This is a genomic window from Streptomyces antarcticus (assembly GCF_026627255.1).
GTDB classification, from domain to species: Bacteria; Actinomycetota; Actinomycetes; order Streptomycetales; family Streptomycetaceae; genus Streptomyces; species Streptomyces antarcticus.
In genome coordinates this window covers 114,112-199,578 of sequence record NZ_JAPNLM010000004.1, presented here as the reverse complement: position 1 = coordinate 199,578, position 85,467 = coordinate 114,112, and the positions used below count along the sequence as shown (strand labels likewise).

General features: G+C 74.6%; 76 protein-coding genes and 2 pseudogenes (1 of these 78 only partly in view). 20 read left to right on the top strand and 58 right to left on the bottom strand.

Annotation, left to right across the window (positions count from 1 at the left end; genetic code table 11):
* The first annotated feature begins 141 nt into the window (after positions 1-141).
* The 3 genes from OTB16_RS08835 (at position 142) to OTB16_RS08825 (ending at position 2,753) form a co-directional block, all read left to right on the top strand.
* Positions 142-663 carry a DUF4396 domain-containing protein gene (locus OTB16_RS08835; protein ID WP_267719418.1) on the top strand — a complete coding sequence of 174 codons (522 nt, stop codon included), beginning with the start codon at positions 142-144 and terminating at the stop codon, positions 661-663.
* Positions 664-807: 144 nt separating this feature from the next.
* Positions 808-1,215, top strand: coding sequence for a four-helix bundle copper-binding protein (locus OTB16_RS08830; RefSeq protein ID WP_267719417.1), 408 nt, complete (start codon positions 808-810; stop codon positions 1,213-1,215).
* Between the two features lie 830 nt (positions 1,216-2,045).
* Entirely contained in the window at positions 2,046-2,753 is a 708-nt protein-coding gene (locus OTB16_RS08825; protein ID WP_267719416.1) for a hypothetical protein, read from the top strand.
* Positions 2,754-2,818: 65 nt separating this feature from the next.
* Here OTB16_RS08825 and OTB16_RS08820 read toward each other — a convergent pair whose 3' ends face one another.
* Positions 2,819-3,343, bottom strand: coding sequence for a hypothetical protein (locus OTB16_RS08820; RefSeq protein ID WP_267719415.1), 525 nt, complete (start codon positions 3,341-3,343; stop codon positions 2,819-2,821).
* Positions 3,340-3,486 carry a hypothetical protein gene (locus tag OTB16_RS08815; RefSeq protein ID WP_267719414.1) on the bottom strand — a complete coding sequence of 49 codons (147 nt, stop codon included), beginning with the start codon at positions 3,484-3,486 and terminating at the stop codon, positions 3,340-3,342. Before OTB16_RS08815 ends, OTB16_RS08820 begins: the two co-directional genes overlap by 4 nt.
* Positions 3,487-3,567: 81 nt before the next feature.
* Here OTB16_RS08815 and OTB16_RS08810 point away from each other — a divergent pair, with 81 nt between their 5' ends.
* Positions 3,568-4,137 carry a TetR/AcrR family transcriptional regulator gene (locus OTB16_RS08810; RefSeq protein ID WP_267719413.1) on the top strand — a complete coding sequence of 190 codons (570 nt, stop codon included), beginning with the start codon at positions 3,568-3,570 and terminating at the stop codon, positions 4,135-4,137.
* Positions 4,138-4,216: 79 nt separating this feature from the next.
* The gene (locus OTB16_RS08805; protein WP_324290790.1) at positions 4,217-5,206 is read left to right on the top strand and encodes a carboxylesterase family protein; all 990 of its coding nucleotides are present in this window, start codon (positions 4,217-4,219) and stop codon (positions 5,204-5,206) included.
* A 40-nt stretch (positions 5,207-5,246) separates the two neighbouring features.
* Here the strand turns inward: OTB16_RS08805 and OTB16_RS08800 are convergent, their stop codons facing one another.
* The 4 genes from OTB16_RS08800 to OTB16_RS08785 form a co-directional block, all read right to left on the bottom strand.
* A complete protein-coding gene (locus OTB16_RS08800; protein ID WP_267719412.1) occupies positions 5,247-6,338 on the bottom strand; it encodes a carotenoid oxygenase family protein in 1,092 nt (363 codons plus the stop codon).
* Positions 6,335-6,610 (bottom strand): carotenoid oxygenase family protein, encoded by a 276-nt coding sequence (locus OTB16_RS08795; protein WP_267719410.1) that lies wholly within the window; start codon positions 6,608-6,610, stop codon positions 6,335-6,337. Before OTB16_RS08795 ends, OTB16_RS08800 begins: the two co-directional genes overlap by 4 nt.
* Positions 6,611-6,722: 112 nt before the next feature.
* Entirely contained in the window at positions 6,723-7,193 is a 471-nt protein-coding gene (locus tag OTB16_RS08790; protein ID WP_267719408.1) for an SRPBCC family protein, read from the bottom strand.
* Positions 7,194-7,302: 109 nt separating this feature from the next.
* On the bottom strand, positions 7,303-7,869 hold the full coding sequence (locus OTB16_RS08785) for a TetR/AcrR family transcriptional regulator (RefSeq protein WP_267719407.1): 567 nt from the start codon (positions 7,867-7,869) through the stop codon (positions 7,303-7,305).
* A gap of 59 nt (positions 7,870-7,928) precedes the next feature.
* On the opposite strand from OTB16_RS08785, the gene OTB16_RS08780 reads away from it, so the two are divergent.
* Positions 7,929-8,441 (top strand): HAD domain-containing protein, encoded by a 513-nt coding sequence (locus OTB16_RS08780; protein ID WP_267719406.1) that lies wholly within the window; start codon positions 7,929-7,931, stop codon positions 8,439-8,441.
* Here the strand turns inward: OTB16_RS08780 and OTB16_RS08775 are convergent.
* The 5 genes from OTB16_RS08775 to OTB16_RS08755 all read right to left on the bottom strand — a co-directional run bounded on the left by OTB16_RS08775 (position 8,434) and on the right by OTB16_RS08755 (position 22,526).
* A complete protein-coding gene (locus tag OTB16_RS08775; protein ID WP_267719405.1) occupies positions 8,434-10,341 on the bottom strand; it encodes an SWIM zinc finger family protein in 1,908 nt (635 codons plus the stop codon). The two genes, OTB16_RS08780 and OTB16_RS08775, sit on opposite strands and share 8 nt — an antisense overlap.
* Positions 10,338-14,537, bottom strand: a complete 4,200-nt coding sequence (locus OTB16_RS08770) for a DUF5682 family protein (RefSeq protein WP_267719403.1) — start codon at positions 14,535-14,537, stop codon at positions 10,338-10,340. The genes OTB16_RS08775 and OTB16_RS08770 overlap by 4 nt, the downstream gene beginning before the upstream one ends.
* Complete coding sequence (locus OTB16_RS08765) at positions 14,534-15,715, bottom strand: ATP-binding protein (protein WP_267719402.1); 1,182 nt, start codon at positions 15,713-15,715, stop codon at positions 14,534-14,536. Before OTB16_RS08765 ends, OTB16_RS08770 begins: the two co-directional genes overlap by 4 nt.
* Before the next feature lie 872 nt (positions 15,716-16,587).
* Positions 16,588-21,657: a thioesterase domain-containing protein gene (locus tag OTB16_RS08760; protein WP_420717651.1), complete on the bottom strand. Its 5,070-nt coding sequence runs from the start codon at positions 21,655-21,657 to the stop codon at positions 16,588-16,590.
* Positions 21,654-22,526, bottom strand: coding sequence for a DUF4132 domain-containing protein (locus OTB16_RS08755; RefSeq protein WP_267719401.1), 873 nt, complete (start codon positions 22,524-22,526; stop codon positions 21,654-21,656). The genes OTB16_RS08760 and OTB16_RS08755 overlap by 4 nt, the downstream gene beginning before the upstream one ends.
* A 200-nt stretch (positions 22,527-22,726) precedes the next feature.
* On the opposite strand from OTB16_RS08755, the gene OTB16_RS08750 reads away from it, so the two are divergent.
* Positions 22,727-23,488, top strand: coding sequence for a GmrSD restriction endonuclease domain-containing protein (locus OTB16_RS08750; protein ID WP_267719400.1), 762 nt, complete (start codon positions 22,727-22,729; stop codon positions 23,486-23,488).
* On the top strand, positions 23,485-23,778 hold the full coding sequence (locus OTB16_RS08745) for a hypothetical protein (protein ID WP_267719398.1): 294 nt from the start codon (positions 23,485-23,487) through the stop codon (positions 23,776-23,778). Before OTB16_RS08750 ends, OTB16_RS08745 begins: the two co-directional genes overlap by 4 nt.
* A 51-nt stretch (positions 23,779-23,829) precedes the next feature.
* On the opposite strand, the gene OTB16_RS08740 is transcribed toward OTB16_RS08745, so the two are convergent.
* From OTB16_RS08740 to OTB16_RS08730, 3 genes are all read right to left on the bottom strand, one after another.
* Entirely contained in the window at positions 23,830-24,954 is a 1,125-nt protein-coding gene (locus tag OTB16_RS08740; RefSeq protein WP_267719397.1) for a YncE family protein, read from the bottom strand.
* Complete coding sequence (locus tag OTB16_RS08735; protein ID WP_267719395.1) at positions 24,951-25,568, bottom strand: ankyrin repeat domain-containing protein; 618 nt, start codon at positions 25,566-25,568, stop codon at positions 24,951-24,953. Before OTB16_RS08735 ends, OTB16_RS08740 begins: the two co-directional genes overlap by 4 nt.
* Before the next feature lie 197 nt (positions 25,569-25,765).
* Complete coding sequence (locus OTB16_RS08730) at positions 25,766-26,299, bottom strand: GNAT family N-acetyltransferase (RefSeq protein ID WP_267719394.1); 534 nt, start codon at positions 26,297-26,299, stop codon at positions 25,766-25,768.
* A gap of 232 nt (positions 26,300-26,531) precedes the next feature.
* Here OTB16_RS08730 and OTB16_RS08725 point away from each other — a divergent pair.
* Positions 26,532-27,296 (top strand): annotated as a pseudogene (locus tag OTB16_RS08725) (molybdopterin-dependent oxidoreductase); the annotation flags it as partial.
* A gap of 8 nt (positions 27,297-27,304) precedes the next feature.
* Here the strand turns inward: OTB16_RS08725 and OTB16_RS08720 are convergent.
* Positions 27,305-28,489 carry an alpha/beta hydrolase family protein gene (locus OTB16_RS08720; protein ID WP_267719393.1) on the bottom strand — a complete coding sequence of 395 codons (1,185 nt, stop codon included), beginning with the start codon at positions 28,487-28,489 and terminating at the stop codon, positions 27,305-27,307.
* Between the two features lie 88 nt (positions 28,490-28,577).
* Positions 28,578-29,558 carry an isopenicillin N synthase family dioxygenase gene (locus OTB16_RS08715; RefSeq protein ID WP_267719392.1) on the bottom strand — a complete coding sequence of 327 codons (981 nt, stop codon included), beginning with the start codon at positions 29,556-29,558 and terminating at the stop codon, positions 28,578-28,580.
* 290 nt (positions 29,559-29,848) lie between these two features.
* Here OTB16_RS08715 and OTB16_RS08710 point away from each other — a divergent pair, with 290 nt between their 5' ends.
* The 4 genes from OTB16_RS08710 (at position 29,849) to OTB16_RS08695 (ending at position 32,286) form a co-directional block, all read left to right on the top strand.
* Positions 29,849-30,613 carry a VOC family protein gene (locus OTB16_RS08710; protein ID WP_267719626.1) on the top strand — a complete coding sequence of 255 codons (765 nt, stop codon included), beginning with the start codon at positions 29,849-29,851 and terminating at the stop codon, positions 30,611-30,613.
* Positions 30,614-30,689: 76 nt separating this feature from the next.
* Positions 30,690-30,878, top strand: a complete 189-nt coding sequence (locus OTB16_RS08705) for a DUF6381 family protein (RefSeq protein WP_267719391.1) — start codon at positions 30,690-30,692, stop codon at positions 30,876-30,878.
* A gap of 131 nt (positions 30,879-31,009) precedes the next feature.
* Positions 31,010-31,459, top strand: coding sequence for an SRPBCC family protein (locus tag OTB16_RS08700; RefSeq protein WP_267719390.1), 450 nt, complete (start codon positions 31,010-31,012; stop codon positions 31,457-31,459).
* A 5-nt stretch (positions 31,460-31,464) separates the two neighbouring features.
* Positions 31,465-32,286 carry a DUF1206 domain-containing protein gene (locus tag OTB16_RS08695; RefSeq protein WP_267719389.1) on the top strand — a complete coding sequence of 274 codons (822 nt, stop codon included), beginning with the start codon at positions 31,465-31,467 and terminating at the stop codon, positions 32,284-32,286.
* Positions 32,287-32,458: 172 nt separating this feature from the next.
* Here the strand turns inward: OTB16_RS08695 and OTB16_RS08690 are convergent, their stop codons facing one another.
* Complete coding sequence (locus tag OTB16_RS08690) at positions 32,459-33,982, bottom strand: MFS transporter (RefSeq protein WP_267719388.1); 1,524 nt, start codon at positions 33,980-33,982, stop codon at positions 32,459-32,461.
* Positions 33,983-34,026: 44 nt separating this feature from the next.
* Positions 34,027-34,596 (bottom strand): TetR/AcrR family transcriptional regulator, encoded by a 570-nt coding sequence (locus OTB16_RS08685; RefSeq protein WP_267719387.1) that lies wholly within the window; start codon positions 34,594-34,596, stop codon positions 34,027-34,029.
* 176 nt (positions 34,597-34,772) lie between these two features.
* Between OTB16_RS08685 and OTB16_RS08680 the strand changes: the two genes are divergently transcribed.
* Entirely contained in the window at positions 34,773-35,285 is a 513-nt protein-coding gene (locus tag OTB16_RS08680; protein ID WP_267719386.1) for a DUF6328 family protein, read from the top strand.
* Positions 35,286-35,430: 145 nt separating this feature from the next.
* Here OTB16_RS08680 and OTB16_RS08675 read toward each other — a convergent pair whose 3' ends face one another.
* From OTB16_RS08675 to OTB16_RS08600, 17 genes and pseudogenes are all read right to left on the bottom strand, one after another.
* Positions 35,431-35,673, bottom strand: coding sequence for a DUF6158 family protein (locus OTB16_RS08675; RefSeq protein WP_267719385.1), 243 nt, complete (start codon positions 35,671-35,673; stop codon positions 35,431-35,433).
* A gap of 98 nt (positions 35,674-35,771) precedes the next feature.
* Entirely contained in the window at positions 35,772-36,833 is a 1,062-nt protein-coding gene (gene hypE / locus OTB16_RS08670; RefSeq protein WP_324290786.1) for a hydrogenase expression/formation protein HypE, read from the bottom strand.
* The gene (gene hypD / locus OTB16_RS08665) at positions 36,826-37,971 is read right to left on the bottom strand and encodes a hydrogenase formation protein HypD (RefSeq protein WP_267719384.1); all 1,146 of its coding nucleotides are present in this window, start codon (positions 37,969-37,971) and stop codon (positions 36,826-36,828) included. The genes hypE and hypD overlap by 8 nt, the downstream gene beginning before the upstream one ends.
* Positions 37,968-38,300, bottom strand: a complete 333-nt coding sequence (locus OTB16_RS08660) for a HypC/HybG/HupF family hydrogenase formation chaperone (protein ID WP_267719382.1) — start codon at positions 38,298-38,300, stop codon at positions 37,968-37,970. The genes hypD and OTB16_RS08660 overlap by 4 nt, the downstream gene beginning before the upstream one ends.
* Positions 38,269-40,692 carry a carbamoyltransferase HypF gene (gene hypF / locus OTB16_RS08655; RefSeq protein WP_267719381.1) on the bottom strand — a complete coding sequence of 808 codons (2,424 nt, stop codon included), beginning with the start codon at positions 40,690-40,692 and terminating at the stop codon, positions 38,269-38,271. The genes OTB16_RS08660 and hypF overlap by 32 nt, the downstream gene beginning before the upstream one ends.
* Positions 40,692-41,633 carry a hydrogenase nickel incorporation protein HypB gene (hypB, locus tag OTB16_RS08650; protein WP_267719380.1) on the bottom strand — a complete coding sequence of 314 codons (942 nt, stop codon included), beginning with the start codon at positions 41,631-41,633 and terminating at the stop codon, positions 40,692-40,694. Before hypB ends, hypF begins: the two co-directional genes overlap by 1 nt.
* Positions 41,634-41,636: 3 nt before the next feature.
* Positions 41,637-42,032: a hydrogenase maturation nickel metallochaperone HypA gene (hypA, locus tag OTB16_RS08645; protein WP_267719379.1), complete on the bottom strand. Its 396-nt coding sequence runs from the start codon at positions 42,030-42,032 to the stop codon at positions 41,637-41,639.
* Between the two features lie 115 nt (positions 42,033-42,147).
* Positions 42,148-42,261 carry a DUF6893 family small protein gene (locus tag OTB16_RS39480; RefSeq protein ID WP_420717650.1) on the bottom strand — a complete coding sequence of 38 codons (114 nt, stop codon included), beginning with the start codon at positions 42,259-42,261 and terminating at the stop codon, positions 42,148-42,150.
* Positions 42,258-42,791 carry a hydrogenase maturation protease gene (locus OTB16_RS08640; RefSeq protein ID WP_267719378.1) on the bottom strand — a complete coding sequence of 178 codons (534 nt, stop codon included), beginning with the start codon at positions 42,789-42,791 and terminating at the stop codon, positions 42,258-42,260. The genes OTB16_RS39480 and OTB16_RS08640 overlap by 4 nt, the downstream gene beginning before the upstream one ends.
* Entirely contained in the window at positions 42,788-44,239 is a 1,452-nt protein-coding gene (locus tag OTB16_RS08635; protein WP_267719377.1) for a hypothetical protein, read from the bottom strand. The genes OTB16_RS08640 and OTB16_RS08635 overlap by 4 nt, the downstream gene beginning before the upstream one ends.
* On the bottom strand, positions 44,236-44,940 hold the full coding sequence (locus OTB16_RS08630; RefSeq protein WP_267719376.1) for a DUF6084 family protein: 705 nt from the start codon (positions 44,938-44,940) through the stop codon (positions 44,236-44,238). The genes OTB16_RS08635 and OTB16_RS08630 overlap by 4 nt, the downstream gene beginning before the upstream one ends.
* Complete coding sequence (locus OTB16_RS08625) at positions 44,937-45,605, bottom strand: DUF5947 family protein (protein ID WP_267719375.1); 669 nt, start codon at positions 45,603-45,605, stop codon at positions 44,937-44,939. The genes OTB16_RS08630 and OTB16_RS08625 overlap by 4 nt, the downstream gene beginning before the upstream one ends.
* A complete protein-coding gene (locus tag OTB16_RS08620; RefSeq protein WP_267719374.1) occupies positions 45,602-46,141 on the bottom strand; it encodes a hypothetical protein in 540 nt (179 codons plus the stop codon). Before OTB16_RS08620 ends, OTB16_RS08625 begins: the two co-directional genes overlap by 4 nt.
* Entirely contained in the window at positions 46,138-47,922 is a 1,785-nt protein-coding gene (locus OTB16_RS08615) for a nickel-dependent hydrogenase large subunit (RefSeq protein ID WP_267719373.1), read from the bottom strand. The genes OTB16_RS08620 and OTB16_RS08615 overlap by 4 nt, the downstream gene beginning before the upstream one ends.
* A gap of 105 nt (positions 47,923-48,027) precedes the next feature.
* Positions 48,028-49,083, bottom strand: coding sequence for an NADH-quinone oxidoreductase subunit B family protein (locus OTB16_RS08610; RefSeq protein WP_267719372.1), 1,056 nt, complete (start codon positions 49,081-49,083; stop codon positions 48,028-48,030).
* 116 nt (positions 49,084-49,199) lie between these two features.
* Positions 49,200-50,969 (bottom strand): enoyl-CoA hydratase-related protein, encoded by a 1,770-nt coding sequence (locus OTB16_RS08605; protein WP_267719624.1) that lies wholly within the window; start codon positions 50,967-50,969, stop codon positions 49,200-49,202.
* A 313-nt stretch (positions 50,970-51,282) separates the two neighbouring features.
* Positions 51,283-52,311, bottom strand: a pseudogene (locus OTB16_RS08600) (DUF2252 domain-containing protein); the annotation flags it as partial.
* Between the two features lie 744 nt (positions 52,312-53,055).
* Here OTB16_RS08600 and OTB16_RS08595 point away from each other — a divergent pair.
* From OTB16_RS08595 to OTB16_RS08585, 3 genes are all read left to right on the top strand, one after another.
* The gene (locus OTB16_RS08595) at positions 53,056-54,453 is read left to right on the top strand and encodes a helix-turn-helix domain-containing protein (RefSeq protein WP_267719371.1); all 1,398 of its coding nucleotides are present in this window, start codon (positions 53,056-53,058) and stop codon (positions 54,451-54,453) included.
* Between the two features lie 157 nt (positions 54,454-54,610).
* Entirely contained in the window at positions 54,611-54,826 is a 216-nt protein-coding gene (locus OTB16_RS08590; protein ID WP_267719370.1) for a hypothetical protein, read from the top strand.
* Positions 54,827-54,907: 81 nt separating this feature from the next.
* Complete coding sequence (locus OTB16_RS08585; protein ID WP_267719369.1) at positions 54,908-55,108, top strand: hypothetical protein; 201 nt, start codon at positions 54,908-54,910, stop codon at positions 55,106-55,108.
* A gap of 64 nt (positions 55,109-55,172) precedes the next feature.
* Here OTB16_RS08585 and OTB16_RS08580 read toward each other — a convergent pair whose 3' ends face one another.
* The 22 genes from OTB16_RS08580 to OTB16_RS08475 all read right to left on the bottom strand — a co-directional run bounded on the left by OTB16_RS08580 (position 55,173) and on the right by OTB16_RS08475 (position 82,523).
* On the bottom strand, positions 55,173-58,313 hold the full coding sequence (locus OTB16_RS08580; protein WP_267719368.1) for an AfsR/SARP family transcriptional regulator: 3,141 nt from the start codon (positions 58,311-58,313) through the stop codon (positions 55,173-55,175).
* 161 nt (positions 58,314-58,474) lie between these two features.
* The gene (gene gntA, locus OTB16_RS08575; RefSeq protein WP_267719367.1) at positions 58,475-59,158 is read right to left on the bottom strand and encodes a guanitoxin biosynthesis heme-dependent pre-guanitoxin N-hydroxylase GntA; all 684 of its coding nucleotides are present in this window, start codon (positions 59,156-59,158) and stop codon (positions 58,475-58,477) included.
* The gene (locus OTB16_RS08570; RefSeq protein WP_267719366.1) at positions 59,155-61,158 is read right to left on the bottom strand and encodes a hypothetical protein; all 2,004 of its coding nucleotides are present in this window, start codon (positions 61,156-61,158) and stop codon (positions 59,155-59,157) included. Before OTB16_RS08570 ends, gntA begins: the two co-directional genes overlap by 4 nt.
* Positions 61,155-62,000: a tRNA ligase subunit PheS family protein gene (locus tag OTB16_RS08565; protein ID WP_267719365.1), complete on the bottom strand. Its 846-nt coding sequence runs from the start codon at positions 61,998-62,000 to the stop codon at positions 61,155-61,157. The genes OTB16_RS08570 and OTB16_RS08565 overlap by 4 nt, the downstream gene beginning before the upstream one ends.
* Before the next feature lie 4 nt (positions 62,001-62,004).
* Positions 62,005-62,736 carry a class I SAM-dependent DNA methyltransferase gene (locus OTB16_RS08560; protein WP_267719364.1) on the bottom strand — a complete coding sequence of 244 codons (732 nt, stop codon included), beginning with the start codon at positions 62,734-62,736 and terminating at the stop codon, positions 62,005-62,007.
* 104 nt (positions 62,737-62,840) lie between these two features.
* Positions 62,841-64,085: an ATP-grasp domain-containing protein gene (locus OTB16_RS08555; protein WP_267719363.1), complete on the bottom strand. Its 1,245-nt coding sequence runs from the start codon at positions 64,083-64,085 to the stop codon at positions 62,841-62,843.
* A 145-nt stretch (positions 64,086-64,230) separates the two neighbouring features.
* Positions 64,231-64,899: a 4'-phosphopantetheinyl transferase family protein gene (locus tag OTB16_RS08550; RefSeq protein WP_267719362.1), complete on the bottom strand. Its 669-nt coding sequence runs from the start codon at positions 64,897-64,899 to the stop codon at positions 64,231-64,233.
* Between the two features lie 140 nt (positions 64,900-65,039).
* The gene (locus OTB16_RS08545; protein ID WP_267719361.1) at positions 65,040-66,314 is read right to left on the bottom strand and encodes an MFS transporter; all 1,275 of its coding nucleotides are present in this window, start codon (positions 66,312-66,314) and stop codon (positions 65,040-65,042) included.
* Positions 66,315-66,335: 21 nt separating this feature from the next.
* Positions 66,336-66,611 carry an LOG family protein gene (locus OTB16_RS08540; protein ID WP_267719360.1) on the bottom strand — a complete coding sequence of 92 codons (276 nt, stop codon included), beginning with the start codon at positions 66,609-66,611 and terminating at the stop codon, positions 66,336-66,338.
* Entirely contained in the window at positions 66,598-67,332 is a 735-nt protein-coding gene (locus OTB16_RS08535; protein ID WP_267719359.1) for an SDR family NAD(P)-dependent oxidoreductase, read from the bottom strand. The genes OTB16_RS08540 and OTB16_RS08535 overlap by 14 nt, the downstream gene beginning before the upstream one ends.
* Complete coding sequence (locus OTB16_RS08530; RefSeq protein ID WP_267719358.1) at positions 67,332-67,955, bottom strand: class I SAM-dependent methyltransferase; 624 nt, start codon at positions 67,953-67,955, stop codon at positions 67,332-67,334. The genes OTB16_RS08535 and OTB16_RS08530 overlap by 1 nt, the downstream gene beginning before the upstream one ends.
* The gene (locus OTB16_RS08525) at positions 67,952-69,091 is read right to left on the bottom strand and encodes an HAD-IIIC family phosphatase (RefSeq protein ID WP_267719357.1); all 1,140 of its coding nucleotides are present in this window, start codon (positions 69,089-69,091) and stop codon (positions 67,952-67,954) included. Before OTB16_RS08525 ends, OTB16_RS08530 begins: the two co-directional genes overlap by 4 nt.
* On the bottom strand, positions 69,078-70,262 hold the full coding sequence (locus OTB16_RS08520; protein WP_267719356.1) for an acyl-CoA dehydrogenase family protein: 1,185 nt from the start codon (positions 70,260-70,262) through the stop codon (positions 69,078-69,080). The genes OTB16_RS08525 and OTB16_RS08520 overlap by 14 nt, the downstream gene beginning before the upstream one ends.
* Positions 70,259-70,540: an acyl carrier protein gene (locus OTB16_RS08515; RefSeq protein ID WP_267719355.1), complete on the bottom strand. Its 282-nt coding sequence runs from the start codon at positions 70,538-70,540 to the stop codon at positions 70,259-70,261. Before OTB16_RS08515 ends, OTB16_RS08520 begins: the two co-directional genes overlap by 4 nt.
* A 3-nt stretch (positions 70,541-70,543) precedes the next feature.
* Positions 70,544-71,386 (bottom strand): 3-hydroxyacyl-CoA dehydrogenase family protein, encoded by an 843-nt coding sequence (locus tag OTB16_RS08510; protein ID WP_267719354.1) that lies wholly within the window; start codon positions 71,384-71,386, stop codon positions 70,544-70,546.
* The gene (locus OTB16_RS08505) at positions 71,383-74,469 is read right to left on the bottom strand and encodes a type I polyketide synthase (RefSeq protein WP_267719353.1); all 3,087 of its coding nucleotides are present in this window, start codon (positions 74,467-74,469) and stop codon (positions 71,383-71,385) included. The genes OTB16_RS08510 and OTB16_RS08505 overlap by 4 nt, the downstream gene beginning before the upstream one ends.
* On the bottom strand, positions 74,466-76,979 hold the full coding sequence (locus OTB16_RS08500) for an amino acid adenylation domain-containing protein (RefSeq protein ID WP_267719352.1): 2,514 nt from the start codon (positions 76,977-76,979) through the stop codon (positions 74,466-74,468). Before OTB16_RS08500 ends, OTB16_RS08505 begins: the two co-directional genes overlap by 4 nt.
* Positions 76,979-78,472 carry an FAD-dependent oxidoreductase gene (locus OTB16_RS08495; protein ID WP_267719351.1) on the bottom strand — a complete coding sequence of 498 codons (1,494 nt, stop codon included), beginning with the start codon at positions 78,470-78,472 and terminating at the stop codon, positions 76,979-76,981. The genes OTB16_RS08500 and OTB16_RS08495 overlap by 1 nt, the downstream gene beginning before the upstream one ends.
* The gene (locus OTB16_RS08490; protein WP_267719350.1) at positions 78,465-79,511 is read right to left on the bottom strand and encodes a phosphotransferase; all 1,047 of its coding nucleotides are present in this window, start codon (positions 79,509-79,511) and stop codon (positions 78,465-78,467) included. The genes OTB16_RS08495 and OTB16_RS08490 overlap by 8 nt, the downstream gene beginning before the upstream one ends.
* Entirely contained in the window at positions 79,508-80,770 is a 1,263-nt protein-coding gene (locus OTB16_RS08485; protein WP_267719348.1) for a hypothetical protein, read from the bottom strand. Before OTB16_RS08485 ends, OTB16_RS08490 begins: the two co-directional genes overlap by 4 nt.
* Positions 80,767-81,711, bottom strand: a complete 945-nt coding sequence (locus OTB16_RS08480) for a transketolase family protein (protein WP_267719347.1) — start codon at positions 81,709-81,711, stop codon at positions 80,767-80,769. The genes OTB16_RS08485 and OTB16_RS08480 overlap by 4 nt, the downstream gene beginning before the upstream one ends.
* Positions 81,708-82,523, bottom strand: a complete 816-nt coding sequence (locus tag OTB16_RS08475) for a transketolase (RefSeq protein WP_267719346.1) — start codon at positions 82,521-82,523, stop codon at positions 81,708-81,710. Before OTB16_RS08475 ends, OTB16_RS08480 begins: the two co-directional genes overlap by 4 nt.
* A gap of 252 nt (positions 82,524-82,775) precedes the next feature.
* Between OTB16_RS08475 and OTB16_RS08470 the strand changes: the two genes are divergently transcribed.
* From OTB16_RS08470 to OTB16_RS08460, 3 genes are all read left to right on the top strand, one after another.
* Positions 82,776-83,957 (top strand): Gfo/Idh/MocA family protein, encoded by a 1,182-nt coding sequence (locus tag OTB16_RS08470; RefSeq protein WP_324290785.1) that lies wholly within the window; start codon positions 82,776-82,778, stop codon positions 83,955-83,957.
* A gap of 6 nt (positions 83,958-83,963) precedes the next feature.
* A complete protein-coding gene (locus OTB16_RS08465) occupies positions 83,964-84,788 on the top strand; it encodes a DODA-type extradiol aromatic ring-opening family dioxygenase (RefSeq protein ID WP_267719345.1) in 825 nt (274 codons plus the stop codon).
* Positions 84,789-84,948: 160 nt separating this feature from the next.
* Complete coding sequence (locus OTB16_RS08460) at positions 84,949-85,245, top strand: hypothetical protein (protein ID WP_267719344.1); 297 nt, start codon at positions 84,949-84,951, stop codon at positions 85,243-85,245.
* On the opposite strand, the gene OTB16_RS08455 is transcribed toward OTB16_RS08460, so the two are convergent.
* Positions 85,214-85,467 carry the final stretch of an aminotransferase class IV gene (locus OTB16_RS08455; protein ID WP_267719343.1) on the bottom strand. The gene runs 676 nt beyond the window's last position, so the window shows 254 of its 930 coding nt (coding positions 677-930); its start codon lies off the right edge, out of view — the gene reads right to left on this strand; its stop codon occupies positions 85,214-85,216. The two genes, OTB16_RS08460 and OTB16_RS08455, sit on opposite strands and share 32 nt — an antisense overlap.

The following is an 85,467-nucleotide window of genomic DNA, read 5'->3' as shown; positions in this document are numbered from 1 at the left end:
TGCCGAGGCCGTGCGGCCTCGGCACACCCCTCCGCGTTTCGCTGGGTTCAACACCCTCGCGGAATACCCCCGGGGGGTATACGGTTGTGGTGTGGGTCCGCGGAAGCGGGGTCACACTGGACGGGATTGGGGATGACGGTCATGGACCACAGCGCACACCACACCAGCAGCGCTCACGACCACATGGCGCACCAGGCGCAGGCGGGGCATGCCGGGCACCAGAGGGGCTCGGTGACCTGGAGGGCCGCCGCGAAGGCGACGCTGCACTGCCTGACCGGATGTGCGATCGGCGAGATCCTCGGCATGGTCATCGGCACCGCCCTGATGTGGGGCAACGTCCAGACGATGATCCTGGCCATCACCCTCGCGTTCCTCTTCGGCTACTCGTTCACGCTGTTCGCGGTCCGGCGGGCCGGCCTGGACTGGAAGAGCGCGATCAAGGTCGCGCTGGCCGCGGACACCGTGTCGATCGCGGTGATGGAGCTCGTCGACAACGGCATCATCGCCCTGACGCCCGGGGCGATGGACGCCCACCTGTCGGACGCGCTCTTCTGGACGGCGCTGCTGGGCGGATTCGCCGTGGCCTTCTTGATCACCACTCCGGTCAACAAGTGGATGATCGGCCGCGGCAAGGGCCACGCCGTCGTCCACGCCTACCACTGACCCAGCCGTACGGCACCGCGCCCGGCCGCACCCCTACGATGCGGCCGGGCACGTTCGCGCCCAGGGGCGTTAGCTGGATGTACCGGGGGCCTCGATGGCGGCCGCCCCGGATCCGCCGGCCTCGCGGGGAACGGAGGCACCCTGATGTCCACCGTCAAGGACATGCTCGCCACCTACCCGGCCGACCTCGGCGACATCGACCAGGCCAAGCTCACCGCCTGTATCGAGGAGTGCATCGCGTGCGCGCAGGCGTGTACGGCATGCGCGGACGCCTGCCTCTCCGAGGGCATGGTGGGCGATCTGACCAAGTGCATCCGCACCGACATGGACTGCGCCGACATCTGCACCGCCACCGCCGCGGTCCTCTCGCGGCACACCGGCTACGACGCCAACATCACGGCGGCCGTCCTTCGCGCGTGCGCCATGGCCTGCAAGGCCTGCGGCGACGAGTGCGCCAAGCATGCCGACATGCACGAGCACTGCCGCATCTGCGCCGAAGCCTGCCGAAGCTGCGAGCAGGCATGCAACGAACTGTTCTCGGCCCTCGGCTGACGCTCGCACCGTCATCCATCCCACCCGGCAGCCGACATCCCGGCCGGCAGATCGGGAGCCACGGACCCACTCGTCCGAGGGAACACACACCCCACAGGAGGTCCACGGCCGACGTGACGCTATGCTCCCCGGCATGGTTTTGGCCCGGGCGACCCGTAACGCGCCGCGGTCCCGCTCTCGTGCAGCGGGCCCGTGGCGATTGTGGGTGCTCGCCGCGCTTCTCCTTACGTTGATGTACAGCCACGGGGTCAGTGCGGAGAGCGCCGCAGGCCACGCCCATCTCGGGGCGCCGACCAGCCCGGCAGCCCTGAACGCTCAGGACCCGGGTGCCGCCGGGCACAGTCACGAGGCGCCCGACCTGCACTCCGGCCCGGGGCACACCGACCACCAGGATGCTCCGGAGCCCGATCACGCGGCTCACCAGTGTGTGTCCGGCCAGCCCCAACAGGGCGCCGCGCTGCCCGCCCCGTGTGAGGCGCAGGCTATTCACCGGCCTCCGTACGCGTATGCAGTCGGCGCCGCTCGGCCTGTCAGGGCCCTCTTGACATCTGCCCCGGTGCCGGACTCAGCGGTCCTGCGCATCTAAGCCTTGACGCCCGCCGACCGGTCGGCGCCCTGTCGGGCACACCCTTGAGCCATTTCCGCCAGGGCATCGGCGGCGGCCCGGCCATGCCTTGCGCCTTGCGGCTGCCATGAGGTGGCGTGCGGCGCGGAGCCGTGGGCCGGCTCACGTTGCGCTGTTCCCAGCGCGTCCGATCTTCGGCCACGACCTGCCCGCCTGCCTCGTTGAGAGCCCCAGGCCCCACTGAACTTCCCTCGAAGGGCCCGCTTTGTCCTCCTCGCCCAGTCTCGCCACGACGACCCCGCCGCAGCCGACCCGAAGCCAACGCCGCTCCAACAGCAAACGGGAAGGCGCTTCCCTGCCGTGGCGCTATCTCGGCTACGTCGGCTACTACGTGGGCGCCGGCCTCATCAGCGGAGCCGTCGTCCACCACCCCATGGCTCCCGCCCGCTACTCGATGATCGCCGCGTCCGGCCTGTTTGTCTTCCTGCTCGCGACCGTACTCAACGACATCATCCTCGCGTCCGAGAGGCAGCCTCTGTCACGCATACTGCGCGTGCTCGGCACCTCGACGATGCTCTCGTTCGGCCTCGGGATGCTCAGCGGCGGCATGCAGCACTTCGCAGACCTGCCCGAACGCTGTGCCGTGCTGATACCGCTGGGCATCGTCCTGTCCTTCGTCGCCTACTTCCTGAAGGAGGCCAAGAGGCCGTGGCGGCGCATCTTCAGCCTGATGGGCCTGGCAATTGTCGCCGTGACGGCCCTCACCTTCCTCGGCCTGCGCCACATCGCCCCCACCATGGCCGAGTCCGGAGGACATAGCCACAGCGATGTCGTGCCCGAGAAGGGAAGCGACGAAGGCAAGGAGGGCGGCCACGGCAGCGACAGCACCAACCCGACCTCCCAACCCACCGCCTCGCCGAACGCCACCCACCCCAGCAAGGAGCCCGGGCACGACGACGGACACCAGCACTGAGCCGGCCTGCTTGCGCCATCAGAACAAAGTCAGAGCCGAACCCGGCACGTCTGAGGCGGCAGGGGTCAGCGCGGCTGTGGGACCTGCTCGCGCCGACGGCGTCCGTAGCGGGTCACCCCGCGCGGCTTGAACACCGACAGGGCAGCCGCCGTCAGGAGCACCAGCAGGGCAGCGGCCGCGTCCGCGATCAGTTGGATGCGCATGCCCCGGAGCTCGCCGCCCGCGAGGGGGGCCCGGGCGGTCGCGTCGGCGAGGTGTCCGACCGGCTGCATGTGGACCAGGAGCAGAACGGTCGCGGCCACAGTGATCAGCAGTTTCGCGATCACCCAGTGGTGCCGCAGCAGCCCCCACACCGTTCCAAGGGACTGCACCAGGCCGGTCAGCAGGGAGGCAATGCCGAACGGGACGATCACGTACCAGCCGATCACGTCCATGGCCAGGTAAGCGCCCCGCACGGTCTGGGGCGCGCTGCTGGTCAGGCCGGCGACGGCGAGGGCGAGGAAGGCTGCGACCGCGCCCAGCCAGCCGACCGAGGAGGTGACGTGGACCGTGAGGGTCAGCTTGCGCAGCCGCGGCGAGAACGGGGTCACGGCGCGTGCCCCGCCATGCCGCCGCCGGCCAGGTGCACGATCACGAACACCACGGTCAGGACGACTGCGATCGCCGCGGAGACCCTCACCCAGCGCGGCGCCCCCTCGCCGTCGTCATCGTGACAGTCCGGTGAGCCTGCCATGATGCCTCCCCTCTTTTTCGAGACACTCTGTCTCTACCTGAAACTGAGTGTATGCCCTGTGGACGTCCGTATCCTGGGTGGGTGCCGAAGTTGTGGAACGAGACGATCGACGCCCACCGCGCCGCCGTGCGCGAGGCGATTCTGGACACCACCGCGAAGCTGGTGGCCCAGAGCGGCCTGCGGTCGGTGACCATGTCCCAAATCGCCGAGCAGACCGGCATCGGCCGCGCGACGCTCTACAAGTACTTCTCCGACGTCGAAGCCGTCCTGCTGGCCTGGCATGAGCGCCAGGTCACCGCCCATCTCAAGCAGCTCGCAGGCATCCGCGACGAGGCCGGCACCGCCGTGGAGCGCCTGAAGGCGGTGCTGGAGACGTACGCGGGCATCGCCCCGCAGCGGCACGGCGGCGAAATCGCCACCCTCCTGCACCAGGGCGAGCACGTCTCGCATGCCGAACGGCACCTGCACGGCATGCTCCAGCACCTCCTCGCCGAAGCGGCCGAAGCCGGTGATCTGCGTAGCGACGTCCCGCCGGCCGAGCTCGCCCAGTACTGCCTTCACGCCCTGACCGCGGCGGCCACCCTGACTTCCCAGGCGGCTGTGACCCGCCTGGTCGCCGTCACCCTCGACGGCCTGCGCCCGGTTCCCTGAGCCCGCAGTGCCTTACGGTCGCCAGCTTCGCCCAGGCGTCCGAGCCGAACCCACGCCGGACTCGCCGTGAAAGCGAAGAATCGCCGCCGGTTCTCAGGGACAGTCCTCCGAGATTCGGCGAACTGGTCGGTTTCACCGGGCGGTCGTGCAGAGCGGCTCGTGCTCGACGACGATGCCGCCCCGGTCCCTGCTGCCCACCCTGGGCACGTACGAGCCCTTCACCCCCGAACCGCGCACGGTCGGGGACGGGGCCGCTGCGGCGGTCCGGCTCGGCTGCGGCCCACCGGGGGGAGCGGTGGAGACGGGAGCGGTGGACTGCCTGCGGCGGCTGGACGCCCGCTCGCTCGCCGCCCCGGAGCTGATGCGGCGGTTCTCGCCGGTCTCCTACGGAAACGCCTCGCTGCCGACGGAGCCGCGGCGGGCGCTCCGGGAAGGGCGTTTCCACCGGGTGCCGGTGATGCTGGGGACCACCCGCGACGAGATGCGGGTCTTCCTCGGGCAGACCCTGGCCGCGTTCCCGGTGGCCGACGGGGCCGCCTACCGGGCCCGGCTGGAGCAGTCGTCCGACGCGGGGACCGCCCGCGCGGTCGAGGCGGAGTACCCGGCTGCCGCCTACCCGAACCCGTCGGTGGCCCTCGCGACCCTGCTGTCCGACGCGTCGTTCACCTGTCCGTCGCTGCGGGACGCCGACGCGCTCGCCCGGCACGTGCCGACGTACGGCTACCTCTTCGCCGACGGCGACGCGCCCAACGCCACCGGCCTGCCGGAGGTGCCGGGGCTGCCCTACGCCGCGTCGCGCGGCTTCGAACTGCCCTACCTGTTCACGTCCGTGCCGCTGGGGGCGCCGCAGCGGGAGCTCGCGGACCGGATGGCCGGCTACTGGACGGCGTTCGCCCGCACCGGGATCCCGGCGGCGGCGGGCGCCCCGGCCTGGCCGCGGTACCGCTCCCCGGCCTCCGTACTGAACCTGGCGCCGGGGGCCGGGGGAATCCGTACCGTGGACGCGCGGGCCGCACACCACTGCGCGCTGTGGGACGCGCGGTGGCCGGCCGCCGGGGGTTCCGGGTGACGGCGCCGCGCCCCCGCTCCCCCGGCCACGCCCCGCGTGTTCAGCTCGCGGCGTCCGGTATCCAGGAGCCGTGGATGGTCGCGGGCACGCGGCGCGGCAGGTGGACGGTGGCCACCGGTGCGGCGCCCAGGTCGGAGGCGTCCAGGACGAGCAGCCGGGAGGCGTCGGCGGTCAGGTCGCTCACGACGGTCAGCAGGTATCCGGCGTCCTCCGCGCCCGCGCCGCCCGCGGCCGGTACGAAGACGGCCTCGCTCGGCAGTTGCCCGGTGCCGAACGGCAGCAGGGAGCGGGCCCCGGTGATCCGGTCGTACTTGACGAGGGCGTGCTCGCCGACGCCGAGGTCGTCGGGGAACGACAGCGCGTACTGGAAGCGGTGCTCGCGGCCGGTGAAGTCCTCGTTGATGGTGGGGAACTCGACGGTCAGGTCGTCGGTCCACTCCTCCCGGACGGCCCCGGCGGCGAGGTCGACCGTCCAGCGGCGGCTCCGGGAGCCGGAGTTGGGCTCGGCTCCGCGGTCGGGGGCGCCGACCCACCAGTTCCAGGAGCGCTGCCAGCCGTCCCGGCCCACGGACGGGCCCTCGATGACGATCCGCCCGTACGGGGCCTCGTAGGCGTTGGCGAGGTGCATGGCGTACCCCTGGCCGATCTCGAACCAGCGGATCCTCCGGGCCCCGCCGGCGCCGCGGGGCATGACGCCGATGCGGGAGGGCTGCTCGTCGCTCCAGCCGTACGGGATCCCCGAGTTCTCGCTGGGGTCGAAGGTGACCGGCCCTTCGAGGAACACGACGTGGTGCTCGGTGATCGCGAAGTCGTGCTTGAGCGCGGCACTCGCCCCGGGAACGTCCTGGCTGTCCAGGACCTGGCCGTCGGCGGACGCCACGTGGTGGATCAGGTACGGCGGGAACGGGGAGGAGGCGAAGAAGTGCAGCTCTCCGGTGCGGGGATCCTCCTTGGGGTGGGCGGTCATCGCGGAGGTGAGCTTCCCGCCGAAGTCGTGGGCGCCGACTGTCTCCAGGTCGGCCGTCAGCTCGAACGGCAGCGCGGCCTCGCTGAGCGCGAGGATCCGTCCGGCGTGTTCGATGACGTGGGTGCCGGCCGTACTGGCCGTCAGGTCGGGCCCCTTCTCCGTCATGTGCGGGCGCCGTCGAGGGCGGGGGTGTGGACCCAGCGGTTGCGGTACCACTCGGCGCGGCCGTCGCGGAGGCGGATGCCGTGGACCATGCCGCTGCCCTTGAACCAGTGGGTGGGGGTGATGCCGGGCTTGGGGTTGTGGCTGTTGCGGATCAGCCGGCCGGTCAGCTCGGGGGGCAGGGCGCCCTCGACGGTGAGGCCGGTCGCGGTGATCTCGTCGGCGACGGGGGCGTAGTGGCCGGTCAGGTAGGGCTTGGACGGGTGCTGACTCATGACGGTGACCTCGCTCGGCTTCTTCTTCTCGGGTGTCGCGGCTTCTCGGGTGTCGCGGCGGGTGTGTGTGCGGCGGCGCGTGGGGCGGGGCCGGGGGCGGGTGGGGCGTCCCCTAGGCGGGGGTCGCGGCGTCCGCTTCGGCCCGGGCCTTCAGCAGGTCCAGCCACTGCTCCAGTGACTGGCGGAGCATCGCCTCGAGCTCGGCGGGCCGTTCCTCGACCGGCGCCCCCGCCCACGACTCCTCGGTCCGTACGGTCACGGGGCCCTCCGGGTCCGGCTGCTCGAACGTCCAGACGTGGACGCCGTCGATGCCGTGGGCCGGACCGCCCCAGACGATCCGAGCGCCGGGTACGACCTGGAGGAGCGTGGAAGTGATCTCCAGACCGTGGGTCAGCCAGCGGAAGGTGGATCCGGGCGCGAGCGGGCCGTCGTACGCCACGGAGTCGATGCCCGTGTTCCAGTCGGCCCAGCGGGCGATGTCGGTGTGCAGGGCCCAGACCGTCGCGAGGGGTGCGCGGACGGTGGTCTCGAGGCGGACGACCACGGGGGCGTTCTCGTCGACGGTGGCGTGCGGTGCGTTCACGGGGTACTCCTGGGTTCGTGGGTGATGGGTCAATTGTAAGAGTGATTGACCACTCACTCTTCGGGTCAAAGGAAGGGCGAGCCATTCGGCCCGCCCGTCCCGCGTGCGGTCAGTAGTGCCGGACCCCCGCCGTGAGGGTGCGGGTCCAGGGGGCGTCCACGTCCTGCGCGTCGACCGAGACCAGCAGGTGGCAGAGCATGCCGATGGCGAAGAACCGCTGGACCTCCGCCTCTCCGGCGCCCGAGGCGCCGCGGACGTACTCCACCATCCGGGCGTACCCCGCCCGGACGGCCTCCCGTACGGCGGCTTCGGAGACCGCGGCCGCCTGGGCGTGCGTCAGGACCAGGAGCAGGTCCTTGTCCGCGATCAGGTGGGCGTACGCGTCCCCCATGGCGTGGAGAACGGCCTCCGGGTCACTCCCCCCGGCCTCCGCGGCACCCTCCTCGAGGCTGGCGCGGACCCGGGTGAAGCAGTGCTCGACCACGGTGGTGAACAGCACCTCCTTGTTCGGGAAGAGCCGGTAGACGTACGACTGCGAGATGCCGGCCGCCTTGGCCACCTCGGTGGTCGTCGTGCCGAAGTAGCCGCGGGCCGCGAACGCGCCGATGGCCGTGCGCAACACCGTGTCCCGGCGCTCCTCGGCGGAGGAGAGCTGTCGTCGTCGTTCCGTGTTCATGTGAGTAATAAACCACTCACACTTCTTTCCGTCAAGCGGTCTGGTCTACCGTTGCGCCCATGACCGGTTCCGCGGCCCGCCCGCTCCTCTACCTCGACGTGGACGGCCCCCTCATCCCGTTCGGGGCGGGTCCGTATCCGCCCGGGGACGACGCCAACCCGCTCCTGGCGAGGATCGACCCGTCGCTCGGGCCACGGCTGGCCTCGCTGGGGTGCGTGCTCGTGTGGGCCACCACCTGGATGGAGGAGGCGAACGAGTGCGTCGCGCCCCGGCTCGGACTGCCGGACCTGCCGGTGGTGCAGTGGCCGGAGCCGTCCGACGCGGACGGGCGGGGCGGGATCCACTGGAAGACCCCCGCGCTCCTCGCCCACGCCGCCGGGCGCCCGTTCATCTGGGTCGACGACGAGATCACCGGCGCCGACCGGGCGTGGGTCGCCGCCCGCCATCCGGGCCGGGCCCTCCTGCACCGCGTCGATCCGGGGCTCGGCCTGGCCGAGCCCGATCTCGCGGCCCTGCGGGCGTGGTTCGGCGGCGGCGCGGGTCCCGGCCAGGACGGCCCGGCTGTCAGGTGAGGGGTGGGGACGCCCAGGAGGCGGCGACCAGACTGCGTTCCGCCGCCGACAGGTGGGCCGCGGCCGCCAGCCAGGCCCGGGCGTAGCCCTCGGCGGAGGGGTCGCCGAGGCGGCCGAAGGCGTCGCGGGGGCGGCGGTCGGCCTCGGCGGCCAGCGCGGCGGCGCAGTCCGCCGCCGCGGTGAAACCGGCCCGGCGCAGCGGCCCGTACCCGGAGCGGTGGTCTGCGTCCCGGGCGGACTCGGCGACGGCGCGGCGGCCTCCCGCGACGCCGGTCTCCAGGAGGCGGCGTACGCGCCACAGCGGGGAGTCGGCCAGCGGGTCCGGGCCCGCCGGCGCGGGGGCCGCGGCCGGGGCGGTGTCCGGGGTGGTGTCCGAAGTGGGGCCCGCGGGCGGGAGGTGCTGCCCCTGGAGGCGGTCGTAGCCCAGGTCGGCGCGGCCGAGCCACTCCTCGGGCAGCCGCAGGGTGTGGTCGGCGCCGGGGACCGGGCCGACGGCGAGCGGGCGCAGGGTGGCGGCCCGGTCCAGGTCGGGGCGGCCCAGGACCCGGATCCGGAGTCCCGGGTGCCCGGCGAGGCGGCGCAGGTTGTCCGCGTGCGGGAGCTCCGGGTGGGGGTGGGCGGCGCGCAGCCGGAGCAGGGGCCCGTCCGGCCGGGCCTCGCGGACCAGGAGGTGTTCCCCGGCCGCGCCGACGACGGCCACGTCGCAGCCGAGCAGTGCGGGCTCGGCCCCGTCCTGGGAGGCCAGGCCGTCGGCGACGGCCTCGGCCGCCGGGCGGGCGAAGAGCGCGGCGGCGGGCGCGTCGCTCCAGGACGTGCCGGGCAGCGGGGTGGCCTTGACCCCTCGTCCGGCTCCGAGCCTGCCCTCCGGGGAGACCGTGGCACCGGCGATGCGCAGTCCGCCGCGGGCCAGTCCGGCGTGGTCGAGGGCGGCTCCGCCGAGGGCCACGGAGGCGGAGCCCGCGCCACGGGCCCGGGCCAGGCCGCCGGGGCGGACGTCGGCCACCGAGTAGCGGGCGCCGTCCGGCGCGAGGAGGTGGGTGACCACTCCCCCGTACCCGGTGGCGGAGAGCACCGGCTCGCGGCAGAGGCCGTACACCCGGAGGCTGCCGCCCGGCGCGTAGGCGCGGCGGGACGTGCCGGTCAGCGCGGGGTCAGTGGATCCGGAGGCCAGCAGGGCCGTGGTGTACAGGAGTTCCCGGAAGGCCTCCGTCAGGTCGCCGAGGCGCTGGGCGGCCTGCCGCTCGCGGGCGGCGCGCAGGCCCCGTACGACGCGCAGGGCGGCCGCCTCGGCGCGCGGGAGTGCGGCGAGGCGGGCCGTGTGCGCGGCGCGCAGCAGTTCGGCCTGCACGACGGCGCCGCCGGCGGTGACTCCGGCGGCCAGGGCCTCGGCGGCGGCCTCCCAGAGCGCGGTGGCGGCCGCGGTCTGGGCGCCGGTCAGAGCCCGTTCGGGCGGCGCCGGAGTCTCGGGGCCCGGCGGGGTCCCGGGCCCCCGCGGCCTGGCCGGCTCCCCGGGCACGGGCGGCGCGCCCACGGGCAGGGCCTCGGCGGGCGGGGTGTCGGCGAGGGGGGTGTCGGTGAGGGGGGTGTCGGCGAGCGGGGTATCAGCCAGGGGGGCCGCGCCCAGCGCGGCGGCCCGGTGGAGGCAGCGGGGCGCCAACAGGCAGCTGCACACCGCCTGTTCGGCGCGCGTGAGCGTCCCTTCGGGTCCGGGGCGCAGGGTGACGACGGCGTCCTCCCCGAAGCGGATGCCGACCCTGCCGTCCGGCTCGCGGACGGCTGCGGCGGCGCAGCTCGCGGTGACGGCGTCCAGCTTCTTACGCAGCCGGGCGGTGAGGTTCTCGACCGCCTCCGCGAGCACCTCGGGGGCGACGGCCGGCAGGGGGGTGTCTGCGCTGCTCAACGGGGTTCTCCACGGAGTCGTTCGCCCACCCAGCGGGCGAGGGCGAGGGGGCTGAGGGCGGCCACGGGCATCCCCGCCGCGACGAGTCGGCCCGCCACCGGGACCGAGTACCGGGGCGTGCCCGCGTCGTCGAGCGCCGCGCAGCCCAGCAGGTGGGCTCCGGAGGCGGCGAGGGCCCGGACCTCGCCGAGGAGGCCGCCGATCGGGGCGCCCTCCTCGAAGTCGCTGACCACGACGACGAGGGTGCGGCTCGGGACGGTGATCAGCGAGCGGGCGTGGGCCAGTCCGGCGGCGATGTGCGTGCCGCCGCCGACGCGGACCTCCAGCAGCAGTGACAGCGGGTCCTCGACCCGGTCGGTGAGGTCCACGACCTGGGTGGAGAAGGCGAGGAAGTGTGTGGACAGCGTGGGCACGCCGCCGAGTACGGCCGCGGTGAGGGCGGACCAGACGACCGAGGCCTCCATGGAGCCGGAGACGTCGACGACGAGGATCAGCCGCCAGTCGGCCTCCCGGCCCGCGCGGGTGGCGAAGACCGGGTGTTCGGGGACCACGACCACGCTGCCGTCGGGGCGCCTGCGGGTGTGCGCGAGGTTGGCGCGCAGGGTGCGGGCGAGGTCGAGGCGGCCGCCGCGGCGGCGGGTGGGACGCGGGGTGGAGAGCCCGGACAGTGCCGGGCGCAGCCGGGTGGCGAGTTCCTTGGCGAGTTCGTCGACGAGCCGCCTGACGAGGGGGCGCAGCCGGGCGAGCTGGGCCTCCGGCATGCCGCCGGCGAGGGACAGTACGGAGCTCAGCAGTTCCACCGAGGGCCTGACGCTCGCCGGGTCCAGCTGGGCTAGCACGTCGGTGCGGCCCGTTTCGGCGGCCCGCGCGAGCACTTCTTCCCGTACGTCGGCGCCGAACAGCGCTTCCAGTTCGCCCGACCATTCCCGGGCGGTGGGGAAGGACGCCTCCCGGCCGCCGCCCCGGCCCGCGCCGCTGCCGCCGTCGAGGTCGGCGGCGCCTTCGCCGCGCCCGGCGCCGTACAGCTCGTCGAGCGCGTGGGCGTAGCGGCGGGCCCCGGCGGGGAGCCGCTCGCGTTCGCGGCCGAGGAGCAGGCGCCAGCGGTCGGCGGGGGCGAGCCGCCGCGTGTCGGGTACGGCGTCGCGCGGCGCCTTCGGGCCCCCGGGGCGATCCACGGGCGCGGGCACGGGCACGGGCGGCGGGAGTGCCGGCCCGCGCGGCGGGAGCGCGGGTTCGGCCGGCGGGAGCGCGGGTCCCGTCAGCGGGAGCGCCTTCAGCGCGGCGAGTCCGGCGGCGTCGGCGGCGGCCCACAGGGCGAGCAGGGCGGGCGGTGCGTCCAGCGCGAGGTCGACGTGGTCGCCGAGACGCTCGGTGACGGTGGCCAGCAGCCGGTCCCGGGCAGCGGGCGAGAGCGCGTCGAAGCCGCCGCGCAGGGCGGGGAGGCGGTCCAGGAAGGCGGGGTCGTCGAGCTGTTCCACGCGGTCCAGGAGCGGGGCGAGCGCGGCCGGGGACGCCTGGAGCAGCGGCCCGGCGGCGGTGAGGAGCCCGCCGAGCCGGCGGGTCAGGGCGCGCCGGCTGTCGGGCCCGGCCGCGGCGTCGATCCATCCGGCGGCCCGGTCGCCGAGGTCCGCGGCCGGGTCGAGGTCGAGGAGGACCCGTACGGCCAGGGCGGCGCCCTGCATCAGCGGGGAGGCGTCCCGGGCGAGGGCGGCGAGGGCGGCGTCGGTGCGCAGGCCGAGGTGGAGCGCGGCGGCCCGGTCGGCGAGCGCGACGAGGGCGGCCGCGTCGGCGGGGTCGTCGCTGCCGGCGAGGCCGGGCAGGGAGCGTACGGCGGCTTCGAGCAGGTCGCCGGTGAGCGCGGCGGCGGTGGCGCGGGCCTCCTCGCCGGCGCCGGGGAGGTGGCCGCGGTGCAGGGCCTCCAGGAGGTCGAGGGCGTCGAGGAGTTCGGGCAGGGTGGCGGTCTCGGGCAGGACGGAGGCCGCCTCGTGGAGCCGTACGCCGACCAGCTCGGGCAGGTCGCAGCGCGCGGCGGCGGCCAGCCCGGCGAGGATCCCGGCCGGGGTCGGACCGCCGTCGGCGGCGGCGCGGCGGGCGGTGTCGCGCAGCGTCCCGGCGGCCGCCTGGGCGGCGGTGACGCCGCGTACCCCGGCGAGGTCCAGGCGCGCCGGCACGGACGGGGTCCAGGCCAGGCGCCACTTGGTGCCGAGGGCGGAGCCGTCGCCAGTGGCGGCGACGGCGACCGGCTCCCCGTAGGCGGCGCCGCAGACGGCGAGGCGTTGCAGCAGGACCTCGCGGCGGCCGTCGAGGGGCGAGCGGAGCGGGTCGAGGCGGAGCTCGCGGGGGGCGGGGTCGTCGGGGCCCGGGAGCCGCAGTTCCGCCAGCTCGGCCTCGACCGAGGGGCCGAGGCCGGAGCGGGGCGCGTGCGGGGTGATCCGCCCGCGGGACGTGCCGACGAACACCGCCTCCAGGGCGCGGGCCAGTGCCCGGCCCCGGCCGAGGGGTTCGCCCTGGCCGAGGACGGTGGTGACGGCCTCGATGAGTTCGCCGCGGCCCGGCGCGGGGAGTCCGCGCAGGACGGCGAGGTCGCAGGCGAGGCGCAGGGCTTCGGCGCCCTCGCCGGTCCCGGCGGTGTGCCCGGCGCGGCGCAGCTCGCGGCAGAGCCGGGTGACGGCGACGGAGGCCGCCTCCCGCACCCGGACCGGGTCGCCGGCGGCGTGCAGGACGGCCTGCTGCCAGAGCGGGTCGCGGATGCCGGCGGGGTACCCGGAACGGGAGTCGAGCAGGTCGAAGGAGTACGGCACGAACGAGGTGACGGCCCCGCCCCCGGATTCGGCATCCGCCTCCGCGACCCCGCGCCCGGCGCGGATGCCCGGTGCGGGCGCGAAGCCGGTGCCATGGCCGGGCACACTGCCGGTGCCCGCCGCGGACGACCCCGGGCCGGGGACGACGCCAGTCCCGGCCGCGACGCCGGATCCCGCGGCGGAGGCGGTGCCCGCGGCGGACGCGGTCCCGGAGGGTGCCGCGCCGGTGGGCGCACAACGCGCGAAGCCGGTGCCATGGCCGGACACGCTGCCGGTGCCCGCCGCGGACGGCCCCGAGCCGGGGGCGACGCCAGTACCGGCCGCAATGCCGGTTCCTGCGGCGGCGGCGGTGCCCGCGCCGGACGCGGTCCCGGAGGGTGCCGCGCCGGTGGGCGCACAACGCGCGGAGCCGGTGCCCGTGGTGGGCGTCAGCGGCTCACCGGCGGTGCCGGAGCCCGCGGCGGAGCCCACCCCCGAAGGCGCGGCGCCACCGGGCCCGAAGCCCGCGGAGCCGGTGGCCGCGGCGGACGACGTCGAGGCTGCGGCGACGCCGGGGCCCGCGACGGCGGTGCCCCCGGTAGAGGTGGTCTTCTGCGGCGCGGGGGCGCCGGTGGGCGGGCCCAGGAGGGCCGGGGCGTGGAAGGCGCCGATCACGGCGGCCACCGTCCGGCCGCCGGCCGCCGCCGTGGCGATCACCTCGCGCATGTGGGCCTCGCGGGCCAGGTCCGTGGCCGGGACGGCCGCGTCCTCGCGCAGGGCCCAGCCGACGCCGAGCGCGGCCCGCCGTACGGCTTCCGGGGAGCATCCCGGGGCGAGGACCTCGACGGCACGGTCCCACATGTCCTCGCCGGTACGGCCCGTACCGGCGGCGGCGAGCCCGTCCGCGTACGAACGCCCCGGACCCTGGTCGGCCTCGGGGAGCCCCGGCGCGAGCGGGTCCCGCTCCTCGCCGGAGGGCGGGGCCGGCTCCGGCACCCCGTCGAGGGCGGGCTCCGGCGCCCCGGGCCGGTCCGGTCCGGCGTCCGCCGGCGTACCGGCCCACGCGCGGGACGACAGGGGCAGGTCGCAGCACAGCACGGTCGCACCGCGGGCGCGCGCCCAGCGGATCGCGGCCAGTTCGGGCGAGAAGTCCGCGAACGGGTAGAACGCCAGGCGGCCGTCCTCCCCCGTGCCCGCCAGGGCGACCGGGGCCACCGTCTCGGGATCGGCCAGGTGCTCCAGCCAGGGCTGGAACTCCGCCGGCAGCTCCACGCACACCACGTCCGCACCCGACGCGTCCAGCAGGTCCGCGACCACCGCGGCCAGCGCGGGGCTGTGGTGGCGCACCCCCAGCAGGTACGGCGTACGGGACGCCGCCAGCGCGGCGACGGCGTCGCGCGGGTCGGTACGCGTCATCGCAGGCTCCCGCGCAGGTCCCACAGGCGGCGCCACATCGCCGAGCCGTCCTCGGCGCGGCGGCGCACGGGGCCGTCCCAGTACCCCAGCAGCCGTGCGTGGTCGGCCGGGTCGTCCTTCCGTACGACACCCAGGAGGTGGCCCGGCAGCAGGTCCAGCACGTCCCCGCCCGGAAGGTACGCGGCGGCGACGCCCAGCGACGCGGCCACCTGCACGGCCTCCGCGGTGGACATAACCGTACCGGGGCGCTCCACGTCCCAGCCCTCGGCGGAACGCCCCGAGCGCAGGTCCCGGAAGACGGTGACGAGGGCGTCGAGGACGGCGTCGTCGACGCCGAACGCCGCGCCCGCCCGCTGGACGGCGGCGACCGCCTGGCGGCGGATCAGCGTGGCCTCCGCGTCCGCGTCCGCGATCGGGGCGACGGTCTCGAAGTTGAAGCGGCGCTTGAGGGCGGCGGACATCTCGGAGACGCCTCGGTCGCGGAGGTTGGCGGTGGCGATGACCGTGAAGCCGGGTGCGGCCGAGACCACCGCGTCCTCGGTGGCGGTGAGTTCGGGCACGCTGACCCGGCGGTCGGACAGGATCGACACCAGCGCGTCCTGCACCTCGGGCAGGCAGCGGGTGATCTCCTCGACCCGGACCACCCGACCGGTCCGCATCGCGGAGAGCACCGGGGAGTCGACCAGGGCCTGCGAGGTGGGGCCCTGGGCCAGCAGCAGCGCGTAGTTCCAGCCGTAGCGGAAGGCGTCCTCGGTGGTACCGGCCGTGCCCTGCACGGTGAGGGCGCTGGTGCCGCTGACGGCGGCGGCCAGCAGTTCGGACAACATCGACTTGGCGGTGCCGGGTTCGCCGGTGAGCAGCAGGCCGCGCTCACCGGCGAGGGTGACGACGCAGCGCTCCACGAGGGAGCGTTCGCCGACGAACTTGGCGGCGATGGCCATCCGTCCGGGCATCCCGGTCCCGGCGCGCCGCTCGGGCAGGACGAGTTCGGTGCCGTCGCTGCCGCTGCCGCTGCCGCAGACGAACGTGACGACGGCGCGCGGGGTCAGGGCCCAGCCGGGCGGGCGGGGGCCGGGGTCCTGGGCGGCGAGGAAGGCGAGCTCGGCGGCGTACCGCTCCTCCGCCGGGAGTACCTGCCGGGCGGGGGCCGCCGGGGCGGGCTGGTCGGTGAGGGTCATCGGGGTGTTCCTCCGGTGGGGTGGGGCTGGGGGGGTGGAGTGGTGACGGGTCGTGTGGTGGGTGGTGCCGTGCCGCCAACGGCTCGGGGCCGGGCGGGCGGTCACCGATGGAGGCGGTGGTCGGGCGGTCGGGCGGTCGGGCGGTCGGGCGGTCGGGCGGTCGGGCGGTCGGGCGAGGTGCTCGGACTGGACAGTGCAACACGGGCAGGACGCACAGGAGTCGGGACGGATACCGGCCGGGCCGACCCGGTGCCGACCCGGTGGCCGAGGCGCATCGGCCGTTCCGAAGCCGGTTCCGGGCCCGGTAGCCGAGGCGCATCGGCCGTTCCGAAGCCGGGACGGGCGGACGGGCGGCCGGGTCGCACCCCTCCGCCCGGACACGGCCGGGCCGAAGCGGTCGCGGTCCGAACACCACGCCCGGCCGGAACCGGGAGTCCCACCGGGGCGGCCCGAGGGCCCGGGCGCCGAGGAACCCTTGCCGGAGCCGGCCCCGCCCCGGCTCACAGCCGACGCAACCGACAGCCGGGCCCGGCTGCCCGCCAAGCCCAACGGCAATCGAGCCCAACCGGCAAGGCCCGGCCGACCGGCAGCCCCCGCCGGCGCGGAAGTCACCGGTCGGCCGTCGCCGCGGTAAACCCCGCAGGCCCGGCAGACCCGGCAGGGCCGCGCCCGACAGACCCGACAGACCCAGCAGGGCGCGGCGCCCGGCAGGGCCGGAAGGGCCGGAAGGGCACGGCGCCCGGCAGACCCGGCAAGGCCCGGCAGACCCGGCGCCCGGTAGACCCGACAGGCCCGGCAGACCCGGCGCCCGGAGCCCGGCAGGCCCAGCGGCCCTACCGGCCCCCACGGGCCCCGCGTGCCCCGCGGCGCGTTCAGCCGCGGCGCCTTCGGGTGCGCTTGACCTGGAGCTGTTCGAAGCGGGGCCCGTCGCCCTCCCGGACGCGTGCCCAGGCCCGCCGGTACAGTTCCGCCGCCGGTTCGCCGGGCACCAGGACGCCCAGGGCCGGCCCTCCGCCCGCCGCCAGGCCGTACAGCGGGAGCTTCCACTGTTCCACCGGCAGCACCGGTGAGGACTGCTCGCTCCATCCTCCCGGGAGGAACAGCGTGCGCCCCGCCCGGCTGCGGCTGGCCGTCACCACCAGGTCGGTGGCGGCCAGTTCGGCGCGGGCCGCCTTGAGTCGGGCGGGCTTCCAGCCCGTCCAGCGCGCCGTGTTGCGGTCGGTGGGGTCGGGCATGGCCAGCAGTGCCAGGTACAGGGCGGCCGCGTCGGCGCCGAGGCCGTGGGCGGCGGAGACCTCCGCCACCACCTCCGGCACCGAGCGGCTCGGGTCCTGCGGCCACCACGTGCCGTCCGCGTCGGCGGTTCCCGCCGCCGGGGTTCCCGGGTCGGCGAGCAGCGCGGCGAAGCGCGGGTCGTGCACGGCCCGCAGCGCCACCTCGACGCCCGAGGGGTGCTGGTCGGTGCCGCGCAGCATCGGCAGGTACGGGTCGGACCCCGTGGAGTCCAGCAGGGACGTCCGCAGCGCGGGCTTGGGCCGGCCGTCGGCGGTGGGCAGCAGGACCGCGCCGTAGCGCTCGTGGTCCCCGGCGGTCTCGGTCGGGGTGCCCGCCGCCGACCGGAAGTCGGCGAGGCTGGTGTAGGTCCAGAAACCGAGCAGCAGGTCGGGCGCGGCGAGCCGCTGCCGTACGGCGGTCAGCGCGGGCGGCAGCACGCCCCGTACGGGGTCGCCCGCGGGCAGCCGGTGCGCGAGCCAGGCCGCCATGGCCACGGTTCCGAACAGGACGGAGGAGGTGAACGGATCGGTGGCCGGCTCGCGGGGCTCCACGTGGTCGCCCCGCACGGTCCAAGCGACGTCGACGCTCAGCTCCCGCGACGCCGCGGGGTCGAGCAGGGCCGGCAGCGAACGGTGCGCGGGCCACCCGCCGGACACGGCGCGCGCGGCCTCGGTGGCCAGCCAGTCCGGTACGGGCGTACGCCGGCCCACGCGCGCGTTCCACACCTCCGCGGCGGCGGCCGCGTCCGGGCCCTCGCTCCACAGCCGGGCCGGGTCGGCGGGCAGCAGCGCGGCGACGACGGCCCGTCGCACGTCGACGTCGAGGTTCCTGAGATCGTCGCGGGCGGTGGCGGCGTCGGCGGCCTTGAGGCCGAGGACCGTACGCAGCTCCGGGGGAAGGAAGTTGCGCCCCCAGCCGTCGAGGTGCGGCATTCCCGCGACGACGAGCCGCGCGAGCGCGCCGGAGGTTCCGGTGAGGCGGCCGAACTCCTCGGCGGCTTCGGCCCGGAAGGGCGCCGGGCCGTGCTCGGCGGCCGCGGCGAGGAACCCGGACAGCCAGCCGGGGCCGCGCCGCCGGTCGCCGAGCGGGGCGTCCCCGCGTGCGGTGTAGGGGCCGGGCACCTCGAACCGGCCGGTCGGGTCGTGGAACAGGGCGCCGAACTCGTGCCCGTCGGGGGCGGACGCGGAGTGCTCGGTCAGGGCGAGCGCGGCGCCGCCGCCGAGGGTGAGGACGGAGCGCTGGTGGAGGTTGCGGCCGATGCCGTCCGGGGTCTCCAGGTGGCGCCGGTCCAGGTGGAGCAGGATCCGGCGCCAACGGCCCGCGGAGCCTTCGGCCGAGGCCAGGCCGAGGGCGTCGACGGCGGCGAGCAGCCCGGCGAGGGCCGCCCGCTGCTCCTCGTCGGCTCCGGGCGCGACGGCGCGGTAGGCGACGGCGGCGGGCTCGTCCAGCAGCCCGGTCCACGTGAGCCCGGACTGCGGCAGCGCGGGGGCGTCGAAGTGGAGCCGGCCGGGGACTGCGGCGGCGTCGGTCCGCGCGCGGGCGACGGCGAGTTCGCGCAGCAGCCGGTGCGCGGAGTCGCTGTCGCTGCCCCAGCGGTGGTGGCCGGAGCCGATGAGCCCGCTGAGCGCGTCGCCGATCAGCCGGTCGGCGGGGCCCCGGACGGTGTCCTCGGTGGCTTCGCCGTCCGGGTGGAGCCGGGCGGCGACGGCGTCGAGGGCCTCCTGCTGGGTGAGGGTGAAGCGGAGCACCTCGACGATGCCGCCGATCAGCTTGGGTGCGGTGACCCGCGGCAGGGCCGCGCTCACCAGGCCGGGCAGGTCGGTGACCAGTTCGGCCGCGGCGGCGGCCTTGAGGAGGGCGGCGACGCTCTCCCGGTCGGCCGCGCGCAGGGCGGCCGAGCCCTCGGGGTCGCGCGGGCGCAGGGCGTACCAGTGGGACAGCGGCGGGAGTTCGACGCTGCCGGTGGCGAAGGCGGCGTGCCCGTGGTCCCCGCGCGAGGTGGCGGTGACCACGCCGTCCGGGTCGGTCAGGCTCAGCTCGCGCCAGTGGTGGGAGAGGGCGCGCGGCCGGTGGTCGCCGGGGAAGGTGACCGCGGCGACGGGCGCGTCGTGGCCCTCGGGGACGGTGACGGACCGGCCGCCGGTGTCGCTCCCGTGCCAGCCGTTGCCCTGGAGGCGTACCGCGCGCCAGCCGAGCAGGCCGCCGGCGGGGGCGCCGAGCACCGAGCCGGCGACCTCGGGCGCGGGGCGCAGCCAGGAGCCGTGTCCGGGCGGGGTGGCGGTGTCAGGGTGGCCGTGCGGCGCGTCGGTGAGGAAGGCGGGCCGGGAGGTCCGGCCGTAGGCGGGGCCCGCGGGGTCGTATTCGATCCAGCCGCCGTCGTGGTGCTGGTCGCGGGAGCGCCAGACCCAGTACGAGGTGCCGTCGCCGAGCAGCGGGTTCTCCTCGGGCAGCCGGGTGTCGCCGGCGTGCAGGACGCCCGCTCCGGTGGCGCGGCCGCCGCCCGGCAGGGGCAGGCTGATGTGGTCGGACCGCAGGGACCAGTGGTTTCGGTCGGTCTCCAGGGTGATGACGGTGCCGGGCGAGGTGTGCCAGTAGCCCTGGACCTGGCCGGCGCCCCAGGAGGACCAGAAGACGAGCAGTTCGCCGTCGACGTAGTGGAATCCGAGGCGGTGTCCGGAGCCGGCGGGCACGCGCAGGTCGTGGGTGAGGACGGTGGAGTCGGCGTCTATGACCCGGGCTTGCGTCTGGTTGGCGACGATCAGGTGGGGCCAGGCCTCGACCACGGTCAGGTCGGACGAGCGCCGGTGCGGGGAGAGTTCGGCGACGGCGCTCTCCCAGGAGGTCCACTGCAGTTCCTCGAAGAGGCCGCCGCGCAGGGTGCGGGCGAGGGTCTCGGCGAGGTCGGTGGCGGCTGCCGCGGCGACTTCCGCGGGGGCCAGTGCGAGGCCTTCCGCGGGCAGCCAGGTCAGGCGCCGGATGGCGTCGGGGACTCCCGGCAGGCCGGCGGCGGTGGAGTCCGCGGCGACGCTGCGCACCCAGCGGGTGAGCAGCGGGCGGCCGCCGGGCGAGGCGGCGACGGCCTGGATGATGTCGGCGCCGCTGGTGGCGTCGCCGAGGGCGTTCAGCGCCCGGTCGAACGCCGGGTGGAAGCGTGCGTCGGCGGCGATGGCGAGCAGGTCGCGGCGCTGGTCGGCGCGGGCCCAGTCGCGCAGGCCCAGCTGGTCGTGGCGGCGTCGCCGGTCGCTCTCGTCCGGGTCGGCGACGGGGAGGCCGAGGGTGAGCAGGAGGTCGAGCAGGTCGGCGTCCTGGACGCCGATGCGCAGTCCGGCCTCGCGGCCGGGGCGGGCGAGTTCGGTGCGCAGTGCCGGGGCGCACCGCTCGACGAGGCCGAGCAGGGCCGGGAGCGTGGGGTGGAGGCCCCAGCCGGCGTGGCGGGCGGCGTGGAAGCGCTCCAGCCAGCCGGCGGCGCCGTCGGCGCAGCGCTGGTCCGCGGGAAGGTCCTCGGAGACCAGGCCGGCGGTGGCGCCGGACTCCTCCAGGATGCCGAGCCACAGGGCGGTGAGCTCGGTGCTGTCGCCGCCGCCGGGCGGCGTCAGTCCGAGGAGGGTGCCGCGTACGGCGGGAACGCGCCGGGCCAGCGCGACGAGGGCGCTGCGGTGGGCCTTCCACCAGCCGGTCGCGGCGCGCAGGGTGGCGGGCAGCGGCAGCAGTTCGGCGAGGTAGTCCTGTTCGGGCTCGGTGCCCGTCAGGCCGGCGGCGCGGGCCAGGCGGCGCAGTTCGGTGGCGGCCTGCGCGGAGGGCGGCAGCCCGCCGGCGGTCCGGCGTACGCACAGGCGGCGGAAGCGCGCGTGGGCTTCGGCGGGGGTGACGCGGGCGGCCAGGTCCTTGCCGTAACCGGTGAGCACCTTCACCGGCAGGGCGCCGGCCAGGGCGAACTCGAGGAAGACGGCGTCGAGGCGGTCCTCGTCGACGCCGAGGCCGTGCTGGGCCTCGGCGGTGCGGGCGCGGCCGAACAGCTGGGAGGCGTACGTGGTGTTCTCGACGGCGAGGAAGGTGCGGGCGGCCTGTTCGTAGAAGACGGGGAGGAAGTGCGGTACGGACGCGGCGAGCCGGCCGGCGAGTTCGTGGCAGGCGTCGAGGGCGGCCTTGGGCTTGGTCTTGGCCTGGCGGGCGAGCCGGTCCAGTTCGGGGACGACGGCGAGGGCGTGGTGCCCGTCCTCGGGGTGGTGCACGAGGACCCACTCGGGGAAGCCGAGGGCCTGGCGGCGGCCGAGGCCGACGACGGCCGGCTCGTCCCCGTCCCGTACGAGTCCCAGGAACCCCGCGGCGAGGTCCTCGGCGGCGCCGAGTTCGGCAGCGGCGAGCCGGACGACGACGCGGTCGTCGCCGAGGGCGGGGTGCCGGTAGGTGCGCGCGGTCAGCTCGACCGCGGTGGGCCCGGCGCCGGTGGTGCCGGGCGGGAGCACGGCGCCCGCCTTGAGCAGGAGCGCGGCCTCCCCGGTGCCCGCCTCGACCGGTGGCGCGTCCACCCCGGTACCCGCCGCCCCGGTGACCGCCACCCCGGTGCCCGCCGCCCCAGTGGCGTCGAGCGCGCCCGCCGGGCCGTCGGTGCCGGCTGTGACCGCTCCGGTGCCCGTCTCGTCCTTGTCCGTCCGGTCGGTGCTCACGCGTCCCCGCCCTCCTCGATCTTGCGCCCGGCGTACAGCGCCGCGGCCATCCTCATGCCCTCGGACCAGGCGACCGGTCCGACCTCCGCCAGGCGTACGGCCCGGCCGTCCTCGTCGTGCCAGTTCAGGCCGCCGGTACTCGTCTCGTCCTCGTAGTACGGCTCGCCGATCCACACGGCCGCCTCGACGGCGCGGCCGCGGCCCGCGTCGCGGACCTTGCAGGTCGCGTAGCCGCCGGATACCCGGTAGCCGAGGCCGGTGGCCCGGGCGGCGAGGCCGAAGCGGGTGGCGAAGACGCCGCCCGCGTAGTCGCGGACCTCGGTGGCGGTCTCCGCGAGCCCGTCGGGCTTGTGCCAGGTGGCGCGGTGGATCTGCTCGACCCTCTGCTCGATGCCCAGTTCGGCCGCGAACTCCCGTACGTCTTCCAGGTCGGGCAGCAGCACCGGGTGCGGCAGGGTCACCGTGCGCGGGGAGAGCCGGACCGTCTCGCCGTCGAGGTCGACCACCTTCAGATCACCGGAGGCGGTGGCGTCGCGCAGGAAGCCCGTCTCCTTCGGGTCCTCGCCGACGACGGCGAGGTCGCGCAGGGCGCGCTGCCAGGCCTCGTCGGGCCAGACCCGGGCGATCAGCGCGGTCGGCACCGGCAGTGAGGACACCATCCAGGCGTCGACCTGGGCGACGCAGGACGCCTCGTGCCGGTCGAGCCATTCGGCGAGCCGGCGCAGCCGGTCCACCTCGGGATGGTCCTTCAGTGCCTTGGGCAGTGTCTTCAACTGCTTCCCGCTCGCGCGGCCGGCGGTCGACCGCGCCGCCACCCGCCCCTCCACCAGGGCGATTTCATACCCCTCGCCCGCTGCCAGCCATGCCATCCGCCCGCACCTCTCCCGCGTGTCCCGCCCGGTTCCGCGCAGCCTTGTCCAAGGGGGTGGGACCCCCCTGAGCTGCGGTATGCCGGGAGACTAGCGAGAGCCACTGACAACACCCTCCGGAGGGTCGCGGTCCGGTTGAATGTCCGGTTCTGGGTAGGCTCCCGGGGACATTGACGCGGAGTCGGGTTTGGGGTGGGGTCATGGTTCGTCAGATACGCGTGCCCGGTGCGGTGCTGGCCGCGGGGCTGCTGCTGGCCGCGGCGGGGTGTTCCGGGCCGTTGGGGACCGGCCCCGACGGCAAGCCGCCCTCCACGGCGCGGACTCCGGCGGCCTCCCCGTCGGCGGACGGGGGCACACCGGCCGACCCCGGCAAGCCGGGTGGTGGCGGCGAACCGGCGGCCGGCGACGCCCTGCCCGGCCTGGTCACCGCGGCCGTGGCCCGTACCCGACTGGCGGCGCTGAAGGTCGCGCCCGTCGGCACGATGGCGGGGTACAGCCGCGACAGGTTCACGCACTGGGCGCAGCAGGGCAACAAGTGCGACACCCGCGAGACCGTCCTCAGGCGCGACGGCGCCGACGTCAAGCAGGACGGTGAGTGCAAGGCGGTGTCCGGCAGGTGGAAGAGCCTGTACGACGGGGTGCTCGTCACCGAGGCCGGGAAGATGGACATCGACCACATGGTGCCGCTGGCCGAGGGGTGGCGCTCGGGCGCCGCCGGCTGGGACGCCGCCCGGCGCAAGGCCTTCGCCAACGACCTGACCCTCCCGCAGCTGCTGGCCGTGACCGCGGCCTCGAACCGGTCCAAGGGCGACCAGAGCCCGGACCTGTGGCAGCCGCCGAACAAGGCGAGCTGGTGCCAGTACGGCCGGGCCTGGACCACCGTGAAGTCCGCGTACGAACTGACCGTCACCGAACCGGAGAAGAAGATGCTCACCACGATGCTGGACACCTGCGCCTCATGACCGGCGCGACGCCCGCGCCCCGGCAGTGGCAGGACGAGGCGCAGGCCGGGCCCGGCGGCGCGATGACCGACGAGGTCGGGATCATCACCGGCCCGCTCACCGTGCGCACAACGGAACAGGACGGGGGCCTGGTCCGGTTCGACGTCCAGTACACCGACGCCGACGAGTGGTACACCCTGACCGGCAGCCCCCTCCCCCACCGGGGCGACCCGGCCGCCCTGCACGCGGCCGCCGTCGCCGCGGTCAGGGCGGGCGGCGGGGCCCAGGCCCCCGGAACGGGCCCGGCCTGACCGGGACCCCTGCGGTGCGACCCCGCGTCCCGGCCCCCCGCCCGGACCCGCTCACAGCACGGCGACGCCCAGCGGCCGGTCACCCGCGGCCAGGCGGCGGGTGGCGCCCGAGTCCAGGTCGACGACCGTGATGCCGTTCCAGTACCCGTCGCGGGTGAACCCGCCGGTGACGTAGGCGGTCCGGCCGTCCCGCGAGACGGCCACGTCCTCGTGCGGGCCGTCCAGCGGGAACACCCGCTCCGTCCCGTCCGGGGAACGCACCGTCAGCGAGGGTCCCTCGCCGTCGCCGGGCTCCACCGCCCCGGTGCCCACCACCAGGAGCCGTCCGTCCGCCGTCATCGTGGCGCCGTGCTGGTGGGTGTCGGCGGTCATCGGCTCGACGGTGGTACGTCCGGTGCGCGGGTCGACCACCGCGAGCCGCTCGCCCTCGAAGGGGAGCAGCAGCTTCCCGTCGGCCGGGCGGACGGCCGCGTAGTGCGGCTTGAGCCAGGAACCGAGTCCGCCCCCGGTGCCGTAGGGGGCGACCTCGATCCGGCGCGGACGCAGCGAGCCGGCCGGGACGACGGTCACGTCGAAGGAGTCGTGGCCGGTCACGTACACCTCGGCGCCGTCGGGCGACACGTCCACGTCGAAGGGGCGCCGTCCCACGGGGACGACGGCGGTGACCTCGCGCGCCGCCGTGTCGATGACCTCCAGCATGCCCGTGGTGCCGGGCACGTTGACCCCGACGTAGGCGTGCGCGCCGTCGGGCGAGAGCGCGATGCCCATGCCCCCGCCGCGGTACTCGCCGTCGGCGGCCGGGCCGGTGTCCGTGCGGTGGGGGATGCGGGCCAGCCGTTCGCGGGTGCGGGTGTCGACGACGGTGACGCCCTCGGCTGTGGCCACCCAGGCGCGGCCGTCGGCGCCGACGGCCAGCCCGTACGGGGCCCTGCCGACGGGTACGGAGGCCACGGCGCCGCGCACCGGGTCCACGAAGGTGACGGTGCCGGCGCCGAAGTCGGCGGTCAGGAGCGTGCCCGGGGGCGTCGCCGCGGCCGCCGGAAGCGGGGCGGACGCGGAGGGCGCCGGGGCGGAGGGCGCCGGGGCGGCCTCCCCGGGTCCGGCGCAGGCTCCGAGCAGCAGGGCGGCGGCGAGCGCCGCGAGCGCCGTACGGGAGCCTCGTGCGCGGGGGGTCACCGGCCGGTCCCCCGGTCCTCCTGCGCGGCCCGCACGAGGCGGGCCATGCCGTGGAAGCCGCGGCGCACGGCGTGCTCGTACGGGGTGGTCCCGTGGTGGTCGGCCAGCGCGGGGTCGGCGCCGGCCGCGAGCAGCAGCGCGACGACCTCCTCGTGGCGCGGGCCGCCGTCGCCGAGGATGACGGCCTCCAGCAGGGCGGTCCAGCCGAGCCGGTTGACGTGGTCGACGTCGGTGCCGGTCTCCTCCAGCACGGCGCGCACGTAAGCGGTGTGTCCGCGCTCGGCGGCGGGGATGAGGGAGATCCCGCCGAACCGGTTGGGCTGCTTCAGGTCGGGGCCGGCGGGCAGCAGCAGGCGCATCATGCGGACGCTGCCGGTGACCCCGGTGACCAGCCAGGGGCTGTCGGCGCGGGAGTCCGGGGCGTTGGGATCGGCTCCGGCCGCGAGGAGCAGGGCGGCCGCGGCCGTGTGGTCGCCGAGTGCGGCGAGCAGCAGGGGGGTGCGCAGCTGGTCGTCGCGGGCCTCGACGTCGGCGCCCGCGGCGAGCGCCGCGGCGACCGCGGCGGGGTCGCCGCGCCGGGCGGCGTCGAGGAGCGGTCGGTCGTGCGGGTCCATGGGGTTCCTCTCGGCTCCGGGGCGGGAGGGGCCGCCTGCGCCCTTCCTCTCCCCCGGTCCATGGTGGTCCCGCGGCGGGCCCCGGCCGGTCCGCCCGGCGGCCGCAGCCCGAGGGCGGAGCGGACGACCCCGGGGTCATCCGATCGGCCGATGCGCACCGGCCGGCCGTCCTGTCGGGCGCCGGCCGGGGCGTGGGCTCAGGCCTCGTACTCGGTCAGGTCGATGCCGTGGACCTGGAGCAGGTGCCCGTACGCGGGGTGGGTGGTGTCGCGTTCGGCCACCATGCCGAGCTTGCGGATGACGTTCTCGGACTCGTCGTTGCCGGCCCGGTTGATCGCCACGACCCGGTCCAGGCCGCGGTCCTGGAGGGCGAACTCCAGGGTGGCGTGGGCGGCCTCGGAGGCGTAGCCCTGGCCCCAGTACTGGCGGCCGAGGCGCCAGGTGATCTCGACGGCGGGCATGACCTCGGGCAGGTACTCCGGCAGCGAGAGGCCGACGACGCCGATCAGCTCGCCGGAGCCGAGCAGCTCCACGGCGAAGAGGCCGAAGCCCTCCTCGTCCCACTCCTCCTCCATGCGCTCGAGGTCCTCGGCGGTCTCGTCCAGATCGAGGACCGAGCCGTCGCCGATCCACCGCATCACCTCCGCGTCCCCGTTGATCTCGGAAAGGGGGATGAGGTCGTCGTCGTGCCAGCGGCGGAGGATGAGGCGGGGGGTGAGGATCTCGGTCATGCGGCCCATCCTGCCGAACGGCGCTGCGCAGCGGTAATCGGGCCCGGCATTGCGGCCGTGTTGCAGGTTCGTGGCCATCGCGGCGAGAAGGTTCCCGCAGGTGGGGGTGGGCTTCTACGGTCCGTCGGGAATCGCGACCAAGGAGTGTCCCGCCATGCCCCTCGACCTGTCGGACGAGAGCCAGTACGACCGTGCGCGCCTGCGGCAGTGGGCGCGCGGACGCGCCCGCTCCGTGACGGGCACGGCCTGGACCCTCGGCGCGATCGGCGTGGCCCGCTGGCGCGGCGCCCGGCTCTCCGACGTGCTGCGGCGGGCGGGCGTGACCCGAGCGGCCGTCGACGTGCTGCCCCGGGGGCTGGACGACGAGGTGGTCACGAACGGGGTGAACCTGGGGCGGGTGCGGCGTCCGCTGCCGGTGTCGAAGGCCCTGGACGACGTGATCCTGGCGTACGAGATGAACGGCGAGCCGCTGCCGCTCGACCACGGCGGACCGGTCCGGGTGGTGGTTCCGGGCTGGATCGGGATCTCCTCGATCAAGTGGGTCGGGGACATCGAGGTGAGCGCCGAGCCGCTGTACACGCCGTGGAACACGGACCTGTACCGGCTGTTCGGGCCCGGCCAGCCCCCGCAGGGCAGTGCCCCGCTGACCCGGCAGACCCTCAAGAGCGCCTTCGAGCTGGAGGCGGGGGCGACGCTCCCCGTGCACCGTACGCGGCTGCTGACCGGCCGTTCCTGGTCGGGCGCGGCGCCGGTGCACCGGGTGGAGGTCAGCACCGACGGGGGCGCGCGCTGGCAGCGGGCCCGGCTCCACGACGCGCCGCGCCGGGGCGGCTGGGTGCGCTGGTCGCTGCCGTGGACGCCGCGGGCCACGGGTCCGGCCGCGCTGCTGGCGCGGGCCACGGACGCCACCGGGCGGACACAGCCCGCGACGGCGGCCCACAACACGCAGGGCTACCTGTTCGACGCGGTCGTGCGCCACCCGGTGACGGTGGTCTGAGCGGCTGCTCAGGGGGTGTGGAAGCGGACCTCGGGGGCGTCCGCGGCCGGTCCGTCCAGGACGGGCTGCGGCCGGCCGCGCAGGTGCAGGTCGAAGAAGGCTCCGACGTAGCGGCGGGTCAGCTCGACGGAGCGGGCGCCCGGGAACGGGGTCTGCGGGTCGGGCAGGCCCAGCTGGTCGCCGATGGCCGGGAAGTCGGTGAAGGTGAAGTGGCCCGAGCCCGCGAAGGTGATCCAGCGCTTCCAGCCGTCGAGCCGGGGCCAGTCCCGGTCCCAGCTCGCGTCCCCGCCGGGCACCGTGTCGGCGGCCCCGAGCAGCAGGAAGGGGCGGCCGCCGAGCCCGGCCCCGGGGACGGGGGTCATCAGCGAGCCGTCCATGTCGACGCCGGCGCGCACGCGGGGGTCGACGGCCATCGTGGCGGCGGCCGAGGCGCCGCCGATGGAGTGGCCCGCCATGGCGATGCGGCCGGGGTCGATGAGTCCCGCGTGGCGCCAGGCCGGGCTGCGTCCGGTGAGGCGGTCCAGGAGGAACGAGACGTCCCGGGCGCGGTTGTCGGTGACCGCCCGGTAGCCCGCGTCCCCGCCGGTCGTCTCGCACGCCAGGCATTCCAGCACCCGGCCGCCGGGGAAGGCGGTGCCGACGCTCTCGTACGCGTGGTCCACGGCGGCGACGACGTAGCCGCGGGAGGCCAGGTCCTCGGCGAGGGAGGTGAGGGTGGCGCGCGGGACGGTGAACCCGGGAGACAGGACGATCAGCGGATGGCGGCCCCCGACGGGCCGCGCGTCGGTCCGGGAGTGGGCCTTGGTGCCGGCCAGGGTCTCGACGGGGATCACCCCGTCCAGCCCCCGGGAGACGAGCAGCAGCCGGGCCTCGGCGCTGGTGAGATAGCGCACCGGGCCGCCGGTGCCGCGCCGCGCCGGATAGCGCATGGTCACCATCAGCTCGCGCGGCCCGGCCTTCGCCCAGGGGTCGGTGCGGCCGCGGTCCACGAGGTGGAGCGTGTCCTGCCCGACGGCGAAGCGGCCGGTGGGGCGCGGGAGTTCCGGTAACGTCCGGCGGCTCTCGGCCGTGGCCGGGGTGTCGGCGGCCGTGACCGGCGCGTCGGCGGCCGCGGCGGGGCCCCCGGCCACGAGCGGGAGCGGAAGGAGCAGGGCGAGCAGGGCGGCGGCGGAGACCGTACGGCGTCGGTTCATGGGTACGACGCTACTGAGCGGCACCTGCCGGTTCGTCAGCTCGCAGGAGGAGCGGGGCGTCCGACCCGGGTGGGGCACCGGATCCCCCTCAAGTCGTACGCTCCCCGCCGGAGTCGATCGCCCGGAGCTTCTCGCGCAGGTACGCGTGGGAGTCGACGGGGTCGTGCCGGACGCGCCCGATGGGTGCGGGGAGGGACTCGACCGGGGTGTGCGCGTCGCACTCGTAGAAGTAGACGAGGGAGACGAGCTCCTCGGACGGCGCTTCGGGGGGCGGCGGGAGGACCCGGTGGCGGCCGGCGCGCCAGCGGTCGCCGGTCCAGCGGGCCATCAGGTCACCGATGTTGACGGTCAGGGCCGCCGGGTCGTAGGGCGCGTCCTGCCAGCCGTCGGCGTCGGTGTGGACCTGGAGCCCGCCGGCGCCGGGCTCGCGGTCGAGGACGGTGACCGTGCCGAAGTCGGTGTGCGCACCGATGCGGAACTGGCCGGGGAGCGCCGGGCCGACGACCTCGGTGCCGGGGTACCAGTTGATGTTGAACCCCCAGGTGGGGTGCGAGGTGTGACGGGTGAAGTGGTCCCGGTCGAGCCCGAGGGCTTCGGCGAGGAGTTCCAGCAGCTCGTCGGAGAGGGCCCGCATCCGGGACAGGTACGCGGTCACCAGCGGCCGCAGCTCCGGTACCTCGGCCGGCCAGGCGTTGGGCCGGAACCATTCCGCGTCGACGGCGGCCCGGCCGGTGGGGTCCTCCGCCGCCCAGGACCAGGACTCCTTGAGGTCCGGCGGGGAGGGGGCGCCCTCCGCGTAGCTGTTCGCCTCGGCTCCGGGGCCCAGCCAGCCCCGATCGCCGACGGTGACGGCGTACGGCTCCTTCGCGCCGGCCGGCAGCCGGAAGAACGCGCGGGCCGCCTCCCTGATCCGTGCGGGCAGCGAGGGGTCCACCCCGTGCCCGGTGACCAGCAGGAATCCGGCCTCCCGCAGGGCCTGGTCGACGCGGGCCGCCGTACGGGCCCGCGTTTGGGGGCCGCCGGACCGCCACGGTCCGAGATCGATCACGGGAATCCGGGGACCAGCCATGGGACACCTGCCTTCCGCACCGTGCCGGACGTCGTGCGCCTCTGTGCCGGCGGACCGGAACGAGGACCCGCCGGCACCGAGGCTAGCGCCGCCCGCCCGGGTGCGCCGCGTTCCGTGCGCCGCCCGGCCCCGGGTGCCGCGCTCACCGCTGGTGACCGGGCGGTGGCCGCACCCGACCGTGACGACCGTCCGGAATGGGACCAGAATGAGTCCAGGGCCCTTGAGGGACGGAGCGAGCGGTGAGGATTTCTACGAGGGAGGTCTTCGGGGCTCCGTGCTGGGTGAGCCTGATGGCCCGCGACCTCGGCACGTCGCAGCACTTCTACGGCGCCGTCGCCGGCTGGACCTACCGGCACGCCCGGCTCGGCCAGGCCTTCTCGGTCGCCGAGCTGGACGGGGTGCCGGTGGCGGGCATCGGCGCGCTCGCGGCGGACCTGGGGGTCGCGGTGGCGTGGACCCCGTACTTCGCCGTGGACGACGCCGACGTCGCCGTGGACCGCATCCGCGAGCGGACCGGCACCATCGCGGTCGGCCCGGTCTCCTTCGAGTCCGGCGGCCGGGCCGCCCTGGTCGCCGACCCGGAGGGGGCCGTCTTCGGGATCTGGGAGGGCGCCGTCTCCTCCGACTGGCGCGTCGGCCGGGGGCCGGCCCCGGCCTGGCTGGAGCTGCGCACGCGCGACGCGTTCGACGCGGCGATGTTCTACGGCGCGGTGCTGGAGTGGGCCACCGGCCGCGCCGGCTGCTGCGAGGTCTCCTACGAGGACGATCAGGTGGTCCTGCGGCAGGCCGGCGAGCCGGTGGCCCGGCTGGGCAGCGGCCCGGTCGAGAGGGCCGCCTACACCCCCCACACCCGGCCCCGCTGGCACGTGCACTTCCGCGTCCCCCATCTCCGGCCGGCGGTCGAGGCGGCCGCGGCGCTGGGCGGCCGTACCGTCTCCGACGTCACCTCCAACGCCTCGGAGCGGTGGGTCGCGCTGCGTGACCCGGACGGCGCCCTGTTCACCCTCACCACGTCGCTGACCACCAAGCGGGCACAGGAGCATCACGCTCGGTGACGGTTCGAGATGCGCGCGGACGGCCGTGCTGATTCTCTGGTTCCGCCCGCTCTCCCCACGGATCCAAGGAGCGATCATGAGCGATGCAGGCGAGTCCCACGGACGGTCCGGGCAGTTGCGGGCCAAGGCGCAGGAGCTGAACGCGGCGGCCGAGCGGTCCACCGACGCCGACGAGCGGCAGCGGCTGCGCGACAAGGCCCGCCGCCTCCAGGAGCAGAGCGAGCAGGAGAGCCGGATGGACGACCGCGGCATGGACCCGATGTAGAGCGGCGTCCGCGGCATGGACCCCGGGCGCATGGAGCAATCGCGTCCGGGTATCCGCGTGCTCGAAGCGTCCGGCAGGCGGCACCGCTGTTGGAGGCCGCGGACGCACCGGCCACGAGGGAAGGATTCACGATGTCGCACGTCGAGGAGCACGTCGAGGTGAACGTCCCCCTGCGGACGGCCTACAACCAGTGGACGCAGTTCGAGGAGTTCCCCGCCTTCATGGAGGGCGTGGAGCGGATCGAGCAGCGCGGCGAAGCGCTCACGCACTGGGTGACGAACGTGAACGGCGTGGAGCGGGAGTTCGACGCGCGGATCACCGAGCAGCTCCCGGACCGGCGCATCGCGTGGATGACCGTGGACGGCGAGGCCCGCCAGGCCGGCCTCGTCACCTTCGAGCCGGTGGACGCCACCACCACGCGGATCGAGCTGCACATGAACTGGGTCCCCGAGGGTCTCGCGGAGAACGCCGCCGACAAGCTCGGCTTCGTCCAGCGGCAGGTCGCCGGCGACCTCAAGCGCTTCAAGGTGTTCATCGAGACGCGAGGCGTCGAAACCGGCGCCTGGCGCGGCGAGGTCTGAGCGCCATGAGGGGTGGAGTGGCGAGAGAAGGCGTCCGGACCGCGTCCCGGGGCGGTGCGGGCCGGAAGATCGCAGCCCGGGTCGGGCTCATCGCGCGCGGAGTGCTGTACGTACTCGTCGGCGTCCTTGCCGTCCGCATCGCGTTCGGTGAGGGCGGCCAGCAGGCGGACCGCCAGGGCGCGTTGCAGGAACTCGCGGCGAAGCCGTTCGGCGGTTTCCTCGTGTGGGCCGTCGGTATCGGGCTCGTCTGCATGATGCTGTGGCGGCTGTCGGAGGCGGTGTTCGGCGCGGCCGGCCCCGACGGCGGCAAGACCTCCAAGCGGCTGGCGTCCGCCGCGCGGGCCGTCTTCTACGGGGTCATCGCGTTCTCGGTGCTGTCGTTCGCGGCCGGTTCCGGGGGCGAGTCCGGCGACCAGCAGTCGCGGGACATGACGTCGAAGGCGATGGAGCTGCCCGGCGGTCCCTGGTGGGTGGGCGCGGCCGGTCTGGCGATCGGCGTCGCGGGCGTCGTGATCGCCGTCCAGGCGGCGCGGCGCACCTTCCGCAAGCACCTCGCGATGGACGGGGTGTCCCCGAAGGTCCGCAAGACGGTCGACGTCCTCGGCGTCGTGGGCGGGGTGGCCCGCGGCATCGTCTTCGCGGCGGCCGGCGGTTTCGTCGTGTACGCGGCGGTGCGTTTCGACCCCGCGGAGGCGAAGGGCATGGACGACACCCTGCGTGCCCTGACCCAGACACCGGCGGGCCCGTGGCTGCTCGTGGCGGTCGCCGCGGGGCTCGTGCTGTTCGGCGTGTTCTCCTGGGCGATGGCGCGCTGGCGCCGCGTCTGACGACCGCGTGCGGAGGCCGCTGCCGGGACCGTTCGGGGTCCCGGCAGCGGCCTTCGCATGTCGTACGGGGCGGGTCGGAGCAGTACGTTCCACCGCCCGGTGGACTTCAGCGTGCGGGCGGCCTCGGGGTCGCGGACCGAGCGGCGGGGGTGAGCGGGACGCTCCGCTCCCCTCAGTGGTTCTCGGTGGGCTGGAGGTCCCGGGGGATGAGGGACCAGGTGGTGGCCGCCGCGGCGACCGCGAGGACTCCGGCCATCAGGAACGCCGGGGTGATGGCCAGGGTGTAGGCGTGGGAGGCGGTGTCCAGCAGCGCCTGGCCGACGGCGCCGCCGAGCCGTTCGGCGGTGTGGGCGGCCTCGCCGACGGAGTCGCGCGCGGCGGCGGTGCTGGGGCCGTCCAGGCCGAGGGCGGGGAGGTTGCCCCGGTACAGGGCGGCGGCGGTGGAGCCCAGGATGGCGACGCCCATCGCCGAGCCGAGCTCGTAGCAGGTCTCCTCGATGGCGGCGGCGCTGGAGACCTCCTCCGCGGGGGCGGCCGAGATCAGCGTGACCGAGGCCACCGTGGTGGCGAGGCCGGCGCCCAGACCCATGATCGTGAGGGCGGCCGCGAAGGCCGGGTAGCCGAGGTCGGTGAACTGCTGGAAGGTCCAGGGCAGGGCCATCCCGGCCGCCAGGACGACCAGGCCGGCGCCGAGCACGTGGCGGATCGCGAAGCGCTGCATCAGGCTCGGCGCCACCATGGAGGCACAGATGAGGGCGAGCGGGGCCGGCAGCAGGCGCAGTCCGGCCTCCAGCGGGGTGTAGCCCTGGCCGTACTGGAACCACTGGGTGACGAGGAACAGGATCGCGCCCATGCCGACCATGGGCAGGAAGATCGCGGTGGCCGCGACGCTGAAGGCGGGCTTGGCGAACAGCCGCACCTGGAGCAGCGGGTTGTCCAGGCGGAGCTGGCGCCGGACGAAGACGGTCAGTGCCACGGCGGCCAGGAGCAGCAGGGCCCAGGGCAGCGGGTCGGCGACGCCGCTCTTGCCGAGCTGCTTGATGCCGCCCGCGAGGGCGAGCATGCCGACGATGGACTGGCCCACGCCCCACCAGTCCCACGCGCCGGCGGCGCGGGGGGAGCGGGATTCGGGAAGGTAGCGCAGGCCGGCCGCGACGATGACCGCGGCGACGGGGAGGTTGAGCAGGAACGCCGAGTGCCAGCCGTAGTCCTGGACCAGCAGGCCGCCGACGACCGGGCCGAAGGCCATGCCGCCGCCGAAGACGGCCGCCCAGACGGCGAGGGCGAAGGCGCGCTCCTTGGCGTCGGTGAAGACGCTGCGCAGGATCGACAGGGTGGCGGGCATGATGGCGGCGCCGCCTATGCCGAGGAGTGCGCGGGCGGCGATCACGTGCCAGGCCTCGGTGGAGAACACGGCGATCAGGGAGGCGACGGAGAAGATGCCGAAGCCCGTCATGAGGAGTCGCTTGCGCCCCCAGCGGTCACCGAGCGCGCCCGCGGTGACGAGCAGGCCGGACAGGGCGAGCGCGTAGACGTCGATGATCCACAGCTGCTGGACGGCGCCCGGCTGGAGGTCTCCCACGAGGGAGGGGAAGGCCACGTTGAGGATCGTGGTGTCCATGGAGATGAGCAGGAGACTGCCGGAGAGGATCGCCAGGACGATCCACCGGCGGGGGTCCTGCGAGGGGGTGTGCATGGGATTCCGTTCTGGGGTCGTGCACGGGGGTGGGGCGTGGCGGTTCAGGGTGCGGGGGGCGGCACGGCGGGCCGCGTCCCGCCGAGGAAGGACGTCAGGACCAGGCGGCCGATCTCGCGGGGGGCGAGGTGGCCGTCGCGCACGCCTTCGGCGGCCGCGTCGAGCAGCCCCCAGAGCGAGTACCAGATCCAGTAGGGCGGCAGGTCGCCCCGCAGCCGGCCGAGCCGCTGGCCGAGGGCGAGGAAGGCGAGGGCCCGCCGGTCCTGCCGGTCCACGCCGGCCCGGAACTCGGGATCGGCGAGGACGGTGGCGTCCCGTGTGGTGAAGCCGTAGAGGTGCGCGGCCGGCAGCAGCGCGACGACCAGCTCCTCCAGGGCGCCGTCGAAGGCGGCGCCGTCGGCGGAGTCCGGCAGGTCGACCGGGCCGAGGCAGCCGTCGACCACGCGGATCGCCCGGTCCGCGACGGCCTTCAGCAGGGCCTCGCGGGTCGCATAGCGGCGGCTGAGCGTGGCGCGGCTGGTCCCGATGCCCGCGGCGATCTGGACCATCGACGCGCTGTGGTCGCCGGCCAGGACGCGCGCGGCGCCGTCCAGCAGTTCTTCTTCCTGCACCATGATGAGCCTCCTTCGCCTCGAACGATACAAACTTGTCTCACATGAGGCAAGTCCGATCCAAGGCGAGCCGCCCGTGACCGCCGCGCCCGGTTCGGCGGAACCTGCCGGTCAGCGCCCCGCATGACGCGGCGGCGTCGGGGTAGACGCCGAAGCACACTCGGGGAGGGAAGCCACATATGAGGCACCAGAACAGAGACGCGGACGCGGACGAGGTCCCGGGCGACGGCCGGAACGAGACCGCGGTGGAGCGCGCGGACCGGCAGTGGCAGGAGCTGGTCCAGGAGATACGGGTCGCGCAGACGGGCGTGCAGATCCTGTTCGGCTTCCTGCTGACCGTCGTCTTCACCCCGCACTTCCAGGGGCTCGACCAGACGGACAAGACGCTCTACATCATCACGGTGATCCTCGGATCAATGGCCACGGGCGCCCTGATAGGGCCGGTCGCCTTCCACCGCATCGTCTCGGGGCGCCGGATCAAGCCCGAGGCCGTGGCCTGGGCGTCACGGCTCACCTTCGTCGGCATCGTGCTGCTGCTGGCGACACTGACGTTCGCCCTGTTGCTGGTCCTGCGCGTGGCCACGCACAACGCGGTCGTGCCGTGGATCGTCTCCGGGGTGCTGGCCTGGTACCTGCTGTGCTGGTTCGTCCTGCCGCTGTGGGCGCGGGTGCGCTACACCACCAAGGACTGAGCCGGGCGCAGCGACCGGCCCGGCCGGCTGCGGCCCGGCTCCGACCCGGCTGCGACCCGGCTGCGGCCCGGCTCCGACCCGGCTGCGGCCCGGCTCCGACCCGGCTCCGACCCGGCTGCGGCCCGGCCGGCTCCAGTCCCTTCGGCTACTCCCCGGCGTGGCGGGCCCTGGCACCCGAGCGAGTGCGGCCCGCGGTCTGGGCGCGCCGCGGATGACGGCGCACGTACTCGTGCTCCAGCTCGTTCATCCGCTGCGTATGGGTGACCAGCGCGTCGTCGGATCCGTACAGCAGGGTCTCGTGGCGCGTGCGGTGGATGGCCTCCAGCTCCTTCAGGAGCCGGCCCTCCTCCAGGTTCCGCGCCGAGGGACCCCCGTCGTGCTCCGCCATGGCACATGCACCTCCTCCAGGACACCAGCGTAGGACGGCCCGCGCCCCCCGCGCCCGCCCGGCCACTCCGGGACGGCGCGGGGGGCGCGCCCGTACGGTCAGCAGATGCGCGGCAGCTGCTCCCCGATCGGGAGGTCCACCACGCGGGTGCCGCCGAGGCCGGTACGGGCCACGACGAGCCCGGGGTGGGCCTCGACGGCCTCGCCGATGACCCGCGCGTGGCGGCCCAGCGGATGGGCGCGCATGGCGTCCAGGACGGCGTCGGCGTGCTCGCGCGGGACGAAGGCGACGAGCTTGCCCTCGTTGGCCACGTAGAGCGGGTCGAGACCGAGGATCGCGCAGGCGTTCGCCACGGCGGGCGGCACCGGGATCCGGCCCTCCTGGATGACGACGCCCGCACCGGAGGCGGCCGCGATCTCGTTGAGGGAGGCGGCCAGCCCGCCCCGGGTGGGGTCGCGCAGCACGTGCAGGTCCGGGGTGACGGCGAGCATGGCCGCCACCAGGCCGCCGAGCGCCGCGCAGTCGCTCTCGACGTCGACGCCGAACTCCATCCCCTCGCGCACGCTCATGATGGCCACGCCGTGCAGGCCGATCTCGCCGCTCACGATGACGACGTCGCCGGGTACGACCCGCTGGGGGCGCAGGTCCACGCCCTCGGGGATGAGCCCGATCCCCGAGGTGTTGATGTAGACGCCGTCGCCGTGGCCCGCCTCCACCACCTTCGTGTCACCGGTCGCCACTTCCACGCCCGCGGCGCGCGCCGCGGCGCCCAGGGCCTCGGCCACCCGGGCCACGATGGAGATCTCGACGCCCTCCTCCAGGATGAACCCGCACGACAGGTAGGCGGCCCGGGCGCCGCTCATGGCCAGGTCGTTGACCGTACCGTTGACCGCGAGGTCACCGATGCTGCCGCCGGGGAAGAACAGCGGCCGCACCACGTAGGAGTCGGTGGAGAAGGCCAGGCGGGCGCCGCCGAGGGTGACGGCCGCGGAGTCGCCGAGCCGGGACAGCACCTCGCCGCCGAAGGCGGGGGCGAAGAGGTGCTCGACGAGTTCGGCGGAGAGCGCTCCGCCGCCGCCGTGGCCCATCACCACGCGCGGGCGGTCCCGCAGGGGTGCCGGACAGGTCCAGCCGGTGATGTCGAGTGCGGTGTCAGGCAACGGGGCTCGCCTCCAGCGGTGCGACGGTCCCGGGCTGCGGGGCCGGGGTGAGTTCCAGGCGGCGGTACAGGTAGTACGCCGCGCACGCGCCCTCGCTGGAGACCATGGTGGCGCCGAGCGGGTTGCGCGGGGTGCACAGGGTCCCGAACGCCTCGCACTCGTGCGGCTTGAGGAGCCCCTGGAGGACTTCGCCGCTGCGGCACTCGGCCGGCTCCAGCGTCGTGATGCCCGTCACCGAGAAACGGTGCTCGGCGTCGTACTCCCGGTAGCGCTCGGAGAGCCGCCACCCGCTGTCGGGGATGACCCCGATGCCGCGCCAGGCGCGGTCGGTGACCTCGAAGACGTCCTCCAGCATCGCGAGCGCGGCCGGGTTCCCCTCGGGGCGGACGGCCCGCGCGTAGGCGTTGTCGACGGTGTGCTCGCCGCGCTCCAGCTGGTGCACGGCCCGCCGTACGCCTTCGAGGATGTCCAGCGGCTCGAAGCCCGTCACCACGATCGGGACGCGGTGGCGCTCGGCGAGCGCGGGGTACTCCCCCGTGCCCATCACGCTGCACACGTGCCCGGCGGCCAGGAAGCCCTGGACCCGGCAGCTCGGCGACCGCATGATCGCCTCGATCGCGGGTGGCACCCGGACGTGCGAGACGAGCAGGCTGAAGTTGCGGATGCCCAGCTTCCTCGCCTGGTGGACGGTCATGGCGTTGGGCGGGGCCGTGGTCTCGAAGCCGATGCCGAAGAAGACCACCTCGCGCTGCGGGTTCTGCTGGGCGATCTTCAGCGCGTCGAGCGGGGAGTAGACGACGCGTACGTCGCCGCCCTCGCTGCGCACCTGGAAGAGGTCGCGGCCGGTGCCGGGGACGCGCAGCATGTCGCCGAAGGAGCAGAAGATCACGTTCGGGCGGGAGGCGATCTCCAGCGCCTTGTCGATGACCTCCAGCGGGGTGACGCACACCGGGCATCCGGGTCCGTGAATCAACTCCACCAGATCCGGCAGGAGTTGGTCGATCCCGTGCCGGATGATGGTGTGGGTCTGGCCACCGCAGACCTCCATCAGGGCCCACGGGCGGGTGACCGTGGCATGGATGTCGTCGAGCAGCCGGCGGGCGAGCTCGGGGTCCTGGAACTCGTCGATGTACTTCACTGGCGTGCTTCCTCCTGCGCTGCGTCGCCGACGGGGCTGTCGCCGAAGGGCCAGTCACCGCTGGCCTGCGCGGCCTGCTCCCACGGGTCGCCGAACTCCTCCTGCAACATGCCGAGCTGGGCGAACAGTTCGAGCGTCTGCTTGGCCGACTCCTCGTCGAGGCGCTGGAGGGCGAACCCGACGTGGACGATGGCGTACTCGCCGACCTGGAGGTCGGGCAGGTACTCCAGGCACACCTCCTTCTGTACGCCGCCGAAGTCGACGGTGGCCATCCGGGTGCCGTCCTTCTCCCCGATGTCAAGCACTCTGCCGGGTACCGCCAGGCACATGGGGTTCTCCTTGCTGTGGGTGGTGATCCGTGGCGTGGGCCGCCACCATGAGCTGACCGAGGGACAGGCCCCCGTCGCCCGGCGGGACCGTGCTGTGGCGCAGGACCGTGAAGCCGTCGGCGCGCAGGGCGCGGGCACAGGCCGAGGAGAGCAGGGTGTTGGCGAAGACCCCGCCGGTCAGGGCGACGGTGTCGAGGCCGTGGCTCTCGCGGGCGAGGCCGCAGAGGGTGACGACGAGGGCGGCGACGCCGGCATGGAAGCGGGCCGCGATCACGGAACGGGCGACGCCCGCGCGGACGTCGGCCACCACGGCGGCCAGCACGGGTGCCGGGTCGGCGGCGAGCGGGCCCGGTGCGCCCGCGGCGGGCGGGCGCAGCGCGAAGGCGTACCCGGCGGGAGGACCGGACCCCGGACCGGACCCCGGCGCCGACCCCGGACCGGACTGCGGCTCGGGTGCGGCGAGGGCGGCGGACTCCAGCTCGATCGCGGCCTGGGCCTCGTACCCGGCGAGCTGGCAGACGCCCGCCAGGGCGGAGACGGCGTCGAAGAGGCGTCCCATGCTGGAGGTGGGCACGCAGTTAAGGCCACGGTCCAACTGGGTCGCGAGCACGCGCAGTTCGTCGGGCGGGCACGCGGCCGTACAGGGCAGGTCGGCGCTCCAGGCGAGGCCGGCGGCGCGCAGGTGGGACAGGGCCATCCGGTACGGGCGGTGCACGGCGGCGTCGCCGCCCGGCAGGGGCACGTAGGCGAGGTGGGCGAAGCGGGTGTAGCCGGCGTAGTCGGCGAGGAGGAACTCGCCGCCCCAGACGGCGCCGTCGTCGCCGTAGCCGGTGCCGTCGAAGGCGACGCCGATGACGCGCCGGGTACCGTCCAGGCCGTGCTCGGCCATCGCGGAGGCGACGTGGGCGTGGTGGTGCTGGACGCGGACCAGCGGCCGGGCGGCCGCCGCGCCCCGGGCCCACCGGCCGGAGCGGTAGCCGGGGTGCCGGTCGGCGGCGAGGAGCCCGGGGGTGACGCCGGTGATGGACTCCAGCTGGTGTTCGGCGCGCTCGAAGGCGTACTGGGTGGAGAGGTCGGCCATGTCGCCGATGTGGGCGGACAGCCAGGCCCGGCGCCCCTCGCCGAGGCAGAAGGTGTTCTTCAGGTCTCCCCCGGCGGCGAGGACCGCCGGCACCGGGAGCGGGAGGGCGACCGGGAGCGGGGCGTAGCCGCGGGAGCGCCGCAGGGTCAGCGGTTCGCCGTCGCAGACGCGCACCACGGAGTCGTCGCACGGCACGTGGATCGGGCGGTCGTGGGCGAGCCAGGCGTCGGCGAGGCCCACGAGCCGGTCCAGGGCCTCTCCGTCGTCGGTGACGATGGGCTCGCCGGAGAGGTTTCCGCTGGTCATGACGAGCAGGCGGGGGCCGGGAGGATCACCGGGCAGGCCGAGCAGCAGGTGGTGCACAGGGGTGTACGGGAGCATCACGCCGAGGTCGGGGCAGCGCGGGGCCACCTCCTCGGGCAGGGCTCCGGCGGAGTCGGCCCGGCGGCGCAGCAGCACGATGGGCCGTACTCCCCCGGCGAGCAGGGCGCGCTCCGCGGGGCCGAGGTGGACGAGGTGTTCGATGTCGGCGGGGTCGCGGGCCATCAGCGCGAACGGCTTGTCACCCCGGGCCTTGCGGCGGCGCAGCTCGGCCACGGCTCCGGCGTGCGCGGCGTCGCAGGCGAGGTGGTAGCCGCCGAGCCCCTTGACGGCGAGGACCGCCCCCGCGGCCAGCAGGCGACGCGCCTCGGCGACGGGGTCGGCGGCAGGCACCTCGCGGGGCGGGTGTCCGGCGAGGAGCCGCAGCCGGGGCCCGCAGGCCGGGCAGGCGACCGGCTGGGCGTGGAACCGGCGGTCGGCCGGGTCGGCGTACTCGCGGGCGCAGTCGGGGCACATCGGGAAGCGGGCCATGGTGGTGTGGGCGCGGTCGTACGGCAGCCCGGTGACGATGGTGAAGCGGGGCCCGCAGTGCGTGCAGGTGATGAAGGGGTGGCGGTGGCGGCGGTCGGCCGGGTCGGCCAGTTCGGCGAGGCAGTCGGCGCAGGTGGCCACGTCCGGGGAGACGAGCGTACGGGCGGGGCCGCCGGTCCGGGACGCGACGATGGTGAACCCGGCGCCGCCGGAGAGGGGGACCTCGCAGTGGTCGACGGAGTCCACCACGGCCAGCGGGGGCGCGTCCGCGGCGAGCCGGTCACAGAACTCCGAAACGGCCGCCGCGGCGCCCTCGACCTCCGCGACCACGCCCTCGGGGGTGTTGGTGACGTGGCCGGCGAGGCCGAGGCCGGTCGCGCGGGTGTACACGTAGGGCCGGAAGCCGACGCCCTGCACCACCCCGGTGACCGTGACCCGGCGCCGCTGCACCGCCTCCATCAGCGGGTCGGTACCACGGCGGACGGGGCCCCGGGCGGGAACCCGGCGGCCTCGGACGGAACGTGGCCGTGGCCGGCGCGGTGGGTGTGCGAGCCGGTGTGAGGGTGGTCGTGGTCGTGGTCGTGACGGTGGCCGTGGTCATGACCGTCACCGTGGTCATGACCGTGGTCGTGGTCCGGTCCGTGGTCGTGGTCCGGTCCGTGGTCGTGGTCCGGTCCGTGGTCGTGGTCGTGCCCGTGTGCCTCGGCCCGCTGCCGCTGCGCCATCACCGGTGCGTGCGGGGCGGTGCCCCCGGCGACGGCCAGGGCCCGGTCGAGCAGGGCGCCGGCTCCCGCGCCGCGGCGGGCCGAGGTGAACACCACTTCCACACCGGGGTTGACCTGCTGGACGTTGGCCAGGAAGGCCGCCTGGTCGAACTCGACGGCTTCCGCGATGTCGGTCTTGGTCACCACGACGAGGTGGGCGAGTCCGAACGCGGTCGGGTACTTCAGAGGCTTGTCCTCGCCCTCGGTGACCGAAGCGAGCACCACGCGCAGGGATTCCCCGAGGTCGTAGGAGGCCGGGCAGACCAGGTTGCCGACGTTCTCCACGAACAGCAGCCGGGTGTCCCCGGGCAGCCAGCCGTCCAGGTGGCGGCCCAGCATCCCGGCTTCCAGGTGGCAGAGCCCGTCGGTGAGGACCTGCTTGACGGGTACGCCCGAACGCGCCAGCCGCACCGCGTCGTTCTCGGTGGCGAGGTCCGCGGTCAGCGCGGCGACGGGGACCCCGCGCTCACGGGCGAGCAGCAGTTCGCGTTCCAGCAGTTCGGTCTTGCCGCTGCCCGGGCTGGACAGCAGGTTGACGATCACGGTTCCGCGGGCGGCGAGTTCGGCGCGCAGGGTGTGCGCCGCCTCGTCGTTCTTGGCGAGCACCGCCTGTCGTAGATCGACCACTCGGCACATGGTTCAGGCCTCCTCGGGGATCGGTTCGCGGACGGGCGCGCACGCCGGGCCGTCCTCCCAGTGCACGCTGGCGATCTGCAGCTCGCGGCCCGAGAGCAGTTCCACGTCCGACGCGCCGCCGCAGCCGGGGCAGCACAGTTCGGGGGGCATGCCGACGGGCCATTCCCTGTCGCAGGAGCCGCAGCGGGCGCGGGCGGCCACCGTCTCGGCGGTGAGCCGGGCGCCTTCGAGTACCGTTCCGGCACAGGCCAGCTCGAAGCAGAAGGCGAGTGCGTCGGGGACCACGCCCGCCAGTTCTCCGACCTGGAGGCGGACCGCGGTGACGGTGGTCGCCCCCGCGGCCTGCGCCGCTTCTTCCACCTGGCCCACGACGGCCATGGCGATCGACATCTCGTGCATCGGACTCCGTCCTGCCGGGGCTCATTACACCGGCCGGGCGGTGGCGCGACGGGTGGGCACGCCGACGCGCCCCGCGCCCCGTACGCCATTCGGACGCCGGAGCGCGCGCGCCGCGTCACATCCGGCGCATGCGCAGGTAGCGCCGGATGTCCGGGAGGAGCTGCGCCAGGACGGCGACGAGGGCGGCGGCGGCCGTCGCGCCGCCGATGAGGGTCTGGGCCTTCTTCATGGGGTACTCCTCAGTTCGCGGCGGGGCCGGTCGTCTTCGTCCTCGGGGGACTGCGGCCGGAGCAGGTCCAAGAGCATGCGTACGGCCTGCGGCACCGCGGCGGCCACCGGCCCGCTGAGGCCGATGCCCTCCTCGGTGGTGGCCGGTTCGCACCCGACGACGAGCGTCCGCCGGGGCGGGGTGGAGCCGGTGCCCGCGCACAGGGTGCCGAGCAGGGCGAGGACCGTGTCGGGTGACATGTGGTGGCCGTCGAGGGCGGCGCCGCCGGGTTCGACCGGGGCCGCGCCGTCGGGTTCGATGAGGTACAGGGTGCCGGGGGCGCCGCCGCGGGCGGCGGCGTCGACGAGGACGAGCGTGTCGTATCCGTCGAGGAGCTGGTAGGCGAGGTGGACGCCGCGGACGCCGAAGTCGACCACTTCGACGCCGTCGGGCAGCGGGTGCGCGGACAGGGCCCGCACGGTCTCCACGCCGAAGCCGTCGTCTCCGAGGAAGACGTTGCCGATGCCGGCGACCAGGGTCGGGCCGCTCACGCGTCCTCCAGGGGGGTGACCTCGTCGGGCTGGAAGTAGAGGAACCGGCCCTGTTCGCGGCGGATGTCGGCGCCGGGGTCGCCCTCGACGGTGACGGCCAGGTGCACTCCGCCGTCGACGTCGTGCAGGACGGCCTCGACGCGGGCGGCGCGGCCGTGGAGGAACAGGTCCTGGGCGTCGGTGCGCCGCAGGCCGGGGCGGAGCAGCACGCGGCTGCCGACGCCCACCGGGGTGCCGTCGACCAGGGCGTGGTCGGGCACGGGGTCGGCGGTGTCCGCGCCCGCGGGGTCCCACCACGGGGTGTCGGGCCGGAACACCGCGTCCGGGTCGCGGAGTTCACCGGGTTCGCCCGGTTCGGGGCGGTTGAGGTCCACGAGGTCGAGGGCCGGGTCGGGCCCGGTGATCTCGCGGAGCGAGCGGACGGCCCCGTGCAGCCGTTCCAGTACCTCGGGCGGCATGGAGTCGGCCAGGTCGATCACGGCGGCCGCGCGGGCGTCCGTACCGCGGGCCTCGCGTTTCTCCTGGTCGGTGAGGGCCGCGGTGCGCAGGGCGAGGATCTCGTCGATCTCGGTGGAGTCGTACATGGCTCCGGCGCTCTCGGGGGCGATGGCCGGATGGTCCTCGAGGATGATCGGGGAGGACAGGACCACGTCGGCGCGGCCCGGCGCGCCGGCCAGCACGGGCCAGGTGTGCCGGTTGACGCAGGAGGCGACGGCCCCCTTCGCCCATTCCGGCGGGTCGGTCATCGACAGGAAGGTGCCGGTGTCCAGGCCCAGCAGGAGGTGTGCGGCGACCAGTGACCGGGGCAGGGCCGCGTCGCGGTCGGCCGGTCCGGCGGCCTCCGGGGTCCACGGGCTGGTGTTCTCCACCACGGCGGTGAGCTTCACCACCCGGTAAGGGCCGTCGAGTTCGGTGGTGCGCAGCCGTACGGCGCCCTCGACCTGCTCGGTACGCCGCACCAGACGGCCCAGGCACCGGCCGTCGGCGCCGAGGACCGGCTCGGTCTCCTCGCGCGCGGGTCGGCGGAACGGGAGGACGACCTCCCCATCCGCCAACTCCGCGACGGGCACGGTCAGTTCGACCCGCTCCTCGGCACCCTCGTCCCAGGGGACGAGCACGCGGTCGTCGAGGTGCAGCTCGGCGGTGTCCGCGAAGTCTCCGCCTTCCAGGGCCTGCTGCACGGTGCGGCGCTGGGCGTGCAGGAAGCGGAGCTCGACGGCGAGGACGGCCTCGCCCTTGGGTTCCATCAGGATCTCGGTCTGCTGGAGGGCGTGTTCCCGGTGCGCGGGCCCCCAGGCCGGCGGGACCAGGACGCCGAACTGCCAGCGCAGCCGGTTCTTGGCCGCCGAGGCGCGGTACGGGTACAGGACGTAGCCCTCGAAGAGGACGGCGTCGGCGACCTGGCGGGCGGTGTCGAAGCGGGACTCCGGCACGGTCGTGGTGGTCATGGCGCCGTCCTCTCCGTGACGCGGGGAGCGGCGCCGCCCAGCCGGGCCGGGGCCGGCTGCGGCGGCTGCGCGACGACCGCGGCGTCGAGCAGGGCGCGTACGGTCGCCTCCCAGGAGGCGAGCGCGTGCCGCGAGCGGAAGGCCAGCAGGTCGGCCATGGTGTCCCGGGGCAGCTTCAGCCAGCCGCAGCCGGGGAAGTGCTGCTCGACCATCTCGCGCCACACGGCCACGGGCATCCGGTACGCGGCTTCGCGGTCCCAGGGCACGGGCTCGACGCGGAAGCCGCCGGCTCCGGTGAATGCGGTGCCGGAGAACAGCATCAGCAGGGGTGCCTCGCCGTCCTCCAGGGCGCTGAAGTACCGGCTCGCGGCGATGTCCATGTCGTAGGTGCAGGGCACGACGAGGTCGGTCTCGGTCTCGCCGGTGAAGCTGGGCACCATGGCGGTGACGTGGGCGAACTGCACCGGCTGGAGGGTGGTCCCCCAGCGGGAGCGCTCGCCGAACAGGTCGGCGAGGCCCTCGGCCTCGGCGGGGCCGTAGCCGCGCCGGGCCGGTTCGACGCGGATCTGGCAGCGCAGGGCGAGGGCGTGCACCCGGGCCTGCGGGTCGGCGGTGGTGATCCGCAGCCGGAAGACGAGGGTGGGGCCGGCCGCGTAGGCGTCGGCGCGCACGCCGGTGCAGGTGAAGGTGAACTCCGTCATGGCAGCCGGACCCCCTCGGCGCTCTCCGCCGGGACCTTGGCCCGGCGCTCGACCTGTTCGAAGAAGGCCTGCAGCGCGGCGCGGGCCTCGGCGCCGCCGTCGAAGCCCTGCCACAGCAGGCGCATCCGCCCCACCAGCTCGTAGCAGACGTCGATCGGCACCAGATGGCAGGTGGTGCGCCCCTCCGTGCGGTGCAGCAGCAGGGCCTCCACGTCGGGTTCGAGCAGGGCGGCGAGCCGGTTGGTGCCGAGGACGCTCTGCCAGGTCTGCGGGTCCAGCTCGCTCTCGGTGGCCCCGGCCGGGCTCGGGTAGAGCGCGACGAACCGGTCGAGCGCGGCGTTGCGGAAGAAGAACGCGACGCCGACCGGGATCTGGAGGAGTTCCCAGGCCCCGTCGTCGAGCGGCCGGCCGGGGTCGGTGAGGTAGCGGTTCGGGACGGCGCGGTAGCGGCCGGTGGCGGCGCCCGGCCGGTCGAAGAGCAGGGAGCAGGCCGTGCAGGCGCACACGAGCGCCCGCTTCTCGGTCTCGACCAGGTGGCGGTGGCCGTCCTCGGGGACGGCCACCCCGCACAGTTCGCAGCGCTCGGGCCGGGGCGGGCGCGGGCCGGTGAAGCGGCGCAGCCCGCGCGGGCCGCCCGTGCGCGCCGGTGCCGGGTGCCCGTTCACGGCACCTGCGCCGGGGCGGGCGGCCGGGTGGAGATCTGGAGCAGGGCGGGCTGCGGGGCCGCGGCCGGTTCCAGTTCCACCCGGGTGACCTCGGGGGCGAAGCAGGCCAGGGCGTCCTCGACGGCCTGCTGGGCGGCGGCGCCCGTACTGGGGCAGCCGCATCCGCTCCCGGCGGTCCGCGGGCGCAGTCGCAGGACGCCGGTGTCCTCGTCGAACCCGACCAGTTCCGGCGGGTCGGCCGCGGCGTCCAGGGCGCGGGCGATGCGGGTGTGGACGTCCTCGGGGTTGAGGTGGTGCAGGGCGAGCAGGCTCGCGACGAGTTCGTCGTCGAGCAGCCGGGCGAGCGGGGCGTCGCCGACCCGCGCGTCGCCGATCCGCTCGACGACGCGGGCGAGGCCCGCGCCGTAGAAGTCCATGAGGACGCGCACCAGTTCCTCGGCGGCGGCGCAGGCCTCGCGGTCTCCGGTGGCGGCGAGGCGCTCCAGGACCTCCTCGACCCGCTGCCCGGCCTGCCGGGCGTCGACGGCGGCGCTCATCCGCCCAGTCCGCTCAGGCCGGTGGGGACGTGCATCTGCTTGACGGTCTTGCCGGGGCCGACGTACATGTGGACGCCGCAGGGCAGACAGGGGTCGAAGCTGCGCACGGCGCGCATGATGTCGATGCCCTTGAAGTTCTCCGGGGTGTTCTCCTCGAAGATCGGGGTGTTCTGGACGGCGTCCTCGTACGGGCCGGGCGTGCCGAAGGTGTCGCGGGTGGAGGCGTTCCACGGGGTCGGCGGGTAGGGGTGGTAGTTGGCGATCTTGCCGTCGCGGATCACCATGTGGTGCGAGAGCACGCCCCGTACGGCCTCGGTGAAGCCGACTCCCAGGCCCTCGTCCGGGACTTCGAACTTCTCCCAGGTCTGGGTGCGTCCGGCGCGGACCTCGGCGAGGCCCTTCTCGGCGCAGTGCAGGGCGATGGCGGCGGCGTACGCCTGGAAGTACGTGCGGGCGCGGTTGCGCTCCAGCGCGTTGCTCCACTTCGGGATCTTCCACTCGAAGCGGGTCTCGGGCTTCGTCATGGTCCGCGGCAGGGTGATGACGACGCTGTGGCCGGTGGCCTGCACGTAGTCGGTGTGGACGAGCCCGGACAGGGCGGTGGACCACAGGCGGGCGAGGGGGCCGCCGCCGGTGTCGAGGGCGAGGTGGTCCTTGCCGTCGAACCAGCGGGGGGACATCACCCAGCTGTACTTGTCGTCGAAGTTCCGCTTCTGCGGAGCGGGGATGGTGTGCTGGTTCCACGGGTGGCGGGGGTCGACCGGGTTGCCGAGCGGGTCGTGGGTGACGAACTGCTCCTGGCCCTCCCAGTCGTCGTAGTACGAGCTGCCCAGCAGGATGCGGATGCCGAGGTTGATCTCGGTGAGGTCGTTGGTGACCAGCTTCCCGTCCACGATCACGCCCGGGGTGACGAACATCTTCCGTCCCCAGTCGGTCATGTTGGCGTACGTGAAGTCGCAGTGCTCGGGGTCGTTGAGGGCGCCCCAGCAGCCGAGCAGCACGCGCCGCCGGCCGACCTCCTCGTACCCGGGCAGGGCCTCGTAGAAGAAGTCGAAGAGGTCGTCGTGGAGCGGGACCACGCGCTTCATGAACTCGCAGTACCGCATGAGGCGGCTCATGTAGTCCGTGAAGAGCTGGACGGAGGCGATGGTGCCGACGCCGCCCGGGTAGAGGGTGGAGGGGTGCACGTGGCGCCCCTCCATCAGGCAGAACATCTCGCGGGTGTAGCGGCTGACCTGGAGCGCCTCGCGGTAGAACTCGCCCTCGATGGGGTTGAGGGAGCGCATGATGTCGGCAATGGTCTTGAAGCCGTGCTCGCCGGCGTGCGGGGCGGCGGTGCGCTCGGCCAGTTCCAGGACGCCGGGGTTGGTCTCGCGGACCATCTTCTCGCAGTAGTCGACCCCGACCAGGTTCTCCTGGAAGATGTTGTGGTCGAACATGTACTCCGCCGACTCGCCCAGGTTGATGATCCACTCGGCGAGGTGGGGCGGCTTCACCCCGTAGGCCATGTTCTGGGCGTAGACGGAGCACGTGGCGTGGTTGTCACCGCAGATGCCGCAGATGCGGCTGGTGATGAAGTGCGCGTCGCGGGGGTCCTTGCCGCGCATGAACACGCTGTAGCCGCGGAAGACCGAGGAGGTGCTGTAGCACTCCGCGACCTTCTTCTGCTTGAAGTCGATCTTCGTGTGGATGCCGAGGCTGCCCACGATCCGGGTGATCGGATCCCAAGCCATCTCCACCAGGCCGCTGCCGTCTCCGGCCGTGTTCGTCTTCGGTGCCATCGTGTCTGCCGTGACCCTTCTTCAGTACGGGAGGGGGTGCGCCGGGGGGCGCCGCGGGCCGGACTGCCGGCGGGGCGCCCCCCGGTTGCGGGAGGGGCGGGACGGTCACCAGGGCGGGCGGTAGCCCGTGGTCAGCTTCTCGCCGGTGTGGCGCCACTTGGGCTCCTGGTCCACGGTGTGCGCCGTGATCGCGCGGAGCTTGCGGATGACGGCCCCGTACGCCCCGCTCGCGGCGCTGGACACCTTGCCGCCGGGGGGTTCGTCCATGAAGGGCATGAACTTGTCGGGGAAGCCGGGCATCGTGCAGGCGATGCAGATGCCGCCGACGTTGGGGCAGCCGCCGATGCCGTTCATCCAGCCGCGCTTGGGCACGTTGCACTTGACGACCGGACCCCAGCAGCCCAGCTTGACCAGGCACTTCGGGGAGTCGTAGGTCTGTGCGAACTGGCCCTGCTCGTAGTAGCCGGCCCGGTCGCAGCCCTCGTGCACGGTCGCGCCGAAGAGCCAGGTGGGGCGCAGCTTGTCGTCGAGCGGGATCATCGGGGCCGAGCCGGCGGCCTGGTAGAGCAGGTAGGTGAGCGTCTCGGAGAAGTTGTCCGGCTGGATCGGACAGCCCGGGACGCACACGATCGGGATGCCGGCCTTCGACTTCCAGTCCCAGCCCAGGTAGTCGGGCACGCCCATGGCGCCGGTCGGGTTGCCCTCCATGGCGTGGATGCCGCCGTAGGTGGCGCAGGTGCCGATGGCGACGACGGCGAGGGCCTTGGGCGCCAGCCGGTCGAGCCACTCGCTGGTGGTGATGGGCTGACCGGTCTCCGGGTCGTCGCCGAAGCCGCACCAGTACCCCTCGGGCTTGATGCTCTCGTTGGGGATGGATCCCTCGACGACCAGCACGAAGGGGTCGATCTCGCCGCGCTCGCCCTTGAAGAACCACTCGATGAACGTGTCCGCGCCGCCGATCGGACCGCATTCGAAGTCGATGAGCGGCCAGTGCACGGCGATCTTGGGCAGGCCGGGGAGGACGCCCATCACGATCTCTTCGATGCTGGGCTGCATCGCCGCGGTCAGGGATACGGAGTCGCCGTCGCAGCTCAGCCCCGCGTTGATCCAGAGGATGTGGATCGGGGGGTCCTCTACCGGGGCAGGCGTTGCTGCGTTCATGGGTTTCCTCCTCGGGGAGGGGTTCAGGAAGGGTTTCGGGGCGGTCGGGGGGCGGGGAGGCGGAGCGCCCCGGGGAGGGGCGCGGCGGGGCCGCGCGTTCGGCCTCACCTTTCTTGCTAACAGCCCGGCGTCTCCCGTGCCTCGTCATGTACGGCCATTGCGGTGAACGGCCGCCCCCGGGAGGGCAGCGGCGCCGTGTGCCGTCCCGGCACGGCCCGCGCGAGGTGGGGCGGGGTGCCGGCCGGGGTCTCCTTGCGCACGAAGGCCCGGCGCAGGGCGTGGTACGGGGCGGCGGGATCGTCGAAGGTCGCGCGCATCGGGGCCAGCTCCGCCGCGCGGTAGGCGGCGAGCGGCCGGTCCGCCTCGTCGCGCTCGCGCCGGGCCTTCTTCGCCGCGATCCGGGCGGGCGTGGCGGGGAACGCCGCCAGGCGGGACGCGAGCAGCGCCGTCTCCGCGGCGAAGGCCCCCGGGGCGCACGGGACCGTACGGTCGACCAGGCCGAGCCGCAGCGCGGCCTCCGCGCTCAGCGGCAGCGCCTCGGTGGTGAGGCGCTCGGCGACGCCGGTGCCGACGCGGCGGGGCAGGGTGTACGTCCAGAACTCGGAGCCGGTCAGGCCCATGAGGCGGTAGTGCGGGTTCAGGACCGCGCCGGAGCGGCACCAGACCTCGTCGGCCGCGAGGGCGAGCATGGCCCCGCCGGCGGCGGCGTTCCCCCCGAGGGCGGCGACGACGAGCCGGTCGGTGGTGGTGAGGACGGCTTCGACCAGGTCGTCGATGGCGTTGATGTTGGCCCAGGACTCCGCGGCCGGGTCGGCGGCCGAATCGATGACGCCGAGGTGGATGCCGTTGGAGAAGAAGTCGCGGCCGCCGCCGAGGACGAGGACCGAGGTGGGGCGGGCGCAGGCGGCCCGGTAGGCGTCCAGCAGGCGCCGGCAGTGCGCGGTGCTCATCGCGCCGCCGGGGAACGAGAACGACAGGAAGCCGGTCGCCCCCTCCTCGCGGTAGCCGATGTCGGACCAGGTGCGGCGCCGCGGGTCGGTGGGGAACGGCGCCGGGTGCTCGGGCAGCGGGGGCAGCCGGTCGGCGAGGACCGTCGTGGCGGGGAGTCGGGGAGTGGCGGGCCCGCCCGGGATGCGGGGGGCCCGGAGCTCGGGGATCCAGACGGCTCCGTCGGCGGTGGCCCGGCAGATCGCGCCCGCCCGGGTGGCGAGCAGCTCCCCGGGGCGGCCGCGCAGCCGGTCCTCGGGGTGGCCGCCGTGCAGGTGCCACTCGGCGCCGAGCAGTTCGTCCCGTACGCCGGGCTGCGAGTCGGCGGCCCGCAGCGCGCCCAGCACCCGCTCGGTGGAGTCGGCCTCCCAGTCGATGCGGCGGCTGTCCTGGCGCATCGCGGGGCGCGCGATGCCGGTGGCCTGCGGCCGCGGGACGTACGCGCCGGAGGCGAACCGGCCGACGGCGAGCAGGACGGCCCGCAGCGCGGCGTCGGCGATCTCACCGCGGTACAGGTCGCTCTTGCCGACCGGCGGGACGGGGCAGTCGGCCGTGGCCCAGACGGGTCCGGCGTCCATCTCCGCCTCGGCCTGGAGGACGGTGACGCCCCAGCTGGCGGCCCGGTCGCGCACGGCCCAGTCGAGGGAGGAGGGTCCGCGGTCGCCGAGCGGGCCGGGGTGGACGATCAGGCAGGTACGGGCGGCCCACACCTCCTCGGGGACGGCCGTGCGCAGCATCGGCGCGAGGACCAGGTCGGGCTGATGGCGGTCGACGGCCTCGGTCAGGGAGACGTGGGGCAGGGCGAGCTCGACCGCCACGCTGTGGCCGTGGTCGCGCAGTTCGGCGTGGACCCGCTGGGTAAGGCTGTTGAACGCGCTCGCGACGAGCAGGACGTGCACGTGATCTCCCAGCGGCTGCCCGGTTCCGGGGCGCCGTGCGCCCCGGCTGATCATGACCGGAACATGACCGGCCGCCTGAGATGCTCGGGTACGCCGGCGGGGACGCGCCCGGCGCCGAGCGGTGGTGTCACCCGAAAGCGCGCCCCTCGAGGGCCAGTCGGCCGCAGCCGGCGCGGCGCGTGCCACCGCTGGCCGGGCGGCGCGTGCCACCGCTGGCCGGGCGGCGCGTGCCACCGCTGGCCGGGCGGGGTGTGCCACCGCGGCCACGCGGCATGCTCCGTGCGGCGGGGGGCCACCTCGGCGGGGCCGGGCGGGTGGCGTACGCACTGGCTCCGGCGTGCGCGGCGAGCACGGAGTCACTCGCCTCCTTGGCCTGCAGGATCAGCGGGTCCTGCCCGTCGCGGCCGAGCAGCAGCACGACCCGGCAGCGCATGCCGACGCTCCCGACGCCCACCACCTTGCGGGCCATGTCCACGACGGTGTACTGCCGCAGCAGGTGCCTGCGGTCCGTCTGGAGGCTGCGCCCGTACCGCTCCACCAGGGACCGGATCTGCCCGTCGAGCGCGTTGCGCTCCTGGTCCGGCATCAGCTGGGAGACCGGCGTGATCAGCTGCGGGACCGCGGCGAAGCGGCGGTGGCCGCCGACGACCTCGGTGAGCTTCTCGAACGCCTGCCGGCTGTCGCGGCCGCGCGCCTTGTGCAGCGCCTCGGACACGTTCTTGCGCCCGCGGGTGTGCAGTGCGCCCTCCGCCGGCGCCTGGAACTGCGCCTCGTCGACCCGGGCGTACCAGACGTCGAGGTTGCCCATCCCGGCGAAGGCGCGCATCTGCTCGCGGTAGGCGCGCACCGCCGACCGTGCGATCTCCGCGCGCTCCCGGTCGGAGAAGCCGTTCTCGCGCCCCGCGATGACGAGGCTGGTCGCGAGCCGTTTGACGTCCCATTCCCACGGTCCGGGCAGCGTCTCGTCGAAGTCGTTGATGTCGAACAGCAGGTTGCGCCACGGGGGCCCTAGCAGCCGGAAGTTCAGCAGATGGGCGTCGCCGCAGAGCTGGACCCGGATGCCCGAGTCGGGTGCGACCGCCAGGTCGCCGGCCGTGATCGCCGCGGCGCCCCGGTAGAAGCGGAACGGTGACTCCGCCATCCGGCCGTAGCGGATCGGCACCAGCTCCTGGACCCGGGTGGCGGACTGCCCCTCGATCACCTCCACCGGGTCCGCCCGGTGCGGCGACGGTTCGAACGGTCCGTGCGCGGAGCGCGGTGCGCGCTTCCGGGCGGCCCCGCGGGCGGCGGTCCCGGGGGCTGCGCGGGCCCGCGACGCAGCGGCGCGGCGTTCCGGGGGGAGCCGGTGGGGGCGGACGGGGGCACGGCCCGGTGCGGGGCGTTGATGCCCTCCGGCGCGGCCTCGCCGTCCCTGATCATGCGGAGGTGAAGGCCGTCGTGCGGGGCTTGGGCGTCCGACGGGATCGCGCCCGCGTGACCGCCGCGTGGATCAGCCGGTCCACGTCCGGGTTGTGCTCCCTCAGGCGCCGGAGCTGGTCGTACGCGTCGAAAAGGCTCGTGTGCCTCCTGCCGGCCCCGCTTGCCACCCCTCCGTCGCGCGGCCGGAAGGCACCGGTGGACTGCCCGGTCCGGCCGCCGGACAGCCGCAACCGGAGCGGCCGTCCGCACCGTCTCCGGTTCGAAGCGGCCCCGTCACCGCAAATGCGAAACGATTTCCGAGTGGAGTCAATAATTCTGGTTACGTCACTTCGACGTTTCCGTATATCCACCGGCGCTCGGGGCCCTACGTCGAGGCTGACCATTTTGCGGCATTATTGACAGAATCACTTGACTCACGCAGCGAGACTCCGGGCGTATCCCCTTTACCGACGTGCCCGCCCTCCCCCCGCACCCGCCCGGGCAGGGAGGACGGTTCCGCGGAGCAGCCGCGACATCTGGGGGGCCGCAGGCCGGCCGGCCGCCGAGTCGACGGACGCGCCCACCGGGAATGCACGCGAGCCCTGGCCCGGTCCGGCATTGACCGAGTATATTCACTGCATATTCACACCCGCTGTACGCCGCCGGTCTCACGCAAGGGGAAATCGCCATGACGGAATCGCAGACTCTGGGGTCACGGATCCGTCGGTTGCGCCGTGAAGCGGGACTGTCACAGATGGACCTGGCCGGCGACAACCTCTCGGCGAGCTACATCTCCCTGCTGGAGGCGGGCAAGCGGACCCCGTCCCCGGAAGTGCTGGAGCAGATCGCCGCCCGCCTGGGCTGCGGTCCCGAGCACCTGCTGGAACTCCTGGCGCCCGAACGCCACGACATCCCCCAGACTGACCTGCGCTACGCGGAGATCAGCCTGCGCAACGGCGACCCCGAAACCGCGCTCGCGACCTACACCGCCGTCCGCGACAAGGCCGCCCGGGCGGGGCAGGAGGGCATCCGGCTGACCGCCGAGTACGGCGTGGCCCAGGCCCTGGAGCACGCCGGCCGGCTGGAGGAGGCCACCGACCGCTATCAAGCCCTGCTGGACCACGCCGGCTACGGGCAGTCCCTGGTCCCGCGGCTCACGGTGGCGGTGGCCCTGTGCCGCTGCTACCGCGAGACGGGCGACCTGGCCCATGCGATCGACCTGGCCACCACCACCCTGGAGGAGGCCCGGCAGCTGCGGCTCACCTCGACCGTGCTGGGCGTCGAACTGCTGGCCACGCTCGTCGGTCTGTACTGCGAACGCGGCGACCTGCACCGCGCCGCCTTCCTGGCGCGCACCGCCATCGAGGAGGCCGAGGGCATCAAGGACCGCAAGGCCCTGGGAGCCGCGTACTGGAACGCCGGAGCGGTGGCACACCGCAGCGGAGCCTCCGCCGACGCCCTCCTGCTGCTGGAACGCGCCCTGGCCATCTACTCCGAGGGGGACGACGCCCGTGCGCTGTCGCGGCTGCGCAACGCCTACGCGTCGGTGCTTATGCAGTCGGAGACCGCCGACATCGCGGAGGCCAAGTCACAGCTGACGCGCAGCGCCGAGAACCTGGCCAGCCACGGCAGCACGGTGGACATGGCGTACTGCGAGACCGCGCTGGCCCGGGCCTGCCTGCTGGAGGGCAACCCCCGCGAGGCGGAGCAGCACGCGCGCCGCTCCCTCGAACTCCTCGGCACCGGACACCGGCTGGAAACGGCGCGCACCCTCCTGGTGCTGGCGGGCTCCCAGCTGCAACTCGGTGACACCGCGGCGGCCGAGGAGGGCAGCGAGCGCGCCGCGCTGCTGCTGGAGGCGTCCGAGGCGGACCGGCAGGCGGCTTCCGCCTGGAACGACCTCGGGGAACTCCTGGAGCGCTCCGGACGCGCCGAGCGCGCCGTCTGGGCCTACCGCCAGAGCCTGCGGTGCCTCGGCCAGCGCAGCAGCCTCCTCCCGACGGCGGGCGGATCCTCCCTGTCCCCGGCCGGCGCCCCGGGGACCACGGGCCGGCCTGACCGGGCCGCCGGGCGCCGGGCGGGCTGAGCAGGAGGAGCGGGCGGCGGAGCCGTAGATCGATCGATAGATCGGTCGTTGATCACCGACGCCTAAGGTCGGAGGAGACGGCGAAGAAGGGGGGACGGCGGTCGCCGTCCCCGGCGCCGCACACCGGCTTTCCTCCCCGACGAGAGAGACGCACCGCATGCCGCACGTACCCCGCCTCCCCGCCGGTGCAGCTCCGTACGGCCGACCGGTCACCGACCCGCTCCGTCGCCGTCCCGCCCGGGTACTGGCGATGGCACTGCTGCTGACTCTGCTCTCCGTCCCCCTCGCCACCGTGCCCGCACCGCAGTTCGGCGACGCCCTGACCCGTGTGGCCGGCGGCCCGACCAGCGACGACATCCCCCTCTGCTGCTGACGAACCCCGTCGACAGTCGCGTATCACCCGCTCCACACCGCCGGCAGACCACCGGTGGTGACAGTCAAGGAGAACCACCTCATGTCGAAGCTCTTCCGCACCTGTACCGCGCTCTGCCTGGCACTGCTCGCCGCGACCGCTCTGGGCGCCGCCGGCCAGCCGCCCGCCCCGACGGCGGGTGGTGTGCACACCTCCGTGGCCGGTGAGGACACCGGGGAGATGACCACGGAAGACATCAACAACACCGGTTCCAGGTTCCAGCCCACGGCCATCACGAGCTGAGCCACGGCGGACCGGAGGCCGCCCGGGCAACGACCCCCCGTGCCCGGGCGGCCTCCGGCTCACGTCACGAGCGGCCGTCGACCAGCCTGCTCCCGTTCCGCGAAGGCACCTCGCCCAGCCCGGCCAGCAGCTTCGCCACGTCCGCCGCATCGGGCAGCCCCAGGCGCGTGAAGACGCCGCGGGCCCGCTCGAGGTGCTCCCTGGCCCGGACCCCCTCCCCCAGATCGGCCAGCGTCCGCCCCATGACGACCAGCGCCTGCGCCAGGTCCCGCTCCGAGCACGCCTCCTCGCAGCGGGCGATCGCCGAGGCCGCGTGCTGCACCGCCTCCTGATGCCGCCCCGAGGCGCGCAGGGTCTCCGCCAGCCGGTAGAGCGCCTGGGCCTCCCGCTCCCGCAGCCCGGTCGCACGACACACGGTCAGGGCCTCGCCGTAACGGGCCACCGCCTCCTCGTACCGGCCCAGTTCGTGCAGGGCCAGGGCGCTCACATACAGGGCATATGCGGCGACAACGTTGTCATCCAGTTCCCGCATCAGCACCAGGGCCGACTCGCAGGAGGCAAGGGCCTCCTCGGGGCGTCCGCTGCGCACGCGGGCCAGTGCCGCGTTGACAGTCGTCACCGCCGCGCCCGAGCGGTGGCCCAGGGTGTGCGCCAGGGCGATCGCCTCGTCGTACCAGACGGCCGCCTCCTCGAAGTGGCGCAGGAACTGCGCCACCAGACCGCGGTCGTTGAGGGCCTGGCGCAGGGCATAGATGTCCCCCGCCGCCCGAGCCGCCTCGGCGGCCAGCCCGGCGTGCAGCCCCGCTTCGGCGACCCTGCCGGCGCGCAGTGCTATGCCGCCGCACAGCACCCGCGCCCGCCCCACGCTCCGCCGGCAGCCGGTCCGTTCCGCGGCCTCCGCGAGCGCCAGCGCCACCGGCGCCATCCGGTCGTCCCAGACGGCGTGGGTGAAGGGGCTGACCGCCAGCAGCAGGTCCACCGCGTTGCCCAGCCGCTCCTGCCCCGTGTCCGGCACGCCCGGGGCGACGGCGCTGAGCGCGGCGGCGACCAGGCCGTCGACCTCGGCCGCCACCCAGGCACGGCCGGCGTGCACGTCCGGGAAGTCGAGGCCCCGCGACCTCAGGGGGCCGAACACGTCGGCCACCGGATCTCCGGGGACCGCGTGCAGGTAGGCGCTGGCGGCCGTCGCGAGCAGGAAGTCCAACAGCCGGCCCAGGGCCTCCGCCGCCTCCTCGGGATCGTGGGAGACGGCCTGCTGGCGGGCGTAGACCCGTACGAGGTCGTGGTAGCCGTAGCGCCCCGGTGTGGCCGACTCCAGCATCGCGGCATCGGTCAGCGATTCCAGCAGGGTCTCCGCCGTGCAGTCGTCGACACCGATCACGGCGGCCGCCGCGGGGATGCCGATGCGGGCCGTACCGGCCAGGGCCACCAGTCGGAACGCCCGTGCCTGCTCGGTCGTGAGCTGCTCATAGCCGAGTTCGAAGGCGGCGTCGATGGCCATTGCGCCGACCCGCAGTTCGGCGAGGCGCCGATGTTCGTCCGCCAGCCGCGCGGCCAGCGTCGCCACCGTCCAGCCCGGCCGCGCCGAGAGCCGGGTCGCCACGATCCGCACCGCGAGCGGCAGGTGACCGCAGGCCTCGATCAGCTCCAGGGCGTCCCCGTGCTCCACGGCCAGCCGGTCCCGCCCGATGATCGCACCGAGCAGGGCCAGGGCCTCGTCGGTGCGGAACGGCTTCAGCAGCAGCTGCGCCGTCAGCGGCAGGTCGAACAGGGGCGACCGGCTCGTGAGGATGACCGCGCAGCTGGACGACCCCGGGATCAGCCCCCTCACCTGGGCGGCGTCCCGGGCGTTGTCGAGCATGATCAGCAGCCGCCGTCCGTCGACGACCGAGCGGAAGAGCCGGCAGCGGTCCTCGACCCCGTCGGGCACCTCATCCTCGGGCACTCCCAGCGAGGCCAGGAAGCCGGCCAGGACGTAGCCCGGTTCCGCCGGGTCGCTCCCGCCGCCGCGCAGATCGACGTACAGCTGCCCGTCCGGGTAGTGGGCGCGGGCCCGGTGCGCGACGTGCAGGGCGACGGAGGTCTTGCCGACGCCCCCCATTCCGGCGGCGGCCAGCACGACCGGGGTCCTGCGCACCGGTTCGGTCAGCACGGCGTACCAGGCGTCGACCTCCTCGCTGCGCCCGACGAAGTCCGGCGCGTCGTACGGGAGCTGGGCGGGCACCGGCCGTGCGGCTGGCGCGGGCGCCGACGCGGGCCGCTCCGGCGGCGACGGCTCCCGCTCCGTGGCGATGTCGCCCTCCGGCTCCGCCCGCGTTTCGGCGCCGGTGTCGGCGCCGGTGTCGGAGCCGGAGCCGGATCCGGTGTTGGTGTCGGAGCCGGTGTCGGCGCCGGTGTCGGCGCCCCACCCCGGATGCGCGGCGGCGTGCGCCGGGGCGGGTCCGGCCAGCGCGGGATCACCGACCAGGATCCGCCGGTGCACCTCGGACAGTTCCGGGCCCGGCTCGATGCCCTGCTCCACGACGAGCAGGTCCCGCACCCGGTTGAACAGCGCCAGGGCGTCGGCCTGGCGGCCGGCCCCGTACAGCGCTCGCATCAGCAGTCCGTAGGGGCGCTCCCGCAGGGGGTGCTCCTCGGTGAGTTCCACCAGGTCCGGTACGGCGGCGCGGTGGTGGCCCATGTCCAGGGCCAGGTCGAAGCGCTTCTCCAGGAGGGCCAGCCTCATCTCGTCCAGCCGGGAGCGCTGACGCTCCGCGAACGGGCCGGGCACGCCGCTCAGCGGTTCCCCCTGCCACAGGCTCAATGCGCTCGCCAGTAACCGCTCGGCCTGCGGCATCCGGTCGCGGGCCGATGCCCGCGCGGCCTCGGCCGCCATCACGTCGGCCCGGCGCAGGTCCAGCGCCTCGTCGCACAGGGCCAGCCGGTACCCGTCGCCGGCCAGTTCCAGAACGGTCGGTGAGTCCCCTTCCGGTTCGAGCAGCTTGCGCAGCCGCCAGACGTACGTGCGGACGGTGGAGACGGCCCGGCTCGGCGGCGTCTGCGCCCACAGCGCCTCGACGATCTGCGTCATGGAGACGTGCCGGTTGGCGCGCAGGAGCAATAGGCACAGGAGGGCCTGCTGCTGGGGTGGACCCACCGGCAGCTCGACCTCACCCCGGTAGGCACGCACCCTGCCCAGTACCTCGAAACGGAACCCTGCGGCCATTCTTGTGTCTCCCCTCGCAGCTGCACGAACAATCGCGCTTGTCCGTGGCATCCGCGTAAGACGGAATTCCCGGGCTCGGGGTTTCCTTCCGACCCGGCGGATGTGCGAGGGGCGCCACCCGCCGTCGGCGGCCGGTGAGTCGGGCCGGTCAGTCGGGCCGGTCAGTCGGGCCGGTCGAACGGGCACTTCCACTGCGGCGGGACCGCGCGCCCGGAGTACTGCCGGGCTTCGGAGACCGTGCCGTGCTCGGCGAGCATGGGGTTCACATCACCCTGCAGCGCCACTTCCTTGCCGCGTATCTTCGTCTGCATCCCCTGGTAGACGCCGGTGCGCTTCAGCTCGGCGAACTGCCGGTGGCAGTTGAAGATCAGAGCCGGCAGGGCGAAGCGCCGCGAGATGCGCGAAGCACGTCGGTGCAGGCCTATGACGAAGAACGGATGGCCGCCGAAGCTGAACCCGAAACGGGGGCTGCACGGATCGTCCGAGATGTCGGGGGCCCACGGGTTCTCGGCGCGGTCGATCGCGTGGAGTGCGCTCAACTGCTGCCACAGCAAGCGCTCGAACTCCTCCTCGTCCGCCGGATCGGACCCGGCGAAGATCGCGGCGAAGGAGTGGAAGCGTCCGGGCTCCGACAGTCGGCCGGTGAGGAACCCTTGCAGGTCCGTGCGGAGTCGGTGCAGGCTCTCCTGGTCGCCCAGAGCCCCGTAGACACCGGTCACCAGCTCTCCGCGGTGAAGCGCCGCCCGTGCTCCCAGGCAGGTGAACTCGTCGGCCCGCAGCCAGGTGGTGAAACGCTCGACCACCTCCTCGGCGCTCTCGCGGCCCGGGGTGTCCTCGTGCCTCATCGCCCGCTCCACCCCCGGCCGGCGAGCGCCCGCAGCACCGTTTCCCGGCGGCGGCGCCCCTCCGCCCGGAGGGGGCCGCCGTCCGTGGCGACGAACTCCGCCCGTACGGTGAGCGAGAGGTGCCCGGCGGGCACCCTCCCGCCCTGCAGCAGGTCCTTCACCGCGACGAGCCGGCTCTCGGTGTCGCCGGCCTCGGCGACCACCCGCAGGACCTCCGCGGCCGACACCGCCTCGGGCACGACGACGCTCACGTTGAACGCGGGCAGCGGCAGCGGCTCCGGCAGCCGCACGGCCGCCGGGACCGGTGTGAGGCCGCCCAGCGCGCCGAGGTCCAGCTCGGCACAGAACACCCGCTCCCCAGCCGCGTCGAGCAGGGCCGCGGCCTCCTCGGACAGCAGCCCCGCCCGGCCCACCGTGGTGCCCTGCACCCGGACGGCGAAGGAGGCGTCCGCCGCGAAGTCCGCGTACGGCCGCGGGGTCAGCTCCGGGGCCTCCTGCCCCGCCGCGCCGGTCAAGGTCCGCAAGAGGCCGCTCAGGTCGGCGAAGCCCACGGCCCGCGGCCGGGGTTCGACCAACGAGGCGGGTGCGGCGGCTCCGCTCAGGACGGCGGCGAACCGCCAGGACTCGTCGCCGTACGCGGCGGACAGCGGGACCTGGCCGAGTTCGAACAGGTGGGCCGCTCCGGTGTGCCGCAGGGACCGGTCGGCGCTGCCGAGGAGGCCCGGCAGCAGGGAGCCGCGCACCCGCATCTCGCGCAGCCCGGCCCGCCCGTGCACGGTGACGGGCTCGGCCCCCGGTGGCGCGGCGACCGCGGTGAGGGGCTCCGAGGGTCGCAACAGCACTGGGGAGAGCACCTGTTGCAGCCCCCGCCGCAGGGCGGCGTCGGCGAGGCCGCGCCGCAGGAGGCGCGCCGGGTCCGGCCACGGGCCCGCGGTGGAAGGCGGCAGCCGGCACGGCACCGTCCGGTACCCCCGGATGCGGGCCACCTCACCGGCGAGCGCGGGGACACCGTCCAGGTCCGGGCGCCGGGCGTCCACCGTGACGTGCAGCGGGCCGCCCTCCGGGCGGGGCTCGACCGCCGTGCCGCCCGCGGTCAGCAGGGAGGTCAGGGTCGCGAGGTCGAGGTCCGGGTCGACCAGCCGGCGCAGTTCGCCGGGGTCCGGGTGCAGGACGCGCGGGGCGGGTGCCGCCGCGCCGGCGCGGCCGGCCGCCGTGACGGTTCCGCCCGCCCACTCGGTGACGAGCCGGGCCAGGCGGGCCACCGCGCGGTCGCAGGACTCCGGGTCGTGTCCGCGTACGGCGGGCGGTGCGTGCGTGTCCGGCTCCGGACCGGTCCCGGGCGCGGCGTGCGCGGCCCTCGGGTCGAGCCACCAGGCCCACACCAGCGTCGCGCGGCCGTCTGCGGAAACGGCGCTCGGCGGAGCGTCGCGTCCCAGCGCGGCCACCGTCCGTTCGCCCGCGGACAGCACCCAGCTGCCGGGGGGCGTGCGGGGGCCGTCGCCGGCAGCGGGTGCGGCCGGCTCCGCGGTCCGCAGTCGCAGGCCGGTGAGGTCCAGTGCCCGGGCGTCGGCCGCGCCGAGGGGCTGGCCCGTTTCGAGCCCGACGTACGCCGCCAGGTCGGCCACCGTCCCGGTGAGCGGTACGCCCGCAGCGCGCAGCCGGTCCGCTGCCGCGTCGGGGAGCCGGACCGCGTGCGGCAGTCGGACGACGGCTGCCGCCACCCGGCCCGGGACGTTTCCTTCGGCGGTGAGCGCGAGTCCGTTCGGCAGGCGCGACAGTTCGAGCGGGGCGAGCGGCGCACGGCCGCCCCGCGCGCGGACTTCGGCTGCCAGGCCGCGTACGGATCCGAGGTGGGCGAGCGCGGGCGGTGGCTCGACCTCCACCGCGCGGTCGGCGTCCAGGACGGCGCGTGCGCCGCTCTCGTGGAGACCGTCGAGCAGCGCGGCGCGGTCGACGTCGCCGCCGCACTCCTGTTCCAGCCAGGCCAGGGGGATTCTCACGGTCGGTCGGTTCCTTTCTCCGACGGCCCGACCGGCAGGCAGGCGTGATCGAACTGCTCCAGCAGGCGCGGGTCGTTGACCAGCAGTTCCCGGATGTCGGTCAGCCCGTGGGTGAGCCTCATCAGGCGCTCGACGGAGCAGCCGAAGCTCAGCCCCACGACCCGGTCCGGGTCGTAGCCCCCAGCGGTGAGCACGTCGTCACGGAGCATGCCGCCGGCGCCGATCTCGACGTGCCCGCGTCCCTCGCACTCCTCGCAGCCGGGGCCGCAGCGCGGGCAGGCGACCTCCACGGCGAATCCCGGTGAGGCGAAGGGATAGTCGCCGCGCCGCACGCGCCACGGGTGTCCCCGTCCGAACAGGCCGGACACCAGCCGGTCGAAGAGCCCCATGAGGTCCGGCAGGCCCGTGCCCGGCTGGACCACCAGTCCGTCGATCTGGGTGAACTGGGAGCCGGAGTAGGGAGAGGAGAGTTCGTTGCGGAAGCAGGTGCCCACGAGCAGGGTCCGCAGCGGACCGGGGGCGGCGGCCCGCATGGCCTGCGGGCCGCCGGAGGTCGCGTGGGTGCGCAGGACCAGGTCCGGTGCGGGGAAGAAGCTCAGGCGGGTCCGGGTCGGGTGGTCCTGCGGGTAGCCGAGCACGTCGAAGTTGTCGCCGGCCGATTCCAGCAGGGGCAGGTCGACGACGTCGAAGCCGAGGGGTGTGAACAGGTCCCCGATCCGGTCCACGAGGGCCGCCACCGGATGGGGACGCCCGGTGCGGGGCCCGGCCGGTGGCAGCCCGGGATCGCATCGGGCGTCGGCCACCGCCGGAGTCAGGACGGCGGGCGTCACTTCGTCCGGCACGCTGTCAGCTCGCCTTGCGGTAGACGCCGATGTGGTTCTCCGAGTGGGTGTCGTAGGGGACGTTGCCCCAGTCGCCCCAGCGCTCGCTGAGCTCCAGTCCGGCGATCCTGGCCATGAGGTCGAGCTCCGAGGGCCACGTGTAGCGCAGGAAGGCCGGGTAGAGCTTGATGCCGTCCTCCCGGATCTCGATGTGGTTCTCCTTGATGTGCTGGGTGGCCCGGTCGAAGGTGTCGGCCTCGATGCGCACGTGGTCGAGCCCGACGTCGTACACGTGGGCGCGGCCGTTGAAGCGGAAGCGCGTCGGGTCGGGGACGAACGTCTCCACGACGAACAGTCCGCCGGGCTCCAGGTGGGCCGCCACCGACTCGAAGCACTGGATCTGCTCTTCCTGCGTCTGCAGCGCGTACAGCGAGTTGAGCAGCAGGAAGATGAGGGAGTAGCGGCGCTCGGAGGTGAAGTCGGCGATGTTGCCGATGGACACCTCGATGGACTCGCCGCCGGGCTTGGTGCGCATCACGTCGACGATCTCCGGGGAGGCGTCGAGCCCGTCGAGCGGCACGCCGCGCTGCGCGAGGGGGAGGGCGACCCGGCCGGTCCCGATGGCGAGTTCGAGTGCCCGGCCGCCGCCCACGCGCTTGGCGAGGAACTCGACGGCGCCCTCGGGCTCCGGCCAGTCGATGTGGTCGTACACGTTCTTCCAGCGGGGGCCGTACGTTTCAGGCTTCCACTCGGTCATGGTTCGGGCCTCTCTCGTGGTCTGTCGTGGGCCGGCGCGGTCGGTGCCGGGCCGGCGGAGGGCGTGGCAGGTCGGTGGGGTGTGGTGGAGGGGGCGTCGGGCGGTCAGGAGCCGAGGACGCGCAGTTCGTGGTGGGCGAGGAGCAGGCGGTCCTCGACCTCGTCGGCGTGCGGGCCGGTGGCCATGACGTAGCCGACCCGTCCGTAGAGGTCCTCCGGAGGGGGTGTCACCGTCTCCCCGCGCGGGCGCAGCTCGCTGATCTCGTGGATCCAGGGGCGGCCGCGCAGCGTGGCGGCTTCGGCCAGGCCGTCGAAGCGCTGACGGGACCGGGGGTAGAGGAAGCGGATGCCGGCCGCGCGGTCCCCGCTGGACGCGGTCTGCGGCGGGCGGCCCAGGGCGGCGGAGACGAGCAGCGAACCGAGCCGCACGCCGCGGGCCAGTTCGACGATGCGGGAGGCGATGTCGCCGCCCGGTCGCGCGTTCAGCTCGATGATGCGCGGGCCGGCCGGGGTCATCTTCACTTCGACGTGGGCCACCGTGCGGTCGATGCCGGCGGCGAGGACGCTGCGGCAGGCGAGGTCGAAGCCCTCGGTCATCTCGGCTCGGCCCAGGGTGCCGTTTCCGGTGATGAAGCCCGCCTCGACCGGGTAGGGGTCGTACGCCCAGATCTTGCGCGCCCAGGAGACCGGGGTGGCCGTACCGTCGTGCACGAGGCAGTCGACGTCGAATTCGAAGCCCTCCAGGAATTCCTCGACGAGGATTCCCTCGCTTTCCAGGCCCATCTTGTCCGCGTGCAGGGCCGCGTCGAAAGCGGCGTCGAATTGTGATTCCTCGTCCACCCGGCGGACCCCGGCGCTGCCGGACAGGCCCCGCGGTTTGACCATCAGGGGGTAGCCGATCTCGCGGGCGGCCCGGCGTGCCGCGGCGAGGTCGTGGACGAGGAGGGAGCGGGTCGGCGAGATCCCGGTGTCGCCCAGCAGGGTGCGCTGGCGGTGCTTGTCGCGCGCCAGCTCGGCCGCCGCCACCGGCACCCCCGGCAGCCCGAGGCTCCGGGCCAGGCGGGCCGCGGTGACCACCATGGTCTCCTCGTACGTCACCACGGCCGCGACCCGGCGCCGGTCCAGGAGGGCCTTCGCGGCCCGCAGCGCGTTCTCGTCGGCGCCGCTGCCGCAGGCGTCGAAGACCCCGGCCGCCTGCACCAGGTGCCGCTGCCAGGTCACCGGTTCGGGGTTGAGCAGCAGCAGGTCGGCGTCCGCGGCCATCTGGGCCAGCAGGCGTTCGTGGCCGGCGCGGTAGCCCGACCCCACGACGAGCAGCGTTTCGCGGCTGCCCGCACTGTCGTGTGTCACGTGCGTTCCTCTCGGTCCGATCGCGTCCGGCGGTGTTCGGACGGGGTGGGGTGATAGTGAGTCAAGTGTCTCTATGACCAGTTGTCAAGATCAGTCACTAATGCAGTCACTAATGCTTCTCCAGGCCGTTCGGCCTTTCGTGTGCTCACGGAGGCGGGCGGAGGGTGCGGACGGTCAGGGCCGGTGGTGTCCGGGACGCCCCGCCGTCCGGTACGGCGACGGCGAGGGCCGCGCGGTGGCCGGGCGGCAGGTCGAGGTCGGCGAAGGCCCACCCCCGGGGAGTCGGCGCCGGCCCCCTCCCGTCCGCGGCGAGGTCGGCTGCCAGCCCCACGCACTGGCCGGCCAGCCCGCCGGGCAGTCCCGTACCGATGCCCTTCAGGTACGCCTCCTTGCGCACCCAGCAGCTCAGGAAGCCCTCCTCCCGCTGTGCGGTCGGCAGTTCGGCGAGCGCCGCGCGCTCGGCCGGGTGCAGGCGGCGGATCATGCCGTCGAGCGGGCTGTCCGGGTGGCGGAAGGCCCGCGACTCGACGTCGACGCCGACGGCGACTGCGGCGAGCGCCACGACGGCCAGGCCTCCCGAGCGGGACAGGGAGAACTCGACGGCCGGCGCCCCGCCGGCCAGGGTGGGCCGTCCGTGCGGCTGCGCGCAGTGCGGCAGACCGCAGGTCTCGCGGGTCAGCCGCACCTCGCGGGGCGCGATGCCGAGACACCCGCCGAGGACGGTCCGCAGCGCGATGTGCGAGGCGACGTACCGGCGTCGCGCGCGGTCGTCGTGGAACGCCGCCGCCCGCGCGCCCTCCCGTCGGTCGAGCACGAGTTCCGGACGCCCGTAGGGGACGGACTCCAGGGGGACGACCCAGACGGCGGCCTCGCCCTGCCCGGGCAGATCGCCGGGTACGGGCCGCCCCTGCGGTGGCGCGCACCGGGGGGACTCGGGGGATGCGATGGGCTCTTCTACGGGGTCGTCTCCTTGCTCGGAGGGGCGGCCGCGAGGCGGCGGACGCTGCGGCCGCGGAACGAGAGCAGGGCGTACAGCGCGAGGCCGTAGCCGCCGAGTTGCAGGGCGAGGTAGCTCCACACCCCGCCTCCGTCCACCACGGGCAGCAGCACCAGGGGCGCGAGGAACGCGCCGAGGCCGTGGGCGAGGGACGTGGCCGCGGCGTAGCTCTCCAGCCGCGCCGGCGGGGCGGTCAGCGTGACGAGCGGCTGGACACTCGGCGCGATCAGGCATTCGCCGACGGCGAAGACCAGCCCGAACAGCGCGCCGAACAGGAGGCGCACGCCCGTCCCCGGCACCAGCACCGCGGCCGTCAGCGCCCCCATGGCGACCACCCAGACCAGGATGGCCGCCGTCAGCGCGGCGACGTACCCGATCCGTTCGATGACCCGCAGGGCGAGGCCCTGGAAGGCGATGACGCCGACGGTGTTGCAGGCGACGACGACGCTGATGGCGGACACGGACAGGTCCGCGTTCCGTAGGATCGCGGGAACCACGGCGTCCACCTGGGCGAGGCCGAAGACGACCAGGGCCGTTTGCATGAGGAGGAGCCGGAGGAACACCCTGTCGCGCAGCGCCGTGCCCCGGTCGCCCCCGTCGTCCCGGGGTACGGCGGAACCGGCCCCGTCCGTGCCCGGCTCGGCCGGCCGTCGCTCCACCCGCCGGAGACGGACGAGGACGGCTCCGTGCAGCAGGTAGCTGACCGCGTTGGCGACCAGGCACAGGGCGTACCCCGCCTCACCGAGGTGCTCCACGGCCTGGCCGCCGAGCAGCGCGCCGACGGCGACGGTCAGGGCGGAGACGCGGTGCTGCCCCGAGAGGACGCGGCTGAGTTCGCAGGTGCCGAAGACCTTGGTGAGCAGCGGCGTCTGCACCGCGTAGTAGGCGCCGGTGCCCGCCCCGGAGAGGCAGGCCGCGGGCATGGTGGAGGCCATCGAGTCCGCCGCCGCCAGCCAGGCCGCGCCGGCGGCCTGGAGGACGGTGGCTCCGATCGCGGACAGGCCGGGGCCGTAGCGCTTCCCGACCTTGCCCGCGAGCGGGTTCACGACGAGACCGGCCATCGCGAACAGCGCGAAGTACAGCGAGACGCCGGAGGTGGGCAGACCGAGCGCCTCCCGTAGGTAGGCCACCATGAGTGGCAGCACGAGGCCGGTCCCGAACGTGGTGGCGCCCCATCCGGCGAGGAACCCCTTGTAGAGGGGCAGCGGCTTCCTGCGTGCCGCCCTTCTCACCGGTCCACCCCCGTGCGGCGTTCACGCTCCGGCATCGGACGCTCCCGCCGGGGCCCCGGCGCGGGCCGAGGTGATCATGTCGAGGGCCTCGCACGGGTCGGAGGCGATGCGGACCGGCTCGGCGGCCCGGGCGACCGCGCCGATCAGGCCGACGCCGCCCGCGCCGTACACCAGCCGGTGGCCGCGGGCGGCGACGAGGCCGCCCGGTGCGTTCGCCGTTGCCACGTGGCGCGGCGAGTGTCCCGGGGACGCGCCGTGGAAGACGCCGATGGACAGGGGGTGTTCAGAGGTATCCATAGCTGAGCCAGCCTCCGTCCACGACCAGGGTCTGGCCGTTGATGTAGTCGGCCTCCGGGGAGGCCAGGAAGAGGACGGGGCCGACGATGTCCTGCGGCCTGCCGCGCCTGCCGGCGGGAATGCGCCCGACGATGGCGTCCTCGGTGAGCGCGGCCGGGTGCGGGGTCTCGATGCGGATCATGCCGGGGGCCACCGCGTTGACGTTGACGCCGCGTGCGGCCCACTCGACGCCCAGGCTGCGGGTCAGCTGCAGGACGCCACCCTTGCTCGCCGCGTACAGCGCCCGTTCGGGAAACGCGGTGTACGACAGCAGCGAGCAGAAGTTGACGATCTTGCCGTGGCCTTGCTCCAGCAGGTGCCTGCCGAAGACCTTGCAGGTGAGGAAGGTGCCGATGACGTTCGTGTCCAGCAGTGCGCGGGCGTCGTCCACGGAGAACTCCGTGGTGGGGCCCATGTCGAACAGCCCGGCGGCGTTGACGAGCACGTCCACGCCGCCGAACGTCTCGGTCACCCGCTCGGCGCAACGCTGCACCTGCCGCTCGTCCCCGACGTCGGCCGGCAGCGCGAGGCTCTCGGCTCCGAGAGCCTCGATCTCCGCGGCCACCGACTCCACTTGGGCGGCGGTGCGGGCCATCAGGGCGACCTGGGCGCCGCGCTCGGCGAAACCGAGCGCGACGGCGCGTCCGATGCCCCGGCCGCCCCCGGTGACGACGACGCGCATCAGCGGGCCCGGAATTCGCCGAACCAGTGCAACTGGTCGGGCTTGGTGCGCGTGGGGACGTTGCGGTACACGTACAGGCCCACGCAGGTGAAACGGTCGGAGCGGAAGGTCCCGAGGATCTCGTCGCTGGTGATGCGGCGCGGTCCGGTGCCCTCGACCATGTGGTCGGAGAAGGAGTTGAGGAGGAAGAGCCCGCCCGGCTTCAGCAGGCGGTGCACCTCGTCGGCGTACCGGCCGCGTGCCTCGTCGCGCATGTTGTGGAAGACGAACGAGTCGGTGACGACATCGGCCGAGCCGTCCGGGAGCGGCACGTCGAGCACGTCGCCCTCAACGAAGTCCGCGGAGGCGCCAGCGAGTTCGGCCCACTTGCGGGCACGGGCGACTGCGTCGGCCGACAGGTCGACACCCGTCACGTCGAGTCCCTGAACCGACAGGAACACGGCGTCGACGCCCGGGCCGCTGCCCAGGTCGATGAGGCGCTGGCCGGGCTTGAGGGTGCCGTCGATGACGCGCTTGACGAGTTCGAGGCCCGGAGAGGCGTTGAACCAGGAGAGTGTGGCGAGCGGCTCCTCCGAGTACACGGAGGAGAAGGTGTCGGTCCAGCTCTGGGTGAAGGCCTTCATGCGGTCAGCTCCTTGGTCGTGCCGCGCGGGGCGACGGGGTTGTCGTCGACGACGAGGCGCACGTAGCCGGGCACGGCCGGGCGGCGCTCGTCGGGGAGGGAGAGGACGACGAGGTCGTCCGTACGGGATTCGACGGTGAATCCCGCGAACCGGTAGGTGACGAGCATCTGCCGGTTGCGTTCGGTGGGCCGGAAGAGGGCGACGGTGCCGGCACCGTGCGCGGCGGCCAGCCGGGCGACGGCCGCGATCAGGGTGGAGCCGACGTTGCGGCCCATCACCCGGCACGACATCAGCAGCAGGCGGATCGTCCACGGGGGCGCGGCGTCGGCGTGCGGGTCCGCCACCGCTGCCGCGTCTGTCCGGCCGGTACCGATGACGGCGAGGCCGATCGTGCCGTACGTGCCGAAGCGGTCGTCGAGTTCGGCGACGAGCACGCGGTGGTCCGGGTGCCGTGTCAGCGACGCGAGCTCGGCCTCGTCGAAGGTGATGCCGGTGGTGTTGAGCTGGTGGGTGCGCTGGGTCAGTTCGGCGGCGCGGGCGAGGTCCGCGGGAGTCGCCTCGCGCACGCGCAGGGTCATGTCGAGCGAACGCAGGAACTCCTCCCCCGGCCCGTCGAACGCCACCTCGTGGCTGCGGCGCCTGCTCTCCGCCAGGTACATCGACCGGCGGCGCCGCGCGTCGTCGGTGACCTGCGCGGGCAGCACACCGCCGTCGGCCACCAGGGCGTGCAGCTCCTGCCTGGTCATGCACCGCACCTGGGGCAGTTCGCTGGCCACTTCGGCCCGCTCGAACTCCGAGTCGTCCACGAACAGGACGCTGTCGGGGGAGATGTTCAGCTCCCGGAGGACGGCGCGCAGCGAGGCGGACTTGGCCGACCAGCCGACCTGCGGGTAGAGGAAGTACGCGTCGAGGCCGAAGGCGCTCAGCTGCTCCGCGACCGGGCCTGGCTCGTTGCGGCTGGCGACGGACTGGAGGATGCCGTGCTCGTCGAGGGTCCGGACCAGCCTCCGGTTGGCTTCGGGGACGCTGAGGTCGTCGCCTTCGAGCAGCGTGCCGTCCCACAGGGTGTCGTCCAGGTCCCAGACCACGCACTTGACCCGCGGGGCGGCCGGGGTGTGCGGCTCAGTGTTCTGCATGGGTGTCGTCCTCTCCGTGGTGCGCCGCCGTCCGGACCGGTGCGCGGTCCGTGGTGCCGCCCCGGCCGCGCAGGAGGTCGGCGGCGACGATGTCCTGGAGCACCTCGGTCGGCCCCTCGATGACCTCGTGGACGCGCGCGGCGGCGTGCAGCCGGGCCAGCGGGTGGTCCTCGGCCTGTCCGGCCGCGCCGAGGAGCCGGGAGGCGGTGGCGGTGGCGGTGCTCGCCGCACGGCTGGCCAGCAGCTTGGCGCGGGCGACGGTCACCGCGGCGGACGGTGCCCGGTCCTCGACCTCGTGGGCGGTCTGCCGTACGTAGCGGGCGGCGGCGTCGGTGGCGAGCGCGGCGTCGGCGAGCAGCCCCCGGACGAGTTGCCGGTCGCCCAGGGTGGCACCGCCCTGGGCGCGGGTGGCGGCGTGGTCGGCGGCGAGGCGCAGGGCGGCCTCCGCGACGCCCACGGCGCCGGCGGCGACGTACAGCCTGCCCAGCGTCAGGCAGGACGTCACCACGAAGGGGATGCCGAAGCCGGGGCGGCCGACCGCGCGGGCGGCCGGTACGGTGGCGCCGTCGAACGTGACGCGGGCGAGCCGTGCGGCGCGCAGCCCCGCGGTGACGGGTTCCGCGCCGACGTGTACGCCCGCACCGGCGTCCACCAGTGCGCAGCTGCCGCGCCCCGCTGTGCTGCCGAAGACGAGGTACGTGTCGGCGATCTGGCCGAACGACAGCCAGCGCTTGGTGCCGGTGACCCGCAGGGTGTCGCCGTCGCTTTCGATGGTGGTGGTCAGGGCGCCGATGTCCGCGCCGGCCTCCTGCTCGGTGAGCGCGAACGCGGCGAGGATCCGGCCTGTCGCCAGGTCGGGCAGCAGCGTGTCGCGCAGCGCGGGAGCGGCCCAGCGGCGTACCGCGTGGCAGACCATGGCGTGGACGACGAGAAGGCTGTGCAGACTGGGTGAGGCGGCGGCCACCAGGCGGTGCACGTCGGTGACGGCGGCGAGCGGCGTCCCGCTGCCGTGGTGGGCGGTGTCCACGGTCAGGCCGAGCAGTCCGAGGCCGGCCAGTGCGTCGATGTCCTCGCGCGGTACGGCGCCCGCGCGTTCCCAAGCCGTGGCCCGGGCGGCGAACGCGTCGTCGCGCAGTGCCTCCAGGAGTGCCTCGGGCGCGGAGCCGGTCACGAGGCCGCCAGCCTGCGGTTGACGAGCCCGGCGAGACCCCGGATCGAGTCGAAGTGGACGAGTTCGAGGTCCTCGTCGCCGATCTCGATGGAGAAGGTGCGCTCGACGAAGTCGACCATCTGGACGGCGGCCACGGAGTCGAGGACGCCGTCGGAGATGAGCGGCCTGTCGTCCGTGATGCCGGGACGCCCGCTGAGCCGGGCAATGAACTCCCGTACGGTGGACGTCACTTCGTCAGGAGTGTGGGACCGGGTGGAGGTGGTGTGCGGGGAAGCCATGGTTCAGTTCCCGTCGTAGGAGTAGAAGCCGCGGCCGCTCTTGGTGCCGAGCAGGCCCTGGTCGACCATCCGGCGCAGCGCCGGATGGGTGGCGAACTCGTCGGTTCCGTAGTGGTCGTGCAGCACCTCCAGGGTGCGGACGACGGTGTCGATGCCGATGAGGTCGGCGGTGCGAAGCGGCCCCGAGGTGTGACCGAGGCAGCCCTTGAAGAGGTCGTCGACCTGGCTCGGGGTGGCGACGCCGTCCGCGACGACGGCGGCGGCGAGGTTGACGACCGGCATGAGGACGCGGTTGATGACGAAGCCGGGCGCGTCCCGGACGACGACGGCCTCCTTGCCCAGACGCCGCAGCATCAGGTCGACGTCCCGCATGGCCGCGTCGGAGCTGTCCTCGCCGCGGACGACTTCGACCATGCCGATCCGGTCGACCGGGTTCATGAAGTGGACGCCGACGACGCGGCCCGGGTCGGCGAGCTGTTCGGCGAGCCGGCCGATGGGAACGGCGGAGGTGTTGGCGGCGATGGTCGTGCCGGGGGCGAGGACCTTCTCCAGCTCCGGGTAGAGGGCTCGTTTCGCCTCCTCCGACTCGGTGGTGTTCTCCACGACGAGCTCCACGTCCCTCAGGGCCGCGAGGTCGGTGGAGGGGCGGATGTCCAGTGCGGGGGCGCCCGCGCCGCCGAGGAGGGTGGCGAGCCGCTGGTGGCGGCGGACGGCGGCGCGGGCGGTGTCGAGTGCGGCGGCGTCGGAGTCGACGAGCGTCACCGCGTACCCGGCCGCCGCGGCGGCGTGGGCGACGCTGGCTCCGATGACTCCGGCTCCGAGCACTCCGATGGTGGGTGGGGTCATGGCGTCCGGCTTTCGTTCTCGATGGGCTCCGGTCGCTGTTGCTCCGGGGTGGCCAGCCAGTCCTCCACCTCGCGCGTCATGCCGCCGAGCGTCGCGGAGGCGAAGACGACCGAGGAGGGCACGGCTCTGCCGGTGAGTTCCTTCAGGCCCGAGATGAGGTGGACGCCCATCAGCGAGTCCCCGCCGAGGTGGAAGAAGTGGTCCTCGGGGTGAACCTGGCGCAGGCCGAGGAGGAGGCGGAAGCGCTCCGCGAGGAATCCGGCCACGGTCGAGGGCGTCACCGGCTCCGCCGCCGGCTCCGGCCGGTGCTCCCGTGCGTCTTCGTCTCCCCCGCCGGCGGCCGCGGCCGCGGCGCCCGCCGGAGCGGACGCGGGGTGCGCGAAGGGGTCGGCGGGCGGCGCCGTGTCCGGCAGGTACCTGCGCCGCACCAGGTTCCTGGGCGGCAGTGTCGTCCGGCGCCCGGGGGCCGGGTGCAGGCGCTCCCAGTCCGCTTCGACGCCGTGGGTCCACAGCTCCCCGAGGGCCTCCAGCAGGATCTGCCGGTCGGGCACGTGCTCGTAGGACTGCCGCACGGTCCGTACGCACACGGCGTCCGGGTCGCTCTGGCCGATCCACGGGCGGGCGGTGCCGGGGCCGACCTCGATCAGGACGCGGTGGCGGGCCAGGACCAGCCCGGCGGCGGTGCGGAACCGGACGCGGCCGACCATGTGGTCGCGCCAGTAGGAGGGCTGGGGCACCTCTCCGTCGAGCCAGCGGCCGAGGACGCTGGAGGCGATCGGGATGCGCGCCGGGCTCAGCCGTACGGCGCGCAGGTCCTCCCCGAGCAGGTCGGCGGCCCGCGTGAGCTGAGGTGTGTGGAAGGGGTGCGCGGTGTCGACCGGCAGGACGGTGAAGCCGTCGCCGCGCAGCCGTTCGGCGAGTGCCGCGACCGCGGCCGGGCGCCCCGAGAAGACACAGTGCCCGGGCCCGTTGTCGGCGGCGAGCCAGGTGCCGTCGACGGCGTACCGCTCGACGTCGGCGGCGGAGGCGAGCACGCCGAGCATCGCGCCCTCCCCGGCCGTCACGACGAGGTCGGCGCGGCGGGCCACGGCCGCCATGGCGTCGTCGAGGCCGATGACGCCGGCCAGCACCGCGGCCACCCACTCCCCCAGGCTGTGCCCGAGGAGGGCCGCGGGCCGGATGCCGAGGTCGATGAGCGTGCGGGCCATGGCGTGTTCAAGGCAGAACAGGGACAGGTGGACCTGGCGCAGCTCGCGCTGGGGCGGTCGGCCGGCGCCGTCGCGGCGCAGCAGGGCGCGCAGGTCGACGCGGCTGCCGTCACCGGTGGGGCGCGCCCGTGGCGCGGCGAAGGACCGGCCGACGGCCCCGTCCGTGAGCTCGTCGGCGATCGTGACGGCGGTCCGCAGGTGCGCCGCGAAGACGGGGTCGGTGCGGGCCAGGTCGGCGCCCATGCCGGGGTAGTGGCTGCCGATGCCCGGCAGGACGAAGACCACCTCGGGCGGTTGCGCCGGGGCCCGCCCGCGCTGCACGCGCAGCCGGTCGGCCGCGAACGCCGCCCCGGCTCCGCCCTCGGGGGTGATGACGGCGTAGCCGCGGTGCGGGTGGCGGTGGCGTGAGGTCTGCGTGGTCCAGGCGGTGTCGGCCGTGCACGACGGGGTGCGGTCGAGGTGGTCGCGCACGGCGGCGAGGTCGGCGTCCAGGGCGTCGGGGTGGTGGCTGGAGAGCAGCACCAACTCCGCGCCCCCCGACCCCTCCCCGGCGGCGCGCGGGCGGGTAGGGGCCTCTTCGAGGACGACGTGGCAGTTGGTCCCGCCGAGGCCGAAGGCGCTCACTCCGGCGCGCCGGGGGCGGTCCGCGGCGGCCGGCCAGTCGAGGGCCTCGCCCAGCGGCCGCAACGGCCCCTCCGTACGGGCGAGGTCGGTGGGCAGCCGCTCGAAGTGCGGGGTGGCGACGAGCCGCCCGCGGCGCAGCGACAGCACGGCCTTGACGAGTCCGGCGAGACCCGCGGCCTCCCGCAGGTGGCCGAGGCCCGCCTTGGCGGCGCCGACGTGGACGGGGCGGCGCACGTCGGCGAAGACCTCGCCGAGCGCGGTCCACTCGGCGGCGTCACCGATGCGGGTCCCGCTGCCGTGCGCCTCGACGTAGTCGATGTCCGCGGGTTCGAGTCCCGCGACGTTCAGCGCGGCCCGGATGACTTCGGCCTGCGCGGCCGGGTCGACGCCCGCGAAGCCGGACTTGCCGGAGCCGTCGTTGTTCATGGCCGTGCCGCGGACGACGGCCCAGACCTCGTCGCCGTCGCGCACCGCGTCGGCGAGGCGCTTGAGCACCACGGCGCCGGCGCCGTCACCGGGTACGGAGCCGCCCGCCGCACGGTCGAAGGGCCGGCACACGCCGTCCGGCGAGCCGATGCCGCCGAGCGGTGCCCCGTAGCCGCCCGGCGCCGGAACCCGTACGGCGGCGACTCCGGCGACGGCGAGGTCGCTGCCGTGGCCGAGCAGGTCCTGGACGGCGAGGTGGACGGCGGTGAGCGCGGTGGAGCAGGCGGACTGGACGGTCACGGCGGCGCCGTGCAGGCCGAGCCGGTAGGCGACGCGCGTGGCGGCGTAGTCGCCCCGGTTGGTGACCTCCAGGGCCTGGGCGTCGACGCCGGGGCGCCCGGCGAGTGCGGTGCCCACCCAGCGCTCGTAGTCGTTGTGGCCGACACCCGCGTAGACGCTGACGGCCGGGGTGCGGACGCGGTCGACGTTCGCGGCGGCCAGCGCTTCGTCGGCGGCCTCCAGCAGCAGTCGGTGCTGCGGGTCCAGGAGCAGGGCCTCGGAGGGGGCGATGCCGAAGCGCGCCGGATCGAAGTGGGCGGGCCGCGGGATCGAGCCGTACGCCGGGACGAACGAGCCGGTGGTGCGCGCACGTCGGGTGATGTTGTCCTCGCCCGCGGCGAGGATCTCCCAGTAGCGCTCGAGGCTGTCGCAGCCGGGCAGGCGCACGGCCATGCCGACGACGGCGACGGCGTACTCGTCGTCCGGGGCCGCGGCCGGAGCCGGAGCCGGGTTCGGGTTCGGGTGGCCGGGCAGGGGCGCGTTCATCTCGGTTCGCCTCCTTCGGACGGGCGTGTGCGGGTGCGGGCGGCCGGTGCGGCGCTCCCGCGCCGCGGCGGGCGCCGCCGTTCGGCGGGGCGGCGTGCCGGGACGGCGCCGGTGCCGGTGCCGTGGTGCTCGGACGCCTCGCCGAGGAGACGGGCGTGGCCGCGCGGGGTGCGGGCGGCGAAGACGTCGGCCAGGGCGATCTCGCGTCCGCAGGCCGACTCCAGTGAGCCGCGCAGCAGCATCAGGCGCAGGGAGTCGCCGCCCAGGTCGAAGAAGTCGTCGTCGACGCCGACGGTGTCCAGGCCGAGGACGCGCGCCACCAGTGCGGCGGCCCGCTCCTGGTCGGGGGTGGTGGGCGGGGCGTACGGCACGTCGAGGGCGGGGCGGGTGCGCGGTGGGACGCGCAGCGCCTTGCGGTCGACTTTGCCGCTGCCGAGGAGGGGCAGGGCGGGGACCGAGGCCAGGTGCGCGGGCACCATGAAGTCCGGCAGCCGGGCGGCGAGGTGCTCGCGCAGCCGCTCGGGCGGCACCTCGTCGCCCTCGGGGACGACGTAGGCGACGAGGACGGCGCCCTGGTCGGGGTCCGGGGTCCCCACCACGGCCGCGTTGGCGACCCCCGGGTGCGCGCGCAGCACGGTCTCCACCTCGACGGGCTCCACCCGCTGCCCGCGCACCTTGACCTGGTCGTCGGCGCGTCCGACGTACTCGACCTGGCCGTCGGGCAGGTGGCGGGCGAGGTCCCCGGTACGGAAGAGGACCTCGGGCCCGGCGGGGTCCAGCCGGTTGGGCCGGAAGCGCTCGGCGGTCAGGTCGGGGCGGCCGAGGTAGCCGTCGGCCAGTCCGGGGCCCCCGGTGTGGATCTCCCCGACGACGCCGGGCGGTACGAGCCGGCCCGCCGCGTCGCAGAGGTAGATCCGCATGTCGAGCGGGACGCCGACGACCGTGCCGGGTGCCCCTTCGGGGCGGGGGACGGCGAGCGGTCCGGTGCGGTGGCACACGTAGTCGGCCTCGCTGAGGGTGTACGTGTTGTGGACCGCGAAGCCGAGGCCGCGCAGTTCGTCCTCGAGGTCCTGTCCGAGTGCCTCACCGCCGACGAAGACGTGGCGCAGCGCGGGCGCCGTCCGGAACGCGGGCTGGGTGAGCAGCAGCCGCAGCATCGAGGGCACGAAGCTGACCGTGGTGACGCGCTGGTCGCGGATGAGTTCCGCGAGGTAGCGGTCGTCCCGGTCCTTGCCGGGCGCGGCCAGCACCGCCGTGCCGCCGGTCGCCAGCGGCCACGCGAACTCGCGGAAGCTGATGGGCGACTTGAGCAGGTGCCGGTCGTCCGGCCCCATGGCGTACATCCCCTGCTCCAGCCGGATGCGGGAGGTGTGCATGCGGTGCGGGCGGACGACGCCCTTGGGGGCGCCCGTGCTGCCGGAGGTGAACAGGACGTAGGCCGTGGTGTCGGGACGGGCCCGGTCGTCGGGTGCGCCGGGCGGGTCGGCGGGTGCGCCGGCCCGGTCGTCGGGTGCGCCGGGCGGATCCCCAGCCGCGGTGGGCCGGTTGCCGGGCAGCGGCTGCCGGAGGAACGCGGCCGCGTCGAGGGCGCGGCCGGCGACGACCCTGTGCCCGGACGCGGTGGTGAGCGTCGCGACGGGCGCGGTGAGGCGGAGGATCTCCTCGGCCCGCAGGTCCGGCAGGTGCGGGTCGAGGTGGACGAACCCGGCGCCGGCCTTCCAGATGCCGAGGACGGCGGTGAAGAGGGTGAGGTCCCGGTCGCCGGTCAGTACGACGAGGGCGCCGGGCTCGTCCACGTGCGGGCGCAGCCGGTGGGCGAACCGGTCCGAGGCGGCGTCGAGTGCGCCGTACGTCAGCTCGGCGGCGCCGTCTCGCAGGGCGATCGCGTCGGGTGTGCGGGCGGCCTGCTCGCGGATCATGCGGTGCAGGGTGGTGTCCGTGTGGGGTGTGTGCGGCGCGTTCCAGGTGTCCAGCAGCAGTTCCCGCTCGTGCGGCCCGAGCAGGTCGATGGTGCCCGCGGGGGTCAGGGGCCGCTGCGCCGCGTGGTGGGCGAGCAGTGCCAGGTGCGCTGCCACGCGCTCCGCGGTGGCGGCGTCCAGGACGGTGCTGTCGTACGTGAGGCACAGGCCCGGGCCCTCCGCGGCAGCGGTCCACACGGGTCGCCCGAGGGCGGCCGGCAGCGTGACCGGGCGGGCCGACAGGACGGCCACGTACGGTTCGCCGTCGACCGGCGGCCGGGCGGCGGCGGGACGCGCCGCTCCGGTGAGTGCCTCCAGGGTGCCGGTCTCCTGGTCCTCGGCGCGGACGTAGCGCACCGGGGTGTCGCCGGCGGCGCCGAGCACCTCCCAGCCGGTTCCGTACCGGTGGAGCAGCAGATGGCTGAGGGCGGCGAGCGCGAGATGCCCGTCGGGGCCGCCGAGCAGGGTGGCCGCGGGCGCGGACAGCGGGACCGTGCACTGCTCGAAGTGCGGCTGCCCGGCGCCGGGTATGCGGTGCGGGAGGACGAGCATCAGTGCCCCCCGCCCGTGGCCGCGCCCGCGCCCGCGGCGACCCTGCGGTGCAGCACGGAGCGGGCGGCGGCCATGCCGGTGGCCGCCCCGTACGTGATGCCGATGATCTTCGAGGAGCTGTCGCCGACGAAGTACAGCCCGGGCACGGACGACTCCAGGTCGTCGGAGAGGTCCAGGTCGGGAAAGAGGCGTTCGACGACGGGCGCCGCGACCGTGGCGGTGCCCGGGACCAGTCCCGGATGAAGGGTGTTGAGCCGGTCGACCATGGTGAGGACGTCACGGACGGTGGACGCGGGCAGGCAGTCGCGCAGGTCGCCGTGGTGGTAGTTGATGAGGCTGGTGGTGAGCGGTCCCTCGGGTGCGGGCCGTCCGGACAGTTCGTCGACGGTGCTGACGACGGGTTTGCCACCGCCGTACGCGCAGACGCGCTTCGCGTACGCGGCGGCGTGGTCGGTGCCGTCGGTCCCCCCGGGCAGGTCGACGGTGGTGAGGATGCCGAGGTTGGACTTGGTCGTGGGCTGGTTCAGGCAGTGCTGCCCGTCGAGGGCGACCGCGTCGAGGAAGCCGTACTGCATGACCCGGCCGCCCTCGCACACGCAGAACGTCCGGACCGAGTGGCCCTCTTCGTTGAGGAACGACAGTTTGGGGTTGTGACAGCCGTCCAGGAGGGGTGCGAGTGCCTCGCGGCCGGCTTCCAGCCGCACGCCCAGGTCGACGCGGCTGCTGGGCCGGTGGCGCACGCCGATGCGCCCGGCGAGGTCGCGGACCCAGGGCAGGCCCAGTTTGCCGACGCCGACGATCACGTCGTCGGCCCGGAACGCGGCGGGCCCGTCGGGCGTGTCGGCGCGTACGTGGAACCCGCCGCCGGTCAGCGGCTCGACGTCGGTGGCCCGGTGGTGGAGCAGGACGCTGCCGCCGCCGCGCTCCAGTTCGGCCTTGAGGTGGGCGATGACGACGAGGGAGTCGTCCACCGTGACGCTCTGCGAGTACGCCGTGTCGACGTGCTGGAAGACGGTGCCGTCGCCGAGCAGGGAACCGCTCGTCTCCCGGGGCGGACCGGCCGGCGGGAGCCCCAGCTCGTAGAGGATGCGGTACGCCTCGGAGATGAGGTCCTGGGCCCGGTCGAAGGAGCCGAGGGCGCGCTCCAGTCCGCTGTAGGAGCGGACCGTCCCGTCGGGCGCCGACTCGATCTTGGAGCGGGTCAGCGAGGAGATGTATCCGAGGTTGGTGTCGAAGTGGAAGGCCGCGCCGCCGAGTCCGGTGAGGCAGGTGCAGCGCGGGCACTGGAGGCGGAACTTCTCCGCGTCGCGGACCGTCCGCCCGTTCATGCGCGCCACCAGTCGGGGACACAGGCTTTCGATCATGTCGCCGCCCGCTTCGAGGAGGACGACGCGCCGGCCGGCCCTGACCAGGGTCAGCGCGGCGAACAGTCCGGCGGGCCCACCGCCGATGACGACGGTGTCGGTACGGGTGGTGCGTTCCTGATCAGACATGGGTGCTCCCGTGGGCCGCGGGCCGCCGCTCCAGGTAGCGTTCGACGAAGGTGCGGTAGAAGAGACGGCTGGTGTCGCGGCCCTCGGCCTCGATGCGTTCGATGAGCCACTGGCAGGTGAAGGGCAGGAGGTCGAGGACGCGGCCGGGGTGCTGTCCGGTGAGCGTCGCGTAGTGGTCCAGGCCCCGCTCCAGTACGGACCGGAACCAGTGGTCCGAGCTGAAGACCTGGTCGTACAGCCAGTCGAAGCCGTGTTCCGGGTAGTCGGGAAAGACCGGGAGGGCGGTGGTGACGAGGAGGTTCACGACGTCCATGGCGGCGATGCCGGTGGCGCGGTAGTCCTCGAAGTCCAATACCCGGGCAGACCCGTCGCGGGCGTCGTAGCGCACGTTCCAGGGGCCCAGGTCGCCGTGGGTGGGCGCCAGCAGGGCCGTGCGCAGGGCCTCGTCGGCGTACGGGACGCCGAACTCGGGGTCACGGACGTAAGCGGCGGCCGTTTCGAGGGCGCGCTCCGGGGTGCCGGGTGTCCGCTCCCCCGACAGGTGCAGTTCGACGACCCGCTCGACGGCCGGCCGGAGCACCTGCCACAGCGCGTCGGGTCCGGTGGCGCCGGCGACGGCGGTGGGCAGGTCGATGCCGGGCAGGTGGGTCATCGTGAACCCGCCGCACAGCGCGTCCAGCGGTACCGGACTGCCGAGGGGCGCGGGTACGGGGAAGCCGCGCAGGATCTCCAGCTCGCGGGCGAGTTTCGGATCGGTGGTGGACAGCGGGACCTTGGCGACGGCGACGGGTACGCCGTCGATGTCGAGCTGGACGAAGGTGCGGCGGCGGACCTTGCGGGCGCCGGCCGGAGTCCAGGTGGAGGACCGAACGCGGTCGGGGCCGGGCTCGGGGGCGCCGTTCCTCTCCAGGTGGGCGGCGAGCATCAGCCGGGCCACCTCGACGGTGTCGACGCTCCGTTCGGTGAGGTCGGCGTGGTCCGCCGGGGCGGGTGCGGTGGCGGCGGGGCCGCTGCCGTGCGGGGTGGGGGTGCGGTTCACGACGTGCTCCCGGTGGTGACGAGGGACACGTCGACGCGGCTCAGGAGATCGGCCAGCGCGGGTCCACCGAGCAGGTCGCCGAGCTCGTCGACGGCGGCGTGCCGTTCCTCGGCCGTCAGCTTCTGGTAGGCGGTCAGACGTGCGTCCAGGTGATCGGCGAGGTGGCGGTAGCCGGACTCGTCCGTGAGCAGTTCGCGGGTGAGCCGGTCGAGGGCCTTGGTGCCCTCCAGGTCGTCCTCGGGGACGGTGAACCGGTCGCCGAGGTCGGTGAGGCTGGCCGCGATGTCGCCGGCGACGGTGCCGCGCAGGGCGCGCAGGTTGGCGATGTGTCCGTAGTGCTGCTCGGGGAGCAGCAGCGGCAGCCGGCGCAGGATGACCGACTCGTGAAGCGAGGTGAGGCTCGGCGGTACGGCGTAGAGCGGTGCGTGGGCGAGGTGGCGGAGGAACTCCGTCTGGGGCAGGAAGGCGTACTCGACCTCGACCTCGCCGTGGGTCTCGGTGACGCGCTGTCGGAACGCCCCGCCGCATACCAGGATGCGGCCCAGTTCGGGTCGGGCTTCGGCGAGTTCGGCGACCCAGCGGCGCAGGACGTCGAGGTAGGCGTTGTGGGACTCGTAGTCGAGGAAGAAGTTCTGGAAGCCGCCGAGGTTGATCAGGAGGCCGGCCGGCCGCTCCGGCGGCGGCTGGGCGAGGGCGCCCTCCAGGGCGTTCCGGTCGACGATGGGACCGCAGAGCTCGACGTGGTCGGCGCCCACCCCGGCCATGGCCGCGATGCGCGCGGGCACGCCGGGGAAGTTCTGCGCGTAGGACCGCCGGGCGAGGAGGTGGGCCAGCAGGATGCGCTCGTGCGGGGCGAGCGTGTCGAAGACGTAGCGGGCCGTGTCGTGGTCGGCCCACCGGACGAGGTGGGCGCGCGCCGCCAGTTCCTCGAAGCTGCGGCCGGTCAGCCAGAAGCCGAGGAGGCTGTCGAAGAAGAGCACGGGGACCTCGGCGCGTACCGCCCGGAAGACGAGTTCGGCGTCCATGACGCTGACCACGAGGTCGGCGTCGGCGAGTCCCTGCGCGAGGTCCTCGCTCCGGCGGGTGTCGCCTTCGGTGATGCGGTGGAAGCGGTGGCTGTGCCGCCGCGCGAAGTCGAGTGCGACGTCCTGGCCGACGAAGTCGACGCTGCTGTCGGCGAGCAGGGGGGTGATGGCGACCAGTTTGGAGACGGGCCCGAATCCGCAGGCCTGGGCGCTGGAGAGGATCCTCATCGTCACGCTTTCCTCGTGTTCCTGGTGAAGCGGCCGAGCACGGCGGACCGGATGCCGCGGCTGTCCACGCCGTAGAAGTGGAGAAGTTCTTCGTGGGAGGCGACCGGCGGGTAGCGGTGGTCGGTCTCCAGACGCACCAGCGGGGGGCCGTCCCGGCCGAGGGTCAGTGCGGTGCGGTCCCCCAGGCCGCCGGGGCCCAGGGACTCGGCGGCGGTGACGACGAGCGCCCGGCCGAGGGCCAGTGCCCGTACGGCGTCCCGGGGGAAGGGGTGGAGGGTGGTCACGGAGGCGACGGCGGCGTCCACCCCGTCGCCGGCGAGGGCGTCGGCCGCGGCGAGTGCCTCGGCCACGCAGCGGCCGGTGGCCAGCAGCAGTACGTCGTCCCCGTCGCGCAGCAGTCGGGGGGTCCGCGGGTCGCCGTCGGAGGCCGCCGCGGGCAGCTCCGGGTCGGGGCGCGCGGAGAGCCGTACGTACGCGGGGCCGTCGGCCGGCAGCAGGGTCCGCAGTACGGACACGGCGTCGGCGGCGTCGGCGGGGCAGTGGACGCTCATGTGGGGCAGCGCCGACATGAGGGTGATGTCGTCGGTGGCGTGGTGGGTGGGGCCGAGGTGTCCGTACCCCAGCCCTCCGCCGACGCCGAGGAAGACCACGGGCAGCGCGGGCACGCACACGTCGAGGCGCAGTTGTTCGTAGGCCCTGCGGACGAGAAAAGGTGCCATGGCGGCAGCGACGGGGCGCATGCCGCTGCGGGCGAGTCCGGCGGCGACTCCGACGAGGTTGGCCTCGGCGATGCCGACGTCGACGTACCGGCGGGGGTGTCGGGCCATGACTCCCTGGAACAGGGCCTGTCCGTCGGCGCCCAGGGTGATCAGGGCGGGGTCCGCGTCGACGGCCTCGGCCAGGGCGGCGGCCAGCGCGGCGCGCATGGTGGGCGGTGCGGCGATCACGACAGCGCTCCTCCCGCGGCGGCGGGGGCCGGGGCAGCGGGTGCGTCGAGGGCGTCGAGGGCCGTCTGGCGCTGGGCGGCGTCCAACTGGCCCATGTGCCAGGCGGGATCGCCCTCGGCGAAGGGGACGCCCCTGCCCTTGACCGTGTGCGCGAGCAGTACGGCGGGACCGTCGCCGGCCCGGAGCCCGGCGAGGGCGTCGGTGACGGCGGCGGTGTCGTGCCCGTCGGCTTCGGCGACGCGCCAGCCGAAGGCCCGCCACTTGTCGGCGAGGGGTTCGAGGGCGCTGATGGTCTCGGTGTCGCCCTCCTGCTGGAGCCGGTTGCGGTCCACGACGGCGACGAGGTTGCCGAGGCGGTGGTGCGCGGCGAACTGCGCGGCCTCCCAGTTGCTCCCTTCGTCGAGCTCGCCGTCGCCGGTGACGACGACGACCCGCTGGTCCCGGCCCGCCAGCCGCGCGCCGAGGGCCATGCCGCAGCCGAGGGACAGTCCGTGGCCGAGGGCGCCGGTCGCGGCCTCGATGCCGGGCACGGCGTCGGACGGGTGGCCCGGCAGCGTGGCCAGGTCGGCCGTGATGACGCCGAGTTCGGCGAGGACCGCGTACAGGCCGTAGGCGCCGTGGCCCTTGCTGAGGATCAGCAGGTCCCGGTCGGGCCAGTCGGGCCGGTCCGGTCGGTAGCGCAGGCCCCGGGTGTAGAGGACGGCCAGCAAGTCGGTCATGGACAGCGCGGCGCCGAGGTGAACCGCCTTGCGTGCGGCCAGTTCGACGACTCGCCGCCGGGCACGCCGGGCCAGTTCGTCGGGGTGGAGCACGACGTCCTCCGGTCTGCCGCAGCGGGGCGGCTCGTGGTCGGTGTGGGTACCGGCCGACGGGGTGCACTGATCGCCAACGCTCCGCCGTCCGGTCCCCGGCGGATCCCGGGACGGCCTTCGAGGCAGCGTCCCAACGCCGGGTGAGGCAGAGTCAAGTCGCTCCATGATTCCTTGTCAAGAGCAGTCACTAATTGAGTCACTAAGCGAGCGGCTAAGGCCGTTGACATTCGGAGCCAGCGGATATTGACTGAAGTGGAGAGACCGTCCGTGCCGCTTCCATTTCCTTACTGCCGCCGACGGGCAACCGAGAGACCCGAGGAGTTCTGCGTGAAACCCCTTGTTCATGCCGTGGTGGGGTGCGGGCGAGTGGCCCCCAACCACGTCGACGGATTTTCCGCGCTGCCGGACGCCGAACTGCGCTGGGCGTGCGACCGCGACCGCTCGCGGGCCGAGGCCCTGGCCCGCGAGTACGGGCTGCCGCACGTGACCTCGGACGCACGGGTCGTCCTGGCCGACCCCCTGGTCGACAGCGTCTCCATCGCCGTTGACCACGCCCAGCACTACGAGCTGGCCGCCGCGGCGCTCAGGGCGGGCAAGCACGTCCTGGTGGAGAAGCCGCTGGCCATGACCGCCGAGGAGGGTGAGGCCCTGACGGTCCTCGCCGAACGCACCGGCCGCGTCCTGTCGGTCGTCTCGCAGCACCGCTACGACCCGGTGGTCGCCGCCGTCCGCGAGTGGATCGCCGACGGCCTCCTGGGACGGCTCGTGTCCGGCACCGTCAGCCTCCAGTGCGGCCGCGACGACGGCTATTACGCCGACAGCTACTGGCGCGGCACCTTCGCCGGCGAGGGCGGCTCCGCCCTGGTCAACCAGGGCTACCACGCGCTCGACGTGACGCGCTGGCTCACCGGCGGCCTCACCGTGGTCGGTGCGGCCGCCGGGCACACGGCGCCGCGCGGCGGCATGGAGACGGAGGACACCCTCGCGGCCGTCCTGCGGGGCCCGCAGGGCGCGTTGGTGACGTACCAGGTCACGGTCGCGAGCAGCATCACCTGGCGCACCCGGATCGAACTCGTCGGCACCGAGGGCTCGGTCCTCTTCGACCTGGACCACCCCGGGACGCTGCACGTCGCCGAGGGCGGCGACGCGCTCCGCGCTGCGGCGCGCGACGTGGGCGCGCAGGTGGCACCGGCCCCCGCCGGCATCGGCTACTACGGCATCTCGCACCGGCGGCAGATCGCCGACTTCGCCGCAGCGGTCCACGACGGTCACCCCATGACGGCCGACGGCGCCGCGGGGCTCGGCACCCTGCGCCTGCTGCGGGAGATGTACCGCGCGGCCCGCTCCGAGGGAGCGGCGCCCGGCGGGTCCACGGCCGCGCCCGGGCCGCGGGTGGCCGCGACGGCGGCCGCGGCGACGGCACCGGGCGGGTGACGGGAGGTGGCAGACATCGTCGCCGTCGCCGGCGTCCCGCACACCCCGGGCTTCCCCACCCTCGCCCGCACCGACACGGCCGCGGGGGCGGAACTCGCCCGACGCTACGCGGCGGTCGAGGAGGTGGTCGCGCGGGCGGACGCCGATGTCCTCGTCGTCCTCACCTGCGACCACATCAACACCTTCACCCCCGACATGTGGCCGACGTTCGCCATCGCCACCGGGGACAGCGTCCGCGGCCCCAACGACGACGTCCCGGGCGTCTCCCCCACCTCGTACGCGCTGGACGGGGACATCGGGACCACCCTCCACCGCGGCCTGGTCGGCCAGGACTTCGACCCGGTGGCCTTGCGCGGCCACTCGGTGGACCACTCCGTCGTGGTGCCGCTGCACTTCCTCAACACGCGCCCGCTGCCCGTCGTCCCCGTGTACCTGAACGGCATGGTGGCGCCCCGGCCTTCGGCAGAGCGCTGCAGACGGCTCGGCCGGGTGCTGCGCAACGCCCTGGAGGACCTGCCGGGCCGTCGCGTCGCCGTCGTCGCGAGCGGCAGCTTCTCCCTGGAGGTGGGCGGCCCCCGCATGCTGCCCGACCAGCTGTACGGCGTTCCGAGGCCGTCCTGGGCCGGCACCGTCGCCGACCGGCTGTACCGGGGCGACCTGGACGGGCTCGTGTCCGAGACCACGGAGCGGCGCATCGAAGAGGCCGGAACGGTCGCCGGCGAGGTCCTGCCGTGGATCGCGGCCGCTGAGATGGCCGCGGACCTGCCCCTCGCCCACATGGACCACCGGGAGGGCGAGGGCCACGCCTTCGCGGCGTGGGGCGCCGGCTGAACGGCCGCACGCAGCGGGCAACGCCTGCGGCTCCGGAACGCGGCGGACGCGTTCCGGAGCCGGGGCGGGAGGACGTGCGGGAACGCGGAACACGGGCCGTGGACACGCCGCGTGGGGCGACACGGCAAGAAGATCAAGAAGAGAGCGAAAGGACACGCCGATGGGCGTCCATGCGATCGACCGTCTCTGCTACGACATCGCACACGATCCGGAAACCCTGGAACGGATGCGCGCGGACCCGCGGCGGGAGCTCGTCCACCGCCCGCTGACCGCGGCGGAGCGGGACGAGCTGCTACGGGGCGACGTCGCCGCCCTCTACCGCCGCGGGGCGCATCCGGTCCTGCTCGTACGGCTGGCCACCTTCCGGGTGCTGGGCCTCGATCCGGCGCTCTACGCCGCTCGTATCCGTACGGCCGAACCGCGCTTCAGCGTGCCGGCGCCGCCGGGACCGGCGTGAGCCACTCGTCGTGCCGGCCGGTGACGGCGCGGACCGTGTCGTGGTAGCAGGACTCCAGCGCCCGCGTGATCTCCCCCGCGGTCTTGCCGTCACCGAGGGGGAACCCGTCGACCTCCACGGCGGGCAGCACCTCGGCCGCGGTCCCCATCAGGAAGATCTCGTCGGCCAGGTACAACTCCGTCCGCTCCACGGGCCGGACCTCGACGGACAGGCCGAGCTCCT

What these genes read in the sequence shown, in the direction of transcription:
- OTB16_RS08495 (WP_267719351.1), bottom strand. Translation starts at nt 78,472, where the DNA reads ATGTCTGATCAGGAACGCACCACCCGTACCGACACCGTCGTCATCGGC.
- OTB16_RS08580 (WP_267719368.1), bottom strand. Translation starts at nt 58,313, where the DNA reads ATGGCCGCAGGGTTCCGTTTCGAGGTACTGGGCAGGGTGCGTGCCTAC.
- OTB16_RS08735 (WP_267719395.1), bottom strand. Translation starts at nt 25,568, where the DNA reads ATGGACCCGCACGACCGACCGCTCCTCGACGCCGCCCGGCGCGGCGAC.
- hypB (WP_267719380.1), bottom strand. Translation starts at nt 41,633, where the DNA reads ATGTGCCGAGTGGTCGATCTACGACAGGCGGTGCTCGCCAAGAACGAC.
- OTB16_RS08630 (WP_267719376.1), bottom strand. Translation starts at nt 44,940, where the DNA reads ATGACGGAGTTCACCTTCACCTGCACCGGCGTGCGCGCCGACGCCTAC.
- OTB16_RS08770 (WP_267719403.1), bottom strand. Translation starts at nt 14,537, where the DNA reads ATGACGCGTACCGACCCGCGCGACGCCGTCGCCGCGCTGGCGGCGTCC.
- OTB16_RS08510 (WP_267719354.1), bottom strand. Translation starts at nt 71,386, where the DNA reads ATGACCCCACCCACCATCGGAGTGCTCGGAGCCGGAGTCATCGGAGCC.
- hypF (WP_267719381.1), bottom strand. Translation starts at nt 40,692, where the DNA reads ATGGAGGCGGTGCAGCGGCGCCGGGTCACGGTCACCGGGGTGGTGCAG.
- OTB16_RS08800 (WP_267719412.1), bottom strand. Translation starts at nt 6,338, where the DNA reads ATGACGGAGAAGGGGCCCGACCTGACGGCCAGTACGGCCGGCACCCAC.
- OTB16_RS08690 (WP_267719388.1), bottom strand. Translation starts at nt 33,982, where the DNA reads ATGCACACCCCCTCGCAGGACCCCCGCCGGTGGATCGTCCTGGCGATC.
- OTB16_RS08795 (WP_267719410.1), bottom strand. Translation starts at nt 6,610, where the DNA reads ATGAGTCAGCACCCGTCCAAGCCCTACCTGACCGGCCACTACGCCCCC.
- OTB16_RS08835 (WP_267719418.1), top strand. Translation starts at nt 142, where the DNA reads ATGGACCACAGCGCACACCACACCAGCAGCGCTCACGACCACATGGCG.
- OTB16_RS08815 (WP_267719414.1), bottom strand. Translation starts at nt 3,486, where the DNA reads ATGGCAGGCTCACCGGACTGTCACGATGACGACGGCGAGGGGGCGCCG.
- OTB16_RS08530 (WP_267719358.1), bottom strand. Translation starts at nt 67,955, where the DNA reads ATGAAGGCCTTCACCCAGAGCTGGACCGACACCTTCTCCTCCGTGTAC.
- OTB16_RS08755 (WP_267719401.1), bottom strand. Translation starts at nt 22,526, where the DNA reads ATGGCATGGCTGGCAGCGGGCGAGGGGTATGAAATCGCCCTGGTGGAG.
- OTB16_RS08730 (WP_267719394.1), bottom strand. Translation starts at nt 26,299, where the DNA reads ATGACCGAGATCCTCACCCCCCGCCTCATCCTCCGCCGCTGGCACGAC.
- OTB16_RS08685 (WP_267719387.1), bottom strand. Translation starts at nt 34,596, where the DNA reads ATGGTGCAGGAAGAAGAACTGCTGGACGGCGCCGCGCGCGTCCTGGCC.
- OTB16_RS08515 (WP_267719355.1), bottom strand. Translation starts at nt 70,540, where the DNA reads ATGGCTTCCCCGCACACCACCTCCACCCGGTCCCACACTCCTGACGAA.
- OTB16_RS08745 (WP_267719398.1), top strand. Translation starts at nt 23,485, where the DNA reads ATGACCGGCGCGACGCCCGCGCCCCGGCAGTGGCAGGACGAGGCGCAG.
- gntA (WP_267719367.1), bottom strand. Translation starts at nt 59,158, where the DNA reads ATGAGGCACGAGGACACCCCGGGCCGCGAGAGCGCCGAGGAGGTGGTC.
- OTB16_RS39480 (WP_420717650.1), bottom strand. Translation starts at nt 42,261, where the DNA reads ATGAAGAAGGCCCAGACCCTCATCGGCGGCGCGACGGCCGCCGCCGCC.
- OTB16_RS08765 (WP_267719402.1), bottom strand. Translation starts at nt 15,715, where the DNA reads ATGACCCTCACCGACCAGCCCGCCCCGGCGGCCCCCGCCCGGCAGGTA.
- OTB16_RS08595 (WP_267719371.1), top strand. Translation starts at nt 53,056, where the DNA reads ATGACGGAATCGCAGACTCTGGGGTCACGGATCCGTCGGTTGCGCCGT.
- hypA (WP_267719379.1), bottom strand. Translation starts at nt 42,032, where the DNA reads ATGCACGAGATGTCGATCGCCATGGCCGTCGTGGGCCAGGTGGAAGAA.
- OTB16_RS08540 (WP_267719360.1), bottom strand. Translation starts at nt 66,611, where the DNA reads ATGGATACCTCTGAACACCCCCTGTCCATCGGCGTCTTCCACGGCGCG.
- OTB16_RS08830 (WP_267719417.1), top strand. Translation starts at nt 808, where the DNA reads ATGTCCACCGTCAAGGACATGCTCGCCACCTACCCGGCCGACCTCGGC.
- OTB16_RS08700 (WP_267719390.1), top strand. Translation starts at nt 31,010, where the DNA reads ATGTCGCACGTCGAGGAGCACGTCGAGGTGAACGTCCCCCTGCGGACG.
- OTB16_RS08585 (WP_267719369.1), top strand. Translation starts at nt 54,908, where the DNA reads ATGTCGAAGCTCTTCCGCACCTGTACCGCGCTCTGCCTGGCACTGCTC.
- OTB16_RS08715 (WP_267719392.1), bottom strand. Translation starts at nt 29,558, where the DNA reads ATGGCTGGTCCCCGGATTCCCGTGATCGATCTCGGACCGTGGCGGTCC.
- OTB16_RS08500 (WP_267719352.1), bottom strand. Translation starts at nt 76,979, where the DNA reads ATGCTCGTCCTCCCGCACCGCATACCCGGCGCCGGGCAGCCGCACTTC.
- OTB16_RS08635 (WP_267719377.1), bottom strand. Translation starts at nt 44,239, where the DNA reads ATGACCACCACGACCGTGCCGGAGTCCCGCTTCGACACCGCCCGCCAG.
- OTB16_RS08460 (WP_267719344.1), top strand. Translation starts at nt 84,949, where the DNA reads ATGGGCGTCCATGCGATCGACCGTCTCTGCTACGACATCGCACACGAT.
- OTB16_RS08680 (WP_267719386.1), top strand. Translation starts at nt 34,773, where the DNA reads ATGAGGCACCAGAACAGAGACGCGGACGCGGACGAGGTCCCGGGCGAC.
- OTB16_RS08610 (WP_267719372.1), bottom strand. Translation starts at nt 49,083, where the DNA reads ATGAACGCAGCAACGCCTGCCCCGGTAGAGGACCCCCCGATCCACATC.
- OTB16_RS08780 (WP_267719406.1), top strand. Translation starts at nt 7,929, where the DNA reads ATGACCGGTTCCGCGGCCCGCCCGCTCCTCTACCTCGACGTGGACGGC.
- OTB16_RS08620 (WP_267719374.1), bottom strand. Translation starts at nt 46,141, where the DNA reads ATGAGCGCCGCCGTCGACGCCCGGCAGGCCGGGCAGCGGGTCGAGGAG.
- OTB16_RS08750 (WP_267719400.1), top strand. Translation starts at nt 22,727, where the DNA reads ATGGTTCGTCAGATACGCGTGCCCGGTGCGGTGCTGGCCGCGGGGCTG.
- OTB16_RS08720 (WP_267719393.1), bottom strand. Translation starts at nt 28,489, where the DNA reads ATGAACCGACGCCGTACGGTCTCCGCCGCCGCCCTGCTCGCCCTGCTC.
- OTB16_RS08675 (WP_267719385.1), bottom strand. Translation starts at nt 35,673, where the DNA reads ATGGCGGAGCACGACGGGGGTCCCTCGGCGCGGAACCTGGAGGAGGGC.
- OTB16_RS08615 (WP_267719373.1), bottom strand. Translation starts at nt 47,922, where the DNA reads ATGGCACCGAAGACGAACACGGCCGGAGACGGCAGCGGCCTGGTGGAG.
- OTB16_RS08660 (WP_267719382.1), bottom strand. Translation starts at nt 38,300, where the DNA reads ATGTGCCTGGCGGTACCCGGCAGAGTGCTTGACATCGGGGAGAAGGAC.
- OTB16_RS08505 (WP_267719353.1), bottom strand. Translation starts at nt 74,469, where the DNA reads ATGAACGCGCCCCTGCCCGGCCACCCGAACCCGAACCCGGCTCCGGCT.
- OTB16_RS08710 (WP_267719626.1), top strand. Translation starts at nt 29,849, where the DNA reads ATGGCCCGCGACCTCGGCACGTCGCAGCACTTCTACGGCGCCGTCGCC.
- OTB16_RS08695 (WP_267719389.1), top strand. Translation starts at nt 31,465, where the DNA reads ATGAGGGGTGGAGTGGCGAGAGAAGGCGTCCGGACCGCGTCCCGGGGC.
- OTB16_RS08525 (WP_267719357.1), bottom strand. Translation starts at nt 69,091, where the DNA reads ATGCAGAACACTGAGCCGCACACCCCGGCCGCCCCGCGGGTCAAGTGC.
- OTB16_RS08535 (WP_267719359.1), bottom strand. Translation starts at nt 67,332, where the DNA reads ATGCGCGTCGTCGTCACCGGGGGCGGCCGGGGCATCGGACGCGCCGTC.
- OTB16_RS08705 (WP_267719391.1), top strand. Translation starts at nt 30,690, where the DNA reads ATGAGCGATGCAGGCGAGTCCCACGGACGGTCCGGGCAGTTGCGGGCC.
- OTB16_RS08785 (WP_267719407.1), bottom strand. Translation starts at nt 7,869, where the DNA reads ATGAACACGGAACGACGACGACAGCTCTCCTCCGCCGAGGAGCGCCGG.
- OTB16_RS08560 (WP_267719364.1), bottom strand. Translation starts at nt 62,736, where the DNA reads ATGACCGAGTGGAAGCCTGAAACGTACGGCCCCCGCTGGAAGAACGTG.
- OTB16_RS08590 (WP_267719370.1), top strand. Translation starts at nt 54,611, where the DNA reads ATGCCGCACGTACCCCGCCTCCCCGCCGGTGCAGCTCCGTACGGCCGA.